Origin of the sequence: Allobosea sp. (genome assembly GCF_035999205.1) — a bacterium.
Classification (GTDB): Bacteria; Pseudomonadota; Alphaproteobacteria; order Rhizobiales; family Beijerinckiaceae; genus Allobosea.
In genome coordinates this window covers 1-111,891 of the sequence record NZ_DASYHA010000012.1, presented here as the reverse complement: position 1 = coordinate 111,891, position 111,891 = coordinate 1, and the positions used below count along the sequence as shown (strand labels likewise).

Sequence of the window (111,891 nt, the reverse complement as noted above, 5' to 3'; positions counted from 1 at the left end):
TATAAGGCGCGCCATCCTGTTCATCGACGATGATTTGGATGGCCGGCCGGGGAGGCCGGTCGGCGCATGAGAACACTTGTCCAGAACCCTTGTCCGCGAGGCCGATCCGGCCCGATCGCCGGCTTTCGAAATTCAGGAGACAGCCCGTGTCGAATCCCCCGCTGATGCCGAAGGCCACCGCGGTCTGGCTGGTCGAGAACACGTCCCTGACCTTCGAGCAGATCGCCGACTTCTGCAAACTCCACCCGCTGGAAGTGCGCGGCATCGCCGATGGCGAAGTCGCCGCCGGCATCAAGGGTCTCGATCCCATCACCTCCGGCCAGCTCACCCGTGAGGAGTTGGAGCGCGCCGCCAAGAATCCGGCCCATCACCTCAAGCTCGCCGAGCGCAAGGTGAAGGTGCCCGAGGTCAAGCGCGCAAAGGGCCCGCGCTACACTCCGGTGTCCAAGCGTCAGGACCGCCCGAACGCCATCCTCTGGCTGCTGCGCAACCATCCCGAGCTCAAGGACGCGCAGATCATCCGCCTGATCGGCACGACCAAGTCGACCATCGCCCAGATCCGCGACCGCACCCACTGGAACGCCCAGACGCTGACGCCGATCGACCCGGTCAGCCTCGGCCTGTGCTCGCAGATCGATCTCGACTTCGAGGTCGGCCGCGCCGCCAAGGACCGTCCGGCCGCGCTGGCCGAGGCCGGCTCGACCCTGCTTTCCGCCGAGGAGACCACGGCCCCCGAGCCGGTGCGCAGCGAGAGCCAGCCCTTCGCCGACATGAGCAAGCCGAAGCGCGAGGAAGAGGCGGCGATCGACGTCGATTCCGTCTTCGCCAAGCTCAAGCAGATGAAGCGTCCGGTCGACGAGGACGACGAGTGAGCTGAGGCTCCTGGCGCCTTCTCATGGCGTCGTGCTCGGGCCCGACCCGAGCATCTCCGGCAAGCTTTTCCCGGGTCAGCGCCACGCGCTGCCCGAGAAGGGCGGCCGCCTCTACCCGATCCCCCTGCCCTTCAGCGCCACCCCGATCTCGTCCAGCACGGCGGGGTCCTCGATCGTCGCGGGCATGGCGTAGCTCTCGCCATCGGCGATCTTCTTCATCGTCGCGCGCAGGATCTTGCCGGATCGCGTCTTCGGCAGCCGCCCGACCGTCAGCGCCAGCCTGAAGGCGGCGACCGGGCCGATCTTCTCGCGCACCAGCGCGACCAGTTCGCGCTCGATGACATCCGGGCTCTGAGAAACGCCGGCCTTCAGCACGACGAAGCCGCAGGGCTGCTCGCCCTTGACCGCGTCCCTGATCCCGACGACGGCGCATTCGGCGACGGCCGGGTGCGAGGCCAGAACTTCCTCCATCCCCCCTGTCGAAAGCCTGTGGCCCGCGACATTGATGATGTCGTCGGTGCGGCCCATGATGAAGACATAGCCGTCCTCGTCGATGAAGCCGGCATCCGAGGTGTTGTAGTAGCCCGGATAGGTCGTGAGATAGGCCTCGCGGAAGCGCTCATCGTCCTTCCACAGCGTCGGCAGCGCGCCGGGCGGCAGCGGCAGCTTGAGCACGATCGCACCCATCGTGCCCGGCTTCACGGGCTGCCCGCCCTCGTCGAGGCATTGCACGTCCCAGCCCGGCAGCGGCACGGTCGGCGAACCATGCTTGATCGGGAGAAGGCCGAGCCCGAGCGGGTCGCCGACGATGGGCGAACCGCTCTCGGTCTGCCACCAATGGTCGATCACCGGCACCTTCAGCAGATCCTCGGCCCATTTCAGCGTCTCGGGATCGGCCCGCTCGCCGGCAAGGAACAGCGCCCTGAAGCGCGACAGGTCGTGGCCGGCGAGATATTTGCCCTCCGGATCCTCCTTGCGGATGGCGCGGAAGGCGGTCGGTGCCGTGAAAAGCACCTTGACGCCATGCTCGGCGACGACGCGCCAGAAGGCTCCGGGGTCGGGCGTGCCGACCGGCTTGCCCTCGTAGAGTACGCTGGTCGCGCCCTGGATCAGCGGCGCATAGACGATGTAGCCGTGCCCCACGACCCAGCCGACATCGGAGGCGGTGAACATCACCTCGCCCGGTCCGACATCGTAGAGCTGGTCCATCGTCGCCTTGAGCACGACCATGTGCCCGCCATTGTCACGCACCACGCCCTTGGGCCGGCCCGTCGTGCCGGAGGTGTAGAGGACATAGAGCGGATCGGTGGCCGCGACTTCGACGCACTCCGCCTTGCGGCCGGCCGCCTTCGCGGCGGCGACCAGCATGCGCCAGTTCTTGTCGCGCGTCGCATGCATCGAGGCTTCCGCCTGCGGGCGATTCAGCACGACGCAGGTCGCAGGCTTGTGCCTGGACATCTCGATCGCGCTGTCGAGCAGCGGCTTGTACTCGACCACGCGCGTCGGCTCGATGCCGCAAGTGGCCGTCAGGATCACCTTCGGCTCGGCATCGTCGATGCGCGTCGCCAGCTCCTTCGCGGCAAACCCGCCGAACACGACCGAATGCACCGCGCCGATGCGTGCACAGGCGAGCATTGCAATGGCCGCCTCCGGCACCATCGGCATGTAGACGATGACGCGGTCGCCCTTGGCGACGCCGAGATCCTGCAGCACGGCGGCCAGCGTCGCCACTTCGTCGAGCATCTGGGCATAGGTGAATGTGGTCTTGGTCCGGGTGACCGGGCTGTCGTGGATCAGCGCGATCTGGTCACCGCGGCCGGCCTGGACATGGCGGTCGAGGGCATTGAAGCAGGTGTTGCAGGTCGCGTCCGGAAACCAGCGCCCATAAGCCCCCTGGCTGGCATCGAAAGCCCGTTGCGGCGGCTTGATCCAGTCGATGCCCTTGGCGATCTCCAGCCAGTAGGCCTCGGGATCGGCCCGCCAGCGCGCATAGGTCTCGCGATAGCCTTCGGCGGGCCGGGCGGGTACGGCATGGGAGCCATTCATGGGGAGCGTTCCTCTGCGCCGGGTTTCATCCTAAAGCCCCGCGGCGAGCCGGCGTTGGCGGAGCGGTTTGGCGCAAATCCTGCGCACTCCTCCCGCCGTGAGGCAAGCTTTCGCGGTTACGACTTTCGCCCATCCCATCCTGCCCAGAGACCTCGCGGCGCGGCTTCGCTCATGTCCTTCGATCTCGCCTTCTTCGCCGCCATGGTTCCGGCCGTCATCCTGATGGGCCTGTCGAAAGGCGGCTTCTCGGGGCTCGGCCTGCTCTCGCTGCCGCTGATGGCGCTCGTCGTCTCGCCGGTGGCCGCCGCGGCGATCATGCTGCCGCTGCTGATGGCGCAGGATGTCGTGACCGTCTGGTCCTACCGGCGCGAATTCGACAGGCGCGTTCTCGCGACCCTGGCGCCGGGTGCGCTGCTCGGGGTGCTCGCGGGCTATCTGCTGGCAGCCAAGGTATCGGATGCCGCGGTCGGGCTCGCCGTCGGGCTGATCTCGGTCGGCTTCGCATTGCGCCGGATGCTCGCGGGCAAGGGCACCCCGCCGGCGGCGAAGCAGACGAGCTGGCCGGCCGGCGGCTTCTGGGGCTTCGTCTGCGGCTTCACCAGCATGATCGCTCATGCCGGCGGGCCCCCCTTCCAAATCTACGTCATGCCGCAGAAGCTGCCGCCCGCCGTCTTCGTCGGCACCGGCGCGATCTTCTTCGCCGCGATCAATGTGGTGAAGGTCATTCCCTACATCGCACTCGGCCAGTTCAGTGCCCAGAACCTCACGGCCTCGGCGGCTCTGCTCCCGGTCGCGGTCGCGGCGACCTTCGCCGGGGTCTGGCTGGTCCGGCGTGTGCCGGCCGAACGCTTCTACGGCATCATCTACTGGCTGTTGCTGGCGGTCGGCGCGAAGCTCATCTTCGAGGGTATCAGGGCCCTGCTGCCATGACCGCGGCAGCCCCCGGGACCATCATCCGCACCGCCCAGGCCCGAGATGCCGGGGCGATCGCTCAGGTCCATGTCGCGGCGTGGCGGGAAAGCTATGGCGGGCTGCTGCCGGCGCCCATGCTCGCCGCGCTCTCGGTCGAGATGCGCGAGCGCAGCTGGAATACGATGCTGTCCGACCTGCCGGCCGCCCGTCTGACAACGGTGCTTGTCGCGGAACAGGGCGGCGAGATCGTCGGCTTCGCTTCTTGCGGTGCCCAGCGCGACCCTGAACTGGCAGCCGCGGGCTTCCCGGCCGAAATCAGCGCGATCTACCTGCTGGCCCGTTGCAAGCGGGAGCGGCTCGGCACACGGCTGATGACGGAGTCATTCAGCGCGCTCTCGGAAGCGGGCTTCCGGTCGGCCAGCCTCTGGGTCCTTCGCGACAACGCGCCCGCCCGCCGCTTCTACGAGGCCCTGGGCGGCGAAGTCATCGGCGAGAAGGAGGATCGAAGGGGCACGACGGCTCTCGTCGAACTCGCCTATGGTTGGCGCAGCCTGGCGGTGCCGCGCTGAACGGCGACGGGCTCGGCACGAGCGGCCTCTTCGCCAGAATGACTAGTTACAAGCGCCGCTCGAGCGGGCTAGATCGAGCCGTTGGGAAGGACGCCTCGATGACCAACTCCGTTTATGACACCGACCTCGATCGCAACCCGGCGAACCACCAGCCGTTGACGCCGCTGCCCTTTCTGGAGCGCGCCGCGTCCGTCTTCCCCAACCGCACGGCGATCATCCACGGCCCGCTGCGGCGCTCCTATGCCGAGTTCTACGCGCGCTCGCGCCGGCTCGCCTCCGCGCTCGCCCGTCACGGCATCGGCAAGAACGACACCGTCGCCGCCATGCTGCCGAACACGCCGGCCATGCTCGAATGCCATTACGGGGTGCCCATGGCAGGCGCCGTGCTCAACACGCTCAACACCCGCCTCGACGCCGCAATCATCGCCTTCTCGCTCGACCATGGCGAGGCGAAGGTCCTGATCACCGACCGCGAATTCTCGAAGACCATCAAGGAGGCGCTGGCGCTCTGCAAGGTCAAGCCGCTGGTCATCGACTATGACGACCCGGTCTATGACGGGCCGGGCGAGCGGCTGGGCACCATCGAATACGAGGCGTTCATCGCTGGCGGCGACCCGGATTTCGACTGGCAGATGCCAGCCGATGAATGGGACGCGATCACGCTGAACTACACCTCCGGCACGACCGGCGATCCCAAGGGCGTGGTCTACCATCACCGCGGCGCCAACCTGCTCGCCACCTCGAACATCATCACCGGCAATCTGGGCCGGCACCCCGTCTATCTCTGGACGCTGCCGATGTTCCACTGCAATGGCTGGTGCTTCCCCTGGACCATCTCGGTCGTTGCCGGCACCCATGTCTGCCTGCGCCAGGTCCGCGCCAAGGCGATGTATGATGCCCTTGCAGACCATGGCGTCACGCATCTCTGCGGCGCGCCGATCGTGATGTCGGCGCTGCTGAATGCTCCCGCGGAGGAGCGGCGCGACTTTCCGCAGACCGTATCGTTCTTCACCGCGGCGGCCCCGCCGCCCGAGGCGGTGCTCGCCGGCATGAAGCAGGCCGGCTTCGAGGTCACCCATCTCTACGGGCTGACCGAGGTCTACGGCCCGGCCGTCGTCAACGACTGGAACAGCGAGTGGGACGCCCTGCCCGCCCCCGAACAGGCGGCGCTGAAGGCCCGCCAGGGCGTGCGCTATCCCGCACTCGAGGGGCTCGACGTGCTCGATCCCGAGACGATGCAGCCGGTCCCGCGCGACGGCGCGACCCTGGGCGAAGTGATGATGCGCGGCAACGTCGTGATGAAGGGCTACCTCAAGAATCCGAAATCGACGCAGGCCGCCTTCGCCGGCGGCTGGTTCCACACCGGCGACCTCGGGGTGCGCTATCCGGACGGCTATATCCAGCTCAAGGACCGCTCCAAGGACATCATCATCTCCGGCGGCGAGAACATCTCCTCGATCGAGGTCGAGGATGCCCTCTACAAGCACCCGGCCGTGCAGGCGGCCGCCGTGGTGGCGCGCCCAGATGAGAAATGGGGCGAGACGCCTTGCGCCTTCGTCGAGCTCAAGCCCGGAGCCAGCGCGACCGAGGCCGAGATCATCTCGTGGTGCAAGGGACTGCTGGCCTCGTTCAAATGTCCCAAGACGGTCGTCTTCACGGAAGTTCCGAAGACGTCGACCGGCAAGATCCAGAAGTTCCGGCTGCGCGAGATGGCGCGCGCGCTGTGAGCGCGGCGCCATCCGATGGCCTTGGGATCAACCGCGCCTGAGCATTCCGTCGGGCGTCGAACTGTCGACCGCCTTCGGAACCACGGCGGAAAGCCGGTCCAGCAGGTCGTCGCGTGACAGCCCGGTCTGCCGCGTGATCGCGGCGATCAGATCAGGCCCCAGGGCCCGCTCCAGATCGCTCGGCGCCACGTCCTCGTTCGGGCCCTGGCGAACCCAGGAATCCGCCTTCTGGCCCTGGCCGGATTGCGTGAACTTGTCCACCAGTTCGCCGAGGCCGCCCAGGATGCCACCGACACCCTGCCCGGCCTGGCCCATTCCGGCAGGTGCACGAGCGCCGCCGGCGCCACCCGGTTGCTGCGCCTGCTGCGCGGCGCCGCTCAGCCATTCACCGATCTTGTCGCGGTTCTGGTAGCCCGCGACCGCCAGCAGCCCGAGCAGGGCCGTCAGCGAAGGGAATCCACTGCTCGAATCGTCAGCCATCGATGTCACTCCTGACAGGTGGGGAAATCGGATCAGACGGAGCTTCGGCGGCCGGACACCATCCCCCAGACCAGAAGCACGACGATTGCGCCGACGACGGCGCCAATCAGCCCCGCGCCCTCGCCCGGCGCGTACCAGCCCAGCGCCTGGCCGAGATAGGTCGCGACGATCGCGCCCACGATTCCGAGGATCGTCGTCAGCACAAAACCGGCCGGCTCATTCGAACCAGGCAGAATGAACTTGGCGATGACGCCCGCCACGAAGCCGATGATGATGGTCCAGATGAAGCCCACGGCATCCCTCCCTTGCTGAGCTCATTCCGCTGCAGAACAGCCGCAGCCGCCTGGAGGTTCCATTCTGCCGCCACAATTGTGGCGAAGCGGAGCCGAAGCTGCCCCAGGGTCGGATTTCGCCCGGTAGCAGCGGCGTTCTGGTCAAAAAAAAGCGGCCCCTTTCGGGGCCGACTGAAACCTCTCTGATGGTTCTGAGTACCGGGCCGCATCTGCCCGGCGCTGCATGTCAATGCAGCGTTCGGTCCGGCATGGTCTGCCGCACGCGCTCGATCTCCTCCTTCAGCAGCAGCTTCTTCCGCTTCATCTCGACCACGGAGAGACCGTCGGAGGAGGGGCTGGCCACGGCCTGCGCGATGGCTTCCTCAAGCTGACGATGCTTGCGTTCGAGTTCGACGAGATGGGTCTGCAGCGACATCTGGATCCTCCTGATGAGCGGTTGACAGAGGCACTCTGACATAGAGCCGGCTTCACGTCTGCGGGCCAATCTCGCACCGCAACATGAGATTCTGTGATCGTGACCGGCTCCTTTCCCGGGCGTCACGAATATGACGTGACGGCCCCACGCCGTGCGTCACCACACTTGCGGCGCGGACGGCGTCTCAGCATAGTCGCGGCCAATAACGGCGATGATGAGATGGCTTCATGGGATTCGAGCTCAGCCCGGACGAGATCGAGACCTTCACCACGGAACTGGCGCGCCTGCGCGAGGAGCATCGCGATCTCGACAGCGCCATCGACGCGCTCGAACGCGTCGGCGCGATCAACCAGATCCAGGTGCAGCGGCTGAAGAAGCGCAAGCTCTATCTGAAGGACCGCATCTCGCAGATCGAGGACGCGCTGACGCCCGACATCATCGCGTAGGAAATCCTCTTTTTGGCGGATTAAAGAGAGATTTCGTCTATTTAAATCGATTTACATGGCGGCAAGGCCGCTGTAGAGCAGCACGCGCCATATCCTCGACGCCTACCTGCGAAAGGGCGTGCCCGGCACTCCGTTGCCGACCTCCCGCAGGTGCGCTACAGGCATGGGACGACCGTTTTATTGGGATCAGACCATGGCCAGCCACGGACACCACGCCGACGACATTCCGCAGATGGACTATCGCGAGCACGAGCGCACCTATCAGGGCTTCGTGCACTTCGCCGAAGTCGGCACCGTCGCCTGCCTCGCCATCGTGGCCGCGCTCGCCGTCGGCGGTACCAAGCATGCCTGGGGCACCGCGATCATCGGCACGCTGCTGACGCTCGTCACCACCGGCGTCGGCATTGCCTCGAAGTCGATCGGCTGGAAGGCCACGGCAGTGCCTCTGGTCCTCATGCTGCTGGCGCTGCTGCTCCTGCCCACCTCCCACTGAACCTGCCCCAGAGCGCCCGAGAGGTTCGCCGCCATGCGCATTGCCGTGCCAGCCGAAACGCAGGGGGCGGAAACCCGCGTCGCTGCGACCCCGGAGACCGTCCGCAAATTCATCGGCCTCGGGGCCGAGGTCGTCGTCGAGAAAGGCGCGGGCCTCGCCTCGGGCATCAATGACGCGGACTATGAGGCTGCGGGCGCGAGCATCGCCAAGAACGCCAAGGACGCGCTCAAGGGCGCGGCCATCGTGCTGAAGGTGCGCCGTCCGGCCGAGGCCGAGATCGCCGCGCTGCCCGCAGGCGCGCTCGTCGTCGCGACGATGGACCCCTATGGCAACGAGGCGGCCCTCGAGGCGCTCGCCAAGGCCAATGTTGCCGCCTTCGCCATGGAGTTCATGCCGCGCATCACCCGCGCCCAGGTGATGGACGTGCTCTCCTCCCAGGCCAACCTCGCCGGCTACCGCGCCGTGATCGACGGCGCCGCCGAATATGGCCGGGCCCTGCCGATGATGATGACGGCGGCTGGCACCGTGCCAGCCGCGAAGATCTTCATCATGGGCGTCGGCGTCGCCGGCCTCCAGGCCATCGCCACCGCACGCCGCCTCGGCGCGATCGTGACCGCGACGGACGTCCGCCCGGCCACCAAGGAACAGGTCGAATCGCTCGGCGCCAAGTTCCTCGCCGTCGAGGACGACGAGTTCAAGCAGGCGCAGACGGCGGGCGGCTACGCCAAGGAAATGTCCAAGGAGTATCAGGCCAAGCAGGCCGAGCTCACGGCGAGCCACATCGCCAAGCAGGACATCGTCATCACCACCGCGCTGATCCCCGGCCGCCCGGCGCCGAAGTTGATCTCGGCGGCGATGGTCGAAAGCATGAAGGCAGGCTCCGTCATCGTCGACCTCGCGGTCGAGCGCGGCGGCAACTGCGAACTCGCCAAGCCGGGCGAGGTCGTCACCACTGCGAACGGGGTGAAGATCGTCGGCCATCTCAACGTGCCCGGCCGCCTCCCTGCGACCTCGTCCTCGCTCTACGCCAAGAACCTCTTCGCCTTCGTCGAGACGCTGATCGACAAGACGGAGAAGAAGCTCGCGGTGAACTGGGAGGACGAACTCGTCAAGGCGACCGCCCTGACGAAGGACGGCGCCGTGATCCATCCGAATTTCGCGGCCAAGCCCGCATCCAAGCCTGAGCCTGTCGCCGAGGGGAGCGTCAACAATGGCTAATCCGACACCCGAACAGGCCCTCGAGCAGGCGCGCAGCGCCGCCGCGCTGGCCAAGCAGGCGGCCGAGCTCGCCGAACGCTATGCCGAGCAGGCAGCCCATGCCGCCGGCGCCGCGGTCGGCGTCGACCCGACCGTGTTCCGCCTCGCGATCTTCGTGCTCGCCGTCTTCGTCGGCTACTACGTCGTCTGGTCGGTGACGCCGGCCCTGCATACGCCGCTGATGTCGGTCACCAACGCGATCTCATCGGTCATCGTCGTCGGCGCGCTCTTGGCGGTCGGCGTCGAAGCGCTGCCCGCCCTCGGCGATGGCCCGGTCTGGGCCAAGATCTTCGGCTTCCTCGCCCTGATCCTCGCCTCGGTGAACATCTTCGGCGGCTTCCTGGTCACCGAGCGGATGCTCGCCATGTACAAGAAGAAGGGCTGAGCGCCGATGGCCGCGAATCTGTCCGCCCTTCTCTACGTCGTCTCCGGCGTCCTCTTCATCATGGCCTTGCGGGGCTTGTCGCATCCGACGACCTCCCGCCAGGGCAATCTCTACGGCATGGTCGGCATGGGCATCGCCATCGCCACGACCATCGTCTTCTTCCCGCCGTCCGGCTTCTCGGGCTGGATCCTGGTCGCCGCCGGCATCGCCATCGGCGGCGGCATCGGCGCCTATATGGCCAAGCGCGTCCAGATGACGCAGATGCCGCAGCTCGTCGCCTTCTTCCACTCGCTGGTCGGCATGGCCGCGGTGCTGGTCGCGGCAGCCGCGCTCTATGCCCCGAGCGCCTTCGGCATCGGCAATGTCGGCCAGATCAAGGGCGCGAGCCTGTTCGAGATGGGCCTCGGCGTCGCCATCGGCGCGATCACCTTCACCGGCTCGATCATCGCCTTCCTCAAGCTCGACGGACGCATGAGCGGCAAGCCGATCATGCTGCCGCAGCGCCACGGCATCAATATCGGCCTCGGCATCGCGCTCGTCGTGCTGCTGCTGATCTTCCTGAAGACGGAAAGCCATGTCGTCTTCTGGCTGATCGTGCTGGTCTCGTTTGCGCTGGGCGTGCTGCTGATCATCCCGATCGGCGGCGCCGACATGCCCGTCGTCGTCTCGATGCTCAACTCCTATTCGGGCTGGGCCGCGGCCGGTATCGGCTTCACGCTGGGCAACATGGCGCTGATCATCACCGGCGCGCTGGTCGGCTCGTCGGGCGCGATCCTGTCCTACATCATGTGCAAGGCGATGAACCGGAGCTTCATCTCGGTCATCCTCGGAGGTTTCGGCGGCGACGATGCCGCGGCGGCCGCCGGGGGCGCGGTCGAAGCGCGTCCCGTGAAGCAGGGCTCGTCGGACGATGCCGCCTACATCATGAAGAACGCCGGCAAGGTCATCATCGTGCCGGGCTACGGCATGGCGGTCGCACAGGCGCAACATACGCTGCGCGAGATGGCCGACCTGCTGAAGAAGGAAGGCGTCGAGGTCAAATACGCCATCCATCCGGTCGCAGGCCGCATGCCCGGCCATATGAACGTGCTGCTCGCCGAGGCCAACGTGCCCTATGACGAGGTCTTCGAGCTCGAGGACATCAACTCGGAATTCGGCCAGGCCGACGTCGCCTTCGTGATCGGCGCCAACGACGTGACCAACCCGGCCGCCAAGACCGACAAGTCCTCGCCGATCTACGGCATGCCGATCCTCGACGTCGAGAAGGCCAAGACCGTGCTCTTCATCAAGCGCGGCATGGCCGCCGGCTATGCCGGCGTCGAGAACGAGCTGTTCTTCCGCCCCAACACGATGATGCTGTTCGGCGACGCCAAGAAGGTCACCGACGAGATCGTCAAGGCGATGGCGCACTGAGCGCGAGCATCCTGTCATCACATCGCTGCAAAGGGCCGGCTTCATCGCCGGCCCTTTTCGTTTCAGGCGGCCCGCGACCATGCTCCTGCGAGTGCTGAAATTCGGTCTCACCGCTGCGGCCTGCACCTATATCGCCGTGCTCGCCCTGCTCTATCTGCGGCAGCGCGAGCTGATCTTCCCGCGCAATCCCGCCCGCGCCGACATCGCGCAAGCCGGCCTGCCAGGTGCGGAAGAGATCACGCTGACCACCGCCGACGGTGAACGGCTGCTCGCCTGGGTCGTGCCGCCGCGCACCGGCAAGCCGGTGCTGCTCTACTTCCACGGCAATGCCGGCAATCTCGGCGGCCCCGGCCGCCTCGAGCGCTTCAAGGCCCTCACCGACGACGGCACCGGCCTGTTCGCCGTCAGCTATCGCGGCTATGGCGGCTCGACCGGCAGCCCGACCGAGGAAGGGCTGCATCTGGACGCCCGCGCCGCCTATGGCGCAGCCGCGGAACGTTTCGGCGCAGCCCAGCTCGTCGGCTACGGCGAATCGCTCGGGACCGGCGTCGTCCTGAAGCTCGCAGCCGAGGCGCCGCTGGCGGCCGTGATTCTGGAGGCGCCCTATCTCTCGACCGCCGCGGTAGCGCAGGGCATCTACCCTTACGTTCCGGTCCGCCTGTTGATGCTGGATCAGTTCCAGTCGCAGGCCGTGATCGGACGCGTGCGCGCGCCGCTGCTCGTGCTGCATGGCATGCGTGACGGCGTCATACCCTTTGCCCAGGGCGAGGCGCTCTACGGGCTTGCCAACGCGCCCAAGCGCTTCCTGCGCTTCCCCCAGGGCCGTCATGAGGACTTGCCGGCCCATGGCGCGCTGCCGGAGATCAGGCGCTTCCTCGCCGAGCTCTCGCGCGGCACGCTGGCGGGCGCCGACAGCCGAACAATCGGAGAGTGACTCAGCCGTCACTCTCGGGCAGAGCGCAGCGCAGACCCGAGAGTCTACGGGAAGAGCTGCCCGGGTCGAGCCCGAGCATGACGGCTCCGAAACTCAGCTGCGGAAGAGCCCGCCACCGCCGCCCAGCCGGCCCTGCCCGGCGCGGGCCGTGGCGTTGTTGCCGTCGAGGCCGAGCGCGCGCTGATAGCTCTGGGAGGCTTCCGAGCGCTGGCCGAGCTTCTCCTGGGCGAAGCCGCGGCCGGCCCAGGCATCGGCATTGCGGTTGTCGACATTGAGCGCGGCGGTGAAATCCTCCATCGCAGCGTCATACTTGCCGACCGCGTTCAGGCTCTGGCCACGGGCGATATAGGGCGGTGCGTTGTAGGGATTGCGATCGATCACCGAATCGAAATCCGAGATCGCGTGCTGATGCTGGCCTTCCTTCTGGTAGACCAGACCGCGGGCATGGAAGGCCTCGGCCGATTCCGGATTGAGGCGAATCGCGGTGTTGAGATCCGTCAGCGCCTGCTGGCTGTTGCCCTGGGCGCGCAGCAGGTTGGCGCGCGCGATATAGGCCGGGGCGTAATTGGGCGAAACGGTCGTGGCGCGGTTGAAATCCGCCAGCGCCGCATCGGCGCGGCCGCTCTGGCGCAGGGCGAGGCCGCGATTCGTGTAGGCCGAGCCGAGATTGGGGTCGAGTTGCACCGCCTTGGTGAAATCGGCGATCGCGTCCGAAAACCGGCCGATCCGGGCATAGGCCGCGCCACGCGTATTGTACGGGCCGGGATCGTTGGGATTACGGCTGACCACTTCCGAGAGCGAGCCGATATTGACGTTGGCATCGGCCGCCGAGGCCGTGTCGAGTTCGGCGACGGGCGCTCCCGTCATGGTCGAAACGGTGTCGCAGCCCGCCAGCGCCAGCGCCATGCCCGCCGCCGCAAGCCAGTTCCTGCCACGCATCATGCTTTGTCCCATCGGTCTGGTTCCGTGCTTCATCTGCGGCGCGGCCCCTGCCGGACCGACACCACGTCATCGCGCTCCCCCAACCGACAGCGCCCCGGTGAAGAGAACGCCCGCTTTGTGCCAAAGGTTTGGTTAACGCCGCCGGAAATGCAACTGCGCCCGGAGCAGGCTCCAGGCGCAGTCGGGCCTTGCATCGTCACGAGGCAGCGCGAGTGCTGCCGCAGCGACAAAAATCAGGGACGCTTCGGCTTCACCGGCGCCGGCAGCAGGCCTTCGCGCTGCAGCTTCTTGCGCTGCAGCTTGCGGGCGCGGCGCACGGCCTCGGCCTTTTCACGGGCCTTCTTCTCGGAGGGCTTCTCGTAATGGCCGCGGAGCTTCATCTCGCGGAAGACGCCCTCGCGCTGCAGCTTCTTCTTGAGAGCGCGGAGAGCCTGATCGACGTTGTTGTCGCGAACGAGAACCTGCACGTGATTGTCCGTCTTTAGCGTGTTGGTCAAAAAGGTTTGGCGAGCCGCCCTGCCATGCAGAACGCCCGGAGGATCGTGCCGATAACAGAATTCATTCTGGCTGTCCACGCCGCGGAGCCCGAAAAGGAACTGAAAATAAAGCCCCGCCTCAGGTTTCCGCCAACCTCAGCGCGTCTCCGGCCAAACCCGCGTGACATGGCCCATCTTGCGGCCCGCGCGCGCCGCGCGCTTGCCGTAGAGATGCAGATGCGCGCCGGGCTCGGCCAGCAGCTCGCGCCAGCGCAACGCCGCATCGCCGATCAGGTTTTCCATCTCGACGCGGCCACGCCGCTCGGCCGAACCGAGCGGAAAGCCGCAGACGGCGCGGACATGCTGGTGGAACTGCGAGGTCTGGGCGCCTTCGCTGGTCCAATGCCCCGAATTGTGCACGCGCGGCGCGATTTCGTTGATCACGACGCGCTCGTCCGCCCCTTCACCGACGATGAACATCTCGACCGCGAAGACGCCGATATAGCCGAGTGCCGCTCCGATCTGTCGTGCCGCCTCGATCGCTGTCGCCTCCGTCCCGGCAGAGACCTGGGCGGGGATGCGAGTGAAGGCCAGGATATGGTCGCGATGCTCGTTCTCGCAGAGATCGAAGGCGGCGAAGCTGCCGTCGACCCCGCGCGCCGCGACCACCGAGACCTCGCGCTCGAAGGTGACGAAGCCCTCCAGCACGGCCGGCGAGCGCCCGATCGCCTCATAGGCCTCGGCGAGATCGGTATCCGGCTGGATCTTGACCTGCCCCTTGCCGTCATAGCCGAAGCGGCGCGTCTTCAGCACGCTCGGCCGGCCAAGCGCGACGACGGCCGATTCGAGATCGGCCAGCGAATCGACGGCGCGGAACGGCGCCACCGCAAGGTCGAGATTGGCGACGAACTTCTTCTCGCTGAGCCTGTCCTGCGTCACCGCCAGCGCGCGTGCGCCGGGATGCAGCGGCTTGCGGGCCGCCAGGAAGGCCGCCGTCGCGGCCGGGACATTCTCGAACTCGTAGGTCACGGCATCGACGCCGTCGGCAAAGCGCGCCAGCGCCGCCTCGTCCTCATAGGCGGCGACCGTATGGGCTGCGGCGACATCGAAGGCCGGGTTCTCCGGCTCAGGGGCGAAGATATGGCTCTTGATGCCGAGATCGGCCGCGGCGAGCGCGATCATCCGGGCGAGCTGGCCGCCACCGAGGATGCCGAGAACGGCGCCGGGCGCGAGCCCCACGAAAGCCGGCGCGCTCACGCTTCGTCCTTTACGGGGCGCTCGGCGATGGCTGCGCTCTGGCGGGCGCGATAGGCGTCGAGGCGTGCCGCCAGGGCTTCGTCGGAAAGTGCCAGAACGGCAGCGGCGAGCAGGGCCGCATTGACCGCACCGGCGCGGCCGATGGCGAGCGTGCCGACGGGAATGCCGGCCGGCATCTGCACGATCGAGAGCAGGCTGTCCTGCCCCGACAGCGCCTTCGATTCGACCGGGACGCCGAAGACGGGCAGCGGCGTCAGCGAGGCCGTCATGCCCGGCAGATGGGCAGCACCACCAGCGCCGGCGATCACCACCTTGAAGCCTTCGGCCTTGGCACCGGTGGCGAACTCGACCATGCGCTGCGGCGTGCGATGGGCGGAGACGATGCGGTCGTCATGGCCGATGCCGAGCGTATCGAGCGTCTCGGCGGCGTGGCGCATCGTCGCCCAGTCGGATTGGCTGCCCATGATGATGGCGACGGGCGAAGACGTGGTGGCCATGGCAGGGAGCGCTTCCGGAACGCTGTGGAGGAAGCGCGCGATCTAGACCGGCAAATGCCGCCGAAGCAAGCGCCGAATCGGCTGCGCCGGCCCAAACTCGTCGGAAATGCCTCAGCTGCTCGCCACCAGCCCCGCCCGGGCCATTGCAGAGGCCTGATCGGCAGCGATCCTCTCGACCTTGAACCCCTCGATCTCCGCCTCGAACAGGCGGTGGAAATTCAGCTCCGCGTCGAGATGCAGGAAGACGCCACCCAGCCCGATCGCGGCGCGGTCCATGAAGACGAACTCGCGCGGCACCGTCACCGGTCCCTTCTGCTTGAGAGCCTGGTGCACCCGGAAAGCCTCGCGGCGTCCGTATTCGGCCGGGCTCACCCCTTCGGCGATACGGCGCGTCCGGTCTTCCAGCAGCGGCCCGTAAATGAAGCGGGCCCAGATGTTCAGCGTGTCGACGAGGTCCTTCGTCAGCCCCTTGAAGCCCCAGGTCTCATAGGCGTGGACGACGCGCGCCTCGTCGCCCTCCAGCAGGCCGCGATAGAGATCGACCACACCGCCGACGAAGGACGGCGGGAAGATCCGGATGCAGCCATAGTCGAGCAGGTTGATGCCCTGTGCCGCCCCGCCCTCCGAGAAGACCGTGTAGTTGCCGAGATGCGGATCGCCGTGGATGACGCCGTGATGGCTGAAGGGTCGCCACCACGCCCTGAACATCGCCGTCGAGATCCGGTCGCGCGCCTGCTGGTCGTCCTGCTTGTGGGTCAGGATGCCGTCGCCCTCGAGCCAGTGCATGGTCAGGAGCCGCCGCGTCGAGAGCGAAGCCTCCAGTGCCGGCACACGCACCTCCGGCGTATCCGCCAGCATGTCCCGGTAGAGGGCGATGTGCTTGCCCTCGCGCTGGTAGTCGAGCTCTTCGCGGACGCGGGCGCCGATCTCCTTGGCGATCTCCGTGGTGTCGATGATCGGGTCCATGCGCCGGTGCAGCGCAAACAGGATTTCGAGCTGGGCGATGTCGGCCTCGACAGCCGATTCCATGTCGGGATATTGCAGCTTGCAGGCGAGCGCCGCGCCGTCCCGCGTCGTGGCGCGGTGCACCTGGCCGAGCGAGGCCGCCGCCGCCGGCTTGAGGTCGAATTCGCCGAAGCGCTCGCGCCAGCTCGCCCCGAGTTCCGCCATCATCCGGCGCTTGACGAAGGCGGCCCCCATCGGCGGTGCCTGCGACTGCAACTTCTGCAGTTCGGCGGCGTATTCCGGCGGCACGACGTCGGGGATGGTGGCGACGAGCTGCGCGACCTTCATGATCGGGCCCTTCAGCCCGCCCAGCGCCTTGGCCAGCGCCTCGGCATTGGACGCGTTGCGCCCGTCGAGGCCAAGCAGCCGCGTGCCGGCAATCCGCGCCGCGACCCCGCCGACATTCGCTCCGACGCGGGCATAGCGCGCCGCGCGGGCGGAAAAGCGATTGGCTTCGGTATCGCGGTCGGACATGGGCTCGGCGCTTTCGAAACGGGTCGCCCCACATGTAGGGCGCCTCGCAGCGCAGACCAAGCCGCCGCCTGCCCTCAGATCCTGTAGATGCGCTTCGCGTTGTCGTGGAAGAGCTTGCCCCGATCGGTTTCAGGAAACATCGCCGTTGCCTCGAGGAACCCCGAGAAGATCGTGTCGAAAGCGCCGACGAGACTGTCGACCGGGAAATTGCTGGCGAACATCGCCCGGTCGGTCCCGAAGATGGCGATGGCGTCGCGGATGACGGGCCCGTTGTTCGCGACCGTCCAGGATTGGCCGGGCAGGCCGATGCCCGAGATCTTGATCGCGACGTTCGGCTGGGCCGCGGCTTTACCCAGAGCCCGCCGCCAGGCGGAGAGCGCCTCGGAGCTGCGGTCCGCCGGCAGGCCGGTATGATTGATGATCAGCGGTGTCGCCGGGAAATCCCTGGCAAGATCGGCAGCGGCTTCGAGATGCCACCACGGCGTCTGCAGGTCGTAGGACAGGCCGTGGCGTTCCAGCAGCGCATAGCCATCGCGCCATGCCGGATCGTCCATCGAGCCCGGGGCGCCCCTCCTCGCCTCCACCGGCTTCGGCGTCGCGGCGGGCTTGTGCCGGACGCCGCGCACGATCGGCACCGACGCATGCGAGGCGAGCAGGGCCGCGGCCTCGGGCGCCGCAAAGTCGCACCAGGCGACGACGACCGAAGGCAACCCTTCCGCCTTCGACACGGCAGCAACCCAGCGACTTTCCTCGGCCGCCTTCTCGCGCGCCCACTCCGCCTCGACATAGACGGAGGCCACCACCGGCCAGCCGGCCGTGTCGGCGCGGTAGTCGGCCGGCATGTAGTCGCGGCAGATCGGGGAGTAGTCGCCATAGCGGAAAGGCACGCGCTCATGCTTCAGCCAGGGCAGATCGTTGGCGAGGTCCCAGACATGGTGATGCGCGTCGATCACCGCCTTTGGGCGTTGCGGAAGCTCGCTCATGACCGCACCTCGCCTCGCTTCGCGGCATCGTGCTCGTAGAGCCTGACGACGGCGGCCGAATCCGACATTTCATGGCCGAGCGCGACATAGTCGCCGTAGCGCTTTACGCCCTGCTCGATCACCTTCAGGTCGAGCCCGAGCCCCTGCGCGAAGGCCGAGACCGCCTTCAAATCCTTCAGCAATTGCCGCGCATAGCTCGATGGCGGCTCGAAGGCGCGGGCCTGCATCTGCGGATAGAGCCGCTGCAGCAGGCTGCTGTCGGCATGTCCTCCGGCGAGGCATTGCGGCAGCCGTGCCGCATCGATCCCGGCCGCCTCGGCCAGCATCAGCGCCTCCGCCATCACGACATAGCCCGTGCCGACGATCGCCTGGTTGATGATCTTGGTCGTCTGCCCCGCGCCGACTGGCCCCATCAGGGTCAGGTTGCCGGCCATCTGCGCGAGGATCGGCTTTGCCTTCTCGAAATCGTCCGGCGAGCCGCCGGCCATCACCGTCATGCCGCCATTGCGGGCGAGCTGCGGCCCGCCCGAGACCGGAGCATCGACCCAGCCGGCGCCGGTCAGCGCCTTCAGCTTGGCAGCGACAGCCCGTGTTCCCTCCGGATCGGCCGTCGAGAAATCGATCACCAGCGTCGGGCCGGCTCCCGCGACCGCGACCCCGTCCTCGGCGAGAACGCAGCGCTCGACCGCCGCCATGTGCAGCACGCAGAGCATGACGATGTCGCTCGCTGCGGCGACGGCGGCCGGCGTCGCGGCAGCGACCGCGCCATGCGGCACGACCGTTGCCAGCCGTTCCGGCTCGAGATTCCAGACCGTGACGGGAAAGCCGAGATCGAGCAGCCGGCGCACCATCGCCTCGCCCATGATGCCGATGCCGATGAAGCCGATGCGCGAACGGTTCGTGGTTTCGCTCATGCTCCGGCTCCCGCCTCCGGGGCCAGCAGCCCCAGTTCAACCAGCTCGCGGCGAAGTTCGTCGCCATGTTCGTCCAGCAAGGGCGGCGGCCGACGCATCTGCTGCGGCGTGGCGCTGAGCTTGACCGGGAAGCCGAGCGCCTTGAACGCCCCCTCGGCCGGATGGGGCACCATCTGCACCATCTCGCGCGCCACGGCCTGCTCGCTGACCACGGCCTCCGCATAGTCGAGGATCGGTGCCGCCGGCACGCCGGCCGCCAGCAGCCCGTCGATCCAGTCCTGCCTCGTGCGGCTCGCGAAGGTCGGCGCCATCGCGTCGATCAGGGCGAGCCGGTTGGCGAGACGCGCGGCATTGGTCGAGAAGCGCTCGTCCAGTTGCAGCTCCTCGCGGCCGAGCACCTTGATGAGCTTCAGCCACAGCCCCTGATTGGCTGCGCCGATGACGAACCAGCCATCGGCGGCCTCGACGGCCTGATAGGGCGCCGACATGCGGTTGGCCGAACCGATCGGCTCAGGTGTCTTGCCCGTGCCCCAGAGCTCCGTCGTCTCCCAGACCGAGAGCGCCAGCGCCGCCTCGAACAGCGAGGCATCGATGAACTGCCCCTCGCCGGAGTTCTGACGGCCGATCACGGCGCTCAGCACCGCATAGGCGGTAAAGAGCCCGGCGCCGAGATCGGCAACGGGAATGGAATTCTTGGCCGGCTCCTGGCCGGGCAGACCGTTCGAACTCAGCACGCCCGAGACCGCCTGCGCGATCAGGTCGAAGCCCGGCCGCTGCGACCACGGCCCGGTCTGGCCGAAGCCCGAGATGCTGGCATAGATCAGCCGCGGATTGAGCGAGCGCAGCGTCGGGTAGTCCATGCCGAGCCGGGCAGCGACGCCGGGGCGTGCATTCTCGATCAGGACATCGGCCGTCCGAACCAGCGCGTAGAGCACCTCGCGATCGGCGTCCTGCTTGAGGTCGAGCGCGATGCTGCGCTTGTTGCGATTCAGCGCCAGGAAGCCCGGGCTGTCCGCGCCCTTGAGCCGGAAGCCCATCGACTGCCGGGTCGAATCGCCCGTGCCGGGCGGCTCGATCTTGATCACGTCGGCGCCCATATCGGCCAGCAGCATGCAGCAGAACGGCCCGGCCATGACCTGCGAAATATCGAGCACCCTGATGCCTTCGAGCGGCAGCGCCATGGTTCACATCCTCCCTGCTCGGGCCGGTTTCGCAAACTGATCGCCTCACCCGGCCTCGTTGTTCCCATCCCTGTCAGCGTCACGAGCCGACGCGTTCATCCCCCGCCCGATCGCCCAGCGCCATGTCGAGCACGCGTGCGACATGCAGCGCCTCGCGTTGGGCTCCGTCATGGATCTGGTGGCGGCAACTCGTGCCGTCGGCGACAAGCAGATCGTCAGCTTCGGCCTTGCGCACCGCCGGCAGCAGCGAGAGCTCGGCCATCGCCATCGATACCTCGATCGTCTGGGCGCCATAGCCGAAGGCGCCCGACATGCCGCAGCAGCTCGATTCGATCGGGCGCACCTCGAGGCCGGGAATGGCGCGCAGGGTCGCCTCGACCGCCCCCATCGCAGCGAAGGCCTTCTGATGGCAATGACCGTGGAGATGGGCGACGCGCGCGCCCTGCTCCTTGAACGGAAGCGTCGTCGCACCCGTCTTCAGATCGGTCGCGAGCAGCTCCTCGAACAGGAACGCGGCGTCGGCCACGGGCGCGACTTCGGCCCTGGGCAGGATCGCCGCGAACTCGTCGCGGAAGGTCAGCAGGCAGGACGGCTCCAGCCCGACGATGCGCGCGCCCTTGGCGACATAGGGCGACAGAGCGTCAAGCGTACGCCGCGCCTCCTTGCGCGCCTCGTCCACCAGCCCGGCCGAGAGGAAGGTGCGCCCGCAGCAGAGCGGCCGGCCACCATCCTGGGGCTCGACGCGGTGCAACCGATAGCCGCCTGCCGCCAGCACCCGCTCGGCCGCTTCGAGATTCTCGCGCTCGAAATAGCGGTTGAAGCTGTCGCCGAAGAGCACGATGTCGCGCCCGTCGCCCTTCACATCGGCAACACCGGCGGGCCTGCCCAGCTGCCGCCACGGTCGGCGCCAGACCGGCAGCGAGCGCCGCGCCGAGAAGCCAAGCCAGCGCTCGCTCAACTTGGCCAGAAGCGGGATCCGGTCGCGCAGGTTCATCAGCGGCGCCAGCCTCGCCGCCCAGGGCGCATAGCGCGGCAGGTACGCGATCAGCCGCTCCTTAAGCGGCAGCCCATGCCGTGCATGATAATGGCTCAGGAACTCGATCTTCATCCGGGCCATGTCGACGCCTGTCGGGCAGTCGCGCTTGCAGCCCTTGCAGGAGACGCAGAGATCGAGCGCCTCTTTCATCTCGGGCGAGGTGAACGCGTCGGGGCCGAGCTGGCCGGAGATCGCGAGCCGCAAGCTGTTCGCCCGGCCGCGCGTGACATGCGTCTCGTCCTGCGTCGCGCGCCAGGACGGGCACATCGTCCCGCCCGACATCTTCCGGCAGGTGCCGTTGTTGTTGCACATCTCGACCGCGCCGCCGAACCCGCCCCAATCCGACCAGTCGAGCGCCGTCTGCCTCGGGACCCGCGTCTCGTAGCCCGGAGCGAAGCGCATCAGGCTGCGATCATCCATCCGGGGCGGCCGCACGATCTTGCCGGGGTTCAGCCGATTGTCGGGATCGAACCCGTCCTTCACCTCCTCGAAGGCGCGCGTCAGCTTGCTGCCAAACATCGGCTCGACGAATTCCGAGCGCGAGATGCCGTCGCCATGCTCGCCCGAGAACGAGCCCTTGAAGCGCCGCACCAGGTCGCAGGCCTCCTCGGCGATGCCGCGCATCGCCCTGACCCCGGCCTCCTCCTTCATGTTGAGGATCGGCCGGACATGCAGGCAACCGACTGAGGCATGAGCATACCAGGTGCCGCGCGTGCCATGCCGCTCGAACAGCGCGGTGACCGCGTCGGTATAATCGGCGAGATGTTCCAGCGGGACGGCACAATCCTCGATGAAGGAGACCGGCTTCCCGTCACCCTTCATCGACATCATGATGTTGAGGCAGGCCTCGCGCACCTCCCAAACCGGCTTCTGCCGGGCAGGCTCGACCACCTCGACGACGGCGTCGGCAAAGCCATGATCGGCCATGCACTGGTCGAGCCGCTTGAGATCGCGCTTCAGCGCGGCGAGGTCGTCACCGGCGAATTCGACCAGCAGCAGGCAGTTCGGCTGGCCTTTGGTGATATCGGCGAGGGTGCGCACGAAGAGCGGAATATCGGCACCGAGCACCAGCACGTTGTTGTCGACCAACTCGACCGCAACCGGCCCCAGCGCCACGATATGCTGCGTCGTCTCCATCGCGGCGCGAAAGCTCGGGAAATGGCAGACGCCCATCACGCGATGCTGCGGCAGGGGCGAAAGTTTCAGCGTCGCCTCGGTGGTGATCGCGAGCGTGCCTTCCGAGCCGACCAGCAGATGCGAGAGATTGGGCTGCGCGGGCAGAAGCTCGTCGAGATTGTAGCCGCCGACACGCCGCTGCACCTTCGGGAAGATCGCCTCGATCTCGGCGCGCTGCCCCTCCGCCAGCGCCAGCATCCGCGTCATCAGATCCCGTGCGCGGGCCGAGGCATTGTCGCCGATCGCGCCTTCACCCAGCGCGAAGGCCTCGCCGTCATGGAACATCGCCTTCAGGGCGATGACGTTGTCGACCATCTTGCCGTAACGCAGCGAGCGCGCACCGGACGAGTTGTTGCCGGCCATGCCGCCAAGCGTGCAGCGGCTTGCTGTCGATGGCTCGACCGGAAAGAACAGCCCGTCCTTCCTGAGATGCGCGTTCAGCGCCTCCAGCACGAGGCCGGGCGCGACCGAGACCGTGCGCGCCGCCGGGTCATAGGATCGGATCGCGTTGAAGTGCCGGCTCATGTCGAGGATCAGCGCATCGCCGATCGGCTGGCCGTTCTGCGAGGTGCCACCGCCCCGCGCGACTACCGGCACGCCGTGCTCGGCCGCGATCGTCAGGGCAGCGGCAATGTCGGCCTCCGATTTCGGGAAGGCCACACCCTGCGGGATGATCTGGTAGATCGAGGCGTCCGTCGCGTAGCGCCCGCGCGTGAAGGCGTCGAAGCGAACCTCGCCCGACAACGCATGCGCCAGACGGCGTTCGAGGCCGAGATTGCGGGCATGGGATCTGGCCAGTGCCGGCTGGTTCATCACCGGCCTGCAGCATCGCCGGCGCCCGGTCGTGGCTTGGCCATATCGTCATCTCCCAAGTCGCGCTCTGACGGCGCCGTCGGGAGAGCCTAACGCAAAGTATACTGCATTCAATCTGAAAATAAGCGCGACCGAAATGACGACCGATCAGCCGACGTCCTCAGCCTGCGCCGCCTTGCGCTTGTTGCGCAGGTGCTGGAACAGGATATCGCTCAACTCGCTGCCGGAACGACGGCGCAGCGCATCGAGAATCGCCTCGTGTTCGCGCATCGCCTCGCCCCAGCGATCTCGATCGGTCGCGAGATTCGCCGAATAGCGCACCCGCCGGATCCGCCCGGCGAAGCCCGCATAGGTCGCCTTCAATGCGGCATTGCCGGCCGCCTCGACGATCATGCGGTGGATCTCCTGGTTGCACTGAAAATAGCCGTGCATGTCGCGACGCAGATAGAAGCGGTACATCTCGTGATGAACCCGCTCGATCTCGGCGATCTCCTCGTCGCTGATCCGCTCGCAGGCCAACCGGCCCGCCAGCGCCTCGAGACCGCCCATCACGTCGAATAATTCGCGCAGATCGTCGGCGCTCAGGACACGCACCCGCGCGCCACGATTGGGCAGGAGATCGATCAGCCCCTCGGACGCCAGCACCTTGAGTGCCTCGCGCAATGGCGTGCGCGAAATCCCGAAGCGCTCGCAGAGCAGGCGCTCGGGAACGCGCGCGCCGTCTTCGAGATTACCCTCGACGATGTAGTCGCGCAGCGCCGCCAGCAACTCACCGTGAAGCGTGGCGGACGCGCGCGGCAACTCGCCGGGCGCCGTCAAGACCGCGCCCGCGCCATCGTCAGCCAACCTGTCCAGAACGGTTTCCGCCATGAATCATCGCTAGTTCAGCAGGTAGCGCTGTCGAGTGTGATCCGGCCCATTATGAGCGCGATCATGAGATTGCCAAAGCAAAAAATGAATGCAATTTTGCGCAACTAGGTGACGCGGTGCCGATGGCAGCGAAAAGCCCGAAGCTGAAGAAGGGCCAAGGAGGACAGCATGAGCGCGCAACAGGGACGGCATTTCCTGCACATCCCGGGTCCCAGCCCGATTCCCGATCGCATTCTGCGCGCCATCGCGATGCCGATCATCGACCACCGCAGTGCCGAATTCGCGGCACTCGGCAAGCATGTGCTGGAAGGCTGCAAGGCGGTCTTCAAGACGACGCAGCCCGTGGTCATCTACCCAGCCTCGGGCACGGGCGCCTGGGAAGCCGCCATCGTCAACACGCTATCGCCCGGCGACACCGTACTGATGGCCGAGACCGGCCATTTCGCGACGCTGTGGAAGCAGATCGCCACCCGTTTCGGCATCCAGGTCGAATTCATTCCCGGTGACTGGCGCCGTGGCGCCGACCCTGCCGCGATCGAGGCGAAGCTATCCGAGGACAAGGCCCGCCGGATCAAGGCCGTGATGGTCGTCCACAACGAGACCTCGACCGGCTCGACCAGCCGCATCGCCGAGATCCGCAAGGCGATCGACGCCGCCGGCCACCCGGCCCTCTTCATGGTCGATACCATCTCCTCGCTCGCCTCGGTCGACTACCGCCATGACGAATGGCAGGTCGACGTCACCGTCTCCGGCTCGCAGAAGGGACTGATGCTGCCGCCTGGCCTGAGCTTCAACGCCATCTCCGAGAAGGCAATGGCTGCATCCAAGGCCAACAGCCTGCCGCGCTCCTACTGGGACTGGCAGGAGATGGTGAAGATCAACGCCGGCGGCTTCTTCCCCTACACGCCCGCGACGAACCTGCTCTATGGCCTCAAGGAAGCGCTCGCGATGCTGCAGGAGGAAGGGCTCGACAACGTCTTCGCCCGGCACAAGCGCCTCGCCGCCGCCTGCCGCGCTGCGGTCCAGGCCTGGGGACTGGAAGTGCTCTGCCAGAACCCGGCCGAGCATTCGCCGGTCCTGACGGCGGTACTGATGCCGCCGAGCCATGACGCCGACCGCTACCGCAAGATCACGCTGGAGAAGTACAACATCTCGCTGGGCTCCGGCCTCGGAAAGGTCGCCGGCAAGGTCTTCCGCATCGGCCATCTCGGCGAGTGCAACCAGCTTGCCTTGCTCGGCGCACTGTCGGGCGTCGAGATGGGGCTCGCGGCAGCCGGCGTCCCCCATCGCTGCGGCGGCGTCCAGGCCGCGATGGCCGCATTCGAGGGCAGCAACGAGGCCAACGCCCCGAAGGCGGCTGTTGCCTGAAACCCGCAGGGCGAGGTCAGGGCTGGCCGATCCGTTCGATGGCCCAGCGGAAGGGCACGTCCGAAACGCGGATGAAGCCGAGATGCGGATGGTCCATGTCGATGATCAGGACCATCGCCGCACTCACCGAGAGGGCGCAGATGAACAGCGTCGCCACGACCGTGCCATTGCCCGGCGCCAGCAGGCCGAATGAAGCGAAGAGCAGTGTGAACCACATGATGAGGACGGCCAGGAAGGGCGTCGGGAAGCCCCCCACCTCGCTCTCCGCGCGAACCCAACGCGCTTCGGCAAGGTCCCCGCTGAGCTGAAGCGCACGCTGCTGCAAGGCACGTTGAGACTCCGATTGCGGCATTAGATTTCTCAGCCGCTCCTGAGCCGCCTCGATCTCGAGGCCTTCACTGAACGGATGGTCGCCGCCGGCGTCGTCCTGCTCGGCTTTCAGTCGTACCTGGACGATCGCCTTGAGCTTTGCACGCAGCTCGGCCGTCTCCTGGCCGTACTGCGCCAATACTCGGTCAAGCAGCACGATGCGCGCCGCTGATGTCCGCCGATCGGCGCTGGCATCGTCGAAGGTCCGCTTGGCCGAGGCGATCAGGAGGCCGAGCGCGAGGGCAGAAAGCGTGCCGATGATCGCCGTCGCCAGCTTGATCGCATCGCGCGATTCCTGCGCGAGATGATGATCCGGCAGGCGCGAGCGCAGATACATGCCCACGAGGGCTCCGCCGAACACACAGACAAAGGCGATCGCGCCGACACCGATGGGGCTCATGGTTGAAACCTGACCATTGCATGCCGGTTGAGGCATGCCCCGAGGCGCCGGCAAACCAGTCTGGCACGAATGATCGGGTTGACGCTACGTCCGGCGCTTCGTCTCGCGCTGCGCCAGATCCCCGCGAACCTCGGCCGCGCTCGCAGGGCGCCCGCCCGCCGCCTCGACCAGCCGCACCGTCCGGCCGATCAGCGCGGCATTCGTCTGCGTCGCTCCGAAGGGTGCGTCCTCGAGCCCGCCGCGGACATGCACGCCGCGTGCGACCGCCACCGGGATCAGCCCGGTCAGGTCGACGCCCAGCCCCGCGATCATCACCGGAGCATCGGGAGCATCTTCCGCCAGCAGTTTCAGATGCGCATCGAGTGCCCAGTCACGCGGCGGGAAGCCCCAGGCGAAGGCATCCGTGAACATCAGCCGGTAGATCGGGCAGGGCATGCCGGGATAGGCCTTGGCCAGCGCGGCGCCGAGCCTGGTGAAGCCGGGCTCGTAAATCGCATAGCTCGGATGGACCCGGTAGTGCTGCGCCGCCTCCATCCCCTCTCGGATATGCTCGCCCGGATTCTGATAGATGAAGCCCGGCTCGCCCGAGGGGATGCCGGCGAAGGTTGTCCAGTTGCAGGATCCGGGGTCGAGAACGCCCCATTCCGCGAGGCCGCGCTTCGCCAGTTCCTCCAGATGGGTGTAGCGGCCGGAACCGATCATGTCGCCGGCATAGCCGGAGCCGAGGATCGGAATCGTCGGATAGACGATGGCATCGACCTTGGCGCGGATACCCTCGATCGCCTGCGCATAAAGCTCCCAATCGTCGCGCTGCCGCCCGGTCTCCACATCGTAGACATGCAGATGCACGATCGCGGCGCCCGCCTCGACGGCAGCAATGCCGTCCGCGACGATGTCGGGTATCGTGATCGGAATGCCGGGCTGGCGCTCCTTGCCCCAGGGACCGTTGATCGCGGCCTCGATCCAGATCGGCGTCGTCATGCAAGCATTTCCTCACGCCGGTCATTCGTGTGCCGGCCTGATGCGACCATAGGCGGCCTCCGCCGGGCTTGTCAGCCGACAGGGGCGCCGGGCAACATCGCCGAAAACGCAACACGATGAGGAGGAACGTCCCGGTGCTCGAACGCCGTGCGACCTATCGCGAAACCGTCGACCGCTTCGCCTGGAACATCCCTGCGCATTTCAACATCGGCGTCGCCGCCTGCGACCGCCATGCCGATGGCAGCGGCCGGCCGGCGCTGATCTACGAGGACGAGGCGACCGGCGTCGCGACCCTGAGCTTCGACGAGCTGAAGCAGGCGAGCAACCGCATCGCCAACATGCTGCGCGGCCATGGCATCGGACAAGGCGAGCGCGTCGGTATCCTGCTGCCGCAGCGGCCGGAAACGGCGATGGCGCATCTCGCCGTCTACAAGATGGGCGCCATCGCGCTGCCGCTCTTCATCCAGTTCGGTCCCGAGGCTCTGGAGCACCGGCTGCAGCACAGCGGCGCCGCGGCCCTGATCACTGATGCCGAGAACCTCGCCAAGATCGAGGCGATCCGTGGCGCCCTGCCCGACCTGCGGCGCATCTTCGTCATCGACGGCGCAGGTGGCCATCTCGATCTGGCGGCCGAAATGGCGAAAGCCTCAGACGCGTTCACGCCCGTCGACACCCGCGCCGACGATCCTGCGCTGATCATCTACACCTCAGGGACGACCGGGAAACCGAAGGGCGCGCTCCATGCCCATCGCGTCCTGCTCGGCCATCTGCCCGGCGTCCAGGTGCCGCAATCCTTCTTTCCGCAATCAGGCGACCTGTTCTGGACCCCGGCCGACTGGGCCTGGATCGGCGGCCTGCTCGATGTGCTGTTGCCGAGCCTCTGTTGCGGAGTGCCGGTCCTGGCTTCGCGCGCCCGCAAGTTCGATCCGGAAGCGGCCTTCGACCTGATGGCACGGCACGGGGTCCGCAATGCCTTCCTGCCGCCGACCGCGCTGAAGCTGATGCGACAGGTTCGCGACCCACGCCGCTTCGGTTATGCGATGCGCTCGATCGGCAGCGGCGGCGAGACGCTCGGCGCCGATATGCTCGACTGGAGCCGCGAGACCTTCGGCTTCGCCGTCAACGAGTTCTACGGCCAGACCGAGGCCAACCTGCTCGTCGCCAATTGCGAGAGCCTGTTCCCGATCAGGCCGGGCTCGATGGGCCGCGCCGTGCCGGGCCATCGCGTCGCAGTGGTTTCGCCTGAAGGAGAACCACTGCCGGCGGGCGAAGCAGGGCTGATCGCCGTCGCCCGACCCGATCCCGTGATGATGCTGGAATACTGGCGCCAGCCCGAAGCCACCGCCGCGAAATTCGCCGGCGAGTGGCTGCTCACCGGCGATACCGGCACCTGCGACGAGGACGGCTATTTCTGGTTCCAGGGCCGCGACGACGACATCATCTCGTCCGGCTCCTATCGCATCGGCCCCGGCGACATCGAGGACTGCATCATTCGCCATCCGGCCGTGCTGATGGTCGCCGTCATCGGCGTCCCCGACCCGGTGCGCACCGAGATCGTCAAGGCCTTCATCCTGCCCAAGCCCGGCGTCGAAGCCTCGGATGCGCTGGCTGCCGAAATCCAGGCCTTCGTGCGCGACCGGCTGGCAGCCTACCAGTATCCGCGCGCCATCGAGTTCGTGACGGAATTGCCGATGACGGCGACGGGCAAGATCCAGCGCAAGAATCTCCGGGAGATGGAAATCGAGAGGCAGCGCAGCGCCTGACTTAACCCACCTCCAGCACCAGCTCGAAGGTCATCAGCACGGGATTGTCGCCGCGCACGAGCCGTCCGCTCGCCATCGACCCGGTGAAGTCGACCAGCGCGACATCGATCTGCGCCTGCGGTCCCGCCCCCTCATCGGCGATCCGTCCCGCTGTGATCGCGACCTCCGTGGCGAAACTCTCCACCCCGTCGCCATCCACGAACCGCGCCTCGATCGTCGACCCGACCCCGCCATGAATTGTCGCGCGTGCGATCCCGCGCTCGGCACAGAAACGCTCCAGCGCCCCGCAGAAATCGACATTCGGCTTGACCCTGAGCGCAAAGAAGCGGCCCTCGCGCGTCGCCCCGAGGAGCTCCGCCGGCTTCGGTCCGAACAGCTTGAAATTGGTCTCGCTGTCTGGTTCGGCGACAAAGGCCGCGCCGTCGAGCCCGACGGCAGGCAGCGTGATCGTCTCGGCGACCATCGTCTCGTCCGGCAGGATATGCCCGCCGCTACGCTTGCCGTCGCCTTCCAGCCAGAGCGCATGGGCATGGAAGAACGGCGCCCCGTCGCGCTGGCCGAAGGTGATCGCGCCGGTCTCGATACGGGCGGTGCCGGCAGGGCGGAAGGTCTCGCTGTAGAAGGCCGCATGCTCCGGCGTGCTCGACAGCGCCGGCATGACATAGGCGAAGGGTGAGAGAGCGAGCCCGTCGAGCTTCGCCACGCCTGAGGTGAAACCGGCGGCCGCGAAGCTGCGCCTGACGGCCTCCAGCAGCGGCAGCCCCGCCTCCAGCGTCATGGGGAAGCGCAGGCCATGGCACTCGGCCGACTGGATGCGCTCGGCCGTGCCGGTGCCGGGCTGTTCGATCCGCCTCACGACGCCTTCCCCTTGAGCCACTCAAGCTCGCCGCGTGCCTCCAGCTCATCGCGGACGAGACGCTTGGGCACCTTGCCATAGCCGGATTTCGGCAGGGCATCCCAGAAGAAGAAGCGCTTCGGCATCTTGTAGCGGGCGATCTTCTCGGAGAGGAAGCCGGCGATCTCGGCCTCGCTCGCGCGCTCGCCGCCGCGGCAGACGCAGACCGCGACACCGATCTCGCCCCAGACCGGATCGGGCAGGCCGAGCACCGCGACCTCCGCGATCGCCGGATGGGTCAGGATCTTCTCCTCGATCTCGCGCGGATAGATGTTCGAGCCGCCGGAGATATACATGTCCGAGGCCCGGCCGGTGATGAAGACATAGCCCTGCTCGTCCATATGGCCGAGGTCGCCGGTGCGGAACCAGCCATTGCGGAACGACTTCGCATTGGCCTCGGGGTTGTCGTAGTAGCCGGCGAAGACCGCCGGGCCGATCACGCAGATCTCGCCCTGAACGCCGGGCTCGACCTCCCTGCCCTCGTCGTCCTGGATCTGCACCTGCATGCCGGTGCGGGCGAAGCCGCAGCTTCCCACCCGTGCCTGCGGCCCGTCCTCGGCCTCGTGCAGGGCGGGCGGCAGCACGGTGATGTTGCCGGTCACCTCGCCCAGTCCGAAATACTGCACCAGCACCTTGCCGAGCTTGGCGAGCGCCCGCTTCTGGTCCTCGCGATACATCGGCGCGCCCGCATAGATGACGTAGCGCAGTGAGGAATGGTCATGCGTGTCGACCGCCGGATGCTCGACCAGCATCTTCAGGATCGTCGGCACGGTGAAGAGGCTGGTGACGCGGTGGCGCGCGATCAGCCGATAGGCCTCGTCGATGTCGAAGCGCTCGGTCGGCAGCAGGATCGTCGTCGCACCATGCGCCGCCAGCATGAGTTGGTGCACGCCTGCGCCATGCGACAGCGGCGCCACGACCAGCGAGGCGTCGGCCTCGGTCGTGCCTGGCACGAGGTCGCAGAGATGGTTGGTGATCACGAATCCCATCTGGCCATGGGTCAGCACTGCGGCCTTGGAACGCCCGGTCGTGCCCGAAGTGAAGAAGAACCAGCACGGGTCGTCATGCTCGACGGCAACGTCGACGACGCGCTCGCCGAGATGGCGCGCGATCACCTCGCTGACATCGGCCTCGCCGAAGCTGCCCGGCCCGATCCGCCAGGTGAACTCCGGCGCGGGCGAGGCCGCGGAAACGGCCGCCGCGTGCTCGGGGAAATCGCCATGGCAGAGGAAGGCCTTTGCGCCCGAAGAAGTCGAGAGATAGGCGACCTCGTCCGGCAGCAGACGGAAATTCGTCGGCACCCAGACCGCGCCGAGCCGGAAGGTCGCGAACATCGAGACGAACATGGCGTCGCAGTTCTTGGAATGGACCAGGATGCGGTCGCCCTTGCCGATGCCGCGCGCCCGCAGGCCAGCAGCCAGCGCCGACACCTGCGCGTCGAGCTCGGCCCAGCTCAGCGTCAGATCGCCCCAGATGAAGGCGGGGTGGGCGCTAAGCCGGCGCGCATTCTGCGCGGCGATATGGCCGAGATTCATCACCCGCCGCGTCATCGGGATGACGCCGCCAGCGGGAGCAGTGGGGGACTTCGATGCTGCCATGTCAGGCACTCCCATATCGATTGCCGCCGATTGGCCGATCGCTCGCTTCGGCTGCTTGAAAATCCGCGCCGTCATCCCGGACGCAGCGCAGCGACGATCCGGGATCCATCGCTGAACCGTCCCGGAGCGGGTCCCGGGTCTCCCTACGGTCGCCCGGGACGACCAGCGCCTTCTGCTGCCAGCCGCGCACTAGGCTCGCCTCGCCTCGGCCGTCGCGGCCGCGGGCCGCCCGACCGCCCGGCTCGCCGTCTTGCGTCCGGACACGAACATCTCGGCCAGCAGCCGCTCCATCCGGGCGACCTCCTGCGCGAGGTGGCCGGCGAGTTCCTCCTGCCGTGCCGGCTGCATGCGGCTGTCGATTGCGGCAAGGCTGAGCGCCCCGGCCACGCGCCCGTCGGGATAGCGGAAGGCGGCCCCGACGCCCCAGGAGCTCGCGACCAGCCGGCCGGGATTCACTGCGAAGCCGCGCTCTCGCGCCAGGGCGAGATCGCCACGGATCAGCTCCGGCGCAAAGCCCGGATACTGCGCCAGCAAGGTGGGCGTATTCGTCTCGATGATTCGGTCCACATCATCGTCAGGCAGCACCGCAAGCATGGCGAGAGAGCCCGCGCCGACGCCGAGCGGATGCTGCTGCCCGGTCTGCAGCGCATGCGTCCGCACCGGATAGGTGCCCTCCTCGCGATGCAGGCAGACCGCGTAGTTCTCCCGCCGGATCGAGAGGAAGCTCGTATCCATCGTCACAGCCGAGAGGCGCCGCAGGCTTTCCATCGCGAGCTCGAGAAGCCCGTGCCGGCGCGCCGCCAGCACGCCGAGGACGAATGCCTCCTCGCCGAGGCAGTAATGACGCGACTGCGGCTCCTGCTCCACGAGCCCTGCCCGCATCAGCGCGAGCAGGAGCCGCCGCGCTGTCGGCTTGTTGAGCCCGCTGCCCGCCACGATCTCCGTGAGTGGAAGCCCGCCGGCCGGCTCCCGGCCGATCAGCGCCAACAGCCGCAGAGCGCGGTCAACGCTCTGCGAACCGGACATTGCTGTTTCCGGCACGGAACTCTGCGGCAAGCGCTCCTCCAAGCGGTCCATGATGTGGACCTTATTCTTATCTCCCAACCGTAGATGGGCGCTTTGCGGATTGCAATGCCGCTTACCTCGTGTAATCTGCCGGCCATCCCACTGCCTGACCATTCACAGTGTGGACCGCAATCGACGCCGACGACATCACAAGATCGGCGCGAAGGGAGGAATGGAACGATGGCCCCCGAGCCAACCTGTGCAGCGGGCGTAGTACGCCCGGCGACCGGCATCTGAGGCTGCCGCATGGTCGATGTCGTCGATACGCTGCATATCCCCGAGAACCTGAGCGAGAACGAGGACGCGCGCCCCGGCTCCCCCATCATGCGCCCGGTCGAGGCGGTCGCTGCCGCGCTGGTCGCCTTCATCATCGGTGTGCTGCTGCTGGGCGTGGTCTCGCGCTATGTCTTCGCGCTGCCTTTCGTCTGGGTCGACGAGGTCGCCTCGATCTCCTTCATCTGGCTCGCCATGCTCGGCGCGGCCATCGCTATCGACCGTAACGAGCATCTGCGGCTGACGCTCTTCGTGGGCATGATGCCCCAGCGCCTGCGCGAATTCGTCGAGACGCTGGCGCTGCTCGCCGTCGCCGCCTTCCTGGCCGCCATGGCCTACCCGGCCATCGATTACGCGATCGAGGAAAGCTACGTCACCTCGGCCGCGCTCAACATCCCCGTCAGCTGGCGGGTTTCGGCTATTGCCGTCGGCATCGTGCTGATGCTGCTGCTAACGATCCGCTACGCCCTGAAGACTGCACGGCCGGCCGACATCGCGGCCTCCGCACTGGTCATTGGCGGGTTCGGCCTCGCCTTCTGGCTGCTCGGGCCGACGCTGAAGGGACTGGGCTACTACAACATCCTGATCTTCCTGGTCTGCGTCGTCGCCGCCTGCCTCATTGCGGGCGTGCCGATCGCATTCTGCTTCGGCCTCGGCACCCTCGCCTTCCTCGCCTTCTCGACCAATGTCCCGCTGATCGTCATGGTGGGGCGCATGGACGAGGGCATGTCGAGCCTCATCCTGCTTTCGGTGCCGATCTTCGTGCTGCTGGGCTGCATCCTCGACGCGACCGGCATGGGCAAGGCGATCGTCGATTTCCTCGCATCGCTGCTCGGCCATGTCCGCGCCGGCATGTCCTACGTCCTGCTCGGCTCGCTCTATCTCGTCTCGGGGATCTCGGGCTCCAAGGTCTCGGACATGGCGACCGTGGCACCGGCACTGTTCCCGGAGATGAAGCGTCGCGGCTACAAGCCCAAGGACCTGATCGCGCTGCTCTCGACCGGCGCCGCCATGGCCGACACGGTGCCGCCCTCGATCGTCCTGATCGTGCTCGGCTCGGTCGCCGGCGTCTCGATCGCCGGGCTGTTCAATGCGGGCTTCGTCATCGCCGGCGTGCTGCTGGTCGCGCTTGCCGGCCTCGCCCGCTGGAAGGCGGCCGCCGAGGACATGAAGGGCGTTCGCCGCGCTCCGCTCGCGGTGATCGGCAAGGTGGCGCTCGTCGCCGCGCCGGCCCTCGTCCTGCCCTTCATCATCCGCGCCGCGGTCGGCGGCGGCGTCGCCACCGCGACCGAGGTCTCGACGATTGCGGTGCTCTACGCGCTTGTCATCGGCATCGTGCTCTATGGCGGCATCAGCCTGCGCAAATTCTACCAGATGCTGGTCGAGACCGCGGCGCTCTCAGGCGCGATCCTGGTCATTCTCGGCACGGCGCTCGCCATGGCCTGGGCGCTGACCCAGACCGGTTTCGCCCGCGACCTCGCCACCTTCATGGCGAACCTGCCCGGCGGCTGGCTCACCTTCATGGCAGTCACCATCGTCGTCTTCATGATCCTCGGCTGCGTGCTCGAAGGCCTGCCGGCGATCGTGCTGATGGCGCCGCTGATGTTCCCGATCGCCAAGAATCTCGGCATCAACGACGTGCACTATTCCATGGTCGTCGTCACCGCGATGAATATCGGCCTGATGGCGCCGCCAATCGGCATCGGCTTCTACATCGCCTGCAAGATCGGCAACGTCTCGCCGGACGAGGCAATGGGCGCGATCTGGCCGTATCTCATCGCGCTGATCGTCGGCCTGATCGTCATCGCCCTCGTCCCCGGGCTCTCTACCTGGGTGCTGTGACGGAGAAACGCGACGCCTGCGCCATGCCGCGACCAACTTCCCGGGAACGACCGGGCAGATTCACGAACGACAATGCATTTCCGGGAGAAACGACCATGACCATTTCACGCCGCACCCTGCTGCAGGGCACCGCTGCCGCCTCGGCCATCGGCACTTTCCATGTCGGCGGCGCCTTCGCACAGACGCCCGAGTTCAGCTACAAATACGCCAACAACCTGCCGATCGCGCATCCGATGAACGTGCGCGCCAACGAGGCCGTCGAGAAGATCAAGGAGGAGACCAAGGGCCGCGTCGCGATCCAGATCTTCCCGAACAACCAGCTCGGCTCCGACACCGACATGCTGAGCCAGGTCCGTTCCGGCGGCGTTGAGTTCTTCACGCTTTCGCCGCTGATCCTCTCGACGCTGGTGCCGAACGCCTCGGTCTCCGGCATCGGCTTCGCCTTCCCGAACTACGACGCCGTCTGGAAGGCAATGGATGGCGAGCTCGGCGCCTATGTGCGCGGCCAGATCGCCAAGGCCAATCTCGTTGTCATGGACAAGATCTGGGACAACGGCTTCCGCCAGATGACCTCGTCCAAGGGGCCGATCAACTCCCCCGACGACCTCAAGGGCTTCAAGATCCGCGTCCCGGTCTCGCCGCTCTGGACCTCGATGTTCACGGCCTTCCAGTCGGCCCCGGCCTCGATCAACTTCGCCGAGGTCTACACCGCGCTGCAGACGAAGGTCGTCGACGGACAGGAGAACCCGCTCGCGATCATCTCGACCGCCAAGCTGTTCGAGGTGCAGAAGTATCTCTCGCTGACCAACCACATGTGGGACGGCTTCTGGTTCCTCGGCAACAAGCGCGCCTGGGAGCGCCTGCCCGAGGATCTGCGCGCCATCGTCGCCAAGAACCTCAACGCCGCCGCCGAACTGGAGCGCGCCGACGTCGCCAAGCTCAATGCCGGGCTGCGCGATGATCTCGCTTCCAAGGGCATGGTCATCAACGAGGCCAAGGCCGACCCGTTCCGCGACGCCCTGCGCAAGGCCGGCTTCTACGCCGAGTGGAAGAAGAAGTACGGCGACGAAGCCTGGGCCATCCTGGAGAAGGCCGTCGGCGGTTCGCTGAGCTGATCATCGTCACCTGACATATCCGCCGTCATTCCGGGCATCCGCTTCGCTGCGCCCGGAGTGACGGCGTTTGATTGAGTTGAGGAACACACCATGGCCGATCGGCTCAAGGGCAAGATCGCCATCGTCTTCGGCGCCGGCTCCTCCGGTCCGGGCTGGGGCAATGGCAAGGCGGCCGCCGTCGCGTTCGCCCGCGAAGGCGCGCGCATCGCCTGCATCGACATCAGCCAGGAAGCTGCCGACGAGACCGCCGCGTTGATCAATGGCGAGGGCGGCATCGCCATCGCGCTTGCCGCCGACGTCACCCGGCAGGCCTCGATCGACGCCGCCGTCGCAGCAACGATGACGCGCTTCGGCCGCATCAACATCCTCCACAACAATGTCGGCGTGACCCATATGGGCGGGCCGGTCGAGCTCTCCGAGGAGCAGTTCAAGGCGGCGCTCGATCTCAATCTCGGCCCGGTCTACCGCTGCTCGAAGGCCGTCATCCCACATATGCTTGGCGGAGGCGGCGGTGCGATCGTCAACATCTCCTCGATCGCCGCGATCCGCTGGGTCGGCTACCCCTACTTCGCCTATTACGCCACGAAGGCGGCCGTGAACCAGGCGACGGTCGCGCTCGCTCTGCAATATGCGAAACAGGGCATCCGGGCGAACTGCATCATGCCCGGCCTGATCGACACGCCGATGATCTACAAGCAGATCTCCGGACAATACGCTTCGGCCGAGGAGATGGTCGCCGCCCGCGACGCGCTCGTGCCTATGGGCAAGATGGGCACCGCCTGGGACATCGCCAACGCCGCCGTCTTCCTCGCCTCCGACGAGGCCAAGTTCATCACCGGCGTCTGCCTGCCCGTCGATGGCGGCCAGACCTGCTCGGTCGGGACGATGGGGTGAGGCGAGCTTTCGCCGACTCCGTCACCTCGACGCCATTTCGGGCAAGCAGCGCAGACCCGAAACCCATCACAGCACACGCTGACCTCCGATGAATTCCGAAGCGGGGTATCTTCGCCAGAGCGTCCAGCGCCGCGGCGATCGCGAACAATGTTCCAATCATGGAACACTTGATCCATTTCATCGACGCTGCCAGAACGATGAGAATCGTTCCAACGATGCAAAGGCGTGATTGATGGATGACGGGACGGCCCCGGAGCTCCCGCGTGATTTCGACGGACTGAGGACGTTGATCCTCGGCCGCCGCCAGTCGCTGCCGAAACGCATCGCCCAGGTCGCCGCCTATTCGCTCGACAATCCCGACGAGATCGCCTTCGGCACCGCGGCCAGCATCGCAGTCGCGGCCGGCGTCCAACCCTCTACGCTGGTGCGCTTTGCCCAGCATTTCGGCTTCGATGGCTTCACCAGCCTGCAGACCGTCTTTCGCGAGCGCCTGCGCGAACGCAATTCAAGCTATGAGGAGCGTCTCAACGCGTTGCGCGCCGATGTCGGCGGCAACGGCGCCAACCACCGCATCCTCGAAGGCTTCCTCACCGCCTCCGGCACCTCGCTCGACCTGATGGCCCGATCCCTGGACGAAGCGGCGCTGGATCGCGCTATCGCCACGCTCGCCGGGGCCGAGACGATCTACATCCTTGCCCGGCGTCGCTCCTATCCCGTCGCGAGCTACATGGCCTATGCGCTCGGCAAGCTCGGCGTACGTTATCAGCTCGTCGAATCGGCGGCGGGCCTGAGCCCCGAGATTCTCTCCTTCGCCAGCAAGCGCGACATTGCGCTGGCCGTCAGCTTCTCGCCTTATGCCACCGAAACGATCGATGAGGCGCGCCTGCTTTCCGAGCGCGGCGTACCCGTCATCGCCATCACCGACAGCGCATTCTCGCCTCTGGTTCAGTTCGCCACGATCTGGTTCGAGGTCGCAGAGGCCGATTTCGGCGGCTTCCGCACGCTCTCGGCGACGATGGCCCTGTCGATGGCGCTGGCCGTCGGCATCGGCGAAGCGCGGCGCGAACGCAAACCCGGCAAGGACCGCCGCAAGGGCTAGGGACTTAGCCCGAAGCGCGGAACAAGGTTTTCAGGAACGACGATTCGGAAGCGAGCTCCGCCCCGCTCGCGATAAAGCTGTCAGGAACATACGTTCCGAATTGACTGACACATAGAATTATCATTTCATAGACGAGGCATCGCCGGAGCCATCGGGCAACCGGCGGGCGATGGATATGGAAAGCCGGGAGAGACACATGGCGGGATCGCAGGGCGGGCCGGGCCACGCGCTCGACGTCATCACCATCGGCCGTGCATCGGTCGATCTCTACGGCCAGCAGATCGGCTCGCGGCTCGAGGACGTCACCAGCTTCGCCAAGTCGGTCGGCGGCTGCCCGGCCAACATCGCCATCGGCACGGCGCGGCTCGGCCTGCGCTCGGCCCTGCTGACGCGCGTCGGTAACGAGCAGTTCGGTCGCTTCCTGCGCGAGCAGCTCGGCCGCGAGGGCGTCAACCTCGACGGGCTGAAGACGGACCCGACGCGGCTCACAGCGCTCGCCATCCTCTCCGTCGAAAGCGACAAGTCCTTCCCCTTGCTGTTCTACCGCGAGAACTGCGCCGACATGGCGCTGGAGGAGGACGACGTCGACGAGAGCTTCCTCGCCACCGCCCGCGCGGTCGTCGTAACCGGCACGCATTTCGCCCGCCCCAACACCGAGGCCGCGCAGCGCAAGGCGATGCGCCTGATGCGCGCGCAAGGCGGCAAGGTCGTGCTCGACATCGACTACCGGCCCAATCTCTGGGGGCTCGCCGGCCATGCCGAGGGCGACAATCGCTACATCGCCTCGGCGGCCGTCTCCGAGCGGATGAAGACCGTCCTGCCGGGCTGCGATCTGATCATCGGCACCGAGGAGGAGGTCCTGATCGCCTCCGGCGAGAGCGAGTTGCTGCCGGCACTGAAGACGATCCGCGCCCTCTCCTCCGCCACGATCGTCCTCAAGCGCGGCCCGATGGGCTGCATCGTCTATGAGGGCGAGATCTCCGACGATCTCGAGGCCGGTATCGTCGGCAAAGGCTTCCCGATCGAGGTCTACAACGTGCTCGGCGCCGGCGACGCCTTCATGTCCGGCTTCCTGCGCGGCTGGCTCGGCGGCGAGAGCCTCCAGACCGCCGCGACCTGGGCCAATGCCTGCGGCGCCTTCGCGGTCTCGCGCCTGCTCTGCTCGCCCGAGAGCCCGACCTTCGAGGAACTGCAATATTTTCTGAAGCACGGCAGCCCGCATCGGGCTTTGCGCAAGGACGAGGCGATCAACCACATCCACTGGGCGACGACGCGCCGGCGCGAGATTCCCTCGCTGATGGCGCTTGCCTGCGACCATCGCGTCCAGCTCGAGGACGTGGCCCGGAAGGTCGGCGCCGATTCCGCCCGCATCCGCGACTTCAAGGTGCTCGCCGTCAAGGCGGCAGCCCGCGTCGCCGCCGGCCGGCCGGGTTACGGCATGCTCCTCGACGAGAAGCATGGCCGCGAGGCGATGTTCGAGTTCGCCCGCCATCCCTTCTCCTGGCTCGGCCGTCCGGTCGAATTGCCGGGCTCGCGCCCCTTGCGCTTCGAGACCAGCCAGGACATCGGCTCGCTCCTGCCGGAATGGCCGGTCGACCACTGCATCAAGGCGCTCTGCTTCTACCACCCCGATGACGAACCGGGCCTGAAGCTGGCCCAGCAGGAGAAGCTGCGCGGCCTGTTCGAGGCGGCCCGCAAGGTCGGCCGCGAGCTGCTGATCGAAATCATCGCCGGCCGGAACGGCCCGCTCGGCGATGACACCATCGCCCGCGCGCTTCAGGACCTCTATGCGCTCGGCATCAAGCCGGACTGGTGGAAGCTCGAACCGCAAGCCTCGCCGGCGGCCTGGGCAGCGATCGAAACGACCATCGCGAAGCATGATCCCTGGTGCCGCGGCGTGCTGCTGCTCGGTCTCGACGCCCCGGCGGAGGAGCTCGAAGCCGGCTTCGCGGCCACGGCCGCCGCCCCGATCGTCAGGGGCTTCGCGGTCGGCCGGACCATCTTCATGACCGCTGCGGAAGGCTGGCTTTCCGGCAAGCTGGACGACGAGGCGGCAATGGCCGACATGGCACGGCGCTTCGGTGCCCTGACCGACCTGTGGCTTGCCACGCGCGGCCGCAAGGCGGCATAGCTTTCCGCTGCCCGGAGACCATCATGACCGCCACCATCCGCCTGACCATGGCGCAGGCGCTGACGCGCTATCTCGCAGCGCAGATGACCGAGATCGATGGGCAGCGCCTGCCGATCTTCGGTGGCGTCTGGGCGATCTTCGGCCATGGCAATGTCGCGGGGCTGGGCGAGGCGCTCTGGCACGAGCGCGAGCGCCTGCCGACCTTCCGGGCGCATAACGAGCAAGCCATGGCCCATGCGGCCATCGCCTACGCCAAGACGAACATGCGCCGGCGTTTCATGGCCGCGACCACCTCGATCGGCCCCGGCGCGACCAACCTCGTCACCGCCGCCGCGCTCGCCCATGTCAACCGCCTGCCCGTGCTGCTGCTGCCCGGAGACGTCTTTGCCGGCCGCGTCCCCGATCCCGTTCTGCAGCAGGTCGAGGATTTCGGCGACGGAACCGTCTCGGCCAATGACTGCTTCCGCCCCGTCTCGCGCTATTTCGACCGCATCACCCGCCCCGAGCAGATCATCCCCGCGCTCGCGCGCGCCATGCAGGTGCTGACCGATCCGGCCGAATGTGGCCCGGTGACGCTCGCGCTCTGCCAGGATGTCCAGGCCGAGGCCTACGATTACCCCGAGAGCTTCTTCGCCGAGCACCTCTGGACACCGCGACGCCCACGCCCGGACCGCACCGAACTTCAGGCTGCCGCCGCCGCACTGAAGGCTGCGAAGAAGCCGTTGATCATCGCCGGTGGCGGTGTCCTCTATTCCGGCGCCTCCGACGACCTGGCCCGGTTCTCGACCGCGACCGGCATTCCCGTCTGCGAGACGCAAGGCGGCAAATCGGCCCTGCCGGACGACGCTCCCCTCAACATGGCCGCGATCGGCGTCACCGGCACCTCCGCCGCCAACCGCCTTGCCGCCGAGGCCGACCTGATTCTCGCCGTCGGCACGCGGCTGCAGGATTTTACCACCGGCTCCTGGGCCCTGTTCGGCGCTTCGGAAAAGGGCATCATCGGCCTCAACGTCCAGGCCTTCGATGCCGGCAAGCACCGCGCCCTGCCGCTCGTCTCCGATGCCCGCGAGGGGCTGACGGAACTCTTCGCCGCACTCGGAAACTGGCAGGCGCCCGAGAGCTGGGTCGCAAACGCCAGGGACGGAAAGGCGGATTGGCGCAGGCAGGCGGACGAAGCCACCGCCGCGACCAATGCCGCATTGCCCTCGGACGCGCAGGTCATCGGCGCCGTCCAGCGCGCGCTCGGCTCGGACGTCGTCCTGCTGCATGCCGCCGGCGGCCTTCCCGGTGAGCTGCACAAGCTCTGGCAGGCCGGCCCGCCCGGATCCTATCACGGCGAATACGGCTTCTCCTGCATGGGCTACGAGATCGCCGGCGGTCTCGGCGCCAAGATGGCCCGCCCGGACAAGGAGGTCGTCGTCATGGTCGGCGACGGCTCCTATCTGATGCTGAATTCCGAGATCGCGACCTCGGTGATGCTGGGGTTGAAGCTTACGATCGTCCTGCTCGACAATCGCGGCTTCGGCTGCATCAACCGCCTCCAGAACGCGACCGGCAGCGCATCCTTCAACAACCTGCTCAAGGATGCACGGCACGAGACCCTGCCGGAGATCGACTTCGTCGCCCACGCCGCCAGCATGGGCGCGATCGCCACGAAGGCCGCCTCGATCGCCGAGCTGGAAACCGCGCTGGCGCAGGCCAAGGCCAACACCCGCACGACCATCGTCGTGATCGACACTGACCCGTTGATCTCGACCGGTGCCGGCGGAGCCTGGTGGGATGTCGCGGTGCCCGAAGTGAGCCAGCGTGAGCAGGTTCGCACGGCACGGGCGAATTACGACGAACGACGCAAGCGTCAGACCGTCGGCAACTGAAGCCGTTTCCATACGCAAGAAAGACCCGACACATGATCCGCATCGGCGCGAACCCCATCGGCTGGTCGAATGACGACATGCTGGAAATCGGCGGCGACATCCCGCTCGAAACCTGCCTGACGGAAGCGCGCGCGGCCGGCTTCTCCGGCATGGAGCTCGGTAACAAGTTCCCGCGCGAGGCGGCGAAGCTGAAGCCGATCCTCGACGCGCACGGCCACGCCCTCGTTTCCGGATGGTATTCGACCGAGTTGCTCGTCCGCGACGTCGCCGCCGAGATGGCGGCCGTGAAGGCTCATGCGACGCTGCTGCGCGACATGGGCTGCTCCGTGCTGATCGCGGCCGAAACCTCGAACGCGATCCATTCCGATATCGGCAAGCCACTCTCGGCCCGCCCCGTCCTGCCGAAGGATCGCTGGGCCGATTTCGGCGCGCGCTATACCAACTTCGCGGAAGCCGTGAAGGCCGAGTACGGCCTCCAGCTCGTCTACCACCACCATATGGGCACGGTGGTCCAGACCGAGTCCGAGATCGACCGCTTCATGGCGGTGACCGGCGAGCCGGTCGGCCTCCTGCTCGACACCGGCCACGCCACCTGGGGCGGCGGCGACCCGGCCCGCATCGCCCGCCACTGGAAGCCCCGCATCCATCATGTCCACTGCAAGGACATCCGCGAGGCGGTGATGTGGCAGTCGAACAAGGAGGACTGGTCCTTCCTCGAATCCGTGCTGGCCGGCGTCTACACCGTGCCGGGCGACGGCCTGATCGACTATGTCCGCGTGCTCCGGGAACTGCAGGGCTACTCCGGCTGGATCGTGGTCGAAGCCGAGCAGGACCCGAAGAAGGCGGAGCCCGCCACCTACGCGAAACTCGGCCACGCCAACCTGACGCGCTTCATCAGGGAAGCCGGCCTGGCCTGAATGGAGAAGCGCGATGTCCCACCTCCTGATCAAGCCCAAGGGCACCCACGGCCATGTCAGCCATGTCACGCCTGACAGCGCCGGCTGGACCTATGTCGGCTTCGACCTGCATCGCCTGAAGCCCGGCGAGACGGTTTCGGCGAAGACCGGCGATCGCGAGGCCTGTCTCGTCTTCGTCACCGGCAAGGGCGAGGTCACGGCCGGCGGGACGGCTCTGGGCGAACTCGGCCAGCGCATGTCCCCCTTCGAGGGCAAGCCCTGGTCGGTCTATGTCCCGCAGGGCTCCGACTGGGCGGTCGTGGCCACCACGGATCTGGAATTGGCCGTCTGCACGGCGCCCGGCCTGAACGGCGGCCTGCCGGTCCGCGTCATCGGCCCCGACGATCTCGGCCAGGAGGTGCGCGGCAAGGGCTCCAACACCCGTCACGTCACCAACATCCTGCCCGAGAACGAGCCGGCGGATTCGCTCCTCGTCGTCGAGGTGATCACCCCCGCCGGCAACACCTCGAGCTATCCGCCGCACAAGCACGATCAGGACGACCTGCCCAAGGAATCCCATCTCGAGGAGACCTACTACCACCGCCTCAACCCGCCGCAGGGTTTCGGCTTCCAGCGCGTCTACACCGACGATCGCAGTCTCGACGAGGCGATGGCGATCGAGGATGGCGACGTCGTGCTGGTGCCGAAAGGCTACCACCCCTGCGCAACCTGCCACGGCTACGATCTCTACTACCTCAACGTCATGGCCGGCCCGAAGCGGACCTGGAAGTTCCACAACGCCACCGAGCATGAGTGGCTGACCAGGCTCTGAAGCATTCTCGAGCGAAGCGGACGCCGGTCCACGTCAAGAAGACGCGGCAGGACAAGACCTCGGAGCGGTTCCGAGGCTCGTGGAAACACGGAACTGCTCCGAGCGCGAGCGGTCCTTCGAATGGATGACGCGAGGGCGCGGCGCCCTCGCCATCGTCGGCGGCCCTTGTTCCAGGGACTCGGAAAGCCCGATGAAGACCGCCCTCCTCCTGCTCGCACTGGCACTGTCCGGGCTGGCGCCGGACGCCGTTGCCGCCCAGGACCAACCGCGGGCCAACGCCGCTGTCGGGGCCGGCCAGGCCATCGACGCCCGCAGGACGGAGACCCAGATCTTCAGGGTCACCGATGCCAACCAGCTCTGCAAGGACCTCGACGCGAGAGGCCGCACCAATGTCTACGGCATCCTGTTCGAGACCGATACGGCCGACATCAAGCCGGAATCACAATCGCAGCTCGCCGCTATCGCCGATCTGATGACGCAGAATCCCGACCTCAGGCTCGACGTCGTCGGACATACGGACAACCAGGACGGCGCCAGCGACAACCTCAAGCTCTCGGACATGCGCGCCTTCTCGGTCGTCGCCGAACTGTCGCTGCGCTACCGGATCGATCGCGCCCGGTTGAACCCGTTCGGCCAGGGCCTGGGCCGGCCCGTCGCCTCCAATACCGACGAGGCCGGCCGGGCGCTCAACCGCAGGGTCGAACTGGTCAGGCGATAACAGAGGCTGGCGCCTCTCACGCCCCGCACTTGTAGACGGTTCCGGCCGTCGACGGCCCCTTCCACTTGATGTCTGCGACATCGGTGAGGACATGTGTCCCGCCCAGATCCGCCGCCCGGATTTTCAGCCGGGACAAGGTCGCGTCGCGCGCCTTGTCGAGCACCAGGACCGAGTGCAGCTCCGAGGCGCCGTCGATCTCGCCCAGCGATTTGCAGGACTCGACCACGGCCTTGTTGTCCGTCAGCACGACCATGTTCGAGCGCGACGTCGGGATCGCACAGGCGCCGAGCATCAGGGCCGGCACCATCAGCATGGGCCGCAGCAGCAGAGAATGCGACATCGGGGGCTTGTCCTCGGGCGGTAGCAAATCGATAGGGGCCATGATCTGCCGCTTTGCCGCAATTTCAAGGCTCTGCCCAGCCCGGCGCGGCACAGGGTCGGATTGCGCGACGCCCCGCCATGGTCTAGGCCTCGCCGCATCATCCTCCGGACCCGCTTTTCGCCTGCGCCGCGCGCGATCTTCGCGACGCGCCTTCGCGACCACGCCAGGCGGCGCCGGACACCTCAGTCGAAGAGGAGCCTGTCATGGCCCGCAAGAAGTCAAAGCCGCTCGATGCCGAATTCGTCATGTTCGACGTCGTCTATGCCGACGGCTCGCGCCGCTCGAACCGGCGGGTGCCGAGCGCGATCCTCGGCGGGCTCGACGGCGACGAACCGGCGCGTGACGCGATCATGGAGCAGGACCGGGCCATCGCCGAGAAGTCCGGCATGCCGCCGCTCGAGATCGCCAGCCTCACACGCTCCGGCAAGCCCGCGGAGAAGCCGGCGCGCAAAGCCTGACAAAACGGCTGGAAAATGCGATTGACGTAGTGTTTCAACCGCTTCTCACACCGATTTAACTTAAACTGCACTGTTTAGCTTGACCTGTCCCGGCTCCTGCATTCTATTCCCCGGCGGCCGTTGGGAGGCTGCAAAAAGGGACCAAGAATGCGTGCAATTCTGATCGTCGGGGCGATGGCGGCTATGCTTGCCGGTTGCCAGACTGCGCAGGAGTCGCTGGCCGATGCTGAAGTCACCTGTGAGGCTCAGGGCTTCCGCCCCGGCACACGTGCCTATCAGCAGTGCCGCTCGGCGAACTATGTCGAAAACCGTCGCGCTTCGAACGAGGCCAGCAGCGCCGTTGCTGCCGGCGTGGCGGCGGGCGTCGTCGGCGGCGCAATCGCGGCTTCGGCGAGCCGGGGCTATTATGGCCGACCCTATTACGGTGGCTATTGGTGGTGAGACCCGCGTGGCCGCAGCCTGACGCTGCGGCTCTCGCCATCTTGTAGAACACCCTGCCGCAGAGATGCGGCAGGGTTTTTCTTTAGGGCCAACTGCGCCGGCCGGCGGCTCGCGTCAGCGCTTGGTGGCGCGCTTGCGGGCCGGCGCCGGTTCGCTCGCTTTCGCCGAGGTCAGCAGCGAGCCGATCACATAGACCGCGATGCCGACGCCGAGCAGAGCCGCGATCGGCTCGCGCTCGGCGCGCTTGGCGATCATGCGTCCGCCGTAATCGGCGTAGTCACGCGCCTGGCCGGCATAGTCGCGCGCCTGCTCGCGTGCGACGTCGCCATTGCTGCGCAGCCACTTCTCGCCACTCTTGAGCATGCTCTGCCCGGCCTCGGCAGCATCGCTACCATAGCTCTGCAGCATGCGGCTCCAGCGGCCGTAATCCGGCTCGTAGCGCTCGAAGCGCGAGGATGAGGAACCGCGCAGGCTGGCCCAGGCGATCAGGCCGACACTGAGCGCGCCGAGCCCGAACGCCGCCAGCGGATGGCGAACAACAGCGTCCCGCACCGCTTCACCGCTCTCGCGGGCGAGTTCCGCGGGATCGGTCTCGGTGATCGCGTCCCTGGCGCGGAAATAGCCGTCGCGGACGGTCTCGGTCGCCTTCTCGGCCAGGTTGGAGGCCTTGGCTCGCACGGTTCCGACGGTGCTCTCGATATCGTCGCGGAGTTCGTCGCGGTCCTTCGGCAGGTCGGAATTCTTGGGAATGTCGGGCGGAAAGGTGTTCATGGTCGCCATCGCGGTGTCTCCATTGTGCGGACGCGGTCGGATTCGTTGGACCCGTTTCCGGCAGGCATCGGCCGGCGTGGCATGCGGGCTCCTTGGAAGAGAACAGCACAGCGGCGCGAGAGTTCCAGCCTCACTCCAGAAAGCTGTCGCACCAGGAGATGCAGCCCCTTGCGGCCATCGCAGCACCGCCTGCGGTCATCACAAGGCCAAGATTGAATGCGAGGTCATCGCCGCTCCACTCGCATGACAAGGAGACGCTCATGGAAGCTCAGCACCTCCTGATCCAGCATCCCTGTGTGATGTCGGATCCCGAATGGATCGCACTCGAGAGCATCGAGGAACAGACCAACCATTTCGTCTTCGACGTCTCGATGCTCCATGTCCTGAAGGGGCGCGGCCTCGTCGAGGCCACCGGGGAGCGCTGGCGCATCACCGAACGGGGCCAGCGGCGCCTGCACGAACGCGACGTGTGACGCAGATCTCCCCTCTCCTCCAATTCTCCGGCCGGCCGCGTCCCCTCGCGCCGGCCGGTTTTGTTTGTCGGGGCGCTCGAGCCGCCCCGCCCCTTCTGGAAATCGCCGACCGCCGACACCATTCTGAGGGTCTCGACATGTCCGTGCCAAGGGAGCCCCATGGCCAAGCCCGTCAGCATCACCGTCTCCCATGATCTCGGCCGCGAGGGTGCCCTGGCGCGCCTGCGCGACGGTATCGACCGCATTCGCGACCGGCTCGGCATGGTGAAGATGCAGCTCGTCGAGGAACGCTGGGAGGGCGACAGCCTGCATTTCGGCGTCGCTGCCCTCGGCTACACCGTGCGCGGCCGGCTCGATGTCGAGCAGGCATTGGTGCGCATCGAGGTGATGCTGCCCTGGGTGCTCGCCGTCTTCGCCGAGAAGCTCAAGATCGGCGTCGAGAAGCAGGGTCAGATCCTGCTGGAGAAGCCCAAGGCCTGACACTGCGCCGACCAGGCCGCCCAGGCACTCCGGCGGGTGCTTGAGCGGGGCTGGCAGCACGCGCCGGCCACATACGCGAAAATGCCCGCTGCGACAGCTAAGCGGTTGAAATCACCGGGCGCAGCCGGCATGGTCCGTTACGCCTTTCCATTAGCCTTTCGTCGCGCATCCATCTGGGAGACCCATGCATCACGGCCCGCTGATCGCCATCCTCGTCGCGGGCCTCGGCCTTGCATTCGTCTTCGGGGCACTCGCCCAACGCTTCCGTATCTCTCCGCTGGTTGGCTATCTCGTCGCCGGCGTCGCCGTCGGACCGTTTACGCCCGGCTTCGTCGCCGACCAGAATCTCGCCAACGAGCTGGCCGAAATCGGCGTCATCCTGCTGATGTTCGGCGTCGGCCTGCATTTCTCCCTCAAGGACCTTCTGTCGGTGAAGGCCATCGCGGTTCCCGGCGCCATCGTCCAGATCGGCGTCGCGACGCTGCTCGGCATGGGGCTGGGCCTGCTGATGGGCTGGACATGGGTGTCGGGCCTCGTCTTCGGCCTGGCGCTCTCGGTCGCAAGCACCGTGGTCCTGCTGCGCGCACTGCAGGAGCGCCGGCTCGTCCAGAGCGAGAAGGGCAAGATCGCGGTCGGCTGGCTGATCGTCGAGGACCTCGCCATGGTCCTCGCCCTGGTCATGATCCCGGCGGTCGCGGACGCACTCAACGGCTCACGCCCCGGCGTACCGACGCCGCTTTCGGGACAGTTCGATCTCGGCCTCTGGGGTGTGCTCGGCTTCACCTTGATGAAGGTCGTCGCCTTCATGGCCTTCATGCTCGTCGTCGGCCGGCGCGTCATTCCCTGGGTGCTGCACTGGGTCGCGCATACCGGCTCGCGCGAGCTCTTCCGGCTGGCCGTGCTCGCCGTCGCGCTGGGCGTCGCCTTCATCGCGGCGACGCTGTTCGGCGTCTCCTTCGCGCTTGGAGCGTTCTTCGCCGGCATGATCCTGAGCGAATCGCCGCTCAGCCAACGCGCCGCCGAGGAATCGCTGCCGCTGCGAGATGCCTTCGCCGTGCTGTTCTTCGTCTCCGTCGGCATGCTGTTCGACCCCGGCATCCTGTTGCGCGCGCCCGGCCCGCTGCTGGCGACGCTGGCGATTATCCTCATCGGCAAGTCGGTCGCCGCCTGGCTGATCGTGCGGGCCTTCGGCAGGTCTAACGGCGTGGCCCTGACGATCTCGGCCTCGCTCGCCCAGATCGGTGAGTTCTCCTTCATCCTGGCGGGCCTCGGCGTCTCGCTCGCGATCCTGCCGCCGCAGGGCCGCGACCTGATCCTCGCCGGCGCGATCCTCTCGATCCTGCTCAACCCGGTCCTGTTTGCCCTGGTCGACCGCTTCGCCGCCGAGCCCATCCCCGCCAAGGCCAAGCCGAGCACGGCGGCCGACACGAGCACTGCGGCGGAGACCGTACCGGAAGCCAGGCCCGATCTCGACATCGTACCGACGGAGCTCGAGGATCACATGGTCGTCGTCGGCTATGGCCGGGTCGGAGCCCTGCTCGGCGCTGGCCTCCTGGCGCGCGGCGAGAAGGTGCTGGTCATCGAGGAGCAGGGCGGCCCGGTCGAGGCCGCCAAGCGCGATGGCGCCGAACTCCTGCTCGGCAACGCGGCCGATCCCGCCGTGCTGGCCGCGGCGGGCTTGAGCAGGGCGCGGCGGCTCTTCGTAGCCATCCCGCAGAGCTTCGAGGCCGGCCAGGTCTGCGAGCAGGCACGCCGCGACAACCCGGCGCTGCCGATCGTCGCCCGCGCCCATTCCGACGCAGAGGTGGCACATCTGACGAAGTGCGGCGCGACGCTGACGATCATGGGCGAGGCCGAGATCGCCCGCGCCATGCTGGCGCTCTGCGTAGCCCCGGAGCCACCGCCGGCGACGGAGCCTCAGCCGGCCGCCTAAGGCCGGCTACTCTCCTCGGATCCACACCGTCATCCCGGGCTTGCCCCGGGATCCATCGAAGGGCAGCGATGCTCTAGGATGGATTCCGGATCTCCGCTTCGCTGCGGCCGGGATGACGGCGTGGTTCCGCGAAAACCGTCTCAGGCCAGTTCGAACTTGATGTCCTGCGCGCCTTCCCAGAGCGTCTTGCGCCCGAGCGCATAGAGGTTCTCAAGACCTGAGGTCAGGGTGAGGAAGTGGTTGCCCGAGAGCACGCCCGCCTTGCTGGCGAACTGCACGCCGCCATAGGCGAGCAGGATCTCGGTCTCGCTGACGCCGCCCGGATACAGGATGATGTGGCCCGGGGCCGGATAGGCCGTATTGTTCTCGTAGCCGACGCCGAAATCGAGATCGCCGAGCGGCACCCAGACGCCCTCACCACTCCAGCGCACATGCACGATCTTGCTGGTGAAGGGCATGTGGCGAAGGAACGCCTCGCAGGTCTTCGGCGCGGCTTCGCGTTCCAGTTTGGCCCCGAAGGTGAAGGGGCCTGCAGTGACGATGATCTCGGACATGGGACGACGGTCTTTCCGTTCAGTGGTGCATCGAATCGCACGGCGAGGGCTGCGCCCCCCTCTCGGATTTCCGGCCGGCGCAGATGTCTACGAGAACGCCGCCTTCAGGTCGAGCGTTCCGACCTTGCCTATCGCCTCGTAGTTGCGCTTCAGCCAGCGCCGCGCCGCCGCCCGGCCGATGTCGCGCAATCGCAGGAGGAAATCCCAGTCCGCGTTCAGCCGCGACGACGAGGTCATCTCCGCCAGGGGCGGGCCGCCGTCGATCCGGTGCATCAGGACGCGCTTGTATTCGTCCTTGGGCAGCTTGCCGCCATCGATCAGTCGGTTGACGAAATCGATCGCGCGCAGCTCGCGCAGCAGCGAGGCGTTGAAGGTGATCTCGTTCAGCCTGTCCTGGATGTCGCGTGCCTTCGTCGGCAGCTCCCTGCGCAGCAGCGGGTTGATCTGGACGAGCAGGATGTCGTCGCCGACGGCCTCGTAGAACAGCGGGAACAGCGCCGGATTGCCCATATATCCGCCGTCCCAATAGGCCTCGCCCGCGATCTCGACCGCCTGGAACAGCATCGGCAGGCAGGCCGAGGCCATCAGGTGGTCGGCCGTCAGCTCCGGGCCGTTGAACACCTTGATCTTGCCCGAGCGGACATTGGTCGCGGCGATGAAGAGCTTCACGCCGGTGCAGGCCCGGACCTTGTCGAAATCGATCAGGTCGGCGATCACGCCGCGCAGCGGATTGATGTTGAGCGGGTTGATGTCGTAGGGGCTCGCCACCTTCGAGAACATCTCGAACCAGATCATGCCGGGCGGCACGCCGTTGGTGCCGCCCCAGGCACCCAGCATGGTGTCGATCAGCGAGCGCTCGGAGCCGCCATACTTGCCGTCGACGCTGATCGCCCGCCAGAACGTCTCGAGCTTGGCGCGGGCTCCCTCGGCGCCGCCTTCGAGCCAGCCCTCGCTGAGCACCACGGCGTTCATCGCGCCGGCGCTCGTGCCCGACAGAGCCTCGATCGCCAGCCGGCCGTCCTCGAGGATCGCGTCGAGCACGCCCCAGGTGAAGGCGCCGTGCGCGCCGCCGCCCTGGAGCGCCAGCGAGACCGATTTCTCCGCCTTCGGCCCGGCAAGGCCGACGCGATGACCGGGCGCCTTCTTGCGCCCGGTCACGCCGCGGTCCAGCCGCCATCCATCGGCAGCGTCGCGCCGGTGATGGACTTCGCCGCGTCGGTGCAGAGGAACACGGCCAGCGCCGCCACCTGATCGACCGTGACGAACTCCTTGGTCGGCTGGGCCTCCAGCAGGACGTCGTTGATGACCTGCTCCTTGGTCAGGCCGCGCGCTTTCATCGTGTCGGGAATCTGCTTCTCGACCAGCGGCGTCCAGACATAGCCCGGCGCGATCGCGTTCACGGTGATGCCCTTGGTCGCGACCTCCAGCGCCACCGTCTTGGTGAAGCCCGCGATGCCATGCTTGGCCGCGACATAGGCCGACTTGAAGGGCGAGGCGACGAAGGCATGCGCCGAGGCCGTGTTGATGATGCGGCCCCAGCCTTTCTCCTTCATCTTCGGCAGCGCGGCGCGCGTCGTATGGAAGGCCGAGGACAGGTTGATCGCGATGATCTGGTCCCATTTCGCCAGCGGGAACTCGTCGACCGGCGCGACATGCTGGATGCCGGCATTGTTGACGAGGATGTCGACCGCCCCGAATTCCGCCTCGGCCTGCGCGATGAAGCCCGCGATCTCCTCGGGCTTGGTCATGTCGGCGGGCGAGAACAGCACCTTCACGCCGAACTCGCTGGCGAGGTCGGAGCGCAGCTTTTCGGCGTCCGCCGCCGGCATGATGCCGTTGATGACGAGATGGGCGCCTTCCTTGGCCAGCGCCCGCGCATAGGCGAGCCCGATGCCGGAGGTCGATCCCGTGATGACGGCCGCGCGGTCTTTGAGGAACATCGGCTTCAAGGCTCCTGACAATCGGTGAGAAAATGCTTAGGTTCGGGTCCGAACGGGCGCCGCCGAGACAGGACCGAGCCGAGGCGGCACGTTGCCCGATGTGCCATTGCAACGCAACATGACCAGAATGCAGCCACATCTCCACGTGCATGACGACCATGACCATGCCGTCTGTCGTCACGCGCATGACCACCGCGCCCATGCCGCCGAGGCCCTGGCTCGGGCCGAACGCATTTGCCGCGAGCGCGGCCTGCGCCTGACGCCGATCCGCGCCAAGGCGCTCGAGGCGCTGCACGCCGATCACCGCCCCGTCGGCGCCTATGACCTGGCCGACCGGATCTCGCCCGCCGGCGGGCGCCGGCTGGCGCCGATCTCGATCTACCGCGCGCTCGATTTCCTGGTCGAGCAGGGCTTCGTCCACCGGCTTTCCTCGCGCAACGCTTATATCGCCTGCCTGCACGGCCATGGCGCCGACGAGGTCGTCGCCTTCCTGATCTGCGAGGCTTGCGGCGGCGTCGACGAGGATTCCTCGCCCGCGATGAAGAAGGCTGTCGCAGCCATCGCCGAGACGAGACAGTTCTCGCCGTCGCATCAGGTCGTCGAGATCGTCGGCCGTTGCGAGCATTGCCGGGAGAACAGGGCATGAGCGGGTTGAAGAAGGCGGCGCGCATCCGATGAACGAGCGGGCTTTCCCTTGCCTGACGGCCGAGCATTCCGGCCCGCTGGCGCGTCACCTCACCGTCCCGGTGATGGTCGGCAATGTCGCGGTTGGCGGCGGCGCGCCGATCGTCGTCCAGTCGATGACCAATACCGACACTGCCGACATCGCCGGCACGGTCGCCCAGGTTGCGGCCCTCGCCCGGCAGGGCTCCGAGCTGGTCCGCATCACCGTCGATCGCGACGAGGCTGCCGCCGCCGTGCCCAAGATCCGCGAGCGGCTCGACCGTGTCGGCATCGACGTGCCGCTGATCGGCGACTTCCACTATATCGGCCACAAGCTGCTCGCCGATCATCCGGCCTGCGCCGAGGCCCTGGCGAAATACCGGATCAACCCCGGCAATGTCGGCTTCAAGGACAAGAAGGACCGCCAGTTCGGCCAGATCGTCGAGATCGCGATCCGGCACGGCAAGCCCGTGCGCATCGGCGCCAATTGGGGTTCGCTCGACCAGGAGCTGCTGACCGCGCTGATGGACGAGAACGCCCGCCAGCCCCGACCGCTCGATGCCCGCGCCATCATGCGCGAGGCGATGGTGCAGTCGGCCCTGCTTTCGGCGGTGCGCGCCGAGGAGATCGGCCTCGGCAAGGAAAAGATCATCCTCTCCGCCAAGGTCTCCGGCGTGCAGGACCTGATCACCGTCTACCGCATGCTGGCGCAGCGCTCCGACTACGCCATCCATCTCGGCCTGACTGAGGCCGGGATGGGCTCCAAGGGCATCGTCGCCTCTTCGGCCGCGCTCGGCATCCTCCTGCAGGAGGGGATCGGCGACACGATCCGTTTCTCTCTGACACCCGAGCCCGGCGGCGACCGTACGCTCGAGGTCAAGGCAGCGCAGGAATTGCTCCAGACCATGGGCTTCCGGGCCTTCGTTCCGCAGGTCGCGGCCTGCCCCGGCTGTGGCCGCACAACCTCGACCGTCTTCCAGGAGCTGGCGCGGGACATCCAGACATGGATCGCCGACTCCATGCCCGACTGGAAGACGCGCTACCCTGGCGTCGAGAACCTCAATGTCGCGGTGATGGGCTGCATCGTGAACGGCCCCGGCGAGTCCAAGCATGCCGATATCGGGATTTCCCTGCCGGGCACCGGCGAGGAGCCGACGGCACCGGTCTTCGTCGACGGCAAGAAGGTCAGGACCCTGCGCGGGCCGGCCATTGCCGACGACTTCAAGGTGATGGTCGATGACTACGTGGCGCGGCGCTACGGCGGGCAGGCCAATGCGGCGGAGTGACTTCGTCTCCAAAGCATCCGCTGCGAGTCGGTGCCTTTGCGTGCTGACGGCATTGTGTTAGAGGCCCCGGCCTTTCGCTGCATCGCAGCGCGCGCGGAGATCCCCTATGGGGCATGACCAGACGAATCCCCCGACCAAGCGGATGGAGGATTCCCGTTTCGGCCTGGACGACAGCCATGGCGCAAGCCATGCCAGTGGCTCGAGCCACAATCACGGCGGCTATGCGGCGCTCGCGCTCGGCGCGCTCGGCGTCGTCTATGGCGATATCGGCACCAGCCCTCTCTACGCTTTGCGCGAAACCGTGCTCGCGGCGACAGGAATGGCTTCGGGCGGCCATGGCGGCGCGGTCGATATCGCTCTGAACACACCGATCCCGCGCGGCATCATCATCGGCGTGCTCTCGCTGATCCTGTGGTCGCTCGTCGTCGTGGTCACCCTCAAATATGTCGTGCTGCTGCTCAGCGCCGACAACAACGGCGAAGGCGGCACGCTGACCCTCGTCGCCCTTGCCCAGCGCGCGCTGGGGCGGACCCGCGGCGGTGTTGTGCTATTCCTCGGCATGGCCGGCGCGGCACTCTTCTACGGCGACGCCGTCATCACCCCGGCTATCTCGGTGCTTTCGGCCGTCGAGGGTGTGAAGCTGGTGACGCCGGCGCTCGATGATTACGTCGTCACGATCGCATCCGGCATCCTGATCGCGCTCTTTCTGGTCCAGCGCCGCGGCACGGCCAAGGTCGCCAACTTCTTCGGCCCGATCATGATGATCTGGTTCCTGACGCTCGGGGGCCTGGGCATCTACCATATCGCCGACGACATCGGCGTCTTCGCCTCGATCAACCCCTATTGGGGCCTGCGCTTCTTCTTCGATCATCCGGGCGTGTCGCTCGCCGTGCTCGGCTCGGTCTGTCTCGCGGTGACTGGCGCCGAAGCGCTCTATGCCGATATGGGCCATTTCGGTCGCGGCCCGATCCGCGGCGCCTGGCTCTACCTCGTCTTCCCGGCGCTCTGGCTCAACTATCTCGGCCAGGGTGCGCTCATCCTCTCCGACCCCACCGCCATCGACAATCCGTTCTACAAGCTCGCGCCGCAGGGTTTCATCCTCCCGCTCGTCATCATGGCGACGGTCGCGACGATCATCGCCAGCCAGGCCGTCATCACCGGAGCTTTCTCGCTGACCCGGCAGGCGGTGCAGCTCGGCCTGCTGCCGCGCCTCGAGATCCGCCACACCTCGGAACAAACCTCCGGCCAGATCTTTATCCCGCGCATCAACGCGATCCTGCTGATCGTCGTCCTGCTGCTGGTCTGGACCTTCCGCTCCTCCTCGAACCTGTCGCATGCCTATGGCATCTCAGTCTTCGGCGCGATGGTGGTCGATTCCCTGCTGGCCTTCATCGTGATCTGGAAGGGCTGGCGCTGGGGGCTGGCGGCAACCGCTGCCGTGATTGCGCCCTTCCTGATCATCGACGTCGCCTTCTTCGCCGCCAACATGCTGAAGCTCCTGAGCGGGGGCTATGTCCCCGTGATGATGGCGGCGGTTCTCGTGCTCCTGATGTGGACCTGGGTGCGCGGTACCAAGATCCTGTTCGACAAGACCCGCAAGACCGATGTGCCGCTGCTCGAACTCGTAGGCATGCTCGCCAAGAGCCCGCCCCATCGGGTCAAGGGCATGGCGGTGTTCCTGACCAGCGACCCGGAGACCGCCCCGGCCTCGCTGCTGCACAACCTCAAGCACAACAAGGTCCTGCACGAGCGCAACGTCATCCTGACCGTGCGCTCGGCCGATACGCCCCGCGTCCCGGAAGAGGAGCGGGTCCGCCTCTCGCGCATCACCGACGACTTCTGGCGGGTCGACATGGTCTATGGCTACATGGAAAGCCCGAACGTGCCGAAGGGGCTAGCGATCCTGCGCAAGCAGGGCTTCAAGTTCGACATCATGTCGACCTCGTTCTTCCTGTCGCGCCGCTCGATCAAGCCCTCGCCGCAATCCGGCATGCCGGTCTGGCAGGACAATTTCTATATCTCGCTGACCAAGAGCGCGACCGACGCGACCAACTTCTTCCAGATCCCGACCGGCCGCGTCGTCGAGGTCGGAACGCAGGTCACCGTCTGAGCTGGCCGATACCGTCGCAGTCGGGCCTGCCAAGGGCAATGCTGCGGTGAAGACCAACATTGCCCGGCCGATCAGGGACTGGCCGGATCGCGTCCAGCTCGGATCCGCCGGGCCACCTCGTGGCCGGCTCCACGGCATGGCCACCAAGGCGTGCGATACCAAGACGGCCGAGCCTGCCGACCTGAGCCGTACCGGGCTGGCGAGCCACCCGCAGCAAGCTGCCTTCCCGATTTCCTGCCTCATGCCCCGTTCGGATTACCTCGAAAGGGGGAGGCCGTTATCCCGCGTGGCAACTTGACGGTTTCGCCACGCACCGGCCTCATAGATCGACACCAAAATTGACGCCGTAGCTGGACCGCATAGTGCAGCGGAGCGATAGAGAGGGCGCAAACGCCCCCTGTTCGCCCCCGGTATGCTGCTCGATGTGCCTACCAGAGCCGCCGAAACGACCCGCCTGACGATGCACCGCGGAACGGGGGAAATGGCCGTTGGACCTAGGACTTGCCAGGCAGCCAGATGAGCGTCTGTCGCCTTCGCGCGAATGTCGTGGCGAGCAGGCCGGCGAGCCGCAGCTTCGCTTGGAAGCAGCGCTCTCCTTCATGGCCGCGCTGGCCACGGTGCACCTGGCGCTCTGGCTGGCCATCGTATCGCTCCGGCTGGCGGTTGACGCTGACCTTCACCCGAGCGACGCCGTCTTGGCCTTCCTGATCGCCGTCGCCGGCTGCATCTTGGCCGGTCGTTCCCAGGCTGCGATACGAGCGACAGCGATCATCGGGAGCGCGCTGCTGCTCGCGACATGGGGCGTCGCACTCATCTACGCGGCTGCGCTCGATTCCCTCTCCTATGACGGCCAGACCTATCACGCTCTCGCTATTCGCCATCTGCGTGACGGCTGGAACCCGTTTCGCGACCAGTTGACGCCGAACGTTCCGCCGATGACCTGGCTGAACCATTACCCGAAAGCATCGTGGATCTGGGCGACCGGCATCGAGGCCATGGTCGGGAGCTACCAGGCCGGCAAGGCGACGAACCTTGTCCTCGCCATTGCGGCCGGCGCCGCGGTCTTCAGCGCAGCTTCGGCCGTCGTTCACGCTCCGAAGTGGGCCTGCTTCCTGTTCGGTGCACTGGCGGCGGCCAATCCGGTCGCATCCGTCCAGATGGCGGAGTACTACGTCGATGGCCTGCTCGGCTCGTTGCTGACGATCATGGCCGCCGGTGCCCTCATCTGGACCAGGCGGCAATCGCCGCTCGCCCTGCTGATGATCTGTGCGGCGGCGATCTGCCTCGTCAACGTCAAGTTCACAGGCCTCGTCTATGCATTGCTGCTCGGCTCGGTGGTCTTTGCCGTCTCGCTGCTGCGGCGCCGCACTCGGCTCGCCGGCGCCCTGCCTGTGCTCGCCTGTCTGCTTGCGGTCGTGGGGCCTGGCTACAACCCCTACGTGACCAACATGCTCGATGGCGATCACATCTTCCACCCCGTCATGGGCGACCGACAGATCGACATCCTCGGCATCAGCGATTCAACGCCTAGCCCCCTCGACGGATATCCGGCGGCGGCCCAGCTCGCGCTCTCGCTTGCGTCCGAGACCGCCAACTCCTGCCGCAAATGCGATCCCGGCCGATTGAAACCTCCGTTCGTCGTCCGGGAGTCGGAGATCAGGGGGGCGACGATCCCGGACCCGCGGACGGGCGGATTCGGCCCGCTCTTTTCGGCGGCCTTGCTCCTCGCAGCGATCCTGCTGGTTGTCTCGATGCGAGCCGGAGCCGCCTCGATGACACTCGGCATATCATTGGTCGTGCTGGTCGGGCTGGTCATGGTCAATCCAGCAGCATGGTGGGCTCGATACGTGCCGCATCTGTGGCTGATACCTTTGACGATTGCCGCTTTCCTGCATCGTGCCGAACTGGGGCCGATCGGCCGGGTGGCTCGCATCGCCCTGCTGGTCGTGCTCGTCGCCAATGCCGGGTTCATGGCGGTCATTGCGTCTGGCTATGCGGCCTACAGCACGCTCGAGGCTCGCGCTCAGGTCGCCAACCTGGCTCGCTCCGGCCCCGTCTACGTCGCCGCCTCGCCCTGGGCCGGAGCGCTCCAGCGGCTGCATGACGGCGGCGTGGCAGTTGCGGAGCGCGAGTTTGGCCAGCCGGATTGCCAGGAAGTGGTAACGGTGCTGCGGTCGGACCTGGACGTCTGCGTACCAGTCGCCCCGTAATCGTGCGCACCTAATCCAGCCGCGCGGCCGCCTCCGGCAACTTCCGCACCCGCTCGCGGTAGAGCAGGTAGAGCCCCGACGCGATGACGATGGTCGCGCCGACGAAGGTCCAGCCATCGGGGAACTGCCCGAAGACGAACCAACCAAGCGCGATCATCCAGACGATCTGGGAATAGATGAACGGTGCCAGCACCGTCGCCGGCGCCAGTCGGTGCGCCAGGATCAGGAGCCAGTGCCCGAAGCCGCCGAAGACGCCTGTGCCGAGCATCACCAGCCAGACGAAGGGCGTCTGCGGCGTCGACCAGAAGAACGGGATCAGCGGCAGCACCGCCAGCGTCCCGGCGACGCCGGAATACACCATCGTCGTCTCCGGCGGGTCATAGGCCGCGAGCTGCCGGGTCGCCAACGCGTAGAAGCTGTAGCAAATGCAGCCGAAGACGCAGAGCAGGGCCGCCGGATGCATGCCGCCGATGCCCGGCCGCGTGATCACGAGCACCCCGAGGAAGCCGACGCCGATCGCCGCGAGCCGGCGTGGCCCGGGCCATTCGCCCAGCATCGGTCCGGCAACGAGCGCCACCAGCAACGGCCCCGCGAACATGATCGAGACGGTCTCGGCGAGCTGGAGATATTTGAGCGCGACGAAATTGAGTGCCGTCGAGCCCAGCAGAAGCAGCGAGCGAATTCCCTGCAGCCAGGGCCGCTTGGTACGGAGGATGCCGGGGCGGCTCCACGGATTCAGCAGCATCAGCACCAGAGCCATGCTGCCGGCATAGCGCGCGAACACCACCTGGACCGGGTCCATATGGCCCGACAGCCATTTCGCGCTGGTGTCGAGCAGGGCGAAGCACAGCACCGCGGCGCAGATCAGTCCGATCGCCATCAGGCGCGTCCGGCCGGTTTCCGGAAGATGGGACGAGGCAGGGGGCAAGGTGAATTCCGTCATGCGCCGGCAGAATGACGGATCAAGATTTAACCGATTTATTGCCTCTGGCCAGCGGCTGGATGCATGCGTTCCATGCGCTTTTCAGGGTCGGCGCAAGCGTCGCAGGGCAGTCGTGCGACGCTACGCCCAGCATCAGGCGTCGCTATCGGCCTCGTCGCCATCGGCATCGGGATCATCGACCTCGACACCAGCCTTGGAGAGGCCCTTGGCCGCCTTGCGCAGCAACCTGCGGAGCTGCTTGCGCTCCTTGCCGTCGAGCTTGTCGAGCAGCTCGTCCTCGACCTGCGTCCAGACCGCATCGAGCGCCGTGGCGGTCTTGTGGCCGGCCTCCGTCAAGGCGACCTGAACCAGCCGCCCGTCCCGGCCGCCGCCCTCGCGCGTCACCAGCCCCTGCAGAGACAGCCGGCCGATGGTCTTGGACACGGTCGGCGGCTTGACGCGCAGAAGCGTCGCCAGCTCACCCATGGTCATCGGCGCCGGCTGCAGGGCTTTCAGCGCCTGCTCCTGTCCCGGAAACAGACCGAGCGCGTTCAGCCTCTCGCCCATCCGGGCCCGATGCAGTCGCGCCGTGACGAGCAAGGCCCGGCCGACGCTCTTTTCGAGTGCCTTGGTCATCGTGCTCGATCCCCTGGCCACTTCCTTGGCTCGATCCTTATGCGGATCAGGAAGTCGCTTCGCCGGCTGCCTGTTCGCCCGCTAAGATGACAGTGTGATGACGATCATAGGCCAGCTGTCACAGAGCGCGCATCTTTTCCGCGATCGACCGCAGGAAATCGGCACGAGCCTCCGGCGTCGCGCGGTTCATGTCGTACTTCGCCAGATAGCGCGGCCGTGCGGTGGGGTGGCAGACCGCTCGCAGCGCCCGGCAGACTACCTTGCGCGGCGGGTCGCCCATCAGCAAGGCACGCCAGCGCGAACCGCCATAGGTGGTCACGGCCGCGAGCTTGCTGATGTTCCAGAGATTGGGGCTGACCTTGCCGTCGACCATCTTGAACGACACGCCCGGCAGGAAGACACGGTCGAAGAAGCCCTTGAGGATCGCCGGATAGCCGAAATTCCAGACCGGGAAGCACAGCACCAGCGCTTGCGCCTGCCGCACCCGCTCGACATAGCCGGCAACCGGTTGCGTGTTGGTGGCGAGATCGTGGTAGCCGACGCGCTCGGCCCGGCTCAACACGGCATCGAAGCCCTCGGCATAGAGGTCGCAATCATCGACCTCGTGGCCGGCTGCGCGCAAATTCTCGACCACCGTCGCATGCAGGGCCGCACCAAAGCTTTCAGGATTCGGGTGGGCGTAGAGCACCAGTACGCGCATCCTTAGCCGACCCCGGCTTCGGACAGGCTGCGGAACAGGAAGGTGCCGCCAGCCTTGTAGTCGTAGGAGGGATCCTCCCAGGCGATCATCTTGCCGGGGTTCAGCAGGCCCTGCGGATCGGCCTCGCGCTTGAAGGCGAGCTGGGCTTCGTCGGTCTGCTTCATGCCGCCCTCCTCCAGCGTGTAGCGATGCGGATTGAAGATCGGCGCGCCCATCTCCTCATGGATCGCCATGATTTCCTCCAGCCGCTCCTCGGTGGTGAAGCGCACCAGCGGCAGGCCGAAGCAGGTGACCTTGCCGTCGAAGCGGACGAATTCGAGATGGCAAAGCACCTCGTCGCCGAAGCGCGCATGGATCCTGTCGATCAGCTCGACCTGGTCGGGGAACGGATAGAGCACCTGCAGATAGGTGATCGACGGATCGACCCGCAGCGCGCGCAGCGTCGTGTGGTTCCAGCCGAGTTCGTAAGCCGGCGGCAGGCCCTTGGCCTCCTCTACGGAAAGCTTGTCCGAGCGCAGCAGCAGCTCCGAACCCTTGAACCGGCGCGCATAGGCAAGCAGCGACTCGACCGCGAAATCGGCGACCATCACGATCACCAGATGGCTGTCGCGCGGCAGGAACTTGCGGTGACGCAGGAAGTAGTCGTGCGGCGCCGGGGCTGCGACGACGCAGAGGTTCTTCAGCGCCAGCCCGTCCTGCTCGCCGAGCTGATTGGCGAACTCGGTCGCGGCCCGAAGCGAAGGAAAGCCGATGATCGCATCGACCCAGTCATAGGCCGGGGCCAGCGGCATCTCGACCTCAGTGATGATGCCGTTCGTGCCATAGGCATGGGCGACCTTGTGCAGATCCTCCCCGCTCAGTTCGAGAATGCGCGGGCTTGCCTCCATCGTCGCGACCTTGAGCCGGATGATGTTGCCCCAGTCACGCAGTCCGCCCCATTTGATCGAGCCGACGCCGCCCGAACCACCCGCGATGAAGCCGCCGATCGACGCCGTCTGGTAGGTCGAAGGATGCAGGCGCAGCTCCTGCTGCGAGTGCTTGCGCGTCTCCTCGTCGATCCGCGCCATCACCGCGCCGGGCTCGGCGACATAGCGGCCGTGCTGGATGTCGAGCACCTTGTTGAAGCCCGACAGGTCGAGCAGCACCCCGCCCGACAGCGGCATCGCCTGGCCGTAATTGCCGGTGCCCGTGCCGCGTGGCGTGACCGGGATATCGAGCGCATGGCAGGCGGAGAGCACCTCCAGCACCTGCGCCTCGCTCGAAGGCGAGACCACGATGTCGGCGGTCACCTGCTCGAGCTGGCGCTTGAGCACGGGCGAGTACCAGAAGAAGTCGCGGCTCTTCTGCTTCACCAGCGCCGGGTTGTCCTCTGTCTTGATCGCGCCTAGGCGCTGCTTGAGGGCGGCGATGTCGTAGCGGCTGGTCATGCGCTCTTGCTCATCAGGTGATCCAGTTCGCGATGATCCGGCAGCGTCGTATCGATCGCCCTGCCATCGACCAGCACGGTCCGGTCGGCCTGCGGGCGGGCGAAGAACTCCGTCCAGTCACGGGCACGCGTCAGGATCAGATCGGCCGGCCCGCCCGGCGACAGCACGCCCCGGCCCTCCTCGCCCATGACCGACGCCGGCGTCCGCGCCACGGCATTGGCCCAGTCGTTTCCGGCATGGTCGAGCTGGAGGATGCGGGTGCCCTCGCGCAGCACCTCGATCAGGTCGAGATCGCCATAGGCGTAGAACGGGTCGCGCGTGTTGTCCGATGCGATCATCACCGGCACGCCGGCCGCCTTCAGCTCATGCAGCGCCATGACGCCTCGCCAACGCGGCGTCCGCCCCGGAGCGCGGTCCTGCAGATACATGTTGCACATCGGCAGCGAGACGACGGCGATGCCGGCCGCCTTGACCTTGGCGATGATCCGCGCCTCGACCTCGGGTTCCTGCAGCGCCAGCGAGCAGCAATGCCCGGCCAGGATGCGGCCCGAGAAGCGATGCCGGATCGCGGCATCGGCGATGTTCTCGAGCGAGCGCGCCGCGGGGTCGTTGGTTTCGTCGACATGGAAATCGAGATCGAAGCCGTTCTCGATCGCCGTGCGGAAGACGATGTCGAGGGCATCGTCCAATTCCGGGATCATGTAGCTGACGCAGCCGAACAGCCCGTCGCCATGCACCTTCACCGCCGCGACGACATCGCGCATATGGGCTTCGTCGAGCGCGAACTGGATGCCGAACAGCGGCGAGGCCTGGATCGCGATGCGCCCCGCCCATTCCGCCCTGAGCTCTGCAAGGACAGGCCATGAAATGCCGATCTGCTTGCCGAGTGAATCGATATGCGTGCGAACTGCGGCCGTGCCGTGGGCGAAGGCGCAGCGCAGCCCAAAATCCATCCGCGCCCGCACGTCCGGCGCGGACCAGTTCGCCTCGCGGTCGGCCATGACGCTGTTCAGCGCCCCCATGAAGCTGCCGTCCGGGTTGCGCCGGCGCGGCCAGATATGACCCTTGTCGAGATGGACATGGCAGTCGACCAGGCGCGGCAGAACGATGCCGCCATCCAGATCGACGGCGTGGCCATCGTCATGCAGCCCATCGGTTCCCGCCGGCAGGATCGAGGCTATGCGGCCGGCCTCCACCGCAATGTCGACGAGGGCGAGGCCGTCCCGGTCGGCGGCGAGCCCGCCGGCATCGAGCAGGCAGAGCGGGGCGCGGGCGCGTGTCAGACGGTAACCGTCGGAGGCAGGAAGCGCAGCGAAGCCGGTCGTCACGGGGTCGGTGTCTCCATCGGCGTCTCCATCGGCTTTGGCCATGCACGATCGATACCGGCCGCCATGGGCGCGGGCAAGCCGGCGGCGCAGTTGAGACAGCGGGCGTCGCTTCCGGGCTTGTCGTGCGCGCGCCGATCGCGCATGAGGGCGGCTTCCCGCCGATGGAGACGTAGCTCATGCCGCAGGCAACCCTGATCGATGGAAAAGCCATCGCCGCCGCCTTGCGCGCCGAGATCGCGGCCGAGATCGCCGCCATCAAGGCGCAGCGCGGCCTCGTGCCCGGCCTGCATGTCGTCCTCGTCGGCGATGATCCGGCAAGCCGTGTCTATGTCGCCTCCAAGGAAAAGCTCGCCGCCGAAGCGGGCATGAACTCGGTCGCGCACCGCCTGCCGGCGGACACGAGCCAGGCCGATCTCCTCTCCAAGCTCGCCGAACTCAACGCCGACGACACCGTCGATGGCATCCTCGTGCAGCTGCCGCTACCGAAGCATCTCGACACCGAGGCCATTGTCGACGCCATCGACCCGGCCAAGGACGTCGACGGTTTGCACCCGGTCAATGCCGGTCGGCTGGCCGGCGGTAAGGCTGGCGGTCTGGTGCCCTGCACGCCGCTCGGCTCGATGCTGCTGCTGAAGCATGTCCTGCCCTCGCTCTCGGGGCTGGAGGCCGTGGTGATCGGCCGCTCCGAACTGGTCGGCCGCCCCGCCGCGCAGCTCTTGCTGCAGGCGGACTGCACGGTGACGATCGCCCATTCGCGCACGAAGGACTTGGCCGGCGTCGTGCGCCGTGCCGACATTGTCGTCGCGGCCGTAGGGCGTCCGCATTTCGTCAAGGCGGACTCGATCAAACCCGGCGCCACCGTCATCGATGTCGGCATCAACCGCATGCCCGACGGCAAGCTCGTCGGCGACGTCGATTTCGCTGAAGCGGTGAAGGTCGCAGGCGCCATCACCCCGGTCCCTGGCGGCGTCGGCCCGATGACGATCGCCTGCCTGCTGCGCAACACGCTGACGGCGTTCAAGGCGCGGCGAGACTGAGCCCCGAAACGAAGAAGAGCCGCACAGGGCGGCTCTTCTGGAACAGCTTGCGATGATGGCCACCGGCGGCGCTTGCGCAATGGGCAAGTGCCGCCAGCCGATCACATATGAATCTGGCGCTTCTCGACCGCCATCGCCGCTTCCTTGACCGCCTCGGCCAGCGTCGGATGAGCGTGGCAGGTCCGCGCGAGATCCTCCGACGAGCCGCCGAATTCCATCAGCACGGTCACCTCGGCGATCAGGTCGCCGGCATGGGGTCCGATGATGTGGCAGCCGAGCACCCGGTCCGTCGTGGCATCGGCCAGCACCTTCACGAAGCCGTCGGTATGGCGGATCGCGCGGGCGCGGCCATTCGCCGTGAACGGGAACTTGCCGACCTTGTAGGCGATGCCCGCGGCCTTCAGCTCTTCCTCGGTCTTGCCGAGCGCGGCGACTTCAGGCGCGGTGTAGACGATGCCGGGGATGGCGTCGTAATTCACATGGCCGTGCTTGCCCGCGATGATCTCGGCGACCGCGACGCCCTCGTCCTCGGCCTTGTGCGCCAGCATTGGCCCGCGCACCACGTCGCCGATGGCGTAGATGCCGGCGACATTGGTCTTGAAATGGTCGTCGATCACGACGCGGCCGCGCTCGGTGGCGACGCCGACCGCATCAAGCCCGAGCCCGTCCGTGTTCGGACGGCGGCCGATCGCCACCAGCACGATATCGGCCGAAAGCGTCTTGGCCTCCCCGCCGGCGGCCGGCTCGACCGTGACGGTCGCGCCCTTCTTGCCGGTCTCGACCTTGGTCACCTTGGAGCCGAGATTGAACTCGAAGCCCTGCTTGGTCAGGATGCGCTGGAACTGCTTGGCGATCTCGTCGTCCATGCCGGGCAGGATCCGGTCGAGATATTCGACGACGGTGACCTTGGCGCCGAGGCGGCTCCAGACCGAGCCGATCTCGAGCCCGATCACGCCGGCGCCGACGACCAGGAGCTCCTTCGGCACGGAGCTCAGCTCGAGCGCGCCGGTCGAGGTCACCACCGTCTTCTCGTCGATCTCGACGCCGGGCAGGCCCATCGCCTCGGAGCCGGTCGCGATGACGATGTTCTTGGTCTCGAGTTCCTGCGTCTTGCCGTCCTCGGCGGTCACGACGACCTTGCCTGCGGCCGGGATCGAGGCGGTGCCGTGGAAGGGCTCGATCTTGTTCTTCTTCAGCAGAAAGGCGACGCCGTTGACGTTGGCATCGACGGTCTCCTGCTTGTGGGCGAACATCGCCTTCAGGTCGAGCTTGGGCTTGCCGACGACGATGCCGAGCTTCTCGAAGGTGTGGCCGGCCTCCTCGAACATCTCGGAAGCGTGCAGCAGCGCCTTTGAGGGGATGCAGCCGACATTCAGGCAGGTGCCGCCATGCGTCTTGCGCTTCTCGACGACGGCGACCTTGAGGCCGAGCTGCGCGGCGCGGATGGCGGCGACATAGCCGCCGGGGCCGGTTCCGATGACGACGAGATCGTAGGACATCTTGGTTCTCTCGATGGGTTCAGACGAGGGATCGGGAAAGGGTCGGGACCACGCTGCCGGACGCCGGCATATCCGTAACGGAGGACATGAACGTCTCCTTCCAGTTCAGGTGACCGCGCGTATCGCCATCAGCAGGAGACCGACGATGGATGCGATCCAGACCAGGGTGCGTAGATAGGGCACGCCGGCCAGGTACAGAGGCAGGTAGGCCACGCGTGCCGCCAGCCAGAGCTGCGCACCGGCGACACCGATTCCATCCGCGCGCTGCAAGACCATCAGCAGCAGCGCGAGCAGCCCGAAGGCGGGAAATGTCTCCAGGTAATTGCGGAAGGCCCGGTCGGCCCGTCCCGCGAAAACCCCGGTTGGCTGGCTGCCCTCGTCGCGCGGCCCGGTGTTCCAGGCGGAGCCCCGTTCGCGGGTGACGGACCTCACCTGCACGGCGAGATAGAGCAGCAACAGGATGACGCTCGCGACGATCAGGATCGCCATCGATGCGCCATCCCGCATGGCGGGTGCTCCTCAGAGGTCCAGGACGAGGCGCGCCGGATCCTCCAGCGCCTCCTTGATGCGGACGAGGAAGGTCACGGCCTCCTTGCCGTCGATGATGCGGTGGTCGTAGCTGACCGCGAGATACATCATCGGGCGGATCACGATCTGGCCGCCGACCACCATCGGACGCTCCTGGATCTTGTGCATGCCCAGGATCGCCGACTGCGGCGCGTTCAGGATCGGCGTCGACATCAGCGAGCCGTAGACGCCACCATTCGAGATGGTGAAGGTGCCGCCCTGCATGTCCTCGATCTTGAGGCTGCCCTCGCGGGCCTTCTTGCCGAGCTCGCCGATCTTCTTCTCGACACCGGCGATGGAAAGCTGGTCGGCATCGCGCACGACCGGCACGACGAGACCCTTGTCGGTGCCGACGGCGACCGCGACATGGTAGTAGTTCTTGTAGACGATGTCGGTGCCGTCGATCTCGGCGTTGACGGAGGGGATCTCCTTCAGCGCCTGCACGCAGGCCTTCACGAAGAAGCCCATGAAGCCGAGCTTCACGCCGTGCTTCTTCTCGAACACGTCCTTGTACTGGTTGCGCAGCGCCATGACGTTGGTCATGTCCACCTCGTTGAAGGTGGTCAGCATGGCCGCAGTCGCCTGCGCTTCCTTGAGCCGGCGCGCGATCGTCTGGCGCAGCTTCGTCATCTTGACGCGCTCTTCACGCGAGGCGTCATCGGGAGCCGACGGCGCCCGGACCTGAACCGGCGCAGCCGGAGCGGCAGCGGCGATCGCCGGGCCGGTCGCGATCGCGGCCAGCATGTCGCCCTTGGTGACGCGGCCATCCTTGCCCGAGGCGCTGACGCTCGACGGGTCGACGCCGCTCTCGGCGGCGAGGCGCGAGACCGCCGGGCCGGAATCGGCCGCCTTGGTCGCCGGCTTGATCTGGGTGTCGCCGGCGACTTCGCCGGTCTTCTTCTCGGCGGCGGCGACGGTCGCCTCGCCGGCCTTGCCCGCGGCCTGGGCCACGGCGGTGTCGGCCTTGGGGGCGGCAGCGGCGGCCTTGCCGTCGCCGGCCGCGATCGTGCCGAGCAGCGCGCTGACGCCGACGGTGTCGCCTTCCTTGGCGACGATCTCGCCGAGCACGCCGGCGGCCGGCGCGTTGACCTCGAGCGTCACCTTGTCGGTCTCGAGCTCGACCAGGGGCTCATCGGCCTTCACGGCGTCGCCCGGCTTCTTGAACCACTTGCCGATGGTCGCCTCGGAGACGGATTCGCCGAGGGTGGGTACGCGGATTTCGGTCGCCATGTCAGGCCTCTGTTTCGTGTCTTTGGTCTGGCGTTCGGATATCTGGAGCTCAGCCCGCGAAGGCTTCGTCCAGGAAGGCGTTGAGCTGGGCGACGTGCTTCGACATCAGGCCGGTCGCGGTCGCGGCCGAGGCCGGGCGCCCGACATAGCGCGGACGCTTCGACTTCGAGCCGGCATGGCCCAGAACCCATTCGAGATAGGGCTCGACGAAGGTCCAGGAGCCCATGTTCTTCGGCTCCTCCTGGCACCAGACGACGTCGGCGCCCTTGAAGCGCGACAGCTCCTGCGCCAGCGACTTCAGCGGGAACGGATAGAGCTGCTCGACGCGCATCAGGTAGACGTCGTCGATGCCGCGCTTCTCGCGCTCTTCCAGCAGGTCGAAATAGACCTTGCCCGAGCACAGCACGACGCGGCGGATCTTCGCGTCCTTGACCAGCTTGGTGGTCGAGTTGCCGCGCTCGGCATCGTCGTGCAGCACGCGGTGGAAGGTCGAACCCTCGGCCAGCTCGTCGAGCGCCGAGACGCAGCGCTTGTGGCGCAGCAGCGACTTCGGCGTCATCAGGATCAGCGGCTTGCGGAAGTCCCGCTTCAGCTGCCGGCGCAGGATGTGGAAGTAGCTCGCCGGGGTCGAGCAGTTCGCGACCTGCATGTTGTCCTCGGCGCACATCTGCAGGAAGCGCTCGAGGCGGGCGGAGGAGTGCTCCGGACCCTGACCCTCATAGCCATGCGGCAGCAGGCAGACGAGGCCCGACATGCGCAGCCACTTGCGTTCGCCCGACGAGATGAACTGGTCGAACACGACCTGCGCGCCATTGGCGAAGTCGCCGAACTGCGCCTCCCACATCGTCAGCGCATTCGGCTCCGACAGGGTGTAGCCGTATTCGAAGCCGAGCACCGCCTCCTCCGAGAGCATCGAGTTGATGACCTCGTAGCGGGACTGGTCGTCGCGGATGTGGTTGAGCGAGGTGTGACGGGCTTCCGTCTCCTGGTCGATCAGCACCGAATGGCGCTGCGAGAAGGTGCCGCGCTCGCAATCCTGGCCCGACAGGCGGACCGGGTTGCCGTCGAGCAGGAGCGAACCGAAGGCCAGCGCCTCAGCGGTCGCCCAGTCGATGCCCTGCCCGGTCTCGACCGCCTTGCGACGGTTGTCGAGGAAGCGCTGGATCGTCTTGTGGACGTTAAAGCCCGGCGGGACGGCGGTGATCTTCTCGGTGATCTCCTTCAGCACGGCGGCGGGAACGCCGGTCGCGCCACGGCGCGGATCGTCCTCGTCGGCGCGGATCGCCTTCATGCCGGCCCAGCGGCCGTCGAGCCAGTCGGCCTTGTTCGGCTTGAACGCCTGGCCGGCATCGAACTCGACCTCGAGCTTGGCCTTCCACGCGGCGCGCGCCTCGTCGAGCTCGCCGGCGGCCAGCACGCCTTCGGCTTCCAGCTTGGCGGCGTAGAGTTCCAGCGTCGACTTGTGCGCGCGGATCTTGCGATACATCAGCGGCTGGGTGAAGCCCGGCTCGTCGCCCTCGTTATGGCCGAAGCGGCGATAGCAGAACATGTCGACCACGACCGGCTTGTGGAACTTCTGCCGGAACTCGATCGCGATCTTGGCGGCGAAGACGACCGCCTCCGGATCGTCGCCGTTCACATGGAACACCGGGGCCTCGACCATCTTCGCCACGTCGGACGGATAGGGCGAGGAGCGCGAATAGCGCGGATAGGTGGTGAAGCCGATCTGGTTGTTGATGATGAAGTGGACCGAACCGCCGGTGCGGTGGCCCTTCAGCCCGGACAGGCCGAGGCACTCGGCCACAACGCCCTGGCCGGCGAAGGCCGCGTCGCCATGGATCAGCAGCGGCAACACCTTGGAGCGCTCGACGATGTCGCCGAACTGGTCCTGCTTGGCGCGCACCTTGCCGAGCACGACGGGATCGACGATCTCGAGATGCGACGGGTTGGCGGTCAGCGAAACGTGGACGTTGTTGCCGTCGAACTCGCGGTCCGCCGAGGCACCGAGATGGTACTTCACGTCGCCCGAGCCCTCGACGTCGTCGGGCGCGAAGGAGCCGCCCTTGAACTCGTGGAAGAGCGCGCGGTGCGGCTTGCCCAGCACCTGCGTCAGGACGTTGAGGCGGCCGCGATGGGCCATGCCGAAGACGATGTCGCGCACGCCGAGCGCGCCGCCGCGCTTGATGATCTGCTCCAGCGCCGGGATCAGCGCCTCACCGCCGTCGAGGCCGAAACGCTTGGTGCCGGTATACTTCAGATCGATGAACTTCTCGAAGCCTTCGGCCTCGACGAGCTTGTTCAGGATCGCCTTCTTGCCTTCCTTGGTGAAGGCGATCTCCTTGTCCGGCCCCTCGATCCGGCCCTGCAGCCAGGCCTTCTGCTCCGGGTCGGAGATATGCATGAACTCGATGCCGACCGTGCTGCAATAGGTCCGCTGCAGCACCGCAACCATCTCGCGGATGGTGGCGAACTCCATGCCGAGCACGTTGTCGATGAAGATCTTGCGGTCGAGATCGGCCTCGCCGAAGCCGAAGGCGGCCGGCGACAGCTCCTCATGGTCGGTCCGGCTCTCGATGCCGAGCGGATCGAGCTTGGCATGGAGATGGCCGCGCATCCGGTAGGCGCGGATCAGCATGATCGCGCGCACGGAGTCGCGCGTCGCCTGCTGCACGTCGGAGGCCGACAGCGTCGTGCCGGCGGCCTGCGCCTTGCCCTTGAGCTTGTCGGAAACGACCTTCTCGACCACGGCCCAGTTGCCGTCGAGCGCCGAGACAAGTTCGCCATTGGCATGGATCGGCCAGTTAGGCTTGGTCCAGGAGGCGCCCTTGGCGTTCTGGACGATGGACTGGCCATCATCCTTCAGCCCGGCGAAGAAACCCTGCCACTGCTCGTCGACCGACTTCGGGTCGGCCTGGTAGCGGGCGTAGAGGTCCTCGATATAGGCCGCGTTGCCGCCATAGAGGAAACCCGTCTGCGCGAGAGCCTCGTTGATGTCCTGGCGAGCCATGGTCGTTTCTGCCTTTTCCTGCCTGCCTGCTGCCGCATCATGCCCGGGCCAGGCCCGAGCATCTCATTCCGATACTGACGTCTGGCGAGGGGCGAAAAGACCGGGCTGAACCGACCGTGACGCCCCTGCCTTGCCTCAGCCCTTCAACACCTCGACCAAGGTCTTTCCAAGGCGCGCCGGCGAGGGCGAGACCCGGATACCGGCCGCTTCCATGGCCGCGATCTTGTCCTCGGCACCGCCCTTGCCGCCGGAGATGATCGCGCCCGCATGGCCCATGCGGCGGCCGGGAGGCGCCGTGCGGCCGGCGATGAAGCCGACCATCGGCTTCTTGCGGCCACGCTTCGCCTCGTCCTTGATGAACTGCGCCGCGTCTTCCTCGGCCGAACCGCCGATTTCGCCGATCATCACGATCGACTCCGTCTTGTCGTCGGCCAGGAACATCTCGAGCATGTCGATGAACTCGGTGCCCTTGACCGGGTCGCCGCCGATGCCGACGGCGGTGGTCTGGCCGAGGCCTTCGCGGGTGGTCTGGAACACCGCTTCATAGGTAAGCGTGCCGGAGCGCGAGACAATACCGACCGAGCCGGGCTTGAAGATGTTGGCGGGCATGATGCCGATCTTGCTCTCGCCGGCGGTGACGACGCCCGGGCAGTTCGGCCCGATCAGGCGGGTCTTGGAGCCGACCAGCGAGCGCTTGACCTTGACCATGTCGAGCACCGGGATGCCCTCGGTGATGCAGATCACCAGCGGGATCTCGGCGTCGATCGCCTCGCAGATCGCGTCCGCGGCGCCCGGAGGCGGCACGTAAACAACGGACGCGGTTGCGCCGGTCTTCTGCTTGGCCTCGAGCACGCTGTCGAAGACCGGCAGGCCGAGATGGAGCGAGCCGCCCTTGCCCGGCGAGGTGCCGCCGACCATCTGCGTGCCATAGGCGATCGCCTGCTCGGAGTGGAAGGTCCCGTTCTTGCCGGTGAAGCCCTGGCAGATGACCTTGGTGTTCTTGTCGATCAGGATGGACATGGTTGCTCCTCAGGCCTTCTTGATCGCGGCGACGATCTTCTGCGCGGCGTCGTCGAGGTCATCGGCGGGAATGACGTTGAGGCCGGAGGACGAGATGATGTCCTTGCCTTCCTGGACGTTGGTGCCTTCGAGGCGAACGACCAGCGGAACCTGAAGGCCGACCGCCTTGACCGCGGCGATGACGCCGCGCGCGATGACGTCGCACTTCATGATGCCGCCGAAGATGTTGACCAGGATGCCCTTCACCTTCGGGTCGGCGGTGATGATCTTGAACGCCGCCGTCACCTTCTCTTCGCTGGCGCCGCCGCCGACGTCGAGGAAGTTCGCGGGGCTTTCTCCGTAGAGCTGGATGATGTCGAGCGTGGCCATGGCGAGGCCGGCGCCGTTGACCATGCAGCCGATCGTGCCGTCGAGCGCGATATAGGCGAGGTCATACTTCGAGGCCTCGATCTCCTTCTCGTCCTCTTCCGTCGTGTCGCGCAGCGCGACGATGTCGGGGTGACGATAGAGCGAGTTCGAGTCGAAGGAGATCTTGGCGTCCAGGCACTTGATCTGACCCTGCTTGGTCACGATCAGCGGGTTGATCTCGAGCATGTCCATGTCCTTGGCCACGAACGCCGCGTAGATCTGGCCGAGAACGGTGCCGGCCTGCTTGGCGAGGTCGCCGGAGAGGCCGAGGATGCGCGCCATGGCGCGGCCGTGATGCGGCATGATGCCGGTCGCGGGATCGACGGTGATGGTCTCGATCTTCTCGGGCGTGTCATGGGCGACCGCCTCGATGTCCATGCCGCCTTCCGTCGAGATCACGAAGGCGATGCGCGAGGTCGCGCGGTCGACGAGCGCCGAGAGGTAGAACTCCTTCTCGATGTCCGAGCCGTCCTCGATGTAGAGGCGGTTGACCTGCTTGCCGGCCTCGCCGGTCTGCACGGTGACGAGAGTATTTCCCAGCATCTCCTTGGCGTGGGCCTCGACCTCCTCGACCGACTTGGCCAGGCGCACGCCGCCCTTGGCGTCGGGTCCGAGCTCCTTGAACTTGCCCTTGCCGCGGCCGCCCGCATGGATCTGCGACTTCACGACGTAGAGCGGTCCGGGCAGCTTCTTGGCGGCCTCGACCGCCTCCGCCACCGTCAGGGCCGGGAAGCCGGCGGAGACGGGCGCGCCGAACTCCTTGAGGACGGCCTTGCCCTGGTATTCGTGGATGTTCATGTGCTCGGTTTCCCTGGAAGCGTATTTCGGGTGGCGAATGGGCGGGATGGCGGGCGCGCTGGTCGCGCGCCGTCACTCCGCCCGTTCTAGGTCACGCCAGTGACGAATCGATGGCCTTGCAGGCGTCGATCAGGCCCTGCACCGAGGCGACCGACTTCGCCAGCATCTCCTTCTCGGCGCCGTTCAGGCGGATCTTGACGACCCGCTCGACGCCCTTGGCGCCGATCACGACGGGCACGCCGACGAACATGTCCTTGACGCCGTACTGGCCCTTCAGCGCGGCCGCAGCCGGCAGGACGCGCTTCTGGTCCTTGAGATAGCTCTCGGCCATCGCGATCGCCGAAGCCGCCGGGGCGTAGAAGGCCGAGCCGGTCTTGAGCAGGTTGACGATCTCGCCGCCGCCCTTGCGGGTGCGCTCGACGATGGCGTCTAGACGCTCCTGCGTCGTCCACTTCATCTTGACGAGATCCGGCAGCGGAATGCCGGCGACGCCCGAGTAGCGGACCAGCGGCACCATGTCGTCGCCATGGCCGCCGAGCACGAAGGCCGAGACGTCCTTGACCGAGACCTTGAACTCATCGGCCAGGAAGTGGCGGAAGCGGGCCGAGTCGAGCACGCCAGCCATGCCGCAGATCATGTTGGGCTTCACGCCCGAGAACTTCTGCAGGGCCCAGACCATCGCGTCGAGCGGGTTGGTGATGCAGATCACGAAGGCCTTGGGGGCATAGGTCTTGATGCCCTCGCCGACCGCCTTCATCACCTTGAGGTTGATGCCGATCAGGTCGTCGCGGCTCATGCCGGGCTTGCGCGGCACGCCGGCGGTGACGATCACGACATCGGCGCCCTTGATGTCCTCATAGGACGAGGTGCCCTTGTAGCCGGCATCGAAGCCGTCGACCGGGGCGGACTCGGCGATGTCGAGGCCCTTGCCCTGCGGGATGCCGTCGGCGATGTCGAACAGCACGACGTCGCCGAGTTCCTTCAAGCCGGCGAGGTGGGCGAGCGTGCCACCGATCTGGCCGGCCCCGATGAGCGCGATCTTCTTGCGGGCCATTGCCTAGTCCTTTGTCCTGACGCTGCGAAATGCCGGAGAACCGGCGAAACCGTGGGCTTCTTTGGCCCAAGAGGCCCTTTTGCCGCAACCCTTGCCCTGCGCCTTCGGGGACGCCCGCGCAAGCCTGCTCGAATTCGGCGAGCCTGATGCGCCGCGAGCGTTTTCAACGGCTTGGCCGGCCCTTGCCGAGCCCATCACCAAGAATTGCACGAGAAAGCCGCAATTACAATTTACAGATTTTGTAATTCGTCACAGGAATTTTCAGACGATGCCGCCGGCCAGCACCCGCAAAATCACGCGGATCAGCGTCGCCAGGCGGACGTCGATCGAGGCCTGCGGCACGTCGGAATCCAGCTCCAGCGCGGCCGGATGGATGAAGCGATGCGTCGTGTCGATGACGAAGGCGATTGCCCGGTCGCGGTCGCGCGGCTCGAAGGCGCCCGAGGCGATGCCCTCGTCGATCACCCGCTCGAACAGCGCGCGCACCCGAGCCCGATTGCGCCGGCTGATCGCATGGCGCCTGGCCACCGCCTGGGACAGCGCCGTGAAGAGGTGCGGCTCCTCGGTCAGGAGGTCGCGATTGGCCTTGGCGAGCGCCAGGATCAGGCGCTCAAGCTTGTCGTCGGCGGGGTCGGGCCCGTCCGCGATGTCGGCGAGGCGCCGCTCGGTCGCCTTCAACCAGGCGTCGACGACGGCATCGACCAGCGCGGCGCGCGAGGGGAAGTAGCGATAGACATTGGCATGGGTCATGCCGGCTTCGTCGGCGACCGCGACCACCGTGAAGCGCTTCAGGCCGAACTGGCGCAGATGCTCGCTGGCCACCGTCAGGATACGCGTCTCGCTCGGCTCGCGCATCGTCATGGCGGTCAGGTCTCCACCAGCCCGCCGCTGTCGCCGCTGGCCGCCGAGTCGGCCCGGCCATGCGGCAGGCCGAGATAATCCTCGGAGCGCATCTCGATCAGCCGCGAGACGGTCCGGTCGAACTCGAACGCCTCGCGGCCGGACTTGGCCCGGTAGAGCTCGTGCGGCTCGGCCTCGGCCGATGCGACCAGCTTCACATGATGCTCGTAGAGCGCGTCGATCAGGATGATGAAGCGCTTGGTCTCGTTGCGCTGGTCGTCGGCCAGCACCGGGATCTCGTCCAGCACCAGCGTGTGGAAGCGCTGCGCCAGCGCGATGAAATCCGAGGCGCCATAGGCCTTGCTGCAGAGATCGGAAAAGCGCGCCCGCGCCACGCCGCCGGCGGCCTGCGGCACGACGAGCTCATGGCCGTTGACGTCGAGTACGAGCCTTTGCGCCTGCGACGCGCCCGAGAGCTTGCGGAAGGCCTGGTCGAGCGCGGCCTGCGCCGCCGCATCGGCCGGGACATGATAGACCGGCGCGCCGCCGAGCTTCTCCAGCCGGAAATCGGTGCGCGACTCCAGCTTCAGCACCTCGACCTTCTCGCTCAGCAGCTTGATGAAGGGCAGGAACAGCGAGCGGTTCAGCCCGCCCTCATAGAGCCGCGACGGCTCGACATTCGAGGTCGCCACCACGACGACGCCGGACGCGAAGAGCGCCGTGAACAGCCGCCCGAGGATCATCGCATCGGCGATGTCGGTGACGGTGAACTCGTCGAAGCAGAGCAGCCGGGTCTGCTCGGCGATCTCCGCCGCGATCGGGCCGATCGGATCGGGATCCTTGACCTCGCCGGTCTTGAGGCGCTGGCGATAGGCATGGACCCGGCCATGCACATCGGCCAGGAATTCGTGGAAATGCACCCGCCGGCGCCGCTTCACCGCGACGGAATCGTAGAACAGGTCCATCAGCATGGTCTTGCCGCGGCCGACCGAGCCCCAGATGTAGAGCCCCTTGGGCAGATCCTTCGGATCGGCCTTCTTGCCGAAGAGCCAGCCGAGCGCGCTGCTCTTGCGCGCCAGCCGGTGCGCCGCGAGCGCCTTCGCCAGGGCCTCCAGCCGCTTGACCACGACGACCTGCGCCGGATCGCGCTCGATGGCACCGGACTCGACCAGTGCGGCATAGCGTTCGGTGATCGAGGCTGTCATGCGGGCAGGAAGACCATGAGCGGCGGGCCAGCGATGCTGCGATGCGGGGACCTCCCGGTTACGGCAGCCCCGCCCGCACGGCAACCCCGCTACGGGCAAACCCCTCCCCCTTGTGGGGAGGGGCTCCCCGCGTTCGAATTGACCCGCTTCACGCACCGAAAGCCCCGTCCGGCCTCATGGCCGCGGGGTTTCGGGCGAATTCGTATCCAAGGGGATGCGCGGGGAGAGCGGGCGTCGCAGTCGACGGCTGCGTGCCGATGTCGATGTCGAATGTCTTAGTCGAAGCAGCGCCAACAGCCGCCACCCCGCCCCGCGCGCGGTTGTCTTTGGTGTCACTCGCCGCCGTTACGTCCCTCACGGACCGGGTTGCTGACGACCCGGGCGACGAAGCCCCTCCAGGCAGGGATGGCCCGCGACGGCCGCCTGCCTGAACACCGCACTCCACCCGGCCGCACGACGCCTCGCGACAGCCCCCTTGGTCGGGTGGAGCGAGGCGAGATTAGGCACGGCGCGATAGCGCGGGGATAAGTTTTTGCCGGATCCGCGACGCACCTCCCCGCGACCGCGACACCTTGACCGGGATCGCGCCGTGCCGCCGAGGAAAACGCCGCAAGCCCTACACCTTGCGGCTGCTGCCGCCCTTCATCTCCGGATCGTGGCGGTGGTGGCTGTCGCGCTCGCCGCCGCCGCCCGAGATGCGCGAACGCTTGCGGCCATCCTCCTCCGCCGCGAACGCCTTCAGTGCGAGCGGCGCCTTCGCGTTCTCATGCGAGGAGCCCGGCCCGCCGTGGCGGATGGTCTGGGGTGCCTTGGTCGATGTCGACATGCAACCCTCCGTTCAGCGATCCTGCTGATGGCCCTGATGGGTCGTGTTGATCCGGGTATTGGCCTGCTGGCCCTTGTTCGCCGGATCGGCGTTATGGCGCTCGCTGTGTTGGGCGGGGTTCGCAGCCTGCCTGGCATGGTCCGGCTCGCCCGGCCCCATCGGGCTGCGATTGGCGGGCGGGATCGGCGGGTGCTTGCTCATGGCACACTCCTTCAATGATCGCCCCGCCTATACAACGCCCGGAGGCCGCGATGGTTCGGGCGGGCCGCGATGATTGAGGCGCGCAACTGACGCATGGCATAAGCGCCGCCGAAGGAGACCGCATGCAGATCCGAGCAGAAGAGCCGGGCGACGTCGACGCCATCCGCACCCTGACCACGGAGGCCTTCGCGACGGCGCCGCACAGCAGCGGCACCGAAGCCGGCATCGTCGATGGCTTGCGCGCGGTCGGCGCGCTGACGCTCTCGCTCGTTGCCGTCGAAGATGGAGAGATCGTCGGCCATGTCGCCTTCTCGCCGGTGACGATCGACGGGGCAGAGCGCGGCTGGTTCGGGCTCGGGCCGGTCTCGGTGCGGCCGGGCCGGCAGCGCGGCGGCATCGGCTCGGGCCTGATCCGCGAGGGGCTGCGGCGCCTGCGCGAGCGCGGCGCCGGCGGCTGCGTCCTGCTCGGCGCCCCCGCCTATTACGGCCGCTTCGGCTTCGCGGCCGATCCGGCGCTCGTGCTGGAGGACGTGCCGCCGGACTACTTCATGCGCCTCGCCTTCGGCGGGGAGGTGCCGGCCGGCACGGTGCGCTATCACGCGGCTTTCGACGGCGCCTGAGGCTCAGACCGAGCAGGCTGCCGAACCGCAACGCCTTTTTGTCTGCGAAGCGCCAGATGAGGGCCGGCCTCTCACGCCGCAGGCTCGACGGCTCCGCTGCGGCTTGACGATCGGCGGCAGTCCCTCTCCACGTCGAGAGCCCGGTTCGCGCGCCGTGCGCGCGACCTACCTCCGCCCCCGCCGCTCCCCCGCCCCCTTCGGTCGCGACTCCGGCCGCGGCCCCATCTCGTCGAGCGTCGGCTTCTTCGGCCGCGCCACGCGCGCGACCGGCTTGCCCTCGCCGCCGCCCCAGTTATGCGGGCCCATGTCCTCGTCGGTCGGCTTGCGGGCGCGGGTGGGCGGCAGGTTGGCGCTCGCGCCGTAGGACCGCTCGCCCTTGTATTTCCCGGCCGAGGCCTCGACATCGCCCTGGCGGGCGAGCGGGTCGTCGCTGATCGCCAGTTCCGTCGCCTGCAGGCGCTTGATCTCGTCGCGCAGCTTCGCGGCTGTCTCGAATTCGAGATCGGCGGCGGCCTCGCGCATGCGCTTTTCGAGATCGGCCAGCGCCGCCTTGAAATTGTGGCCCGAGGCCGGCGTGGCTAGCCCGGTATCGACCGTGACGTGGTCGCGCTCATAGACCGAGCCGAGGATGTCACCGATGTTCTTCTTCACCGTCTGCGGCGTGATGCCGTGCTCGGTGTTGTAGGCCATCTGCTTCTCGCGCCGGCGTGTGGTCTCGGCCAGCGCCCGCTCCATCGAGCCGGTGACATGGTCGGCATAGAGGATGACCTTGCCGTCGACGTTTCGGGCGGCGCGGCCGATGGTCTGGATCAGCGAGGTCTCCGAGCGCAGAAACCCCTCCTTGTCGGCGTCGAGAATGGCGACGAAGCCACATTCCGGGATGTCGAGGCCCTCGCGCAGCAGGTTGATGCCGACCAGCACGTCGAAGGCGCCGAGGCGCAGGTCTCTGAGTATCTCGATGCGCTCGATCGTGTCGATGTCCGAGTGCATGTAGCGCACGCGCACTCCGTTCTCGTGCAGGTACTCGGTGAGATCCTCGGCCATGCGCTTGGTCAGCACGGTGACGAGGGTGCGATAGCCCTTCTCGGTGACCTCCTTGACCTCATCCAGGAGGTCCGCGACCTGGTGCTTGGCCGGACGGACCTCGACCGGCGGGTCGATCAGCCCGGTCGGGCGGATGACCTGCTCGGTGAAGACTCCGCCGGTCTGCTCCATCTCCCAGCCGCCGGGGGTGGCCGAGACATGCACGGACTGGGGCCGCATCGCGTCCCATTCCTCGAAGCGCAGCGGCCGGTTGTCCATGCAGGAGGGCAGGCGGAAGCCGTATTCGGCCAGCGTCGCCTTGCGGCGGAAGTCGCCGCGATACATGCCGCCGATCTGCGGCACCGTGACATGGCTCTCGTCGGTGAAGACGAGGGCGTTGTCGGGCAGGTATTCGAACAGCGTCGGCGGCGGCTCGCCCGGGCGGCGGCCGGTGAGATAGCGCGAATAGTTCTCGATGCCGTTGCAGGAGCCGGTGGCCTCGATCATCTCGATGTCGAAGGTGCAGCGCTGGTCGAGCCGCTGCGCCTCGAGATAGCGCCCCATCCGGTTGAGCTCCTCGAGCCGCTCGCGCAGCTCCTGCTTGATCGACTTCACCGCCTGGGTCAGCGTCGGGCGCGGCGTGGTGTAGTGCGAATTGCCGTAGACCTTGACGAACTCCAGCTCGGCCGTCTTCTGCCCGGTCAGCGGGTCGAATTCGTGGATGGTCTCGACCTCGTCGCCGAACAGCCCGATGCGCCAGGCGCGGTCCTCATAGTGGGCGGGGAACAGCTCGATATTGTCGCCACGGACGCGGAATGTGCCGCGGGTGAAGTCGTGCTGGGTGCGCTTGTATTGCAGCGCCACCAGATCGGCGATGAGCTGGCGCTGCTCGACGCGCTCGCCCAGCTTGATGCCGAAGGTCATCGCCGTATAGGTCTCGACCGAGCCGATACCGTAGATGCAGGAAACCGAGGCCACGATGATGACGTCGTCCCGCTCCAAGAGCGAGCGCGTCGCCGAATGGCGCATCCGGTCGATCTGCTCGTTGATCGAGGATTCCTTCTCGATATAGGTGTCCGAGCGCGGGACGTAGGCCTCCGGCTGGTAGTAGTCGTAATAGGAGACGAAGTACTCGACCGCGTTGTCGGGGAAAAAGCTCTTGAACTCGCCATAGAGCTGCGCCGCCAGCGTCTTGTTCGGCGCCAGGATCAGCGCCGGGCGCTGCGTGCGCTCGATCACCTGCGCCATGGTGAAGGTCTTGCCCGAGCCGGTGACGCCGAGCAGCACCTGGTCCCGCTCCTGCCGCGAAATGCCGTCGACGAGATCGGCAATCGCGGTCGGCTGGTCGCCCGAGGGCTGGAACTCGGACTGCATCTTGAACCGGATGCCGCCTTCCGACTTGTCCGGCCGCTCGGGCCGATGCGGCGTCCAGGGCTTGCCGGGCGTGATGAAGGGGCTGCCTGTCTCCAGCAGATGCTGCAGCGAGGTCGCGGTCGCCGCCGCCGCGCCCTCGGCGCCGATGAAGGCGGAATCGGCCTTCTTCGAGAGCTTCTTCTTCGGCTTGCCGTCACCGGGCCGTGCCTCGGCCTCGTAGCCAGCCTGCGGCTGGTCGCTGAAGCCCGAGGCGCCGCCGGGCACGGCATTGCCGCGATTGATCGCCGGGTTGAGCAGATCGGCGAGATAGCCCTCCAGCGGCTTCAGCTCCGGCTTGGTCGCCTTGGAGTTCGGCGTACGCGCGGAGGACGGCTTCTTGGCGGGCTTCGCCTTCGCGGCGTCGGTTGTGTCGGAGGTTTTGGCCATCGCCGCAATATGGGGCGGATGCCGCCTCCGCGCGAGAGGGCCGGACGCATTGCCGGGCTGATTGGTGACAGGAGTTGACAGGAGGAAGATCGCTGGCCCGCGAGGCAGGTCTCGACCTCGGCGCGTCGCCGGACGAGCTCAGCTCGGAAGCGTCACTGCAGCCGGTCGAGCTCGCTATGCGACTTCAGCGCGTAACCGCCGCGCGCCAGTGTCACCAGATAGGCCGGCTTCTGCGGCGAGGCATTGCGGCGCACGCGCGTGCCTTTGATCGTGCGGCTGACGGGGGACGTGAAAACCTGTTCGACGCGGCCTTTTGCACGGTGCGCGCCCCAGGCCCAGGTGACGGCCGTGCCGGGCTTGAGTGGTTCGGTCATGCGTTGCCTCCGCTCACTCTGCGGAGGCAACGAGGCAGGGCGGAATTGGTTCAGTCCGCCCCGCACCCTCCCGGGTCAGTAGCGGGTCTTTTCCGGCATCTTGCGGTATTCGAGCCAGACCTGCTGCGCGTCGCTCTGCATCAGCTGCTCGACCGGCACCGTCCGCTCGGGATAGGGCCGCTTGGTGTCCTGGTTGATGTTCGAGTCGTCGAACAGATCGGCATAATCCGTCCAGGCAGCGGCATAGTAGATCCGGCTGACCCGGGCCCAATAGGCCGTCGCGTAGCACATCGGGCAGGGCTCGCAGCTGGTGAACAGCGTGGCGCCGCGCAGGTTGGGCTGCCCGATCTTCTTGCAGGCCATCCGGATCGCATTGACCTCGGCATGGGCCGAGGGGTCGTTGTCGCGCAGGACACTGTTGCCGGAGGCGGCGAGCACCTCGCCGTCACGGACGACGACCGCACCGAACGGGCCACCAGTCTTGTCGATCACGCCGGCCTGTCGCATCAGCTGGATCGCCTGGCTCATATGCTGCCGGTCGCGGTCGGTCACCGGTGTGGGCGCCTTGCTCTGCGCCTCGGCAGCCGTCGTTCCGGCTCCCACGATCGCAGCGGAAACGATCCCTGCCCCGGCGGTCAGGAAACGGCGCCGCGGCACCACACCGACGGATGAAAAAAGCGCGTCCAGGGACGCTACGCTCGAAGACGGTTCCATCAATCCCCCAATCGCGCCAAGCGCGCATTGCCCGCAGCGGTGCTCGCACCAAACCCTTGCAATCGCCAGCCTTTTCCGCGTCGATGGTTAGCTCGGACTTTACGAACGGGGAGGATCGAACGCCCGGACTTGCCGGCAGGTTTCAGCCGTTGCGATCCAGCCAGGAGTGGATTCCTGCCGCAGCGGCAACGCCCGTCGCGAAACAGCCCTGCAGAAGATAGCCGCCGGTCGGGGCTTCCCAGTCCAGCATCTCGCCCGCGACGAAGACACCGGGGAGACGCTTCAGCATGAAATCCGCGCCGATCTCGGAGGCGAGGATGCCGCCAGCCGTCGAGATGGCGCGGGCGATCGGCATCTGGCCGAGAAGCCGCAAGGGCGCCGACTTGATCGCCGCCGCCAGCGCCTGCGGCGCCTCGTCCAGCGTCGCACCGGCGCTGTCGCGGAGCACCGCGACCGCCGCGGGCGAAAGACCGCCCGCCTTGCGCAGATGGTTGCTGAGCGTCTCGCCCTTGCGGCGCTTGCCGAGCTTCTCCGCCAGCCGGGCCGGGTCGAGGTCCGGCCGCAGGTCGATCGTGATGTCGGCGTAGCCCACGCGCTCGATCGCTTCGCGCAGCGGCCCGGAGAGCGCGTAGACCGCGCCGCCTTCGATGCCGGCCAGATCGAGCATCGCCTCACCGGCAACCTCCTGCCCTTCGAAGCGGATCACGATCCGCTTCAAGGGCGCGCCGGCGAAACGCTCGCGCAGCTGTGGCGACCAGCTCACGGCGAAGCCGGCATTGGCCGGCCGCAACGGCGCGAGGCCAATGCCCCTGCCCGCCAGCAGCGGCACCCAGCCGCCATCCGAGCCCAGCCGCGACCAGCTCGCGCCGCCGAGCGCCAGCAAGGTCGCATCGGGCGTGGTGGTCAAGATGCCGCCGTCGCGCCCCGTGAAGGTCAGCGCACCATCCGGCGCCCAGCCGGTCCAGAGCCGGCCGGTCTCGAGCCTGACGCCCATGCCGCCAAGCCGCCCGACCCAGGCGCGCAGCAGCGGCGAGGCCTTCATCGCCTTCGGGAAGACACGCCCGCTGGAACCGACGAAGGTCTCGGCGCCGAGCCCATCGGCCCAGTCCCGTAGCTCCTGCGGCGGGAAGGCGCGGATCGCGGGTTCGAGCCAGTCCCGAGCGGCGCCGTAGCGGCCGAGAAAGGCATCCAGCGGCTCCGAATGGGTCAGGTTCAGCCCGCCACGCCCGGCCAGCAGGAATTTGCGCGCCGGCGACGGCATCCGCTCATGGATCGTGACGCGATGCCCGGCCTGCGCCAGCCGCTCGGCCGCGATCAGCCCGGCCGGGCCCGCGCCTATGATGGCGATATCGCGCGAGGGCATGCTTCTTTCTCCGGCACCATGCCATAACGGCTCTGGCGCTTACCCGTCATTGCGCGCGGAGCGAAGCAATCCACCGCTCGGGCGCGGCCATTCCCGGATTGCTTCGCTTCGCCCGCAATGACGGCATAGACTGTCACGGCCGCAATCGTAACCCTCGCAGCCGGAGTCCAGCCCGCCCATGCCGACCATCGCCGCCTATATCGGCGCCGCCTTCTTCGAAATCGCCGGCTGCTTCGCCTTCTGGGGCTGGCTCCGGCTCGGCAAGCCGATCTGGTGGCTGATCCCCGGGATGGTCTCGCTCGCGCTCTTCGCCTGGCTGCTGACGCTCGTCGAAAGCGATGCGGCGGGCCGGGCCTATGCCGCCTATGGCGGCGTCTATGTCGCCGCCTCGCTGGCCTGGCTCTGGGCGGCGGAGGGCTTCCGGCCGGATCGCTGGGACCTGATCGGCGGGACGATCTGCCTGGCAGGGGCGGCGGTGATCATCGCCGGGCCACGGTAACGGTGCAGGGCGTCGCGCTGCTTTCGGCGTCGCCCGCCCGATCGTGTGTTCCGGGCTCGCGTCTTCGCCGCGGCCCGGAATGACAGGAGCGCGGTCAAGCCCGCGCGAAGGTCTCGTCGAAGGCATAGCCGGCGCCGCGCACCGTGCGCAGCGGGTCCTTGGCATCGCCGGGAGTGATCGCCTTGCGCAGGCGCCCGACATGCACGTCGACAGTGCGCTCGTCGATATAGACGTCGCGACCCCAGACCGCGTCGAGCAGCTGCGCGCGCGAATAGACGCGGCCCGGCGCCTGCATCAGGAATTCCAGCAGGCGGAATTCGGTCGGGCCGAGGTGCAGCTCCTCGCCGGAACGGCGCACACGGCGCGTCGTCCGGTCGAGTTCGAGGTCGCCCGCGGTGAGCAGGCCCGCGACATGGCCGGGCTTCGCCCGGCGCAGCAGCGCCTGGATGCGCGCGATCAGCTCGGGCAGGGAGAACGGCTTGACGACATAGTCATCGGCGCCGGTGGCGAGCCCGCGCACCCGCTCGGTTTCCTCGCCGCGCGCGGTCAGCATGATGATCGGCACGCGCTCGGTGTCGCGCCGCGCCCGCAGGCGCCGGCAGAGTTCGATGCCGGAGAGCCCGGGCAGCATCCAGTCGAGCAGGACGAGGTCCGGAGTCGAGTCGCGCAGGTGAAGCTCGGCATCGTCACCGCGCGCGACGCTGTCGACCTCGAAGCCCTCGGCCTCGAGGTTGTAGCGCAGCAGCAGCGTCAGCGGCTCTTCGTCCTCGACGATCAGGATGCGTGCGGGCATGGCGCGTTTCCGTTGATGACATTCAGCCGACGCACACCGTCATGGCCAGACAAGCCCGGCCATGACGACGAGGCGGCGGGTATTCTTCAGTTCCCCGTCACCGCTTCGACGCTGATGTCGGTGGTGTCGAGCTTCGGACGGTTCAGGTCGAGCGACTCGCCGGTGACGAGATAATGGATCGTCTCGGCGATGTTGGTGGTGTGGTCGCCGATGCGCTCGATGTTCTTGGCGCAGAACAGGAGATGCGTGCAGAAGGTGATGTTGCGCGGATCCTCCATCATGTAGGTCAGGAGTTCGCGGAACAGCGAGGTGTAGAGCGCGTCGATCTCGCCATCGCGATGCCAGACCTCCATGGCCTTCTGCTCGTTGCTCGCGGCATAGGCGTCGAGCACGTCCTTGAGCTGGGCCTGGACGAGCCGGCTCATATGCTCGAGCCCGACCACGGCCCGGTGCGGCGGCTGGAACTGGCCGGAGATCGCGACGGCGCGCTTGGCGATGTTCTTGGCGAGATCGCCGACACGCTCGATATCGGAGGCGAGGCGGATCGCCGAGATCAGCTCGCGCAGGTCCTGGGCGAGTGGCTGGCGGCGCGCGATGGTCAGCACCGCGCGCTCCTCGACATCGCGCTGCAGGTTGTCGAGGCGCTGGTCGGCGCTGATCACCTTCTGGGCGAGCGTGGTGTCGCGGCGCACCAGCGCCACGGTGGAGTCCCCGAGCATGCGCTCGGACATGCCGCCCATCTCGGCGAGGCTGCGGCGCAGCGCCTCGAGTTCGGCGTCGTAGGAGCGGACGATATGGTCGGTCATCGGCGTTAGTCCCTGTGCAGCGCGTGCGGTTCAGCCGAAGCGGCCGGTGACGTAGTCCTGCGTCTGCTTCTTGTTCGGGTTCATGAAGATCGTGTTGGTCGGCGCGAACTCGATGACCTCGCCCAGATACATGAAGGCGGTGTACTGCGAGATGCGTGCCGCCTGCTGCATGTTGTGGGTGACGATGACGATGGTGAAGTCGGTCTTGAGCTGCTCCAGCAGGTCTTCGATCTTGCCCGTCGAGATCGGGTCGAGCGCCGAGGTCGGCTCGTCGAACAGGATCACCTCCGGACGCTGCGCGATGGTGCGCGCGATGCACAGGCGCTGCTGCTGGCCGCCGGAAAGCCCCATGCCGGAGCTCTTCAGCTTGTCCTTGACCTCGTCCCACAGGGCCGAACGGCGCAGCGCCGCCTCGACGCGGTCGTCGAGCTCGGATTTCGGCGGCTTCTCGTAGAGGCGGATGCCGAAGGCGACGTTGTCATAGATCGACATCGGGAACGGCGTCGGCTTCTGGAAGACCATGCCGACGCGCGAGCGCAGCTCGTTCACGTCGATGTCGCTCGAGATGACGTTACGCCCGTCGAGCAGGATCTCACCGGTGGCGCGCTGCTCCGGATAGAGCGAGTAGATCCGGTTGAAGATGCGCAGCAGCGTGGACTTGCCGCAGCCCGACGGGCCGATCAGCGCGGTGACGTGCCGATCGCGGAAGTCGAGATTGATGTTCTTCAGCGCCTTGTGCTCGCCATAGTAGAAATCGAGGTTCTTCACCGCGATCCGGACGGGGGCGTCGGCATCGAGCGTCTGCGGGCTCAGTTCCAGCGTCGAAAGCATCGACATTTTCCTTCAGATCGAACGCGACGAGGGTTCAGTTTGGCCGTTCACGTGAGGGCGATCACTTCGAGCCGCGCACGATGCGGCGGGCAATGATCGAGAGCAGCAGGATCGACATGGTGATCACCAGCGAGCCGGCCCAGGCGAGCTGCTGCCAGTTCTCGTAAGGAGCCGAGGCGAACTGGTAGATCGTCACCGGCAGGTTGGAGACGCCGCCGACCAGCGTCGGCGAAAACCAGAAGTTGTTGTTCAGCGCCGTGAAGATCAGCGGCGCGGTCTCACCGGCGATGCGGGCGAGCGCCAGCAGGATGCCCGTGACCATGCCGGCCTTGGCGGCACGCCAGGTCACCGAGGTGATCACCACGGAGGGCGGTGCGCCCAGTGCGGCGCCCGCCTCGCGCAGCGGGCCGGGCACGAGGTTCAGCATGTCCTCGGTCGTCCGCACGATCACCGGGATCGCGATGATGCCGAGCGCCACACCGCCGGCCCAGCCGGAATAGCCGCGGAACGGCTCGACCAGGATCACATAGACGAACAGACCGATCAGGATCGACGGCGCCGAGAGCAGGATGTCGTTGATGAAGCGGATCAGGTTGGCGAGAGGCGACTTGCGGCCATACTCGGCAAGCCAGGTGCCGGCGAGCACACCGATCGGCGTTGCGATCAGAATGCCGAGGAAGGTCAGCACGATCGATCCGACGATGGCGTTGGCAAGACCGCCGCCCTCGGTCCCGGGACCGGGCGTGACCTGCGTGAAGGTGGCGAGCGAGAGCCCGCCCAGCCCCTTCACGATCAGCATGCCGAGGATCCAGAACAGCACGAAGATGGCGAGGAAGGTGAAGCCGGTCGCGATCACCTTCATGGCGCGGTCGGCTGTCCGGCGACCGGAGCGGACCCGCCCCCATTCGGCGTGGGGCAGAGACTTGGGCATCGAAGAACCGGGCGTTGCGCTCGTCATGGTCATGGGTCGGGCTTTCGCTCAGTAGCGCTTCACACGCGAGACCAGCAGGCGCGCGATGACGAGGACGACGAAGGTGACGAAGAACAGGATGCAGCCGAGCGCGATCAGCGCGTTGAGCTGCAGGCCCATGGCCTCGTTGAACTCATTGGCGATGCGCGAGGCGATGGTCGAGCCGGGATCGAGGATCGAGGCCGATAGCCGGTTTGCATTGCCGACGACGAAGGTCACCGCCATGGTCTCGCCGAGCGCGCGGCCGAGCCCCAGCATGATCGCGCCGATGATCGAAACGCCGGCCTGCGGCACCAGCACATGGCGCACGACCTCCCAGGTCGTCGCGCCGATGCCATAGGCGCTCTCGCGCAGCACCGAGGGGATCTGCTCCAGCATATCGCGCGTGATCGAGGCGATGAAGGGGATGATCATGAAGGCCAGGATGATGCCGGCCGTGAAGATCCCAAGGCCCGAGGGCGAACGCGAATAGAGCACCGTGCCGACGATCGGCATGCCCTCGACCACGTTCGAGAGCGGGATCTGGACATAGGCCGCGAAGAGCGGCACGAACACGAACAGCCCCCACATGCCGTAGATGATCGAGGGCACCGCGGCGAGCAGCTCGATCGCGGTCGAAACCGGCCGCTTGAACCACGGCGGCGCGAGCTGCGTCAGGTAGACGGCGATGCCGAGCGAAAGCGGCACACCGATCACGAGTGCGATCAGCGCCGTCGAGATCGTGCCGACGATCGCCGGCCAGGCGCCATACTGGTCGTTCTGAGTGTCCCAGACGCTGGAGGTGACGAAGCCCAGGCCGAATTCGCGGAAAGCCGGCCAGCCTCCGATCACCATCGAGAGCATGATGCCGGCGAGCAGCACCAGAACGAGCAGCGCTGCCAGGAAACTGGCGTTGCGGAACACGACGTCGAAGGTCGCCTTCGGGGTCCTGCGCGTCGCGGGCGCGGAAGGCATGCTGGTCATCTCGGTCACGGCGGTCATCCGTGGAAGCTCCGGTTTCGTTGCCGATGACGCCCGCGGACCGTTCGGTCGGCCCGGGGGCGGCCTCGGCCCTCATCCTGAAGGGCGCCGGTGGCGCACCTCAGGATGAAGGCCTGTTAGGCGGGTTGGATGGGCGAGGCGGAAACCCGCCTCGCCCGTTTCGGTCCCGATCAGAAGATCGGCTTGCCCGCCGGGTCGGTGACGCCCTTCCAGGCGTTGCGAACCTGATCCTTGACGTTGGCCGGCAGCGGCACGTAGTCGAGGTCGAGGGCGAGCTGGTCACCGCTCTTGTAGGCCCAGTCGACGAACTTCAGGGCAGCCTGAACCTCTTCCGGCTTCTCCGGCTTGGCATGGACCAGCAGGAAGGTGGCCGAGGTGATCGGCCAGGCCTGGGCGCCCTTCTGGTTGTTCAGCGAGATGCCGAAGCCGGGAGCCTCGTTCCAGTTGGCGTTGGCGGCGGCGGCCTGGAAGGACTTGTCGTCCGGAGCCGGGAAGTTGCCTTCGGCGTTCTTCACCAGCGCATGGGCGAGCTTGTTCTGCTTGGCATAGGCGTATTCGACATAGCCGATCGAGTTGGCGACCTGCTTCACCGAAGCCGAGACACCCTCATTGCCCTTGCCGCCGATACCGACCGGCCACTGCACGGCGGTGTTGGTGCCGATCTTCGACTTCCAGTCCGCCGAGACCTTGGAGAGGTAGTCGGTGAACACGAAGGTCGTGCCCGATCCGTCCGAACGGTAGACCGGGTTGATGTTGGCGTCGGGCAGGGTCAGGCCGGCGTTGATCGCGGTGATCTTCGGGTCGTTCCACTTCTTGATGGTGCCCAGATAGATCTCGGCGATGATCTCGCCCGAGAGCTTGAGCTTACCGGGCTCGACGCCGGCGATGTTCACGGCCGGGACGACGCCGCCCATGACGGTCGGGAACTGGATCAGGCCGTCCTTGGTCAGGTCTTCGCCCTTGAGCGGGGCGTCGGTGGCGCCGAAGGCGACCGTCTTGGCCTTGATCTGGCGGATGCCGCCACCCGAGCCGATCGACTGATAGTTGAGACCGACATTGGTCTCCTTCTTATAGGCCTCAGCCCATTTGGCGTAGATCGGGAAGGGGAAGGTCGCGCCCGCGCCGGTGATGTCGGCGGCCTGAGCCACGCCAGACAGACCGATCGAAGCGGCCGCGAGAATGAGAAGTTTGCGCATGAGATGTCCTCTCTGGATCGCACGTTTAGCGGCCCGTTCAGAACACCCTCTGCATGACAGCTTCATGACAATCCGTCACGCATTCTGTCACAAAGCATTTGTTAAGCCTTTCTCGGCGGCGCCCCATAGCGCGGCAGCACGGCGCGGAAGGTCGCCCCCTGCCCGAGTGCGCTCTCGATCGTCAGGCGCCCGCGATGGCGCAGGACGATATGCTTGACGATCGCCAGGCCGAGCCCCGTGCCGCCCGCCTCCCGGCTGGCATTGGTGTCGACGCGGTAGAAGCGCTCTGTCAGCCGCGGCAGGTGCTCCGGTGCGATCCCTGGCCCGTCATCCTTCACCCCGACATTCGCCTCGAGCGGACCGTCCTCGACATCGATCACGACCTCGCCGCCGCGCTTGCCGTATTTGATCGCGTTCTCGACGAGATTCTCCATGAGCCGCAGCAGCTCGTCCCGATCGCCCGCGACTTGCACCGGTTCGGCCGGCACGCGCAGCGTCAGTGTCACCTCGCGCTCGCGGGCCATCAAGGTCAGCGAATCGACGATCTCGCGCGAGATGCCGACGAGATCGACCGGGTTTTCCGGCGCCAGATGGGCGCGCAGCTCGATCCGCGACAGCGAGAGCAGGTCGTCGACGAGGCGCGCCATGCGCAGCCCCTGCTCACGCATGATCGCGAGGAAGCGGTCGCGCGCGCCAGCATCGTTGCGCGCCGGCCCCTGCAGCGTCTCGACGAAGCCGAGCAGCGAGGCCAGGGGCGTGCGCAGCTCATGGCTGGCATTGGCGACGAAATCGACGCGCATCCGTTCGGTGACGCGCTGCTCGCTCAGATCCTCGAAGGTCAGCAGAACCGGCCGACGCCAGCCTGTCGTCTCCAGCGCCGCGATGTGGATCCGGAAAGTGCGCTCGACCGGGACACGCTCGACGAGTTCGATGACCTGCCGGCCGCCCTGGCGGCCGACGCCGTCGATCGCCTCGATCAGATCGGGATCGCGCATCACCAGCGTCAGCTGTTGCCCGACCTCCAGCGCCGGCATCAGCCCCCGCATCGCCGGGCTCAGGACCTGGGCGACGCCGTGAACGTCGAGCAGGACGACAGCCGAGCCCATTGCCTCGACCATGGCATGCGTCGCGGGGGCAGCGGGATCGACGGCAGCAGGCATGCAGGAAACCTCGGCGCGCTGCGCCACACCGACCGGTCGGCCGGAAGCGCGGGCCGCCCTTCCTGATCGCAAGCCCGGCGCGCGTCAATTCCCTTCGGCCGAACCGCGGTCTAGGCTGGCGCCCACCCATGAGGACCGATGCGATGTCGAAGAAGGCTTCCGAGAGCCGTGCGAAGGGAGCGATCCGGCTCGTCTCCGAAACGGACACACAGGTGCCTCCGCTGGCCAGGACGGGGAAGCCGCCAAAGGCGGCAGCCCCGAAAGGTTTCGATATCGAGGCCGAAGAACTGCCCGACGCGATCGTCGACGCCGCCTTCCGCAGCGGCGACTACCCTTATGGCAAGCGCATGAAGCGCAAGCGCTACAACAGGGAATTGCAGGCACTGCAGATCGAGCTGCAGAAGCTCGCCAGCTGGGCGAAAAAGACCGGAGAGCGCATCGTCATCGTCTTCGAGGGCCGCGACGGCGCCGGAAAGGGCGGCACGATCGGCCGCTTCACCCAGCATCTCAACCCGCGCCAGGCCCGCGTCGTCGCCCTGGCCAAGCCCTCCGACACCGAGGCCGGGCAGTGGTATTTCCAGCGTTACGCCGCGCAGATGCCGACAGCGGGCGAGATCGTCTTCTTCGACCGCTCCTGGTACAACCGCGCCGGCGTCGAGCGCGTGATGGGCTTCTGCACGCCGCAGCAGACGCAAACCCTGCTGCATGAGGCACCGGCCTTCGAGGGCATGCTGGTGCGCGACGGTATCCGGCTGATCAAGTTCTTCATCACCATCGGCCCGGAAATGCAGATGCTGCGGCTGCATGCCCGCTGGCATGACCCGCTCAAGCGCTGGAAGCTGTCGCCGATCGACTTCGAGGCGATCCCGCGCTTCGGCGCCTATTCGGATGCCTTCGACGAGATGCTGGCCCGCAGCAGCACGGAATGGGCGCCTTGGCATGTCATTCGTGGCAACGACAAGCTGCGGGCGCGGCTGAGCGCGATCCGCCACGTCCTCCTCGCCATCCCCTATGACGGCAAGGACGAGGCCGCGATCGGCGAGTGCGACCGCAAGATCGTCGTCGAGGTCGACAAATACCTGCACAAGGGCGGCGAGAACGGGAACAGCTGAGCGCCGCCGCGCTCAGCGCCCCATCACCAGGTTCGGCAGCCAGGTCGTCAGCGGCGGCCAGAGCGTGATCGCGACCAGCACCGCCAGCAGCGGCAGGAGCCACGGCACGATCGCCCGCGACATCGCCTCGAAGCTTATATTGGCGATCTTCGAGGTGATGAACAGCACCACCCCGACGGGCGGCGTGATCGTCCCGATCATCAGGTTGAGCACGAAGATCAGCCCGAACTGGATCGGGTCGATGCCGAACTGGCTGGCCGCCGGCGTCAGGATCGGGATCAGGATCAGCATGGCGGCGAGCGCCTCCATGAAGCATCCGACGAAGAGCAGCAGCAGGTTGACGATCAGCAGGAACATCAGCGGGCTGCCGGCGAGATCGACCAGCATCGGGCCGACCACCTGCGGGATGCGCGAGATCGACAGGCACCAGCCCAGTGCCGCCGCGGTCATCACCAGCGCCAGCACGACGCCGGTCGTCTCGACCGTCTGGACGACGAGTGCCGGCAGATCATCCAGCGAGAAGCTGCGATAGACGAAGAGCCCGAGCACCAGCGCATAGGCCGTGGCGACGGCCGCCGCCTCCGTCGGTGTGAAGATGCCGGCCATCATCCCGCCGAACAGGATGACCGGCGTCATCAGCGCCCAATGCGCTTCCTTGTAGGCGACCCAGAGCTGCGCCGCGCCGGGGAACGGATGACGCGGCAGGTCGCGCTTCTTCGCGACATGGACGACCATGGCCATCAAGGCGCCTGCCATGAGCAGGCCAGGGATGACGCCGGCCAGGAACAGGCCGCCGATCGAGACGTCGGCGGAGACGCCATAGATCACCATCGGCAGCGAGGGCGGGATGATCGGGCCGATCGTCGCCGACGCCGCGGTGATCGCGGCCGCCGTCTCGGCATCGTAGCCCTCGTCCTGCATCGCCTTGATCTCGAGCGTGCCGACGCCGCCGGCGTCCGCCACCGCCGAGCCGGACATGCCGGCGAAGATCACGCTGGCCAGGATGTTGGCGTGGCACAGGCCCCCGCGCAGCCAGCCCACGCAAGCCGTGGCGAAGGCGAAGATCCGGTCGGTGATCCCCGCCGAGTTCATGATGTTGCCCATCAGGATGAAGAGCGGCGCCGCCAGCAGGGGGAAGGAATTGGCGGATTGCGCGATCTTCTGCGGCACGATGCCGAGCGGGAACCCACCCAGGAAGGCGAAAGCGACCGCAGCCAGCCCCATCGAGACGAAGAGCGGCACGCCGATCAGGAGTGCCGCGAACCAGAACGGCAGGATCTGCAGCATGATCGCGGTCATAGCGGCTGGCTCCCGGGTTCCGGCGCGGAGAACTTGCGGCCCGCGAGCACATCGGCGATCTCGGCCACCGCCTGCAGGATCAGCGCGAGGCCGGCCAGCGGCATGACGATGTAGAGCGCCGCGGTTGAAATCGGCAGCGCAATCGACTCGACGTCCCAGTTGCGCTCGATCAGGCCGAAGGAATAGCGGATCAGCACAGCCGCGAAGGCGATGATCGCAAGCTGCGTGACGATCTCGAGGACTCTCCCGGCGCTCTCCGGCAGCATGTCGGCGAAGACGGTGATGCGGATATGCGAGCGCCGCCGCGCCGCAAGGATCCAGCCGACGAAGCCGGCCCAGACCAGCAGGTACTGCGCGAGTTCGTCGGTCCAGGCCAGTGGCGCGTTGAGCTGACGCGAGAGCACGCCGAGCAGCACCGCCGCCAGCAGCGCCAGCAGCAGCGCCACGGCCGACCAGCGCACGATGCGATCGGAAAGGTGGAGAAGGGATTTCATCGGCGTCCGTCCGAGAGGCGCGGGGAATCCCTCTCCTGTCAGGAGAGGGGTAGGGGTGAGGTGTCGGCCGATCGACCAGTCGAGCACCAGTTGTCGGGAAGCGACGGTGAGTTCACGGCCACGGCGTCCAATGGCCCTCCCCTCACCCTGCCGTCTCCCTATGGGAGAGGGTTCCCCGCGCCCGTTTGACGAAGCGTGCGGCGCTCAAAGCGCCGCGAGCGCGTCCCAGGTACCCTTGCCCCATTTGCTCTCGAACTGCTTCGGCAGGCTGGCGAGCACGGGCTTGGAGAAGCTCTCGAGATCGGGCTCTGTCACGGTCATGCCGGCGCCCTTCAGCGTCGCGACGAGGCTGCCTTCCTGGCTGGCGAGCTCGGCGTCCTGCCAGGCAACGCCGTCGGCAATGGCGGCCTCCAGCAGGCTGCGATCGGCGTCCTTCAGCCCCTTCCAGAAATCAGTGTTCACGATGACGAGGCGCGGCGTGATGATGTGGCCGGTCAGGATCAGGTGCTTCTGCACCTCCTGCAGCTTGGCGCTGTGGATCGTCGGCAGCGGATTCTCCTGGCCGTCGACCGCGCCCTGGCTCAGCGCCAGATAGAGCTCGTTGAAGTTGACCGGCGTCGCCTTGGCGCCCCAGGCCTCGACCATGGCGCGGAAGGTGTCGACCGGCGGCACGCGCAGCTTGAGGCCGGCGACGTCGGCGGCGCTCTTCACGGCCTTCGAGCCGGTGGTGAGATGGCGCTTGCCGTAATAGGTGACGGCGGCCATGCGCATGCCGCGCTTCTTCTCCAGCTCCGCGTTCATCTGCGCGAAGACGGGCGCCTTGGCGACCTTCGACATATGGGCGGCGTCGCGCCAGAGATAGGGTGCCTCGACCACCGAGAGCTGCGGCAGGAAGGCGCCGAGCGCGGCCGCGCCATCGGTCGTCATGGTCAGCGCGCCGGATGCGACCGATTCCATCATATCCTTGCCGGAGCCGAGCTGCCCGGCCGGGAAGGCCTGGATGTCGACGCGGCCCGAGGTCTTCTCCTTCACCTGCTTGGCGATGCGCTCGACCATCTGCACCTGCGGATGGGTCGCCGGCAGCATCTCGCCCCAGCGCAAGACGGTCGCCTGCGCGCGCAGGATCGTCGGCATGAACACGGCCGAGCCCGCGGCGGCGGACGCGGCCAGAAATTCGCGTTTGGTCAGCTTGGTCATGGTCGTTTCCCTCCAGGGTACGGCCGGTTTGCCCGGCTCGTTGAATGTCTGCGGGTGATGTTGGGTTTCAGGCCTCGTCAGTAGTTCATCGCCCGCGTGCGGGCGTTGCCGATATGCATGCTCATCGCTTCGGCGGCCCGCACCGGGTCGCGTGCCTCGATCGCCGAAATGATCTTCAGATGGTCCTGCATCACCGGCACGATGATGCTGTTGTGGATGCGCGTCTCGTATTGCCGGATCAGCCTGATCTTCAGCCAGGTGACGCGGAAAGCCTTCGAGACGATGTCGTTGTCGAGATGGTCGATGATCGCCTCATGCATCAGCCGGTCGACATCCTCGGCCTCCTCGATCAGCGTCGGATCGCCGCCGGCCTCGGCCCGGGCGATGATCGCCTCGTGCCGGGCGCGCTGCTCTGCGATCTCTGCATCGCTCGCATTCGCGGCATAGAGCGCCGTCGCCTCCTTCTCCAGGAAGAGCCGGAACTGGAAGGCGTTGCGGATCAGGTTGAGATCGACATGGGCGACCTGCATGCCGCGCTGCGGCACGGTCTTGATCAACCCCTCGGCCTCGAGCCGCGGGATCAGCTCCCGGATCGCGCCGAGCGGCAGGCCCGTCAATGCAACGAGCTCGCGCTGGGTCACGAACTGCCCGGGCTTGATCTCGCGCGCCAGCAGCCGCTAGGTGAAAGAGGCATAGGCGCGCTCCCTCAGCTTCAGCGGCTCGCCTTCGCGCGGATCCTGCTCGGGCTGGTTCAAGACGTCGTCTCCTTTCAGGCGACCTGCTCAGGCGGCCTTGGCCTGCGTGATCCGGTCGAAGGCCGCGAAGAGCCGCTGGCGCGTGCCCTCGTCCAGCGCCTCCAGCGGCGCGCGCATCGCCCCAAAGCCCGCGTCGCCATGCAAATGCCCGACCAGCGCCTTCACCGCCGGCAGCACCGGATGCGAGCAAATCTCGTCGACCAGTGCGTTCACGACCGGGCTGTCGGTGCCCTCATAGACCATCGGCCGCAGCAGATGCGGCACCAGATTGGCGACACCGCAGATCGTGCCCTGCGCGCCGTTGCGCACCGCCTTGGCGAGCTGGCGCTCGTCGCCGACCAGGATGGCGAGCTCGCCATGCGCCTTCAGCAGCGCCTCGGTGTTGGCGTAGCTGCCGGACGAATCCTTCACCCCGACGACGATCCCGGGAAACGCCGTCTTCAGCCGCTGGACCAGGCCGACGCTGATATCGACGGCCGTGACCGACGGGATGTGGTAGAGCACGACATTGCGGACCGAGCCGCCGAGCTTCTCGAAGAACTGCGAGAACCAGCGATAGAGCCCCTCGTCGCTGACGCCCTTGAAATAGAAGGGCGGCGCGACCAGCAGCCCCTTGGCGCCGGCATCGAGCGCAAGCCGTCCCTGTTCCACCGCCTCATGCAGCGAGGAGGCGGCGACGCCGGCATAGATCTGGCTGGCCGGATCGATCCCGGCGCCGATCAGCGCGCCCATCATCGCGCCCCGCGCCGGCAGCCCGAGCGCCGCGCCTTCGCCGGTCGTGCCGTAGAGGGTGACGCTGTCGCAGCCCTGCGCCAGCACATGGCGCGCATGCTTGACGAGCCGCGGCAGGTCGACGCCGCCGCCCTCCCGCATCGGGGTGGTGATGGCGCAGGAAAGGCCGAAGCGATTGCGATCGAGGGGCATGGGAACAGTCTTTCAGGACAGTGAGGCGTTGAGCGAGGGGGATACTGACATGTTAGTCAGATGACAGACACTGGACAAGGCGATCTCAGCCATCCTTGAGCCCTCCGGCCGAGAGCCCGGCGACGATCTCACGCTGCGCCAGCACGGTGACCAGCAGCACCGGCAGCGTCACGAGAAGCGCGGCGGCAGCGAGGGGCCCCCAGGAGATCTGCTCGAAGGTCAGCGAGTTGTAGACGGCCGAGGGCAGCGTGCGGCTGTTCTTGCCGCCGAGCACCACCGAGAAGATGAAGTTGTTCCAGGAGAAGATGAAGGCGAGGATGCCGCCGACCACGATGCCGGGGCGCGCCAGCGGCAAGGCGACATGGCGGAAGGCCTGCCAGGTCGTCGCGCCGTCGATCCGCGCGGCGTCCTCGAGTTCGATGGGAACGTTTTCGAAGTAGCCGATCATGATCCAGACGATGATCGGGATGGTGATGACGAGATGGGTGATCACCAGTGCCGTGATCGTGCCGACCAGCCCGGTCATCTGGAACAGCAGGAAGAGCGGGATCAGGTAGGACAGGGCCGGCGTCATCCGCGCGACCAGGATCAGGATCGCGAACTTCGTCGCCTTGCCGCGAGCGATGCCGTAGCCGGCCGGCACGCCGACCGCGAGGCCGGTCAGCACAGCGCCACCGGTGACCAGCACCGAATTCCAGAGATAGAGCGCGAAATTGTTCTGCGCGAAGACATCGACATAGTTCTTCAGCGTCGGCGGGTTCGGGATGAAGACCGGCGGGAAGGCGGTGTTGTCGAGCTCGTTCTTGAAGGACAGCGAGATCATCCAGAGGAAGACCAGCACCGCCGGCGAGACCAGCACGAAGACCGAGGCGAAGAAGCCGAGTTTCTTGAGGAGGCGGGTCATCACGCGTTCCACTTCGACTTCTGCCGCGCATAGAGCAGGAGCAGCGAGAGCATGATGATGATGACGAAGAAGATCACCACGACCGCGGAGGCGTAGCCGATCTTGTAGAACTGGAAGGCCTGCAGATAGAGGAAGATGTTCAGCGTTTCCGAGGCCGTCCCCGGCCCGCCCTGCGTGATCACGAAGATCGTGTCGAAGGCCTTCAGCGCATCGATCGTGCGGATGACGATCGCCACCATGATGAAGGGCCAGACCAGCGGCAGGGTGATGTGCCGGAACATGTGCCAGTCATTGGCGCCGTCGATCAGGGCGGATTCATAGGGCTCGCGCGGCAGGCCGGCGAGGCCGCCCAGCACGATCAGCATGACCAGCGGCGTCCAGTGCCAGACCTCGACCAGGATCAGCGTCGGGATCACCGTGTCCGGCGAATAGACCCAGGCGGAGGGGCCGATGCCGACCAGCGACAGAAGGTAGTTCAGCACGCCGAGCTGCGGATGGAACATCATCGTCCAGACCAGCGCGACTGCGACCGGCGTCGCCATCATCGGCATCACGAAGATGGTCCGCAGCACGCCCCGGAACGGAAACTCACGGTGGAAGACCAAGGCCGCCGCCGTGCCGAAAACGATCGGCAGCACGACGGCCAGCGAGGTGAAATAGAAGGTGTGCCCCATCGACTCGATGAAGCGCGCATCGCGGAAAAGCTCGGCGAAGTTCGCCAGCCCGACGAATTCCGGCCCGGCGCCGATCTTCCAGTCGTGGCCGGACATGTAGAGCGTGAACAGCCACGGGAACACGATCACCGTCGCCACGACCAGCACGGCCGGCGCGGCGAACAGCCAATAGCGCGGCGTGAAATCGGCCGACTGCGTGGATGACGCAGGCTGCGCATTCGCAATCGTCGGTGACAGGGTCGTTGTGGTCATGCGGGGGACGTCATGCCCGGGCATACCCCGGGCATCTCCATGAAACTGAACACGCGTGACGAGATGGCCGGGGCAAGCCCGGCCAAGACGCCTGGGGCTCAGCCCTGCTCGCTCTTGGCGAGCACGGGCGCGAAGGCTTCCGTCGCCTTCTTCAGTTCGGTCGCGACATCGGCGCCGCCGATCATGTTGGTCAGGCCGACCCCGAAGACGTCACGGAATTCGGTGACCGGGACGATCTGCGGCAGCGCCGCGCGGGCGATCTTGGCCGAGCCCAGCAGGCAGTCGAAGTACTGCTTGCCGAACTTCGACGCCTCGATCGTCGCCGTGTCCGAATAGGCCGAGGAGCGTGCCGGCGCGCCGGCACCGGCCTTCAGCATGGCGAGCTGCTGCGCCTTGTTGGTCATGTGCTGGATGTAGAGCCAGGCGGCCTCCTTCTTCTGGGAGCCGCGCGAGATGCCGATGCCGTCGCCGAACATGCCGGCGTGATGCGCCTTCGGACCGGGCGGGGTGATGCCGTAGCCGACCTTGCCGACGATGCGCGACTTGCTCGGATCCTCGAGCGGCGTCGCGAAGCCGATGCCGTCGAGCCACATCGCGGCGCGGCCCTGCATGAAGGTGGTCTGGCACTCGTTCCAGTTGAAACCGACCTGGCCGGCCGGGCCGGTATCCTTGTTGAGCTTCTTGTAGAGTTCGCCGGCCCAGATCGCCTCCGGCGTATCGGTGAGCAGCTTGCCTTCCGGCGAGGTCGTCTCGATGCCCTGGCCGAGCAGCAGGCAGGCCCAGACCGGAACGTTGGCGTTCTTCAGGCCGCGCGAGACGAAGCCCGCAACGCCCTTGGCGGGATCGTGCAGCTTGGCGGCGGCCACCGCCATCTCGTCCATCGTCTTCGGGAAGGTGACGCCCTTCGCCTCGAAGAGCTCCTTGTTGTAGTAGACCATCCAGTAATCGACGAAGAAGGGCAGCGTATCGAGCGCCCCGTCGGCCTGGCGGGCGTAAGACACTGCGCCGGCGCCGAAATCGTCGAAATTGAAGTCGGGCGAGGTCAGCGACGCGTCCTTGATCATCGGCGCCAGATCCGCGAACCACTTGCCCTTTGCGGCCATGCGCTTCTGCACATGCAGCGAGATTCCGCTGACGTCGAAGCTCGGCTTGCCTGAGGCGAACTCGATCACTGCCTTCTGGCGCTGCTGCTGCTCGGGCACCTGTTCGGAGGAAACCTTGATGCCGGTGAGCTCGGTGAACTCCTTCTCAGCCGCCTGGAACAGGTCGGAGCGCGGATTCTTCACCAGCAGCACGTCGATGCTCGTGCCGGAGAAGCGCTTCCAGTTGAATGCCGCCTGCGCACGCGCCTCGCGCAACACCAGGGGCGAACCGATGGCGCCGGCAGCGCCCAGGGCTGCGGCGCCGCGCATCAGTGCACGACGGGTCGGCTTGAGAATGGTCTCGCTCATCGATCGTCCTCCCAGGACTTGTGATCCAGCCCTTTTCCGGGCCTGTTGACCTAACGGCAAGCACCGGTTCTGATCCGGCCGCACCACCATCTTGCGGCGGACGCTAATCCGGTTCGAGGATGGTTGCAAGCTAACATGTTGGTATGCACATAGTGTCGCCAACGATAATGGAAACGCCTGGCATGCTCTCCGTCTCCGCCCTCGCGCCGCGCCCGCTTGGCCGCAGCGCGCTCTCCGTCTCGACGCTCGGATTCGGGGCGGCACCCCTCGGCGATCTCTATGCCAGGCTCGACGAGGCGCAGGCGGTGGCGACCGTCGAGGCCGCGATTGCCGGCGGCATCACGCTGATCGACACCTCCCCGCTCTATGGCCACGGCCTGTCCGAGCACCGCATCGGCGCGGCCCTGCGCCGGGCCGGACGCGACGGGCTCGCCCTCTCGACCAAGATCGGCCGCGTCGCCGAACCCTTCGCCGGGCGCGGTGACGGTTCGGGCTATCTCGGCGGCCTGCCGCATGGCCTGCGCTTCGACTACTCCTATGACGGCGCGATGCGCTCGCTCGAGCAATCGGCACTGCGCCTCGGCACCGACCGGATCGACATCGTCCTGATCCACGACGTCGATGTCTGGACGCACGGCGAGGCGATGGTCGAGCAGCGCTTCTCCGAGGCGATGGAGGGCGCCTATCGCGCGCTGGAGAAGCTGCGCGCCTCCGGCGCCGTCAAGGCGATCGGCGTCGGCGTCAACGAGGCCGACATGTGCGAGCGCTTCGCCCGCGCCGGCGACTTCGACACCATGCTTCTGGCCGGCCGCTACTCGCTGCTGGAGCAGCCGGCGCTGGCCTCCTTCATGAAGCTGGCGCAGGAGAAGGGCATCGGCCTGATGCTTGGCGGGGTCTTCAACTCCGGTATCCTCGCCACCGGCCCTGTCGCCGGCGCGAAATACAACTACAACCCCGCACCGCCGGAAATCCTCGCCCGCGTCGCCGCGATCCAGGCGGTCTGTCAGCGCCATGGCGTGCCCCTGCGCCGCGCAGCGCTGCATTTCCCGCTCGGCCACCCGGCCGTGGCGAGCCTCGTCATGGGCGCCGTCTCGCCGGCCGAGGTCGCCGACCAGATCGCGGAGCTGAACAGCCCCGTCCCCGCCGCGCTCTGGGCGGACCTGAAGGCGGAAGGCCTGCTCGGCGCCGAAGTCCCGGTGCCGGCATGAGTGCGCCCCGCATCGACGCCCACCAGCATTTCTGGCAGATCGCGCGCGGCGACTATGGCTGGCTGACCCCGGCGCTGGGGCCGATCCACCGCGATTTCGGCCCCGCCGATCTCGCCCCCCTGCTCGCCCGCCACGGCATCGAGAGCACGATCCTCGTCCAGGCCGCGCCGACCGAGGCCGAGACGCGCTTCCTGCTCGGCATCGCCGCGAAGACCCGCTTCGTCGCGGGCGTCGTCGGCTGGGCAGATTTCAACGCACCCGATATCGCCCGACGCATCGCAGCTCTCGCCGTCGACCCGCTGCTCGTGGCCCTGCGCCCGATGGTGCAGGATATCGAGGACGAGAACTGGCTCGCCCGGCCCGAACTTGCGCCCGCCTTCGAGGCGATGATCGCCCGTGGCCTCGTCTTCGACGCCCTGCTCAAGCCCGAGCACATCCCCGCCGCGCTCTCCATGCTGGCCCGGCATCCGACGCTGCCGGTGGTGATCGACCACGCTGCCAAGCCTGACCTCAGCAAGCCCGACCTCGTCCCCGGCGATCTCTCCGCCTGGCGCGAGGGCATCGCCGCGCTCGCCGCTCATCCCAACACGCTCTGCAAGCTCTCCGGCCTCGTCACCGAAGCAGCAAGCGACTGGACGATCGAGACGCTGCGCCCGGTCGTCGAGCACCTGCTCGCGACCTTCGGCCCCGAGCGCCTGATCTTCGGCAGCGACTGGCCGGTCGTGACGCTGCGGGCCGAGTACTCCCGCTGGCACGACACCGCGACCGCCCTGCTCGCGGGCTGCAGCGCCGCCGAGCGCGACGCCATCTTCGGCGGCAACGCCGCCCGCCTCTATCTCGCCCGTCGCGGGCGGCAACCGACATGAGCCGATCACCATGCTGAAGAACCTCGACCCCGTCCTCTCCGCCGACCTGCTCTGGACGCTCGCCGCCATGGGCCATGGCGACGATCTCGCGCTGGTCGACGCCAACCACCCGGCCGAAACCATCGCCAGCGCCACCACCAGCGGCAGGCTGATCCGCCTGCCCGGGCTGACGATGGAGCGTGCGGCGCGGGCCATCCTCTCCGTGCTGCCGATCGACGATTTCGAACCCGAGCCGGTGCGCCGCATGCAGGTCGTCGGCGATCCCGCCGCGATTCCCGCCGTGCAGCAGGCGGTGCAGCGCGAACTCGACAAGGCACTGGGCAAGGCCAGCCCTGCCGCCGGCATCGAGCGCTTCGCCTTCTACGAGGCGGCGCGGCGCGCCTTCGCCGTGATGCAGGTCGGCGATCCCCGCCCCTATGGCTGCTTCCTGCTGCGCAAGGGCGTCATCGCCGGCGAGCCGGGGTAAGGAACACCCGCCGGAACCACCACCGTCATCCTGGACAAGCCGCGAAGCCGCGCAGCTCCGGGATCCATCGTAAGACGCCGGAGCCCTCCGATGGATCCCGGGACGACCTGCGGTCGCCCAGGATGACGGAGAGGTTCCGGCGGAACTACCCTTCCGCCTTCGCCACCGCCTGCCGCAGACGCGCCAGCGCCTCGTTCGCGCCGGCGCTCAGCGTCACATCGCTCGATTCGGCGTCCTTCGCGATCAGCTCGGTGAGGGACGCGACCGTGATCTCCGCCTTCGCCGCCGTCAGCTTCAGCACGGCATTGGCGATGATGTTCGGCCAGAACGCCGCCGCGCCCTTGGCCAGCCCCTTGGCCTTGCGGCCCTCGAATTCGCGGGCGAGCTGTTCGGGCGTCTTCTTGGCCATGGTCTCTTAACCTGTTGCGATCTCGGCCGCTGCCTATCACGAAAACGCCTCGCGCGGCGACCATAGGCTTTGTTCCCTGCCCTGCCCGCACATCGGGGCCGCGACAATCGCATTTGCATGCGGCGGCGACGCAGGGCAGGAGCGGCGGCAATGCCGGCCGCGCTTCGGCCGCTCCTTCAGGTCACCACGATGCTCCGTTGTTCCCGGCCCCGCCTCTCCCGCATCCTGCTCGCCGCGCTAGCCGGCCTCTTGTTCGCTGCCCCGGCCACGGCCCGGATCACGGATCGCGATCTGAGCTGCGCCGAATGGCTGAAATCCGGCGCCCACGGCACGGGCGAGTATCCCACGACCATCAGGGCGAAGATCAGGGCCTTCTGCGCCGCCAACCCGAAGATGAAGGCCAGCGACGCCGAGATGACGATGACGGGGGATTGAGGGACCGGAGCCGCGACGCCTCCTCCCTTCTCCCGGATGGGAGAGGGTGGCGCGGAGCGCCGGATGAGGGCCTGCCGCTGCCGATAAGGGCGCGACCTATCCACCAACCGCCTTGCGAATAGCGGCAACGACAGCATCCCTGTCATTCAAGACCTCGGCATTGCTGAAGCGAATGACCTTGAAGCCGTGCCGTTCAATCTCCCCCGTCCGCGCTGCATCGTAGTCCGCCTCCCAGCGATGCTGGCGACCATCAACCTCGATAACCAGCTTTCGGTCGATGCAGATGAAATCGACTGTGTAGCTGAGCAAGGGCACCTGCCGACGGAACTTCAGCCCGTCGAGCTGGCGGTTTCGCAGCAGCGACCACAGCACGTCTTCCGGCTCGGTTGCCCGCTGCCTGAGTTGTCGGGCGAATTGGCGCCGTTCGCTTGTCATCGGGAGTGGATGTTGGACGCGGTGGCCTTTGCGATCAACGGCGCTCCCTGACCCCTGCCCCTTTCACTGATCTCGGGCCCCGCCCGAGATCACTATTCTGAGCGTAGAAGCCGGCAGCGGCTCAACCCAACCGGGAAAGGCACGGGGAACCCTTCTCCCGTGTGGGAGAAGGGCAGGGATGAGGGCCTGCCCTATGCAATAAAGGCCGCAGCGGTGCCGTCGCGCTCCAACGACCAGCGGCGGTCCCTCACCCCTGCCCCTCTCCCATTCGGGAGAGGGGTTCCCCGCGCCTCACGTTGAGAACGCGCCAAATCCCCGCCCGCGCTTCCGCGCGGCGGTTATTGATGAGGGGCAGCGGAGCGCCGCGAGGCGCGGGGGTAGAGTTCCGCATCCATTGAGCCAGAATGCGGCGCGGATGGATTGAGCCACCATCCGCACGCCCCGTGGCGCTCCGCTCGTCGGCGATTTTTGACTGCGGGCCGCGCTTATACGGTCGGGCTGTCCCCGGCCGGGCACGTTGCGGATCAGTTCGGCTCATCGCCTCGTCATCCGCCCGACGCCACGGCCCTCGACCGCCGAACCTTCCAGCGAGCTCCTCGCACAGGGGCCGTAGTATCCCATGCAGACAAGCTTGCGCAGTCTGCATCACCTTGAGTGGAAGACGCCGCCGCAAGCGGCGGCTTTCGGCGGTTCCCGCAGCCTCCCGAGTCCGGCTTGTGAGACCCGCCGCAGACGCCGCGAATACCACACCAACGGCACACTTCCGGATGGCTGCCCCTCGGGGATGAGGTGGTGGGATTATGGAACTGGCGCAGCGGCGGGGAAAGAACTCGCGACCCGGCACCGTTGGCAAACGGGGACATGGGGAACCCTCCCCTCCCAGGACAAGGGTTCCCCATGCCTTTCCGGTGAGGCATCATCCCTCGCCATGCTCATGAACACATCGACCTTGACGACACCTCTGCTCGTAAAGAACGCACAGGGGAATACCTTGTCCACCGCCACAGGATTTTGGTATCGCCGCCAACCTGACGGCGAGTTATTTTTAGTGACGAACTGGCACGTTGTCACGGGAAGAAAACCATCGGCGCCAAATATCAGCGAGACTGGTGCAGTGCCTACTTCATTACATGGGATGATCCATGAAGAAGTTGGACAAGGTAAATCGGCAGATCCGCTTATTCATGAAGATCGGGTTGTGCATTTTGAACTACCGATCAACGATGAGGACGGTGAGCGCCCGCGCTGGTTCGAGCATCCGACGTTTTTACATAGGGTCGACGTCGTCGCGTTGCGCATGGGCCAAATAGCGCATCCATCCGGGAAAGGCCTTGTATTAAGGGCAGTCGGCGATCCAAATTTCTTGGATTTGAATCCGTTCTTTTCCACCAGGGTGACCGACGACGCGTTCGTTTTGGGGTATCCTTGGGGCCTGAGAGGCGGCGGCGACGCTCTACCCATTTACAAGCGAGGTACAATAGCTTCTGAGCCAACCTTGTCCCAAGCCGGCCTGCCGCGATTCTTAATTGATTGCCGAACAGCAAGTGGGATGTCGGGAAGTCCGGTCCTTGCAACGCGTCCCGCTACTGGTCAACCGCTCGGCGTTGGCAGATCGCCTGTCTTCGGTCGCGCCGGCGCTTTTGTTGGCGTCTATTCGGGCAGACTGTTACCCGAAGACCTAGGCGCAAGCGCTATCGTCAATGATACTATCGCACAGCGAGCACGCGACGAGATATCGGAAATAGGCGTCGTATGGCGAAGTGAAGTTATTGCAGCTATTGTAAACAATAATAGGCAGGGAAGTAAACTAAGCGAAATAATAGGCCTGCAGATGGGAGGGGAGTAAATGCTCAATTATACAAATAAAACTTACAATTGCGCCAGATTAATCAACGACGTCGCAGCTATTTTTTAATCGCTCTTGACTCACCCCACCCCTCCGCCTTACCCCCATCGACGGGACACGCCCCCCCAACGGGGCGCGCCCATCTGTAAGGATGGAGACATCGATGGTGAACACTGCGCCTGCCACGCGTCCGCGCGTGCCTAATTTCTCGTCCGGCCCCTGCGCCAAGCGCCCCGGCTGGGCCCTCAAGAACCTCTCCGACGCCCCGCTCGGCCGCTCGCATCGCGCCAAGGTCGGCAAGGACAAGCTCAAACTCGCGATCGACCTGACCCGCGAAGTGCTGCAGGTGCCGGCGGATTACCGCATCGGCATCGTGCCCGCTTCCGACACCGGCGCCGTCGAGATGGCGCTGTGGAGCCTGCTCGGCGCCCGCGGCGTCGACATGCTGAGCTGGGAGAGCTTTGGCGCCGGCTGGGTCACCGATGTCGTCAAGCAGCTCAAGCTCGCCGATGTCCGCACCTTCGAGGCGCCCTATGGCGAGCTGCCGAACCTCAAGAAGGTCGACACGAAGACCCGCGACGTCGTCTTCACCTGGAACGGCACGACCTCGGGCGTGCGCGTTGCCGACGCGAGCTGGATCGCCGATGACCGCGAGGGTCTGACGATCTGCGACGCGACCTCGGCCGCCTTCGCCCAGCGCCTCGACTGGCCCAAGCTCGATGTCGTGACCTTCTCCTGGCAGAAGGTGCTCGGCGGCGAGGCCGCCCATGGCATGATCATCCTCTCGCCCCGCGCGGTCGAGCGGCTGACGACCTACAAGCCGGCCTGGCCGCTGCCAAAAATCTTCCGCATGGCCTCGGGCGGCAAGCTGATCGAGGGCATCTTCCAGGGCGAGACGATCAACACGCCCTCCATGCTCGCGGTCGAGGATTACATCGACGCGCTGGTCTGGGCGAAGAAAGTTGGCGGATTGGACGGCTTGGTGAAGCGCGCCGACGCCAACACCCGCGCCATCGCGAAGTTCGTGAAGGAAAACGACTGGATCGACTTCCTCGCGGTGAAGCCGAAGACGCGCTCGAACACCTCGGTGTGCCTGAAGTTCACCGACCCGGCGGTGACGGCGCTTTCGGCCGATGACCAGGCCGCCTTCGCCAAGAAGGTCGTCTCGATCATCGAGAAGGCCGGCGCCGGCTTCGACCTCGGCCATTACCGCGACGCCCCTCCCGGCCTGCGCATCTGGTGCGGCGCGACCGTCCAGTCGCGCGACGTCAAGGCGCTGCTGCCCTGGATCGCCTATGCGTTCGCGGAAGCGAAGGCTTCGCTGGGCAAGAAGGCAGCGTAAGCTCGACCCGTCCCCCTTCCCCCTTGTGGGGAGGGGTTAGGGGTGGGGGTCGCAAACGCGATCTCGCCCTCTCCGATCATGCACCGACGCCGGTCGAGCCGTCGCGCCTTTCGTCATGCGCGAGCACCCGGTCGTTCTACCCCCACCCCTAGCCCCTCCCCACAAGGGGGAGGGGAATGGAGGTTCTCATGACCGCCCCGAAAGTCCTGATTTCCGACGCCCTCTCCCCCGCCGCCGTGCAGATCTTCAAGGATCGCGGCATCGACGTGACCTTCGATCCGAACCTCGGCAAGGACAAGGACAAGCTCGCCGCCATCATCGGCGAGTATGACGGCCTCGCCATCCGCTCGGCCACCAAGGCGACTGCCAAGCTGCTCGAAGCCGCCAAGAACCTGAAGGTGATCGGCCGCGCCGGCATCGGCGTCGACAATGTCGAGATTCCCGCCGCAACCAGCCGCGGCATCATCGTGATGAACACGCCCTTCGGCAATTCGATCACCACCGCCGAACATGCGATCGCGATGATGTTCGCGCTCGCCCGCCAGATCCCCTCCGCCGACGTTTCGACGCAGGCCGGCAAGTGGGAGAAGAACCGCTTCATGGGCGTCGAGATCACCGCCAAGACGCTGGGTCTCATCGGCTGCGGCAATATCGGCGCGATCGTCGCCGAGCGCGGCATCGGCCTGAAGATGCGCGTCATCGCCTATGACCCCTATCTCTCGCCCGAGCGCGCGGTCGCTCTCGGTGTCGAGAAGGTCGAGCTCGACGATCTGCTGAAGCGCGCCGACTTCATCACGCTGCACGTCCCGATGACCGAGAAGACGAAGAACATCCTCTCGGCCGAGAACCTCGCCAAGACCAAGAAGGGCGTGCGGATCATCAACTGCGCCCGCGGCGGCCTCGTCGACGAGGCGGCTCTGGCTGAGCTGATCAAGTCCGGCCACGTCGCGGGCGCCGCCTTCGACGTGTTCTCGCAGGAGCCGGCCGAGACCAACCCGCTCTTCGGGCTGGAGAACGTCGTCTGCACGCCGCATCTCGGCGCCTCGACCAACGAGGCGCAGGAGAACGTCGCCCTGCAGGTCGCCGAGCAGATGAGCGACTACCTGCTCAAGGGCGCGATCACCAATGCGGTGAACTTCCCCTCGATCTCGGCCGAGGAGGCGCCGCGCATCAAGCCGTTCGTGGCGCTGGCCGAGAAGCTCGGCTCCTTCCTCGGCCAGCTCACCGAGGCACCGGTCAAGGGCATCCGCATCGAGTATGAGGGCGCGGTCGCCCATCTTAACCTCAAGGCGATCTCGGCCGCCGCGATCACCGGCGTGCTCCGGCCCTTCCTGCCCGAGATCAACATGGTCAACGCGGCCATGGTCGCGAAGGAGAAGGGCATCGTCGTCGAGGAGATGACGCGCGAGGTCGCCGGCAATCTCGAAAGCGTCATCCGCATCGTCGTCGATGCCGAGGACATGCCGCGCCACGCCTCGGGCACCGTCTTCCAGGACGGCAAGCCGCGCATCGTCGAGATCCGCGACATCCAGGTCGACGCCGAATTCGCGCCGCACATGCTTTATGTCCGCAATGCCGACAAGCCGGGCTTCATCGGCGCCTTCGGCTCGCTCCTCGGCCAGGCCGGCGTCAATGTCGCGACCTTCTCGCTCGGCCGCGACAAGCCCGGCGGCGACGCGATCTGCTATGTCGCCGTCGACGAGCCGATCTCGGACGAGCTGCTCGACAAGATCCACGAGATCCCGATGGTCAAGCGGGCAAGGCGGCTGCGGTTCTGACGCAATGAAGTTCGCAGGTCTTCGCGCCATGGTCGCATCCCGCAAGGATGCCGCCATGGCGCCGATCAAGTTCGAGGTCCGCCGCGACGAGGAGGCCGGCGTCTGGTACGCGGTCGCGACCGACGACAGCGGCATCGTCACCGAAGCCGAGACGCTCGACGCCCTGCGCGAGCGCCTGAAGCAGCTCGTGCCGGACTTCCTCGAACTCGACTGCGACTGCCCGATCGAACTCGAGATGTGCAACGACGAACTCGCCTTCGGCTGCTGCGAATTGCCGCCGCGGTGACGCCGCAATCGCGCTGTCCTGTGCGCCGCCGCCACAGGATATGCCCATGCTTCGCTACGCTGCCGCCACCGCCCTCGCCTGCCTTGCCGCCTCGCCCGCTTTCGCCGACTGGGACAAGGCGAAACTCGACAGGGAGATCGTCGCGATCGAGCGGCAATCGAAGGGCCGCCTCGGCGTCGCCCTGCTCGACCTGAAGGACCGCAAGACCTGGTCGCATCGCGGCACCGAATCCTTCCCGATGCAGAGCGTCTTCAAATGGCCGCTGGCGATCGCGGTGCTGCAGGCGGTCGAGGCCGGCAAGTTCAAGCTCGACGACCAGATCACGATCCGCCGCAGCGAGTTCTCGCTCTATCACAGCCCGCTCGCCAAGGCCTTCAAGGGCGAGAGCAACGCCTATCCGCTGCGCGAGCTGATCGCGCTCGCGGCCGGCGACAGCGACAACACCGCCGCCGACATCCTGATGCGGGAGATCGGCGGGCCGAAGGCCGTGACCGCCATGCTCAAGGCCGGTGGCGCGCAAGGCATCTCCGTCGATCGCTATGAGCGGCAATTCCAGCCTGAGGTCTTCGGCCTACCCGGCTTCACATGGACCGACGTGATCGACGAGCGGGCCTATCGGGCCAAGCTCTCCGCGCTCGATCCGAAGAAGCGCCAGGCCGCCTTGCAGGCCGCCCTGAAGGACAAGCGCGACAGCGCCACGCCGGATGCGAGCGTCCTGTTCGTCGAGGCCCAGGCCAAGGGCAACTGGCTGCGCGATCCGGCGCACAGCGCCTTCATCGACAAGGTCGTGACGGAAACCAGGAGCGGCCCCGAGCGCATCCGCGCCGGCCTGCCCGAGGGCGCCCGCTTCGCCCACAAGACCGGCCTCGGCCTGACCATGGACGGGGTCAACCACGCCACCAACGACATCGGCCTCGTCACCTTGCCGAATGGCCGCGTCTTCGCGATCGCTGTCTATCTTTCGGGCTCGACCGCCGATGCGAAGCAGCGCGAGGCCGCCCATGCCGCCGTGGCAAAAGCGGCCGTCGCGGCGCTTCGCTAGTCTCGAAACCGCGGCGCCAGGCGGCGAAACGTCAGCGCCTTCCCACCCGCTCGGCGATGAAAATGCCGCTGAGCACGAGGAGCAGCGCCACCGCGTGGTAGAGCGCCAGCGTCTCGCCGATGATGCCGACCGCCAGTACCGGCGCGAAGACCGGCACGAGATTGGCGAAGACACCGGCCCGCCCCGGTCCGATCAGCTCGACGGCGCGCAGGAACATGACCTGCGCCAGCAGCGAAGGACCGAGCACCACGAAAGCGAGGATCGCCCAGCCTTGCGCGGTCGGCCAGTAGAAATGGCCGGTCGCGATCTCCAGCCCGAGCAGCGGCAGTGAGAACAGGCAGGCGAAGCTCGCCACCGCGACGAAGAAGACGAACGCGGGGACCTGCGGGCGCTTGCGGATCGCGACCGTGTAGCCAGCATAGAACATCGAGGCGATGATCATGTAGAGATCGCCCCTGGCAAAGGTGAGGTTCGCCAGGACATGGATGTCGCCGCGGCTCGCCGTCACCGCGACGCCGACCAGCGTGACGACGACGCCCAGCGCCTGGAGCGGCGCGATCGGCGTACGATAGGCGATGAAGGCGCCGATCAGCACGAAGATCGGGATGGCGCCCTGCAGAATCCCGATATTGATCGCCGTCGTCGAGTAGCCGGCGATGTACATCAGCGCGTTGAAGACCGTGAAGCCGAACACACCCATTGCCGCGATGAAGCGCCAGCGCTGGCGCAGAGCGGGCCAGTGCTCGACGAGCTGCTTGCGCAGCAGGAACGGCACCACCGCACAGACGAACACCCAGCGCAGCGAGGTCAGCGCCATCGGTGGAATGTTGCCGACCGCAAGCCTGCTGGCGATCGAGTTGCCGGCCCACATCAACGTCGTCAGGACCAGCAGCAGATAGGGATTACCCCAGAGCCGCTGCGCCAACGCCGGCCGCTGCTGGACCGACAGGCGGTCGGTGTCGAGTTTGCTCATGGTCATGGCGGTCCTGCCGGGGAAGCGGGGCCATTGCAATAGCCTTGCGTGCGCTTCGCCTCCTATGAGATGAGGCGCAGGTCCGACCATCGCCCGGCGCATCCCCGCTGTCCCAACGAAGCTACCGCGAACCATGCTCCAGATCACGCCGCGCTCCCTGCGCCTGCTCTTCGTCGACGGAAACACACGGGCGGACCGCGACAACCAGACCCGCGCCTTCGGCGGAATCTGCTTCGGCGAGGCCTATGCGCAGGAGGTTCAGGCGATCGCACCCGACGCGACCGCCGACATCTGCTTTCCCGCCGACGAGGGGGCCAACCTGCCGGATGCGGCGGGGCTGGAAAGCTATGACGGCATTTTCCTCACCGGCTCGACCCTGCACATCTACGATCTCCAGCCGGCGGTGACGCGGCAGATCGAGCTGATGCGCGCGATCTATGCCAGCGGCACCCCCTGCTTCGGCTCCTGCTGGGGCATCCAGATGGGCGCGGTGGCGGCCGGCGGCAGCGTCGTCGCCAATCCCCGGGGGCGCGAGATCGGCTTCGCCCGGCGCATCACCCTGACGCAGGCCGGGCACGGCCATGCCCTGCTCGCCGGGCGCCCCGGCGCCTTCGACGCGCCGGCAATCCATCTCGACACCATCGCGGTGCCGCCCACAGGCACGACCGTCCTGGCCTCGAACGCCTACAGCGCCGTCCATGCCTGCGAGATCACCGCCGATGGCGGGCTGTTCTGGGGCGTGCAGTACCATCCCGAATTCTCGCTCGGCCAGCTCGCCGCGCTGCTGCGGCGAATGACGCCCCAGCTCGTCGCGGAGGGCTTTTGCCGCGACGAGGCGGCAGCGGAGAGCTGGCTCGCCGATGTCGAGGCGCTCGATGCCGAGCCGACGCGCCACGACCTCGCCTGGGCCCATGGCCTCGACGAGGAGGTACTCGACCCGGCGAAGCGCGTCACCGAGCTCCGGAACTTCGTGGAGCTCAAGGTCAGGCAGAGCGTCAGCGCGCGCGGGCGGGGCTGAACGACGCAGCGAGCCTGCCGGCGCGGCCCGGGGTGCAATAGCCAACTGCCTCACTTTTAATCAAATTTAAGCGGTTTCGCGTCGATGCTCGACTGGACGCGTGCGTGATCGAGGGAACGGACCCCATCGGCTGCCGCCGTCGCAGCCGATGCCGACCTCTCGAAACAACGCAGCGCCCCCCACGGCGTCGAAGCAAAAAAGGCAACAGGCCTTGAAATCGATCCGCATCAAAATCGTCGCGATCCTGGCAATCATCTCGCTCGGCGCGCTCATCTCATCCGGTCTCGGCATGTGGGCGCTGTCGCGCTCGGGCGACCTCAACCAGCGCTCCTCCGTTCAGGGGGACCTTGCCCTGATCACGGACCGGATCAACGGCCACGTTCTCGGCGTGGTGATGGATGCCCGTGGCATCTACATGTCGAAGACGGCAGCCGAGGCGGAGCCCTTCGCCAAGGGAATGGAAGCGCGCTTCCCGCAATTGCGGACGCTGGCCGCCAACCTGACGAGCACGGCGCCCGAGGCCGAGCGCAGCCGCACCCGCGAGATCGAGAAGGCGATCGCCGACTTCATCTCCTTCCGCTCCGAGACCATCCGTCTCGGCCGGCAGGTCTCGACGGCGGCGGCCAACGAACAGGGCAACAACGAGCTCAACCGCGCCAACCGCAAGGCCCTGAACGATCTGCTCGTCGCCTTCGCCAAGAGCAATGAGGCAGCCGGCGAGGCGCTGGGCCAGGATGCGGCCGATTTCACCCGCACGGCGCAGATCCTGCTGCCGATCGTGCTCGGCGTGATGCTGCTTGGCTCGCTGGCGATCGCGCTCTTCTTCGCCCAGCGCTCCCTGACCCGCCCCCTGCTGGATCTGAGCGACGTCATGGCCGCGCTCACGCGTGGCGATCTGCAGGTTGCGGTGCCGCATCTCAAGCGCCAGGACGAGATCGGGGCGATGGCGCGTGCGGTCTCGGTGCTGCGCGAGAGCAGCGAGCAGGTGGCGCTGCTGCAGCAGCAGGAACAGGCCGCCGCTGCGGCGCGTCTGGCGCGGGCGCAGTCGATGGAGGCGGTGGTCTCCGACGTCGGCGAGGTGGTGGCGGCTGCGGCGGCGGGAGATTTCTCGGCGCGATTGAAGATCGACGAGGCCGACGAGCAGATGCAGCGCCTGGTCGCCGGCATCAACGAGATCAATGCAGTGGTCGATTCCGCCACCGCCGAATTC

107 protein-coding genes are annotated in these 111,891 nt (G+C 66.9%); 45 read left to right on the top strand and 62 right to left on the bottom strand.

Features of this window, described 5'->3' with window-relative positions; all coding sequences use genetic code 11:
* The first annotated feature begins 146 nt into the window (after positions 1 to 146).
* Positions 147 to 872, top strand: a complete 726-nt coding sequence (locus VGN82_RS03225) for a DUF1013 domain-containing protein (protein WP_327525548.1) — start codon at positions 147 to 149, stop codon at positions 870 to 872.
* A gap of 111 nt (positions 873 to 983) precedes the next feature.
* Here VGN82_RS03225 and VGN82_RS03220 read toward each other — a convergent pair whose 3' ends face one another.
* Positions 984 to 2,918 carry a propionyl-CoA synthetase gene (locus tag VGN82_RS03220; protein WP_327525547.1) on the bottom strand — a complete coding sequence of 645 codons (1,935 nt, stop codon included), beginning with the start codon at positions 2,916 to 2,918 and terminating at the stop codon, positions 984 to 986.
* A gap of 171 nt (positions 2,919 to 3,089) precedes the next feature.
* On the opposite strand from VGN82_RS03220, the gene VGN82_RS03215 reads away from it, so the two are divergent.
* The 3 genes from VGN82_RS03215 (at position 3,090) to VGN82_RS03205 (ending at position 6,126) form a co-directional block, all read left to right on the top strand.
* Positions 3,090 to 3,848, top strand: a complete 759-nt coding sequence (locus tag VGN82_RS03215) for a sulfite exporter TauE/SafE family protein (protein ID WP_327525546.1) — start codon at positions 3,090 to 3,092, stop codon at positions 3,846 to 3,848.
* The gene (locus VGN82_RS03210; RefSeq protein WP_327525545.1) at positions 3,845 to 4,399 is read left to right on the top strand and encodes a GNAT family N-acetyltransferase; all 555 of its coding nucleotides are present in this window, start codon (positions 3,845 to 3,847) and stop codon (positions 4,397 to 4,399) included. Before VGN82_RS03215 ends, VGN82_RS03210 begins: the two co-directional genes overlap by 4 nt.
* Before the next feature lie 98 nt (positions 4,400 to 4,497).
* Positions 4,498 to 6,126: an acyl-CoA synthetase gene (locus VGN82_RS03205; RefSeq protein ID WP_327525544.1), complete on the top strand. Its 1,629-nt coding sequence runs from the start codon at positions 4,498 to 4,500 to the stop codon at positions 6,124 to 6,126.
* Between the two features lie 27 nt (positions 6,127 to 6,153).
* On the opposite strand, the gene VGN82_RS03200 is transcribed toward VGN82_RS03205, so the two are convergent.
* The 3 genes from VGN82_RS03200 to VGN82_RS03190 form a co-directional block, all read right to left on the bottom strand.
* The gene (locus tag VGN82_RS03200; RefSeq protein WP_327525543.1) at positions 6,154 to 6,606 is read right to left on the bottom strand and encodes a YidB family protein; all 453 of its coding nucleotides are present in this window, start codon (positions 6,604 to 6,606) and stop codon (positions 6,154 to 6,156) included.
* 32 nt (positions 6,607 to 6,638) lie between these two features.
* Positions 6,639 to 6,899: a GlsB/YeaQ/YmgE family stress response membrane protein gene (locus tag VGN82_RS03195; RefSeq protein WP_327525542.1), complete on the bottom strand. Its 261-nt coding sequence runs from the start codon at positions 6,897 to 6,899 to the stop codon at positions 6,639 to 6,641.
* Positions 6,900 to 7,125: 226 nt separating this feature from the next.
* Positions 7,126 to 7,314, bottom strand: a complete 189-nt coding sequence (locus tag VGN82_RS03190) for a YdcH family protein (RefSeq protein WP_327525541.1) — start codon at positions 7,312 to 7,314, stop codon at positions 7,126 to 7,128.
* A gap of 227 nt (positions 7,315 to 7,541) precedes the next feature.
* Between VGN82_RS03190 and VGN82_RS03185 the strand changes: the two genes are divergently transcribed.
* From VGN82_RS03185 to VGN82_RS03160, 6 genes are all read left to right on the top strand, one after another.
* Positions 7,542 to 7,760 carry a YdcH family protein gene (locus VGN82_RS03185; RefSeq protein WP_327525540.1) on the top strand — a complete coding sequence of 73 codons (219 nt, stop codon included), beginning with the start codon at positions 7,542 to 7,544 and terminating at the stop codon, positions 7,758 to 7,760.
* Positions 7,761 to 7,953: 193 nt separating this feature from the next.
* The gene (locus VGN82_RS03180) at positions 7,954 to 8,253 is read left to right on the top strand and encodes an aa3-type cytochrome c oxidase subunit IV (protein WP_327525539.1); all 300 of its coding nucleotides are present in this window, start codon (positions 7,954 to 7,956) and stop codon (positions 8,251 to 8,253) included.
* A gap of 33 nt (positions 8,254 to 8,286) precedes the next feature.
* Positions 8,287 to 9,471 carry a Re/Si-specific NAD(P)(+) transhydrogenase subunit alpha gene (locus VGN82_RS03175; protein ID WP_327525538.1) on the top strand — a complete coding sequence of 395 codons (1,185 nt, stop codon included), beginning with the start codon at positions 8,287 to 8,289 and terminating at the stop codon, positions 9,469 to 9,471.
* Positions 9,464 to 9,895 (top strand): NAD(P) transhydrogenase subunit alpha part 2, encoded by a 432-nt coding sequence (locus VGN82_RS03170; RefSeq protein ID WP_327525537.1) that lies wholly within the window; start codon positions 9,464 to 9,466, stop codon positions 9,893 to 9,895. The genes VGN82_RS03175 and VGN82_RS03170 overlap by 8 nt, the downstream gene beginning before the upstream one ends.
* Positions 9,896 to 9,901: 6 nt before the next feature.
* Positions 9,902 to 11,308, top strand: coding sequence for an NAD(P)(+) transhydrogenase (Re/Si-specific) subunit beta (locus tag VGN82_RS03165; RefSeq protein ID WP_327525536.1), 1,407 nt, complete (start codon positions 9,902 to 9,904; stop codon positions 11,306 to 11,308).
* 79 nt (positions 11,309 to 11,387) lie between these two features.
* A complete protein-coding gene (locus tag VGN82_RS03160; protein ID WP_327525535.1) occupies positions 11,388 to 12,242 on the top strand; it encodes an alpha/beta hydrolase in 855 nt (284 codons plus the stop codon).
* 93 nt (positions 12,243 to 12,335) lie between these two features.
* Here the strand turns inward: VGN82_RS03160 and VGN82_RS03155 are convergent, their stop codons facing one another.
* The 10 genes from VGN82_RS03155 to VGN82_RS03110 form a co-directional block, all read right to left on the bottom strand.
* Entirely contained in the window at positions 12,336 to 13,184 is an 849-nt protein-coding gene (locus VGN82_RS03155) for a tetratricopeptide repeat protein (RefSeq protein WP_327525534.1), read from the bottom strand.
* A gap of 233 nt (positions 13,185 to 13,417) precedes the next feature.
* Positions 13,418 to 13,651: a 30S ribosomal protein S21 gene (gene rpsU, locus VGN82_RS03150; RefSeq protein ID WP_054140900.1), complete on the bottom strand. Its 234-nt coding sequence runs from the start codon at positions 13,649 to 13,651 to the stop codon at positions 13,418 to 13,420.
* A 165-nt stretch (positions 13,652 to 13,816) separates the two neighbouring features.
* Positions 13,817 to 14,917, bottom strand: coding sequence for a 5-(carboxyamino)imidazole ribonucleotide synthase (locus tag VGN82_RS03145; RefSeq protein WP_327525533.1), 1,101 nt, complete (start codon positions 14,915 to 14,917; stop codon positions 13,817 to 13,819).
* Positions 14,914 to 15,414: a 5-(carboxyamino)imidazole ribonucleotide mutase gene (gene purE, locus VGN82_RS03140; protein ID WP_327525532.1), complete on the bottom strand. Its 501-nt coding sequence runs from the start codon at positions 15,412 to 15,414 to the stop codon at positions 14,914 to 14,916. The genes VGN82_RS03145 and purE overlap by 4 nt, the downstream gene beginning before the upstream one ends.
* A gap of 111 nt (positions 15,415 to 15,525) precedes the next feature.
* Positions 15,526 to 16,893 carry an ABC1 kinase family protein gene (locus VGN82_RS03135; protein WP_327525531.1) on the bottom strand — a complete coding sequence of 456 codons (1,368 nt, stop codon included), beginning with the start codon at positions 16,891 to 16,893 and terminating at the stop codon, positions 15,526 to 15,528.
* A gap of 74 nt (positions 16,894 to 16,967) precedes the next feature.
* Complete coding sequence (locus tag VGN82_RS03130) at positions 16,968 to 17,876, bottom strand: amidohydrolase family protein (protein ID WP_327525530.1); 909 nt, start codon at positions 17,874 to 17,876, stop codon at positions 16,968 to 16,970.
* Complete coding sequence (locus VGN82_RS03125; protein ID WP_327525529.1) at positions 17,873 to 18,790, bottom strand: NAD(P)-dependent oxidoreductase; 918 nt, start codon at positions 18,788 to 18,790, stop codon at positions 17,873 to 17,875. Before VGN82_RS03125 ends, VGN82_RS03130 begins: the two co-directional genes overlap by 4 nt.
* Complete coding sequence (locus tag VGN82_RS03120; protein WP_327525528.1) at positions 18,787 to 19,971, bottom strand: CaiB/BaiF CoA transferase family protein; 1,185 nt, start codon at positions 19,969 to 19,971, stop codon at positions 18,787 to 18,789. Before VGN82_RS03120 ends, VGN82_RS03125 begins: the two co-directional genes overlap by 4 nt.
* Positions 19,972 to 20,050: 79 nt before the next feature.
* Positions 20,051 to 22,996, bottom strand: a complete 2,946-nt coding sequence (locus VGN82_RS03115; protein ID WP_327525527.1) for an FAD-binding and (Fe-S)-binding domain-containing protein — start codon at positions 22,994 to 22,996, stop codon at positions 20,051 to 20,053.
* 147 nt (positions 22,997 to 23,143) lie between these two features.
* A complete protein-coding gene (locus tag VGN82_RS03110) occupies positions 23,144 to 23,866 on the bottom strand; it encodes a GntR family transcriptional regulator (RefSeq protein ID WP_327525526.1) in 723 nt (240 codons plus the stop codon).
* A gap of 168 nt (positions 23,867 to 24,034) precedes the next feature.
* On the opposite strand from VGN82_RS03110, the gene VGN82_RS03105 reads away from it, so the two are divergent.
* Positions 24,035 to 25,234, top strand: coding sequence for a pyridoxal-phosphate-dependent aminotransferase family protein (locus VGN82_RS03105; RefSeq protein ID WP_327525525.1), 1,200 nt, complete (start codon positions 24,035 to 24,037; stop codon positions 25,232 to 25,234).
* A gap of 16 nt (positions 25,235 to 25,250) precedes the next feature.
* Here the strand turns inward: VGN82_RS03105 and VGN82_RS03100 are convergent, their stop codons facing one another.
* Both VGN82_RS03100 and VGN82_RS03095 read right to left on the bottom strand, forming a co-directional pair.
* Positions 25,251 to 26,003: a bestrophin-like domain gene (locus tag VGN82_RS03100; RefSeq protein ID WP_327525524.1), complete on the bottom strand. Its 753-nt coding sequence runs from the start codon at positions 26,001 to 26,003 to the stop codon at positions 25,251 to 25,253.
* 84 nt (positions 26,004 to 26,087) lie between these two features.
* Positions 26,088 to 26,984: a beta-keto acid cleavage family enzyme gene (locus VGN82_RS03095; RefSeq protein WP_327525523.1), complete on the bottom strand. Its 897-nt coding sequence runs from the start codon at positions 26,982 to 26,984 to the stop codon at positions 26,088 to 26,090.
* Positions 26,985 to 27,118: 134 nt separating this feature from the next.
* On the opposite strand from VGN82_RS03095, the gene VGN82_RS03090 reads away from it, so the two are divergent.
* Entirely contained in the window at positions 27,119 to 28,747 is a 1,629-nt protein-coding gene (locus VGN82_RS03090; RefSeq protein WP_327525522.1) for an acyl-CoA synthetase, read from the top strand.
* Between the two features lies 1 nt (position 28,748).
* Here the strand turns inward: VGN82_RS03090 and VGN82_RS03085 are convergent, their stop codons facing one another.
* From VGN82_RS03085 to VGN82_RS03075, 3 genes are all read right to left on the bottom strand, one after another.
* Entirely contained in the window at positions 28,749 to 29,603 is an 855-nt protein-coding gene (locus VGN82_RS03085) for a PCC domain-containing protein (RefSeq protein WP_327525521.1), read from the bottom strand.
* Positions 29,600 to 31,240 (bottom strand): acyl-CoA synthetase, encoded by a 1,641-nt coding sequence (locus VGN82_RS03080; RefSeq protein ID WP_327525520.1) that lies wholly within the window; start codon positions 31,238 to 31,240, stop codon positions 29,600 to 29,602. The genes VGN82_RS03085 and VGN82_RS03080 overlap by 4 nt, the downstream gene beginning before the upstream one ends.
* A 189-nt stretch (positions 31,241 to 31,429) precedes the next feature.
* Positions 31,430 to 32,266: an IclR family transcriptional regulator gene (locus tag VGN82_RS03075; protein WP_327525519.1), complete on the bottom strand. Its 837-nt coding sequence runs from the start codon at positions 32,264 to 32,266 to the stop codon at positions 31,430 to 31,432.
* Between the two features lie 285 nt (positions 32,267 to 32,551).
* Between VGN82_RS03075 and VGN82_RS03070 the strand changes: the two genes are divergently transcribed.
* The 9 genes from VGN82_RS03070 (at position 32,552) to VGN82_RS03030 (ending at position 43,979) form a co-directional block, all read left to right on the top strand.
* The gene (locus tag VGN82_RS03070; RefSeq protein ID WP_327525518.1) at positions 32,552 to 34,420 is read left to right on the top strand and encodes a TRAP transporter large permease; all 1,869 of its coding nucleotides are present in this window, start codon (positions 32,552 to 32,554) and stop codon (positions 34,418 to 34,420) included.
* A gap of 95 nt (positions 34,421 to 34,515) precedes the next feature.
* Positions 34,516 to 35,535, top strand: a complete 1,020-nt coding sequence (locus VGN82_RS03065; RefSeq protein ID WP_327525517.1) for a TRAP transporter substrate-binding protein — start codon at positions 34,516 to 34,518, stop codon at positions 35,533 to 35,535.
* Positions 35,536 to 35,625: 90 nt separating this feature from the next.
* Positions 35,626 to 36,429: an SDR family NAD(P)-dependent oxidoreductase gene (locus VGN82_RS03060; RefSeq protein WP_327525516.1), complete on the top strand. Its 804-nt coding sequence runs from the start codon at positions 35,626 to 35,628 to the stop codon at positions 36,427 to 36,429.
* 232 nt (positions 36,430 to 36,661) lie between these two features.
* The gene (locus tag VGN82_RS03055) at positions 36,662 to 37,528 is read left to right on the top strand and encodes a MurR/RpiR family transcriptional regulator (RefSeq protein ID WP_327525515.1); all 867 of its coding nucleotides are present in this window, start codon (positions 36,662 to 36,664) and stop codon (positions 37,526 to 37,528) included.
* A 196-nt stretch (positions 37,529 to 37,724) separates the two neighbouring features.
* Positions 37,725 to 39,659: a bifunctional 5-dehydro-2-deoxygluconokinase/5-dehydro-2-deoxyphosphogluconate aldolase gene (locus tag VGN82_RS03050; RefSeq protein WP_327525514.1), complete on the top strand. Its 1,935-nt coding sequence runs from the start codon at positions 37,725 to 37,727 to the stop codon at positions 39,657 to 39,659.
* Positions 39,660 to 39,682: 23 nt separating this feature from the next.
* Positions 39,683 to 41,533 (top strand): 3D-(3,5/4)-trihydroxycyclohexane-1,2-dione acylhydrolase (decyclizing), encoded by a 1,851-nt coding sequence (iolD, locus tag VGN82_RS03045; RefSeq protein WP_327525513.1) that lies wholly within the window; start codon positions 39,683 to 39,685, stop codon positions 41,531 to 41,533.
* 32 nt (positions 41,534 to 41,565) lie between these two features.
* The gene (gene iolE, locus VGN82_RS03040; RefSeq protein WP_327525512.1) at positions 41,566 to 42,450 is read left to right on the top strand and encodes a myo-inosose-2 dehydratase; all 885 of its coding nucleotides are present in this window, start codon (positions 41,566 to 41,568) and stop codon (positions 42,448 to 42,450) included.
* Between the two features lie 13 nt (positions 42,451 to 42,463).
* Positions 42,464 to 43,261, top strand: a complete 798-nt coding sequence (gene iolB, locus VGN82_RS03035; protein ID WP_327525511.1) for a 5-deoxy-glucuronate isomerase — start codon at positions 42,464 to 42,466, stop codon at positions 43,259 to 43,261.
* A 190-nt stretch (positions 43,262 to 43,451) separates the two neighbouring features.
* Entirely contained in the window at positions 43,452 to 43,979 is a 528-nt protein-coding gene (locus VGN82_RS03030) for an OmpA family protein (RefSeq protein WP_327525510.1), read from the top strand.
* A 16-nt stretch (positions 43,980 to 43,995) separates the two neighbouring features.
* Here VGN82_RS03030 and VGN82_RS03025 read toward each other — a convergent pair whose 3' ends face one another.
* The gene (locus VGN82_RS03025; RefSeq protein WP_327525509.1) at positions 43,996 to 44,319 is read right to left on the bottom strand and encodes a hypothetical protein; all 324 of its coding nucleotides are present in this window, start codon (positions 44,317 to 44,319) and stop codon (positions 43,996 to 43,998) included.
* 245 nt (positions 44,320 to 44,564) lie between these two features.
* On the opposite strand from VGN82_RS03025, the gene VGN82_RS03020 reads away from it, so the two are divergent.
* Together VGN82_RS03020 and VGN82_RS03015 are read left to right on the top strand one after the other, a co-directional pair.
* The gene (locus VGN82_RS03020) at positions 44,565 to 44,819 is read left to right on the top strand and encodes a hypothetical protein (protein ID WP_327525508.1); all 255 of its coding nucleotides are present in this window, start codon (positions 44,565 to 44,567) and stop codon (positions 44,817 to 44,819) included.
* 147 nt (positions 44,820 to 44,966) lie between these two features.
* A complete protein-coding gene (locus VGN82_RS03015; RefSeq protein WP_327525507.1) occupies positions 44,967 to 45,260 on the top strand; it encodes a hypothetical protein in 294 nt (97 codons plus the stop codon).
* 114 nt (positions 45,261 to 45,374) lie between these two features.
* On the opposite strand, the gene VGN82_RS03010 is transcribed toward VGN82_RS03015, so the two are convergent.
* Positions 45,375 to 46,040, bottom strand: coding sequence for a hypothetical protein (locus VGN82_RS03010; RefSeq protein ID WP_327525506.1), 666 nt, complete (start codon positions 46,038 to 46,040; stop codon positions 45,375 to 45,377).
* 251 nt (positions 46,041 to 46,291) lie between these two features.
* Here VGN82_RS03010 and VGN82_RS03005 point away from each other — a divergent pair, with 251 nt between their 5' ends.
* The 3 genes from VGN82_RS03005 (at position 46,292) to ybaL (ending at position 48,917) form a co-directional block, all read left to right on the top strand.
* Complete coding sequence (locus VGN82_RS03005) at positions 46,292 to 46,504, top strand: hypothetical protein (RefSeq protein ID WP_327525505.1); 213 nt, start codon at positions 46,292 to 46,294, stop codon at positions 46,502 to 46,504.
* A gap of 159 nt (positions 46,505 to 46,663) precedes the next feature.
* On the top strand, positions 46,664 to 46,984 hold the full coding sequence (locus tag VGN82_RS03000; RefSeq protein WP_327525504.1) for a polyhydroxyalkanoic acid system family protein: 321 nt from the start codon (positions 46,664 to 46,666) through the stop codon (positions 46,982 to 46,984).
* A gap of 184 nt (positions 46,985 to 47,168) precedes the next feature.
* Positions 47,169 to 48,917: a YbaL family putative K(+) efflux transporter gene (ybaL, locus tag VGN82_RS02995; protein ID WP_327525503.1), complete on the top strand. Its 1,749-nt coding sequence runs from the start codon at positions 47,169 to 47,171 to the stop codon at positions 48,915 to 48,917.
* 140 nt (positions 48,918 to 49,057) lie between these two features.
* On the opposite strand, the gene VGN82_RS02990 is transcribed toward ybaL, so the two are convergent.
* The 3 genes from VGN82_RS02990 to VGN82_RS02980 all read right to left on the bottom strand — a co-directional run bounded on the left by VGN82_RS02990 (position 49,058) and on the right by VGN82_RS02980 (position 51,411).
* Positions 49,058 to 49,471: a DUF3830 family protein gene (locus VGN82_RS02990; protein WP_327525502.1), complete on the bottom strand. Its 414-nt coding sequence runs from the start codon at positions 49,469 to 49,471 to the stop codon at positions 49,058 to 49,060.
* Between the two features lie 87 nt (positions 49,472 to 49,558).
* Positions 49,559 to 50,629, bottom strand: coding sequence for a patatin-like phospholipase family protein (locus VGN82_RS02985; RefSeq protein WP_327525501.1), 1,071 nt, complete (start codon positions 50,627 to 50,629; stop codon positions 49,559 to 49,561).
* Positions 50,626 to 51,411: a 3-hydroxybutyrate dehydrogenase gene (locus tag VGN82_RS02980; protein ID WP_327525500.1), complete on the bottom strand. Its 786-nt coding sequence runs from the start codon at positions 51,409 to 51,411 to the stop codon at positions 50,626 to 50,628. The genes VGN82_RS02985 and VGN82_RS02980 overlap by 4 nt, the downstream gene beginning before the upstream one ends.
* Before the next feature lie 118 nt (positions 51,412 to 51,529).
* Here VGN82_RS02980 and VGN82_RS02975 point away from each other — a divergent pair, with 118 nt between their 5' ends.
* The 4 genes from VGN82_RS02975 (at position 51,530) to VGN82_RS02960 (ending at position 57,680) form a co-directional block, all read left to right on the top strand.
* Positions 51,530 to 52,057, top strand: coding sequence for a Fur family transcriptional regulator (locus VGN82_RS02975; protein WP_327525499.1), 528 nt, complete (start codon positions 51,530 to 51,532; stop codon positions 52,055 to 52,057).
* A 28-nt stretch (positions 52,058 to 52,085) separates the two neighbouring features.
* Positions 52,086 to 53,360: a flavodoxin-dependent (E)-4-hydroxy-3-methylbut-2-enyl-diphosphate synthase gene (gene ispG, locus VGN82_RS02970; RefSeq protein ID WP_327525498.1), complete on the top strand. Its 1,275-nt coding sequence runs from the start codon at positions 52,086 to 52,088 to the stop codon at positions 53,358 to 53,360.
* Between the two features lie 142 nt (positions 53,361 to 53,502).
* Positions 53,503 to 55,470: a potassium transporter Kup gene (locus tag VGN82_RS02965; protein ID WP_414644196.1), complete on the top strand. Its 1,968-nt coding sequence runs from the start codon at positions 53,503 to 53,505 to the stop codon at positions 55,468 to 55,470.
* Positions 55,471 to 56,048: 578 nt separating this feature from the next.
* On the top strand, positions 56,049 to 57,680 hold the full coding sequence (locus tag VGN82_RS02960) for a hypothetical protein (protein WP_327525496.1): 1,632 nt from the start codon (positions 56,049 to 56,051) through the stop codon (positions 57,678 to 57,680).
* 10 nt (positions 57,681 to 57,690) lie between these two features.
* Here the strand turns inward: VGN82_RS02960 and VGN82_RS02955 are convergent, their stop codons facing one another.
* From VGN82_RS02955 to VGN82_RS02935, 5 genes are all read right to left on the bottom strand, one after another.
* Positions 57,691 to 58,560: a DMT family transporter gene (locus VGN82_RS02955; protein ID WP_327525495.1), complete on the bottom strand. Its 870-nt coding sequence runs from the start codon at positions 58,558 to 58,560 to the stop codon at positions 57,691 to 57,693.
* A gap of 195 nt (positions 58,561 to 58,755) precedes the next feature.
* Positions 58,756 to 59,238: a MarR family winged helix-turn-helix transcriptional regulator gene (locus VGN82_RS02950; RefSeq protein WP_327525494.1), complete on the bottom strand. Its 483-nt coding sequence runs from the start codon at positions 59,236 to 59,238 to the stop codon at positions 58,756 to 58,758.
* 118 nt (positions 59,239 to 59,356) lie between these two features.
* The gene (locus VGN82_RS02945; protein ID WP_327525493.1) at positions 59,357 to 59,938 is read right to left on the bottom strand and encodes an NAD(P)H-dependent oxidoreductase; all 582 of its coding nucleotides are present in this window, start codon (positions 59,936 to 59,938) and stop codon (positions 59,357 to 59,359) included.
* Positions 59,939 to 59,940: 2 nt separating this feature from the next.
* Positions 59,941 to 61,365 (bottom strand): FAD-binding oxidoreductase, encoded by a 1,425-nt coding sequence (locus tag VGN82_RS02940; protein ID WP_327525492.1) that lies wholly within the window; start codon positions 61,363 to 61,365, stop codon positions 59,941 to 59,943.
* Positions 61,362 to 62,735, bottom strand: coding sequence for a cytosine deaminase (locus VGN82_RS02935; protein ID WP_327525491.1), 1,374 nt, complete (start codon positions 62,733 to 62,735; stop codon positions 61,362 to 61,364). Before VGN82_RS02935 ends, VGN82_RS02940 begins: the two co-directional genes overlap by 4 nt.
* Positions 62,736 to 62,869: 134 nt before the next feature.
* Between VGN82_RS02935 and folD the strand changes: the two genes are divergently transcribed.
* Positions 62,870 to 63,730: a bifunctional methylenetetrahydrofolate dehydrogenase/methenyltetrahydrofolate cyclohydrolase FolD gene (gene folD / locus VGN82_RS02930; protein ID WP_327525490.1), complete on the top strand. Its 861-nt coding sequence runs from the start codon at positions 62,870 to 62,872 to the stop codon at positions 63,728 to 63,730.
* A gap of 101 nt (positions 63,731 to 63,831) precedes the next feature.
* On the opposite strand, the gene lpdA is transcribed toward folD, so the two are convergent.
* The 11 genes from lpdA to VGN82_RS02875 all read right to left on the bottom strand — a co-directional run bounded on the left by lpdA (position 63,832) and on the right by VGN82_RS02875 (position 76,385).
* A complete protein-coding gene (lpdA, locus tag VGN82_RS02925; RefSeq protein ID WP_327525489.1) occupies positions 63,832 to 65,229 on the bottom strand; it encodes a dihydrolipoyl dehydrogenase in 1,398 nt (465 codons plus the stop codon).
* Positions 65,230 to 65,334: 105 nt separating this feature from the next.
* Positions 65,335 to 65,718, bottom strand: a complete 384-nt coding sequence (locus VGN82_RS02920) for an MAPEG family protein (RefSeq protein WP_327525488.1) — start codon at positions 65,716 to 65,718, stop codon at positions 65,335 to 65,337.
* Positions 65,719 to 65,748: 30 nt separating this feature from the next.
* On the bottom strand, positions 65,749 to 67,026 hold the full coding sequence (odhB, locus tag VGN82_RS02915; RefSeq protein WP_327525487.1) for a 2-oxoglutarate dehydrogenase complex dihydrolipoyllysine-residue succinyltransferase: 1,278 nt from the start codon (positions 67,024 to 67,026) through the stop codon (positions 65,749 to 65,751).
* A gap of 49 nt (positions 67,027 to 67,075) precedes the next feature.
* Positions 67,076 to 70,033 carry a 2-oxoglutarate dehydrogenase E1 component gene (locus VGN82_RS02910; RefSeq protein WP_327525486.1) on the bottom strand — a complete coding sequence of 986 codons (2,958 nt, stop codon included), beginning with the start codon at positions 70,031 to 70,033 and terminating at the stop codon, positions 67,076 to 67,078.
* A gap of 135 nt (positions 70,034 to 70,168) precedes the next feature.
* Positions 70,169 to 71,053, bottom strand: coding sequence for a succinate--CoA ligase subunit alpha (gene sucD / locus VGN82_RS02905; RefSeq protein ID WP_327525485.1), 885 nt, complete (start codon positions 71,051 to 71,053; stop codon positions 70,169 to 70,171).
* A gap of 9 nt (positions 71,054 to 71,062) precedes the next feature.
* Positions 71,063 to 72,259 (bottom strand): ADP-forming succinate--CoA ligase subunit beta, encoded by a 1,197-nt coding sequence (sucC, locus tag VGN82_RS02900; RefSeq protein WP_327525484.1) that lies wholly within the window; start codon positions 72,257 to 72,259, stop codon positions 71,063 to 71,065.
* Positions 72,260 to 72,350: 91 nt separating this feature from the next.
* A complete protein-coding gene (gene mdh, locus VGN82_RS02895; RefSeq protein WP_327525483.1) occupies positions 72,351 to 73,313 on the bottom strand; it encodes a malate dehydrogenase in 963 nt (320 codons plus the stop codon).
* 261 nt (positions 73,314 to 73,574) lie between these two features.
* The gene (locus VGN82_RS02890; RefSeq protein WP_327525482.1) at positions 73,575 to 74,174 is read right to left on the bottom strand and encodes a TetR/AcrR family transcriptional regulator; all 600 of its coding nucleotides are present in this window, start codon (positions 74,172 to 74,174) and stop codon (positions 73,575 to 73,577) included.
* A 5-nt stretch (positions 74,175 to 74,179) separates the two neighbouring features.
* Positions 74,180 to 75,358, bottom strand: coding sequence for a cell division protein ZapE (gene zapE / locus VGN82_RS02885; protein ID WP_327525481.1), 1,179 nt, complete (start codon positions 75,356 to 75,358; stop codon positions 74,180 to 74,182).
* A 616-nt stretch (positions 75,359 to 75,974) separates the two neighbouring features.
* A complete protein-coding gene (locus tag VGN82_RS02880; RefSeq protein WP_327525480.1) occupies positions 75,975 to 76,184 on the bottom strand; it encodes a hypothetical protein in 210 nt (69 codons plus the stop codon).
* A gap of 12 nt (positions 76,185 to 76,196) precedes the next feature.
* On the bottom strand, positions 76,197 to 76,385 hold the full coding sequence (locus tag VGN82_RS02875) for a hypothetical protein (RefSeq protein ID WP_327525479.1): 189 nt from the start codon (positions 76,383 to 76,385) through the stop codon (positions 76,197 to 76,199).
* 122 nt (positions 76,386 to 76,507) lie between these two features.
* Between VGN82_RS02875 and VGN82_RS02870 the strand changes: the two genes are divergently transcribed.
* Positions 76,508 to 77,005, top strand: a complete 498-nt coding sequence (locus tag VGN82_RS02870) for a GNAT family N-acetyltransferase (protein ID WP_327525478.1) — start codon at positions 76,508 to 76,510, stop codon at positions 77,003 to 77,005.
* Between the two features lie 165 nt (positions 77,006 to 77,170).
* Here VGN82_RS02870 and uvrB read toward each other — a convergent pair whose 3' ends face one another.
* The 4 genes from uvrB to VGN82_RS02850 all read right to left on the bottom strand — a co-directional run bounded on the left by uvrB (position 77,171) and on the right by VGN82_RS02850 (position 82,279).
* Positions 77,171 to 79,828: an excinuclease ABC subunit UvrB gene (gene uvrB, locus VGN82_RS02865; protein WP_327525477.1), complete on the bottom strand. Its 2,658-nt coding sequence runs from the start codon at positions 79,826 to 79,828 to the stop codon at positions 77,171 to 77,173.
* Between the two features lie 152 nt (positions 79,829 to 79,980).
* The gene (locus VGN82_RS02860; RefSeq protein WP_327525476.1) at positions 79,981 to 80,202 is read right to left on the bottom strand and encodes a hypervirulence associated TUDOR domain-containing protein; all 222 of its coding nucleotides are present in this window, start codon (positions 80,200 to 80,202) and stop codon (positions 79,981 to 79,983) included.
* Between the two features lie 75 nt (positions 80,203 to 80,277).
* Entirely contained in the window at positions 80,278 to 80,859 is a 582-nt protein-coding gene (locus VGN82_RS02855) for a nucleoside deaminase (protein WP_327525475.1), read from the bottom strand.
* Positions 80,860 to 81,058: 199 nt separating this feature from the next.
* Entirely contained in the window at positions 81,059 to 82,279 is a 1,221-nt protein-coding gene (locus VGN82_RS02850; RefSeq protein WP_327525474.1) for a TIGR03862 family flavoprotein, read from the bottom strand.
* Between the two features lie 178 nt (positions 82,280 to 82,457).
* On the opposite strand from VGN82_RS02850, the gene VGN82_RS02845 reads away from it, so the two are divergent.
* Entirely contained in the window at positions 82,458 to 82,778 is a 321-nt protein-coding gene (locus VGN82_RS02845) for a YnfA family protein (protein WP_327525473.1), read from the top strand.
* Between the two features lie 94 nt (positions 82,779 to 82,872).
* On the opposite strand, the gene phoB is transcribed toward VGN82_RS02845, so the two are convergent.
* The 7 genes from phoB to VGN82_RS02810 all read right to left on the bottom strand — a co-directional run bounded on the left by phoB (position 82,873) and on the right by VGN82_RS02810 (position 89,515).
* Positions 82,873 to 83,571 carry a phosphate regulon transcriptional regulator PhoB gene (gene phoB / locus VGN82_RS02840; protein ID WP_327525472.1) on the bottom strand — a complete coding sequence of 233 codons (699 nt, stop codon included), beginning with the start codon at positions 83,569 to 83,571 and terminating at the stop codon, positions 82,873 to 82,875.
* Positions 83,572 to 83,657: 86 nt separating this feature from the next.
* Positions 83,658 to 84,377 carry a phosphate signaling complex protein PhoU gene (gene phoU / locus VGN82_RS02835; RefSeq protein ID WP_327525471.1) on the bottom strand — a complete coding sequence of 240 codons (720 nt, stop codon included), beginning with the start codon at positions 84,375 to 84,377 and terminating at the stop codon, positions 83,658 to 83,660.
* Between the two features lie 30 nt (positions 84,378 to 84,407).
* Positions 84,408 to 85,214: a phosphate ABC transporter ATP-binding protein PstB gene (pstB, locus tag VGN82_RS02830; protein ID WP_327525470.1), complete on the bottom strand. Its 807-nt coding sequence runs from the start codon at positions 85,212 to 85,214 to the stop codon at positions 84,408 to 84,410.
* Positions 85,215 to 85,269: 55 nt separating this feature from the next.
* Positions 85,270 to 86,070, bottom strand: a complete 801-nt coding sequence (gene pstA / locus VGN82_RS02825; RefSeq protein WP_414644186.1) for a phosphate ABC transporter permease PstA — start codon at positions 86,068 to 86,070, stop codon at positions 85,270 to 85,272.
* Positions 86,071 to 86,187: 117 nt separating this feature from the next.
* A complete protein-coding gene (pstC, locus tag VGN82_RS02820; RefSeq protein ID WP_327525469.1) occupies positions 86,188 to 87,159 on the bottom strand; it encodes a phosphate ABC transporter permease subunit PstC in 972 nt (323 codons plus the stop codon).
* A 170-nt stretch (positions 87,160 to 87,329) separates the two neighbouring features.
* Positions 87,330 to 88,355, bottom strand: coding sequence for a phosphate ABC transporter substrate-binding protein PstS (gene pstS, locus VGN82_RS02815; RefSeq protein WP_327525468.1), 1,026 nt, complete (start codon positions 88,353 to 88,355; stop codon positions 87,330 to 87,332).
* Positions 88,356 to 88,456: 101 nt separating this feature from the next.
* Positions 88,457 to 89,515: an ATP-binding protein gene (locus VGN82_RS02810; RefSeq protein WP_327525467.1), complete on the bottom strand. Its 1,059-nt coding sequence runs from the start codon at positions 89,513 to 89,515 to the stop codon at positions 88,457 to 88,459.
* Positions 89,516 to 89,658: 143 nt separating this feature from the next.
* Here VGN82_RS02810 and ppk2 point away from each other — a divergent pair, with 143 nt between their 5' ends.
* Positions 89,659 to 90,627: a polyphosphate kinase 2 gene (gene ppk2, locus VGN82_RS02805; protein ID WP_327525466.1), complete on the top strand. Its 969-nt coding sequence runs from the start codon at positions 89,659 to 89,661 to the stop codon at positions 90,625 to 90,627.
* A gap of 12 nt (positions 90,628 to 90,639) precedes the next feature.
* On the opposite strand, the gene VGN82_RS02800 is transcribed toward ppk2, so the two are convergent.
* From VGN82_RS02800 to VGN82_RS02765, 8 genes are all read right to left on the bottom strand, one after another.
* Positions 90,640 to 91,926 (bottom strand): TRAP transporter large permease, encoded by a 1,287-nt coding sequence (locus VGN82_RS02800; protein WP_327525465.1) that lies wholly within the window; start codon positions 91,924 to 91,926, stop codon positions 90,640 to 90,642.
* Positions 91,923 to 92,420 carry a TRAP transporter small permease gene (locus VGN82_RS02795; protein ID WP_327525464.1) on the bottom strand — a complete coding sequence of 166 codons (498 nt, stop codon included), beginning with the start codon at positions 92,418 to 92,420 and terminating at the stop codon, positions 91,923 to 91,925. The genes VGN82_RS02800 and VGN82_RS02795 overlap by 4 nt, the downstream gene beginning before the upstream one ends.
* Before the next feature lie 204 nt (positions 92,421 to 92,624).
* The gene (locus tag VGN82_RS02790) at positions 92,625 to 93,617 is read right to left on the bottom strand and encodes a sialic acid TRAP transporter substrate-binding protein SiaP (protein WP_327525463.1); all 993 of its coding nucleotides are present in this window, start codon (positions 93,615 to 93,617) and stop codon (positions 92,625 to 92,627) included.
* A gap of 77 nt (positions 93,618 to 93,694) precedes the next feature.
* Positions 93,695 to 94,258 carry a GntR family transcriptional regulator gene (locus VGN82_RS02785; RefSeq protein ID WP_327525462.1) on the bottom strand — a complete coding sequence of 188 codons (564 nt, stop codon included), beginning with the start codon at positions 94,256 to 94,258 and terminating at the stop codon, positions 93,695 to 93,697.
* Positions 94,259 to 94,399: 141 nt separating this feature from the next.
* Complete coding sequence (locus VGN82_RS02780) at positions 94,400 to 95,296, bottom strand: dihydrodipicolinate synthase family protein (protein WP_327525461.1); 897 nt, start codon at positions 95,294 to 95,296, stop codon at positions 94,400 to 94,402.
* Between the two features lie 85 nt (positions 95,297 to 95,381).
* The gene (locus tag VGN82_RS02775; protein WP_327525460.1) at positions 95,382 to 96,200 is read right to left on the bottom strand and encodes a carbohydrate ABC transporter permease; all 819 of its coding nucleotides are present in this window, start codon (positions 96,198 to 96,200) and stop codon (positions 95,382 to 95,384) included.
* Entirely contained in the window at positions 96,200 to 97,126 is a 927-nt protein-coding gene (locus VGN82_RS02770; RefSeq protein ID WP_327525459.1) for a carbohydrate ABC transporter permease, read from the bottom strand. The genes VGN82_RS02775 and VGN82_RS02770 overlap by 1 nt, the downstream gene beginning before the upstream one ends.
* A gap of 98 nt (positions 97,127 to 97,224) precedes the next feature.
* Positions 97,225 to 98,577: an ABC transporter substrate-binding protein gene (locus VGN82_RS02765; protein WP_327525458.1), complete on the bottom strand. Its 1,353-nt coding sequence runs from the start codon at positions 98,575 to 98,577 to the stop codon at positions 97,225 to 97,227.
* 182 nt (positions 98,578 to 98,759) lie between these two features.
* Between VGN82_RS02765 and VGN82_RS02760 the strand changes: the two genes are divergently transcribed.
* The 3 genes from VGN82_RS02760 to VGN82_RS02750 are packed head-to-tail and all read left to right on the top strand — an operon-like array spanning position 98,760 to position 101,117.
* On the top strand, positions 98,760 to 99,785 hold the full coding sequence (locus VGN82_RS02760) for an aldo/keto reductase (protein WP_327525457.1): 1,026 nt from the start codon (positions 98,760 to 98,762) through the stop codon (positions 99,783 to 99,785).
* Positions 99,782 to 100,651 carry an amidohydrolase family protein gene (locus tag VGN82_RS02755; protein WP_327525456.1) on the top strand — a complete coding sequence of 290 codons (870 nt, stop codon included), beginning with the start codon at positions 99,782 to 99,784 and terminating at the stop codon, positions 100,649 to 100,651. The genes VGN82_RS02760 and VGN82_RS02755 overlap by 4 nt, the downstream gene beginning before the upstream one ends.
* 10 nt (positions 100,652 to 100,661) lie before the next feature.
* Entirely contained in the window at positions 100,662 to 101,117 is a 456-nt protein-coding gene (locus tag VGN82_RS02750) for an RbsD/FucU family protein (protein WP_327525455.1), read from the top strand.
* Positions 101,118 to 101,262: 145 nt separating this feature from the next.
* Here the strand turns inward: VGN82_RS02750 and VGN82_RS02745 are convergent, their stop codons facing one another.
* Positions 101,263 to 101,526, bottom strand: a complete 264-nt coding sequence (locus tag VGN82_RS02745; RefSeq protein WP_327525454.1) for a hypothetical protein — start codon at positions 101,524 to 101,526, stop codon at positions 101,263 to 101,265.
* Positions 101,527 to 101,715: 189 nt separating this feature from the next.
* Here VGN82_RS02745 and VGN82_RS02740 point away from each other — a divergent pair, with 189 nt between their 5' ends.
* Positions 101,716 to 101,961 carry a hypothetical protein gene (locus VGN82_RS02740; protein ID WP_327525453.1) on the top strand — a complete coding sequence of 82 codons (246 nt, stop codon included), beginning with the start codon at positions 101,716 to 101,718 and terminating at the stop codon, positions 101,959 to 101,961.
* Positions 101,962 to 102,057: 96 nt separating this feature from the next.
* Here VGN82_RS02740 and VGN82_RS02735 read toward each other — a convergent pair whose 3' ends face one another.
* Positions 102,058 to 102,396: an endonuclease domain-containing protein gene (locus VGN82_RS02735; RefSeq protein WP_327525452.1), complete on the bottom strand. Its 339-nt coding sequence runs from the start codon at positions 102,394 to 102,396 to the stop codon at positions 102,058 to 102,060.
* A gap of 991 nt (positions 102,397 to 103,387) precedes the next feature.
* Here VGN82_RS02735 and VGN82_RS02730 point away from each other — a divergent pair.
* From VGN82_RS02730 to bla, 5 genes are all read left to right on the top strand, one after another.
* Entirely contained in the window at positions 103,388 to 104,242 is an 855-nt protein-coding gene (locus VGN82_RS02730) for a trypsin-like peptidase domain-containing protein (RefSeq protein WP_327525451.1), read from the top strand.
* Positions 104,243 to 104,405: 163 nt separating this feature from the next.
* Entirely contained in the window at positions 104,406 to 105,584 is a 1,179-nt protein-coding gene (locus VGN82_RS02725) for a phosphoserine transaminase (RefSeq protein ID WP_327525450.1), read from the top strand.
* A 188-nt stretch (positions 105,585 to 105,772) separates the two neighbouring features.
* Complete coding sequence (gene serA, locus VGN82_RS02720; protein WP_327525449.1) at positions 105,773 to 107,362, top strand: phosphoglycerate dehydrogenase; 1,590 nt, start codon at positions 105,773 to 105,775, stop codon at positions 107,360 to 107,362.
* Positions 107,363 to 107,417: 55 nt separating this feature from the next.
* Positions 107,418 to 107,648, top strand: a complete 231-nt coding sequence (locus VGN82_RS02715) for a DUF1902 domain-containing protein (protein WP_327525448.1) — start codon at positions 107,418 to 107,420, stop codon at positions 107,646 to 107,648.
* 46 nt (positions 107,649 to 107,694) lie between these two features.
* A complete protein-coding gene (gene bla / locus VGN82_RS02710; RefSeq protein ID WP_327525447.1) occupies positions 107,695 to 108,690 on the top strand; it encodes a class A beta-lactamase in 996 nt (331 codons plus the stop codon).
* Between the two features lie 31 nt (positions 108,691 to 108,721).
* Here the strand turns inward: bla and VGN82_RS02705 are convergent, their stop codons facing one another.
* Positions 108,722 to 109,663, bottom strand: a complete 942-nt coding sequence (locus tag VGN82_RS02705) for a DMT family transporter (RefSeq protein WP_327525446.1) — start codon at positions 109,661 to 109,663, stop codon at positions 108,722 to 108,724.
* Positions 109,664 to 109,796: 133 nt separating this feature from the next.
* On the opposite strand from VGN82_RS02705, the gene VGN82_RS02700 reads away from it, so the two are divergent.
* Positions 109,797 to 110,681 (top strand): type 1 glutamine amidotransferase, encoded by an 885-nt coding sequence (locus VGN82_RS02700; protein WP_327525445.1) that lies wholly within the window; start codon positions 109,797 to 109,799, stop codon positions 110,679 to 110,681.
* A gap of 211 nt (positions 110,682 to 110,892) precedes the next feature.
* Positions 110,893 to 111,891: HAMP domain-containing protein (locus VGN82_RS02695; RefSeq protein ID WP_327525444.1), on the top strand; the 999-nt coding region annotated here is incomplete at its 3' end.

Bases quoted from the DNA above. Each gene is read 5' to 3' on its own strand.
- iolE (WP_327525512.1), top strand. From the start codon at position 41,566: ATGATCCGCATCGGCGCGAACCCCATCGGCTGGTCGAATGACGACATG.
- bla (WP_327525447.1), top strand. From the start codon at position 107,695: ATGCTTCGCTACGCTGCCGCCACCGCCCTCGCCTGCCTTGCCGCCTCG.
- ispG (WP_327525498.1), top strand. From the start codon at position 52,086: ATGAACGAGCGGGCTTTCCCTTGCCTGACGGCCGAGCATTCCGGCCCG.
- VGN82_RS03105 (WP_327525525.1), top strand. From the start codon at position 24,035: ATGAGCGCGCAACAGGGACGGCATTTCCTGCACATCCCGGGTCCCAGC.
- VGN82_RS03170 (WP_327525537.1), top strand. From the start codon at position 9,464: ATGGCTAATCCGACACCCGAACAGGCCCTCGAGCAGGCGCGCAGCGCC.
- VGN82_RS03060 (WP_327525516.1), top strand. From the start codon at position 35,626: ATGGCCGATCGGCTCAAGGGCAAGATCGCCATCGTCTTCGGCGCCGGC.
- VGN82_RS03130 (WP_327525530.1), bottom strand. From the start codon at position 17,876: ATGAGCGAGCTTCCGCAACGCCCAAAGGCGGTGATCGACGCGCATCAC.
- lpdA (WP_327525489.1), bottom strand. From the start codon at position 65,229: ATGTCCTACGATCTCGTCGTCATCGGAACCGGCCCCGGCGGCTATGTC.
- VGN82_RS03010 (WP_327525506.1), bottom strand. From the start codon at position 46,040: ATGGCGACCATGAACACCTTTCCGCCCGACATTCCCAAGAATTCCGAC.
- VGN82_RS02850 (WP_327525474.1), bottom strand. From the start codon at position 82,279: ATGCCCTCGCGCGATATCGCCATCATAGGCGCGGGCCCGGCCGGGCTG.
- zapE (WP_327525481.1), bottom strand. From the start codon at position 75,358: ATGACAGCCTCGATCACCGAACGCTATGCCGCACTGGTCGAGTCCGGT.
- VGN82_RS02990 (WP_327525502.1), bottom strand. From the start codon at position 49,471: ATGTCCGAGATCATCGTCACTGCAGGCCCCTTCACCTTCGGGGCCAAA.
- VGN82_RS02945 (WP_327525493.1), bottom strand. From the start codon at position 59,938: ATGCGCGTACTGGTGCTCTACGCCCACCCGAATCCTGAAAGCTTTGGT.
- sucC (WP_327525484.1), bottom strand. From the start codon at position 72,259: ATGAACATCCACGAATACCAGGGCAAGGCCGTCCTCAAGGAGTTCGGC.
- VGN82_RS02715 (WP_327525448.1), top strand. From the start codon at position 107,418: ATGGCGCCGATCAAGTTCGAGGTCCGCCGCGACGAGGAGGCCGGCGTC.
- VGN82_RS03160 (WP_327525535.1), top strand. From the start codon at position 11,388: ATGCTCCTGCGAGTGCTGAAATTCGGTCTCACCGCTGCGGCCTGCACC.
- VGN82_RS02765 (WP_327525458.1), bottom strand. From the start codon at position 98,577: ATGAGCGAGACCATTCTCAAGCCGACCCGTCGTGCACTGATGCGCGGC.
- iolB (WP_327525511.1), top strand. From the start codon at position 42,464: ATGTCCCACCTCCTGATCAAGCCCAAGGGCACCCACGGCCATGTCAGC.
- VGN82_RS03100 (WP_327525524.1), bottom strand. From the start codon at position 26,003: ATGAGCCCCATCGGTGTCGGCGCGATCGCCTTTGTCTGTGTGTTCGGC.
- VGN82_RS02950 (WP_327525494.1), bottom strand. From the start codon at position 59,238: ATGACCAAGGCACTCGAAAAGAGCGTCGGCCGGGCCTTGCTCGTCACG.
- VGN82_RS03175 (WP_327525538.1), top strand. From the start codon at position 8,287: ATGCGCATTGCCGTGCCAGCCGAAACGCAGGGGGCGGAAACCCGCGTC.
- VGN82_RS02845 (WP_327525473.1), top strand. From the start codon at position 82,458: ATGCCGACCATCGCCGCCTATATCGGCGCCGCCTTCTTCGAAATCGCC.
- VGN82_RS03205 (WP_327525544.1), top strand. From the start codon at position 4,498: ATGACCAACTCCGTTTATGACACCGACCTCGATCGCAACCCGGCGAAC.
- VGN82_RS03220 (WP_327525547.1), bottom strand. From the start codon at position 2,918: ATGAATGGCTCCCATGCCGTACCCGCCCGGCCCGCCGAAGGCTATCGC.
- VGN82_RS02860 (WP_327525476.1), bottom strand. From the start codon at position 80,202: ATGACCGAACCACTCAAGCCCGGCACGGCCGTCACCTGGGCCTGGGGC.
- VGN82_RS02700 (WP_327525445.1), top strand. From the start codon at position 109,797: ATGCTCCAGATCACGCCGCGCTCCCTGCGCCTGCTCTTCGTCGACGGA.
- VGN82_RS03025 (WP_327525509.1), bottom strand. From the start codon at position 44,319: ATGTCGCATTCTCTGCTGCTGCGGCCCATGCTGATGGTGCCGGCCCTG.
- VGN82_RS02940 (WP_327525492.1), bottom strand. From the start codon at position 61,365: ATGACCAGCCGCTACGACATCGCCGCCCTCAAGCAGCGCCTAGGCGCG.
- VGN82_RS02955 (WP_327525495.1), bottom strand. From the start codon at position 58,560: ATGGCGATCGGACTGATCTGCGCCGCGGTGCTGTGCTTCGCCCTGCTC.
- VGN82_RS03080 (WP_327525520.1), bottom strand. From the start codon at position 31,240: ATGGCAGCATCGAAGTCCCCCACTGCTCCCGCTGGCGGCGTCATCCCG.
- VGN82_RS03155 (WP_327525534.1), bottom strand. From the start codon at position 13,184: ATGATGCGTGGCAGGAACTGGCTTGCGGCGGCGGGCATGGCGCTGGCG.
- VGN82_RS03165 (WP_327525536.1), top strand. From the start codon at position 9,902: ATGGCCGCGAATCTGTCCGCCCTTCTCTACGTCGTCTCCGGCGTCCTC.
- phoB (WP_327525472.1), bottom strand. From the start codon at position 83,571: ATGCCCGCACGCATCCTGATCGTCGAGGACGAAGAGCCGCTGACGCTG.
- VGN82_RS03185 (WP_327525540.1), top strand. From the start codon at position 7,542: ATGGGATTCGAGCTCAGCCCGGACGAGATCGAGACCTTCACCACGGAA.
- VGN82_RS02795 (WP_327525464.1), bottom strand. From the start codon at position 92,420: ATGAAATCCCTTCTCCACCTTTCCGATCGCATCGTGCGCTGGTCGGCC.
- VGN82_RS03055 (WP_327525515.1), top strand. From the start codon at position 36,662: ATGGATGACGGGACGGCCCCGGAGCTCCCGCGTGATTTCGACGGACTG.
- VGN82_RS02875 (WP_327525479.1), bottom strand. From the start codon at position 76,385: ATGAGCAAGCACCCGCCGATCCCGCCCGCCAATCGCAGCCCGATGGGG.
- VGN82_RS02800 (WP_327525465.1), bottom strand. From the start codon at position 91,926: ATGACCGCGATCATGCTGCAGATCCTGCCGTTCTGGTTCGCGGCACTC.
- VGN82_RS03115 (WP_327525527.1), bottom strand. From the start codon at position 22,996: ATGAACCAGCCGGCACTGGCCAGATCCCATGCCCGCAATCTCGGCCTC.
- pstB (WP_327525470.1), bottom strand. From the start codon at position 85,214: ATGTCGATGCTTTCGACGCTGGAACTGAGCCCGCAGACGCTCGATGCC.
- VGN82_RS02770 (WP_327525459.1), bottom strand. From the start codon at position 97,126: ATGACCACAACGACCCTGTCACCGACGATTGCGAATGCGCAGCCTGCG.
- VGN82_RS03125 (WP_327525529.1), bottom strand. From the start codon at position 18,790: ATGAGCGAAACCACGAACCGTTCGCGCATCGGCTTCATCGGCATCGGC.
- odhB (WP_327525487.1), bottom strand. From the start codon at position 67,026: ATGGCGACCGAAATCCGCGTACCCACCCTCGGCGAATCCGTCTCCGAG.
- VGN82_RS02760 (WP_327525457.1), top strand. From the start codon at position 98,760: ATGCTCTCCGTCTCCGCCCTCGCGCCGCGCCCGCTTGGCCGCAGCGCG.
- VGN82_RS02870 (WP_327525478.1), top strand. From the start codon at position 76,508: ATGCAGATCCGAGCAGAAGAGCCGGGCGACGTCGACGCCATCCGCACC.
- VGN82_RS03200 (WP_327525543.1), bottom strand. From the start codon at position 6,606: ATGGCTGACGATTCGAGCAGTGGATTCCCTTCGCTGACGGCCCTGCTC.
- VGN82_RS02775 (WP_327525460.1), bottom strand. From the start codon at position 96,200: ATGACCCGCCTCCTCAAGAAACTCGGCTTCTTCGCCTCGGTCTTCGTG.
- VGN82_RS02910 (WP_327525486.1), bottom strand. From the start codon at position 70,033: ATGGCTCGCCAGGACATCAACGAGGCTCTCGCGCAGACGGGTTTCCTC.
- pstS (WP_327525468.1), bottom strand. From the start codon at position 88,355: ATGCGCAAACTTCTCATTCTCGCGGCCGCTTCGATCGGTCTGTCTGGC.
- ybaL (WP_327525503.1), top strand. From the start codon at position 47,169: ATGCATCACGGCCCGCTGATCGCCATCCTCGTCGCGGGCCTCGGCCTT.
- VGN82_RS03070 (WP_327525518.1), top strand. From the start codon at position 32,552: ATGGTCGATGTCGTCGATACGCTGCATATCCCCGAGAACCTGAGCGAG.
- VGN82_RS02735 (WP_327525452.1), bottom strand. From the start codon at position 102,396: ATGACAAGCGAACGGCGCCAATTCGCCCGACAACTCAGGCAGCGGGCA.
- VGN82_RS03015 (WP_327525507.1), top strand. From the start codon at position 44,967: ATGCGTGCAATTCTGATCGTCGGGGCGATGGCGGCTATGCTTGCCGGT.
- VGN82_RS02750 (WP_327525455.1), top strand. From the start codon at position 100,662: ATGCTGAAGAACCTCGACCCCGTCCTCTCCGCCGACCTGCTCTGGACG.
- VGN82_RS02740 (WP_327525453.1), top strand. From the start codon at position 101,716: ATGCTCCGTTGTTCCCGGCCCCGCCTCTCCCGCATCCTGCTCGCCGCG.
- VGN82_RS02880 (WP_327525480.1), bottom strand. From the start codon at position 76,184: ATGTCGACATCGACCAAGGCACCCCAGACCATCCGCCACGGCGGGCCG.
- VGN82_RS03210 (WP_327525545.1), top strand. From the start codon at position 3,845: ATGACCGCGGCAGCCCCCGGGACCATCATCCGCACCGCCCAGGCCCGA.
- VGN82_RS02780 (WP_327525461.1), bottom strand. From the start codon at position 95,296: ATGCCCCTCGATCGCAATCGCTTCGGCCTTTCCTGCGCCATCACCACC.
- VGN82_RS02810 (WP_327525467.1), bottom strand. From the start codon at position 89,515: ATGCCTGCTGCCGTCGATCCCGCTGCCCCCGCGACGCATGCCATGGTC.
- VGN82_RS02790 (WP_327525463.1), bottom strand. From the start codon at position 93,617: ATGACCAAGCTGACCAAACGCGAATTTCTGGCCGCGTCCGCCGCCGCG.
- VGN82_RS02705 (WP_327525446.1), bottom strand. From the start codon at position 109,663: ATGAGCAAACTCGACACCGACCGCCTGTCGGTCCAGCAGCGGCCGGCG.
- VGN82_RS02890 (WP_327525482.1), bottom strand. From the start codon at position 74,174: ATGACGATGCGCGAGCCGAGCGAGACGCGTATCCTGACGGTGGCCAGC.
- VGN82_RS03000 (WP_327525504.1), top strand. From the start codon at position 46,664: ATGGCCAAGCCCGTCAGCATCACCGTCTCCCATGATCTCGGCCGCGAG.
- VGN82_RS03030 (WP_327525510.1), top strand. From the start codon at position 43,452: ATGAAGACCGCCCTCCTCCTGCTCGCACTGGCACTGTCCGGGCTGGCG.
- ppk2 (WP_327525466.1), top strand. From the start codon at position 89,659: ATGTCGAAGAAGGCTTCCGAGAGCCGTGCGAAGGGAGCGATCCGGCTC.
- VGN82_RS03120 (WP_327525528.1), bottom strand. From the start codon at position 19,971: ATGGCGCTGCCGCTCGAAGGCATCAGGGTGCTCGATATTTCGCAGGTC.
- pstA (WP_414644186.1), bottom strand. From the start codon at position 86,070: ATGAAGGTGATCGCGACCGGCTTCACCTTCCTCGCCATCTTCGTGCTG.
- VGN82_RS02745 (WP_327525454.1), bottom strand. From the start codon at position 101,526: ATGGCCAAGAAGACGCCCGAACAGCTCGCCCGCGAATTCGAGGGCCGC.
- VGN82_RS02975 (WP_327525499.1), top strand. From the start codon at position 51,530: ATGACCAGAATGCAGCCACATCTCCACGTGCATGACGACCATGACCAT.
- VGN82_RS02965 (WP_414644196.1), top strand. From the start codon at position 53,503: ATGGAGGATTCCCGTTTCGGCCTGGACGACAGCCATGGCGCAAGCCAT.
- folD (WP_327525490.1), top strand. From the start codon at position 62,870: ATGCCGCAGGCAACCCTGATCGATGGAAAAGCCATCGCCGCCGCCTTG.
- uvrB (WP_327525477.1), bottom strand. From the start codon at position 79,828: ATGGCCAAAACCTCCGACACAACCGACGCCGCGAAGGCGAAGCCCGCC.
- mdh (WP_327525483.1), bottom strand. From the start codon at position 73,313: ATGGCCCGCAAGAAGATCGCGCTCATCGGGGCCGGCCAGATCGGTGGC.
- VGN82_RS03110 (WP_327525526.1), bottom strand. From the start codon at position 23,866: ATGGCGGAAACCGTTCTGGACAGGTTGGCTGACGATGGCGCGGGCGCG.
- VGN82_RS03190 (WP_327525541.1), bottom strand. From the start codon at position 7,314: ATGTCGCTGCAGACCCATCTCGTCGAACTCGAACGCAAGCATCGTCAG.
- VGN82_RS03215 (WP_327525546.1), top strand. From the start codon at position 3,090: ATGTCCTTCGATCTCGCCTTCTTCGCCGCCATGGTTCCGGCCGTCATC.
- VGN82_RS02920 (WP_327525488.1), bottom strand. From the start codon at position 65,718: ATGGCGATCCTGATCGTCGCGAGCGTCATCCTGTTGCTGCTCTATCTC.
- phoU (WP_327525471.1), bottom strand. From the start codon at position 84,377: ATGACCGACCATATCGTCCGCTCCTACGACGCCGAACTCGAGGCGCTG.
- sucD (WP_327525485.1), bottom strand. From the start codon at position 71,053: ATGTCCATCCTGATCGACAAGAACACCAAGGTCATCTGCCAGGGCTTC.
- serA (WP_327525449.1), top strand. From the start codon at position 105,773: ATGACCGCCCCGAAAGTCCTGATTTCCGACGCCCTCTCCCCCGCCGCC.
- VGN82_RS02980 (WP_327525500.1), bottom strand. From the start codon at position 51,411: ATGTTCCTCAAAGACCGCGCGGCCGTCATCACGGGATCGACCTCCGGC.
- VGN82_RS03065 (WP_327525517.1), top strand. From the start codon at position 34,516: ATGACCATTTCACGCCGCACCCTGCTGCAGGGCACCGCTGCCGCCTCG.
- VGN82_RS03020 (WP_327525508.1), top strand. From the start codon at position 44,565: ATGGCCCGCAAGAAGTCAAAGCCGCTCGATGCCGAATTCGTCATGTTC.
- VGN82_RS03005 (WP_327525505.1), top strand. From the start codon at position 46,292: ATGGAAGCTCAGCACCTCCTGATCCAGCATCCCTGTGTGATGTCGGAT.
- VGN82_RS03095 (WP_327525523.1), bottom strand. From the start codon at position 26,984: ATGACGACGCCGATCTGGATCGAGGCCGCGATCAACGGTCCCTGGGGC.
- VGN82_RS03135 (WP_327525531.1), bottom strand. From the start codon at position 16,893: ATGTCCGACCGCGATACCGAAGCCAATCGCTTTTCCGCCCGCGCGGCG.
- VGN82_RS03075 (WP_327525519.1), bottom strand. From the start codon at position 32,266: ATGTCCGGTTCGCAGAGCGTTGACCGCGCTCTGCGGCTGTTGGCGCTG.
- pstC (WP_327525469.1), bottom strand. From the start codon at position 87,159: ATGACCGCCGTGACCGAGATGACCAGCATGCCTTCCGCGCCCGCGACG.
- VGN82_RS03180 (WP_327525539.1), top strand. From the start codon at position 7,954: ATGGCCAGCCACGGACACCACGCCGACGACATTCCGCAGATGGACTAT.
- VGN82_RS02755 (WP_327525456.1), top strand. From the start codon at position 99,782: ATGAGTGCGCCCCGCATCGACGCCCACCAGCATTTCTGGCAGATCGCG.
- iolD (WP_327525513.1), top strand. From the start codon at position 39,683: ATGACCGCCACCATCCGCCTGACCATGGCGCAGGCGCTGACGCGCTAT.
- VGN82_RS02725 (WP_327525450.1), top strand. From the start codon at position 104,406: ATGGTGAACACTGCGCCTGCCACGCGTCCGCGCGTGCCTAATTTCTCG.
- VGN82_RS02935 (WP_327525491.1), bottom strand. From the start codon at position 62,735: ATGGCCAAAGCCGATGGAGACGCCGATGGAGACACCGACCCCGTGACG.
- VGN82_RS03050 (WP_327525514.1), top strand. From the start codon at position 37,725: ATGGCGGGATCGCAGGGCGGGCCGGGCCACGCGCTCGACGTCATCACC.
- purE (WP_327525532.1), bottom strand. From the start codon at position 15,414: ATGGCCACCACGTCTTCGCCCGTCGCCATCATCATGGGCAGCCAATCC.